The sequence below is a fragment of the Niastella caeni genome (assembly GCF_004834005.1).
GTDB lineage: Bacteria > Bacteroidota > Bacteroidia > Chitinophagales > Chitinophagaceae > Niastella > Niastella caeni.
The window spans coordinates 1-115,343 of sequence record NZ_STFF01000012.1 but is presented as its reverse complement, the minus strand read 5'-3'; the positions used below and the strand labels follow the sequence as shown (position 1 = coordinate 115,343).

Annotated in this window: 84 protein-coding genes (1 of these 84 running past the window's edge); 46 read left to right on the top strand and 38 right to left on the bottom strand. The window is 45.1% G+C overall.

The window, feature by feature from the left end; translation table 11 throughout:
• Both FAM09_RS27975 and FAM09_RS27970 read left to right on the top strand, forming a co-directional pair.
• Positions 1 to 496 carry the 3' portion of an Ldh family oxidoreductase gene (locus FAM09_RS27975; RefSeq protein WP_136580472.1) on the top strand. The gene continues 584 nt to the left of window position 1, outside the view, so only the last 496 of its 1,080 coding nucleotides appear in the window; the start codon falls outside the window, past its left edge; the stop codon is at positions 494 to 496.
• 218 nt (positions 497 to 714) lie between these two features.
• Entirely contained in the window at positions 715 to 2,040 is a 1,326-nt protein-coding gene (locus FAM09_RS27970) for an aspartate kinase (protein WP_136580471.1), read from the top strand.
• 239 nt (positions 2,041 to 2,279) lie between these two features.
• On the opposite strand, the gene FAM09_RS27965 is transcribed toward FAM09_RS27970, so the two are convergent.
• Entirely contained in the window at positions 2,280 to 3,197 is a 918-nt protein-coding gene (locus FAM09_RS27965) for an alpha/beta hydrolase (protein ID WP_136580470.1), read from the bottom strand.
• Positions 3,198 to 3,393: 196 nt separating this feature from the next.
• Between FAM09_RS27965 and FAM09_RS27960 the strand changes: the two genes are divergently transcribed.
• A complete protein-coding gene (locus FAM09_RS27960; RefSeq protein WP_136580469.1) occupies positions 3,394 to 3,819 on the top strand; it encodes a hypothetical protein in 426 nt (141 codons plus the stop codon).
• 127 nt (positions 3,820 to 3,946) lie between these two features.
• Here FAM09_RS27960 and queA read toward each other — a convergent pair whose 3' ends face one another.
• The gene (gene queA / locus FAM09_RS27955; protein ID WP_136580468.1) at positions 3,947 to 4,996 is read right to left on the bottom strand and encodes a tRNA preQ1(34) S-adenosylmethionine ribosyltransferase-isomerase QueA; all 1,050 of its coding nucleotides are present in this window, start codon (positions 4,994 to 4,996) and stop codon (positions 3,947 to 3,949) included.
• 219 nt (positions 4,997 to 5,215) lie between these two features.
• Positions 5,216 to 5,398: a hypothetical protein gene (locus tag FAM09_RS27950; protein ID WP_166437289.1), complete on the bottom strand. Its 183-nt coding sequence runs from the start codon at positions 5,396 to 5,398 to the stop codon at positions 5,216 to 5,218.
• Between the two features lie 163 nt (positions 5,399 to 5,561).
• Here FAM09_RS27950 and FAM09_RS27945 point away from each other — a divergent pair, with 163 nt between their 5' ends.
• Positions 5,562 to 9,455, top strand: a complete 3,894-nt coding sequence (locus FAM09_RS27945) for a TraB/GumN family protein (protein ID WP_136580466.1) — start codon at positions 5,562 to 5,564, stop codon at positions 9,453 to 9,455.
• Between the two features lie 129 nt (positions 9,456 to 9,584).
• Positions 9,585 to 10,127, top strand: coding sequence for a DUF1415 domain-containing protein (locus tag FAM09_RS27940; protein ID WP_136580465.1), 543 nt, complete (start codon positions 9,585 to 9,587; stop codon positions 10,125 to 10,127).
• A gap of 124 nt (positions 10,128 to 10,251) precedes the next feature.
• Here the strand turns inward: FAM09_RS27940 and FAM09_RS27935 are convergent, their stop codons facing one another.
• Both FAM09_RS27935 and FAM09_RS27930 read right to left on the bottom strand, forming a co-directional pair.
• Positions 10,252 to 11,979 carry an ABC transporter ATP-binding protein gene (locus tag FAM09_RS27935; RefSeq protein WP_136580464.1) on the bottom strand — a complete coding sequence of 576 codons (1,728 nt, stop codon included), beginning with the start codon at positions 11,977 to 11,979 and terminating at the stop codon, positions 10,252 to 10,254.
• A 186-nt stretch (positions 11,980 to 12,165) separates the two neighbouring features.
• The gene (locus FAM09_RS27930) at positions 12,166 to 17,583 is read right to left on the bottom strand and encodes an alpha-2-macroglobulin family protein (RefSeq protein WP_136580463.1); all 5,418 of its coding nucleotides are present in this window, start codon (positions 17,581 to 17,583) and stop codon (positions 12,166 to 12,168) included.
• A gap of 258 nt (positions 17,584 to 17,841) precedes the next feature.
• Here FAM09_RS27930 and pbpC point away from each other — a divergent pair, with 258 nt between their 5' ends.
• Positions 17,842 to 20,229, top strand: coding sequence for a penicillin-binding protein 1C (pbpC, locus tag FAM09_RS27925; RefSeq protein WP_136580462.1), 2,388 nt, complete (start codon positions 17,842 to 17,844; stop codon positions 20,227 to 20,229).
• A 164-nt stretch (positions 20,230 to 20,393) separates the two neighbouring features.
• On the opposite strand, the gene FAM09_RS27920 is transcribed toward pbpC, so the two are convergent.
• A complete protein-coding gene (locus FAM09_RS27920; RefSeq protein WP_136580461.1) occupies positions 20,394 to 21,110 on the bottom strand; it encodes a head GIN domain-containing protein in 717 nt (238 codons plus the stop codon).
• Positions 21,111 to 21,399: 289 nt separating this feature from the next.
• Here FAM09_RS27920 and guaA point away from each other — a divergent pair, with 289 nt between their 5' ends.
• The 7 genes from guaA (at position 21,400) to FAM09_RS27885 (ending at position 30,222) form a co-directional block, all read left to right on the top strand.
• On the top strand, positions 21,400 to 22,932 hold the full coding sequence (gene guaA, locus FAM09_RS27915; protein WP_136580460.1) for a glutamine-hydrolyzing GMP synthase: 1,533 nt from the start codon (positions 21,400 to 21,402) through the stop codon (positions 22,930 to 22,932).
• A 122-nt stretch (positions 22,933 to 23,054) separates the two neighbouring features.
• A complete protein-coding gene (locus FAM09_RS27910; protein ID WP_136580459.1) occupies positions 23,055 to 24,269 on the top strand; it encodes a type 1 periplasmic-binding domain-containing protein in 1,215 nt (404 codons plus the stop codon).
• 265 nt (positions 24,270 to 24,534) lie between these two features.
• Positions 24,535 to 25,557: a ligase-associated DNA damage response exonuclease gene (locus FAM09_RS27905; protein ID WP_136580458.1), complete on the top strand. Its 1,023-nt coding sequence runs from the start codon at positions 24,535 to 24,537 to the stop codon at positions 25,555 to 25,557.
• Between the two features lie 53 nt (positions 25,558 to 25,610).
• Positions 25,611 to 27,236, top strand: coding sequence for an ATP-dependent DNA ligase (locus tag FAM09_RS27900; RefSeq protein WP_136580457.1), 1,626 nt, complete (start codon positions 25,611 to 25,613; stop codon positions 27,234 to 27,236).
• 58 nt (positions 27,237 to 27,294) lie between these two features.
• A complete protein-coding gene (locus FAM09_RS27895; RefSeq protein WP_166437288.1) occupies positions 27,295 to 28,116 on the top strand; it encodes a sigma factor-like helix-turn-helix DNA-binding protein in 822 nt (273 codons plus the stop codon).
• A gap of 51 nt (positions 28,117 to 28,167) precedes the next feature.
• Positions 28,168 to 28,773, top strand: a complete 606-nt coding sequence (locus FAM09_RS27890; protein ID WP_136580455.1) for an FMN-dependent NADH-azoreductase — start codon at positions 28,168 to 28,170, stop codon at positions 28,771 to 28,773.
• A 66-nt stretch (positions 28,774 to 28,839) separates the two neighbouring features.
• Positions 28,840 to 30,222, top strand: a complete 1,383-nt coding sequence (locus FAM09_RS27885) for a c-type cytochrome (RefSeq protein ID WP_136580454.1) — start codon at positions 28,840 to 28,842, stop codon at positions 30,220 to 30,222.
• Positions 30,223 to 30,505: 283 nt separating this feature from the next.
• Here FAM09_RS27885 and FAM09_RS27880 read toward each other — a convergent pair whose 3' ends face one another.
• The gene (locus FAM09_RS27880; RefSeq protein ID WP_166437287.1) at positions 30,506 to 32,110 is read right to left on the bottom strand and encodes a T9SS type A sorting domain-containing protein; all 1,605 of its coding nucleotides are present in this window, start codon (positions 32,108 to 32,110) and stop codon (positions 30,506 to 30,508) included.
• 398 nt (positions 32,111 to 32,508) lie between these two features.
• On the opposite strand from FAM09_RS27880, the gene FAM09_RS27875 reads away from it, so the two are divergent.
• From FAM09_RS27875 to FAM09_RS27860, 4 genes are all read left to right on the top strand, one after another.
• Positions 32,509 to 35,160 carry a ligase-associated DNA damage response DEXH box helicase gene (locus tag FAM09_RS27875; protein ID WP_136580452.1) on the top strand — a complete coding sequence of 884 codons (2,652 nt, stop codon included), beginning with the start codon at positions 32,509 to 32,511 and terminating at the stop codon, positions 35,158 to 35,160.
• 849 nt (positions 35,161 to 36,009) lie between these two features.
• On the top strand, positions 36,010 to 36,681 hold the full coding sequence (locus FAM09_RS27870; RefSeq protein ID WP_136580451.1) for a response regulator transcription factor: 672 nt from the start codon (positions 36,010 to 36,012) through the stop codon (positions 36,679 to 36,681).
• Between the two features lie 147 nt (positions 36,682 to 36,828).
• On the top strand, positions 36,829 to 37,677 hold the full coding sequence (locus FAM09_RS27865) for an aminotransferase class IV (RefSeq protein WP_136580450.1): 849 nt from the start codon (positions 36,829 to 36,831) through the stop codon (positions 37,675 to 37,677).
• 172 nt (positions 37,678 to 37,849) lie between these two features.
• Complete coding sequence (locus FAM09_RS27860; protein ID WP_136580449.1) at positions 37,850 to 39,151, top strand: cryptochrome/photolyase family protein; 1,302 nt, start codon at positions 37,850 to 37,852, stop codon at positions 39,149 to 39,151.
• Here FAM09_RS27860 and FAM09_RS27855 read toward each other — a convergent pair.
• The 4 genes from FAM09_RS27855 to mqnB all read right to left on the bottom strand — a co-directional run bounded on the left by FAM09_RS27855 (position 39,148) and on the right by mqnB (position 42,567).
• On the bottom strand, positions 39,148 to 40,146 hold the full coding sequence (locus tag FAM09_RS27855) for a phosphotransferase enzyme family protein (RefSeq protein ID WP_136580448.1): 999 nt from the start codon (positions 40,144 to 40,146) through the stop codon (positions 39,148 to 39,150). The genes FAM09_RS27860 and FAM09_RS27855 overlap by 4 nt on opposite strands.
• 236 nt (positions 40,147 to 40,382) lie before the next feature.
• Positions 40,383 to 40,841, bottom strand: a complete 459-nt coding sequence (locus FAM09_RS27850) for a hypothetical protein (protein WP_136580447.1) — start codon at positions 40,839 to 40,841, stop codon at positions 40,383 to 40,385.
• Positions 40,842 to 40,940: 99 nt separating this feature from the next.
• Positions 40,941 to 41,777: a 1,4-dihydroxy-6-naphthoate synthase gene (locus FAM09_RS27845; RefSeq protein WP_136580446.1), complete on the bottom strand. Its 837-nt coding sequence runs from the start codon at positions 41,775 to 41,777 to the stop codon at positions 40,941 to 40,943.
• Positions 41,778 to 41,913: 136 nt separating this feature from the next.
• Positions 41,914 to 42,567 carry a futalosine hydrolase gene (gene mqnB, locus FAM09_RS27840; protein WP_136580445.1) on the bottom strand — a complete coding sequence of 218 codons (654 nt, stop codon included), beginning with the start codon at positions 42,565 to 42,567 and terminating at the stop codon, positions 41,914 to 41,916.
• Between the two features lie 235 nt (positions 42,568 to 42,802).
• Between mqnB and FAM09_RS27835 the strand changes: the two genes are divergently transcribed.
• The 4 genes from FAM09_RS27835 (at position 42,803) to fabD (ending at position 45,435) form a co-directional block, all read left to right on the top strand.
• A complete protein-coding gene (locus FAM09_RS27835) occupies positions 42,803 to 43,213 on the top strand; it encodes a 6-pyruvoyl trahydropterin synthase family protein (protein ID WP_136580444.1) in 411 nt (136 codons plus the stop codon).
• A gap of 51 nt (positions 43,214 to 43,264) precedes the next feature.
• The gene (locus tag FAM09_RS27830) at positions 43,265 to 43,678 is read left to right on the top strand and encodes a 6-pyruvoyl trahydropterin synthase family protein (RefSeq protein ID WP_136580443.1); all 414 of its coding nucleotides are present in this window, start codon (positions 43,265 to 43,267) and stop codon (positions 43,676 to 43,678) included.
• 84 nt (positions 43,679 to 43,762) lie between these two features.
• Positions 43,763 to 44,359, top strand: coding sequence for a GTP cyclohydrolase I FolE (gene folE, locus FAM09_RS27825; RefSeq protein WP_136580442.1), 597 nt, complete (start codon positions 43,763 to 43,765; stop codon positions 44,357 to 44,359).
• A gap of 185 nt (positions 44,360 to 44,544) precedes the next feature.
• Positions 44,545 to 45,435 carry an ACP S-malonyltransferase gene (gene fabD / locus FAM09_RS27820; protein WP_136580441.1) on the top strand — a complete coding sequence of 297 codons (891 nt, stop codon included), beginning with the start codon at positions 44,545 to 44,547 and terminating at the stop codon, positions 45,433 to 45,435.
• A gap of 144 nt (positions 45,436 to 45,579) precedes the next feature.
• On the opposite strand, the gene FAM09_RS27815 is transcribed toward fabD, so the two are convergent.
• The 5 genes from FAM09_RS27815 to FAM09_RS27795 form a co-directional block, all read right to left on the bottom strand.
• A complete protein-coding gene (locus FAM09_RS27815; RefSeq protein ID WP_166437286.1) occupies positions 45,580 to 46,893 on the bottom strand; it encodes a S41 family peptidase in 1,314 nt (437 codons plus the stop codon).
• Positions 46,894 to 47,154: 261 nt separating this feature from the next.
• Complete coding sequence (locus FAM09_RS27810; protein WP_136580439.1) at positions 47,155 to 47,604, bottom strand: GNAT family N-acetyltransferase; 450 nt, start codon at positions 47,602 to 47,604, stop codon at positions 47,155 to 47,157.
• Positions 47,605 to 47,751: 147 nt separating this feature from the next.
• Positions 47,752 to 49,440 (bottom strand): N-acyl-D-amino-acid deacylase family protein, encoded by a 1,689-nt coding sequence (locus FAM09_RS27805; protein ID WP_166437285.1) that lies wholly within the window; start codon positions 49,438 to 49,440, stop codon positions 47,752 to 47,754.
• A gap of 109 nt (positions 49,441 to 49,549) precedes the next feature.
• The gene (locus FAM09_RS27800) at positions 49,550 to 50,782 is read right to left on the bottom strand and encodes a trans-sulfuration enzyme family protein (RefSeq protein ID WP_136580438.1); all 1,233 of its coding nucleotides are present in this window, start codon (positions 50,780 to 50,782) and stop codon (positions 49,550 to 49,552) included.
• Positions 50,783 to 50,875: 93 nt separating this feature from the next.
• A complete protein-coding gene (locus FAM09_RS27795; protein WP_136580437.1) occupies positions 50,876 to 51,865 on the bottom strand; it encodes a beta-ketoacyl-ACP synthase III in 990 nt (329 codons plus the stop codon).
• Positions 51,866 to 52,241: 376 nt separating this feature from the next.
• Here FAM09_RS27795 and ruvA point away from each other — a divergent pair, with 376 nt between their 5' ends.
• The gene (ruvA, locus tag FAM09_RS27790; protein ID WP_136580436.1) at positions 52,242 to 52,826 is read left to right on the top strand and encodes a Holliday junction branch migration protein RuvA; all 585 of its coding nucleotides are present in this window, start codon (positions 52,242 to 52,244) and stop codon (positions 52,824 to 52,826) included.
• A gap of 80 nt (positions 52,827 to 52,906) precedes the next feature.
• Positions 52,907 to 60,031 carry a T9SS outer membrane translocon Sov/SprA gene (sov, locus tag FAM09_RS27785; protein WP_136580435.1) on the top strand — a complete coding sequence of 2,375 codons (7,125 nt, stop codon included), beginning with the start codon at positions 52,907 to 52,909 and terminating at the stop codon, positions 60,029 to 60,031.
• A gap of 248 nt (positions 60,032 to 60,279) precedes the next feature.
• On the opposite strand, the gene FAM09_RS27780 is transcribed toward sov, so the two are convergent.
• The 6 genes from FAM09_RS27780 to guaB form a co-directional block, all read right to left on the bottom strand.
• Positions 60,280 to 60,696, bottom strand: coding sequence for a hypothetical protein (locus FAM09_RS27780; RefSeq protein WP_136580434.1), 417 nt, complete (start codon positions 60,694 to 60,696; stop codon positions 60,280 to 60,282).
• A gap of 274 nt (positions 60,697 to 60,970) precedes the next feature.
• Entirely contained in the window at positions 60,971 to 61,723 is a 753-nt protein-coding gene (locus FAM09_RS27775) for an SDR family NAD(P)-dependent oxidoreductase (RefSeq protein WP_136580433.1), read from the bottom strand.
• A gap of 223 nt (positions 61,724 to 61,946) precedes the next feature.
• Positions 61,947 to 64,574 carry a PKD domain-containing protein gene (locus tag FAM09_RS27770; protein WP_136580432.1) on the bottom strand — a complete coding sequence of 876 codons (2,628 nt, stop codon included), beginning with the start codon at positions 64,572 to 64,574 and terminating at the stop codon, positions 61,947 to 61,949.
• A gap of 26 nt (positions 64,575 to 64,600) precedes the next feature.
• Entirely contained in the window at positions 64,601 to 65,425 is an 825-nt protein-coding gene (locus tag FAM09_RS27765) for an alpha/beta fold hydrolase (RefSeq protein WP_136580431.1), read from the bottom strand.
• 12 nt (positions 65,426 to 65,437) lie between these two features.
• On the bottom strand, positions 65,438 to 66,661 hold the full coding sequence (locus FAM09_RS27760; RefSeq protein ID WP_136580430.1) for an Lnb N-terminal periplasmic domain-containing protein: 1,224 nt from the start codon (positions 66,659 to 66,661) through the stop codon (positions 65,438 to 65,440).
• Between the two features lie 134 nt (positions 66,662 to 66,795).
• Positions 66,796 to 68,298, bottom strand: a complete 1,503-nt coding sequence (guaB, locus tag FAM09_RS27755) for an IMP dehydrogenase (protein ID WP_136580429.1) — start codon at positions 68,296 to 68,298, stop codon at positions 66,796 to 66,798.
• Between the two features lie 108 nt (positions 68,299 to 68,406).
• Between guaB and FAM09_RS27750 the strand changes: the two genes are divergently transcribed.
• Positions 68,407 to 69,156 (top strand): XRE family transcriptional regulator, encoded by a 750-nt coding sequence (locus FAM09_RS27750; RefSeq protein WP_136580428.1) that lies wholly within the window; start codon positions 68,407 to 68,409, stop codon positions 69,154 to 69,156.
• Positions 69,157 to 69,785: 629 nt separating this feature from the next.
• Entirely contained in the window at positions 69,786 to 72,290 is a 2,505-nt protein-coding gene (locus FAM09_RS27745) for a DUF5916 domain-containing protein (RefSeq protein WP_136580427.1), read from the top strand.
• Between the two features lie 100 nt (positions 72,291 to 72,390).
• On the opposite strand, the gene FAM09_RS27740 is transcribed toward FAM09_RS27745, so the two are convergent.
• From FAM09_RS27740 to FAM09_RS27730, 3 genes are all read right to left on the bottom strand, one after another.
• The gene (locus FAM09_RS27740; RefSeq protein ID WP_136580426.1) at positions 72,391 to 73,314 is read right to left on the bottom strand and encodes a histone deacetylase family protein; all 924 of its coding nucleotides are present in this window, start codon (positions 73,312 to 73,314) and stop codon (positions 72,391 to 72,393) included.
• On the bottom strand, positions 73,311 to 73,967 hold the full coding sequence (gene pdeM / locus FAM09_RS27735) for a ligase-associated DNA damage response endonuclease PdeM (RefSeq protein ID WP_136580425.1): 657 nt from the start codon (positions 73,965 to 73,967) through the stop codon (positions 73,311 to 73,313). The genes FAM09_RS27740 and pdeM overlap by 4 nt, the downstream gene beginning before the upstream one ends.
• 137 nt (positions 73,968 to 74,104) lie before the next feature.
• Positions 74,105 to 74,764 carry a response regulator transcription factor gene (locus FAM09_RS27730; protein WP_081149760.1) on the bottom strand — a complete coding sequence of 220 codons (660 nt, stop codon included), beginning with the start codon at positions 74,762 to 74,764 and terminating at the stop codon, positions 74,105 to 74,107.
• A gap of 917 nt (positions 74,765 to 75,681) precedes the next feature.
• Between FAM09_RS27730 and FAM09_RS27725 the strand changes: the two genes are divergently transcribed.
• The 5 genes from FAM09_RS27725 to FAM09_RS27705 all read left to right on the top strand — a co-directional run bounded on the left by FAM09_RS27725 (position 75,682) and on the right by FAM09_RS27705 (position 79,307).
• Complete coding sequence (locus FAM09_RS27725; RefSeq protein ID WP_136580424.1) at positions 75,682 to 76,062, top strand: hypothetical protein; 381 nt, start codon at positions 75,682 to 75,684, stop codon at positions 76,060 to 76,062.
• Positions 76,063 to 76,195: 133 nt separating this feature from the next.
• Positions 76,196 to 76,825, top strand: a complete 630-nt coding sequence (locus tag FAM09_RS27720) for a hypothetical protein (RefSeq protein ID WP_136580423.1) — start codon at positions 76,196 to 76,198, stop codon at positions 76,823 to 76,825.
• Positions 76,826 to 76,845: 20 nt separating this feature from the next.
• A complete protein-coding gene (locus FAM09_RS27715) occupies positions 76,846 to 77,697 on the top strand; it encodes a sensor histidine kinase (protein WP_136580422.1) in 852 nt (283 codons plus the stop codon).
• Between the two features lie 146 nt (positions 77,698 to 77,843).
• Positions 77,844 to 78,500 carry a response regulator transcription factor gene (locus tag FAM09_RS27710; protein WP_081167365.1) on the top strand — a complete coding sequence of 219 codons (657 nt, stop codon included), beginning with the start codon at positions 77,844 to 77,846 and terminating at the stop codon, positions 78,498 to 78,500.
• 147 nt (positions 78,501 to 78,647) lie between these two features.
• On the top strand, positions 78,648 to 79,307 hold the full coding sequence (locus tag FAM09_RS27705) for a hypothetical protein (RefSeq protein WP_136580421.1): 660 nt from the start codon (positions 78,648 to 78,650) through the stop codon (positions 79,305 to 79,307).
• Between the two features lie 47 nt (positions 79,308 to 79,354).
• On the opposite strand, the gene FAM09_RS27700 is transcribed toward FAM09_RS27705, so the two are convergent.
• From FAM09_RS27700 to FAM09_RS27665, 8 genes are all read right to left on the bottom strand, one after another.
• Entirely contained in the window at positions 79,355 to 80,014 is a 660-nt protein-coding gene (locus FAM09_RS27700) for a 3-oxoacid CoA-transferase subunit B (protein ID WP_136580420.1), read from the bottom strand.
• Positions 80,015 to 80,185: 171 nt separating this feature from the next.
• The gene (locus tag FAM09_RS27695) at positions 80,186 to 80,887 is read right to left on the bottom strand and encodes a CoA transferase subunit A (RefSeq protein ID WP_136580419.1); all 702 of its coding nucleotides are present in this window, start codon (positions 80,885 to 80,887) and stop codon (positions 80,186 to 80,188) included.
• Positions 80,888 to 81,043: 156 nt separating this feature from the next.
• Positions 81,044 to 81,565, bottom strand: a complete 522-nt coding sequence (locus tag FAM09_RS27690; RefSeq protein WP_136580418.1) for a DUF4296 domain-containing protein — start codon at positions 81,563 to 81,565, stop codon at positions 81,044 to 81,046.
• A complete protein-coding gene (gene porD, locus FAM09_RS27685) occupies positions 81,562 to 82,485 on the bottom strand; it encodes a type IX secretion system protein PorD (protein ID WP_136580417.1) in 924 nt (307 codons plus the stop codon). Before porD ends, FAM09_RS27690 begins: the two co-directional genes overlap by 4 nt.
• A complete protein-coding gene (coaBC, locus tag FAM09_RS27680) occupies positions 82,478 to 83,695 on the bottom strand; it encodes a bifunctional phosphopantothenoylcysteine decarboxylase/phosphopantothenate--cysteine ligase CoaBC (protein ID WP_136580416.1) in 1,218 nt (405 codons plus the stop codon). Before coaBC ends, porD begins: the two co-directional genes overlap by 8 nt.
• A 170-nt stretch (positions 83,696 to 83,865) precedes the next feature.
• Positions 83,866 to 84,207 carry a DNA-directed RNA polymerase subunit omega gene (locus FAM09_RS27675; RefSeq protein ID WP_081167337.1) on the bottom strand — a complete coding sequence of 114 codons (342 nt, stop codon included), beginning with the start codon at positions 84,205 to 84,207 and terminating at the stop codon, positions 83,866 to 83,868.
• Positions 84,182 to 84,997: an outer membrane protein assembly factor BamD gene (locus FAM09_RS27670; protein ID WP_136580415.1), complete on the bottom strand. Its 816-nt coding sequence runs from the start codon at positions 84,995 to 84,997 to the stop codon at positions 84,182 to 84,184. Before FAM09_RS27670 ends, FAM09_RS27675 begins: the two co-directional genes overlap by 26 nt.
• Before the next feature lie 152 nt (positions 84,998 to 85,149).
• Positions 85,150 to 86,802 (bottom strand): OmpA family protein, encoded by a 1,653-nt coding sequence (locus FAM09_RS27665; protein ID WP_136580414.1) that lies wholly within the window; start codon positions 86,800 to 86,802, stop codon positions 85,150 to 85,152.
• A 204-nt stretch (positions 86,803 to 87,006) separates the two neighbouring features.
• Between FAM09_RS27665 and FAM09_RS27660 the strand changes: the two genes are divergently transcribed.
• The 6 genes from FAM09_RS27660 to FAM09_RS27635 all read left to right on the top strand — a co-directional run bounded on the left by FAM09_RS27660 (position 87,007) and on the right by FAM09_RS27635 (position 97,332).
• Positions 87,007 to 87,969, top strand: coding sequence for a polyprenyl synthetase family protein (locus tag FAM09_RS27660; RefSeq protein WP_136580413.1), 963 nt, complete (start codon positions 87,007 to 87,009; stop codon positions 87,967 to 87,969).
• Between the two features lie 186 nt (positions 87,970 to 88,155).
• The gene (gene recJ / locus FAM09_RS27655; RefSeq protein ID WP_136580412.1) at positions 88,156 to 89,898 is read left to right on the top strand and encodes a single-stranded-DNA-specific exonuclease RecJ; all 1,743 of its coding nucleotides are present in this window, start codon (positions 88,156 to 88,158) and stop codon (positions 89,896 to 89,898) included.
• 240 nt (positions 89,899 to 90,138) lie between these two features.
• A complete protein-coding gene (locus FAM09_RS27650) occupies positions 90,139 to 91,026 on the top strand; it encodes a helix-turn-helix domain-containing protein (RefSeq protein ID WP_136580411.1) in 888 nt (295 codons plus the stop codon).
• Positions 91,027 to 91,335: 309 nt separating this feature from the next.
• Positions 91,336 to 92,514, top strand: coding sequence for an efflux RND transporter periplasmic adaptor subunit (locus FAM09_RS27645; RefSeq protein WP_136580410.1), 1,179 nt, complete (start codon positions 91,336 to 91,338; stop codon positions 92,512 to 92,514).
• Between the two features lie 132 nt (positions 92,515 to 92,646).
• Positions 92,647 to 95,832 (top strand): efflux RND transporter permease subunit, encoded by a 3,186-nt coding sequence (locus tag FAM09_RS27640; protein ID WP_136580409.1) that lies wholly within the window; start codon positions 92,647 to 92,649, stop codon positions 95,830 to 95,832.
• 84 nt (positions 95,833 to 95,916) lie between these two features.
• The gene (locus FAM09_RS27635) at positions 95,917 to 97,332 is read left to right on the top strand and encodes an efflux transporter outer membrane subunit (protein ID WP_136580408.1); all 1,416 of its coding nucleotides are present in this window, start codon (positions 95,917 to 95,919) and stop codon (positions 97,330 to 97,332) included.
• A 153-nt stretch (positions 97,333 to 97,485) separates the two neighbouring features.
• On the opposite strand, the gene htpG is transcribed toward FAM09_RS27635, so the two are convergent.
• On the bottom strand, positions 97,486 to 99,390 hold the full coding sequence (htpG, locus tag FAM09_RS27630; RefSeq protein ID WP_136580407.1) for a molecular chaperone HtpG: 1,905 nt from the start codon (positions 99,388 to 99,390) through the stop codon (positions 97,486 to 97,488).
• 325 nt (positions 99,391 to 99,715) lie between these two features.
• Positions 99,716 to 103,021, bottom strand: a complete 3,306-nt coding sequence (locus FAM09_RS27625) for an endonuclease/exonuclease/phosphatase family protein (RefSeq protein WP_136580406.1) — start codon at positions 103,019 to 103,021, stop codon at positions 99,716 to 99,718.
• A gap of 440 nt (positions 103,022 to 103,461) precedes the next feature.
• Here FAM09_RS27625 and rpsF point away from each other — a divergent pair, with 440 nt between their 5' ends.
• The 9 genes from rpsF (at position 103,462) to FAM09_RS27580 (ending at position 110,749) form a co-directional block, all read left to right on the top strand.
• Positions 103,462 to 103,815 (top strand): 30S ribosomal protein S6, encoded by a 354-nt coding sequence (rpsF, locus tag FAM09_RS27620; RefSeq protein WP_136580405.1) that lies wholly within the window; start codon positions 103,462 to 103,464, stop codon positions 103,813 to 103,815.
• Positions 103,816 to 103,819: 4 nt separating this feature from the next.
• Entirely contained in the window at positions 103,820 to 104,086 is a 267-nt protein-coding gene (gene rpsR / locus FAM09_RS27615) for a 30S ribosomal protein S18 (RefSeq protein ID WP_014221276.1), read from the top strand.
• 11 nt (positions 104,087 to 104,097) lie between these two features.
• Positions 104,098 to 104,544 (top strand): 50S ribosomal protein L9, encoded by a 447-nt coding sequence (rplI, locus tag FAM09_RS27610; protein WP_136580404.1) that lies wholly within the window; start codon positions 104,098 to 104,100, stop codon positions 104,542 to 104,544.
• Between the two features lie 378 nt (positions 104,545 to 104,922).
• A complete protein-coding gene (locus tag FAM09_RS31465; RefSeq protein WP_081198473.1) occupies positions 104,923 to 105,288 on the top strand; it encodes an RNA recognition motif domain-containing protein in 366 nt (121 codons plus the stop codon).
• A gap of 483 nt (positions 105,289 to 105,771) precedes the next feature.
• Entirely contained in the window at positions 105,772 to 107,145 is a 1,374-nt protein-coding gene (locus FAM09_RS27600) for an HAD-IB family phosphatase (RefSeq protein WP_136580403.1), read from the top strand.
• 71 nt (positions 107,146 to 107,216) lie between these two features.
• A complete protein-coding gene (locus FAM09_RS27595; RefSeq protein ID WP_136580402.1) occupies positions 107,217 to 108,083 on the top strand; it encodes a universal stress protein in 867 nt (288 codons plus the stop codon).
• Between the two features lie 110 nt (positions 108,084 to 108,193).
• Positions 108,194 to 108,772 (top strand): hypothetical protein, encoded by a 579-nt coding sequence (locus tag FAM09_RS27590; RefSeq protein WP_136580401.1) that lies wholly within the window; start codon positions 108,194 to 108,196, stop codon positions 108,770 to 108,772.
• 589 nt (positions 108,773 to 109,361) lie between these two features.
• Positions 109,362 to 110,393 carry a trypsin-like serine peptidase gene (locus tag FAM09_RS27585; protein ID WP_136580400.1) on the top strand — a complete coding sequence of 344 codons (1,032 nt, stop codon included), beginning with the start codon at positions 109,362 to 109,364 and terminating at the stop codon, positions 110,391 to 110,393.
• Positions 110,372 to 110,749, top strand: coding sequence for a carboxypeptidase-like regulatory domain-containing protein (locus FAM09_RS27580; protein ID WP_136580399.1), 378 nt, complete (start codon positions 110,372 to 110,374; stop codon positions 110,747 to 110,749). The genes FAM09_RS27585 and FAM09_RS27580 overlap by 22 nt, the downstream gene beginning before the upstream one ends.
• A gap of 410 nt (positions 110,750 to 111,159) precedes the next feature.
• On the opposite strand, the gene FAM09_RS27575 is transcribed toward FAM09_RS27580, so the two are convergent.
• The 3 genes from FAM09_RS27575 to FAM09_RS27565 all read right to left on the bottom strand — a co-directional run bounded on the left by FAM09_RS27575 (position 111,160) and on the right by FAM09_RS27565 (position 115,003).
• Positions 111,160 to 112,536, bottom strand: a complete 1,377-nt coding sequence (locus FAM09_RS27575) for a 3-keto-disaccharide hydrolase (protein ID WP_136580398.1) — start codon at positions 112,534 to 112,536, stop codon at positions 111,160 to 111,162.
• A 17-nt stretch (positions 112,537 to 112,553) separates the two neighbouring features.
• Positions 112,554 to 113,756: a Gfo/Idh/MocA family protein gene (locus FAM09_RS27570; RefSeq protein ID WP_136580397.1), complete on the bottom strand. Its 1,203-nt coding sequence runs from the start codon at positions 113,754 to 113,756 to the stop codon at positions 112,554 to 112,556.
• 218 nt (positions 113,757 to 113,974) lie between these two features.
• The gene (locus tag FAM09_RS27565) at positions 113,975 to 115,003 is read right to left on the bottom strand and encodes an FAD:protein FMN transferase (RefSeq protein ID WP_136580396.1); all 1,029 of its coding nucleotides are present in this window, start codon (positions 115,001 to 115,003) and stop codon (positions 113,975 to 113,977) included.
• A 54-nt stretch (positions 115,004 to 115,057) separates the two neighbouring features.
• Between FAM09_RS27565 and FAM09_RS27560 the strand changes: the two genes are divergently transcribed.
• Positions 115,058 to 115,294: a hypothetical protein gene (locus FAM09_RS27560; RefSeq protein ID WP_136580395.1), complete on the top strand. Its 237-nt coding sequence runs from the start codon at positions 115,058 to 115,060 to the stop codon at positions 115,292 to 115,294.
• Positions 115,295 to 115,343: the final 49 nt, after the last annotated feature.

Here is a 115,343-nt window from a genome sequence, read left to right as displayed (position 1 = left end):
CCTGGAAGCCCCGCAAGGTTGGATCCAGGATAAAGACGGCCACGCCTCAACCAACGCCCACGAATTAAAAACAGGCGGCGCTTTGTTGCCACTGGGGGGCGACCGCGAACACGGGAGTCACAAAGGATATGCGCTGGGTGCGGTAGTTGATATTTTTTCCGCCGTATTGAGCGGCGCGAACTATGGTCCCTGGGTACCTCCTTTTCCAGCCTATGTGCCCATGCCCACCGGCATGCCGGGCAAAGGTATCGGTCATTTCTTCGGCGCCATGCGGGTAGACGCGTTCCGCCCGGCCGATGAATTTAAACAGCACATGGACAACTGGATCCGTCGTTTCCGCAGCGCCAAAACCGTGGAAGGTGAAGAAAAAGTATTGATCCCCGGCGACCCCGAGCGTGAAATGGAAGCGATAAGAATGCAGGAAGGAATTCCCCTGCTCGATGCAGTGGTGAACGATCTTTCTACTGTGGGTGAAAAATTTGGCCTCTCGCTATAGCAACTGGTTTCAGGTTACAGGTTACAGGTTACAGGGTTACAATGTCAAGATGCCAAAATCTTTTTCGGATTCCCGTTTTCCAGGGCCTTGTACCCCGCAGCGGGGAACCTGCAACCTGTAACTGCTCGCAGACAACTACAAACTACAAACAACAAACTACAAACCATAAACTAGCTTTCCTGCCTTATCTTTGCAGCCCTTAATAAAACGCAACAGTAATGAAAATTATGAAGTTTGGCGGTACCTCGGTTGGCAAACCTGAAAGGATGCACCAGGTAGCGCAACTGATTACCAAAGACGTAAGTGAGCCTCGCATTGTAGTGTTGAGCGCACTCAGCGGTACAACCAATGCACTCGTATCCATTGGAGAAGCCATGGCAGCCGGTAACCGCGAACAGGCTAAAGAACTGATCGACAAGCTGGAAGCCCATTACCAATCATTTATAAAGGAACTGGTGAAGACCGATAAAGCCTACGCCAGGGCGAAGGGCATTGTATCTGAGCACTTCGAGTTCCTGAACATCATATTGAAGATCTCTTTCAGTGAAGCCCTGAGCAAGGATATCCTGGCACAGGGAGAATTACTCTCTACTAAATTATTCAGCGTATATCTGGAGGAAAAAGGTATCGACCACATGCTGTTGCCCGCATTGGAATTTATGACCATCGACGCACAGGATGAGCCGCAGTTGAGCACTATTAAAGTAAAACTGAGCCGCCTGCTGCAACAGTACAGCGATAAAAAATTATTTATCACCCAGGGTTATATCTGCCGCAACTCCCGTGGTGAGGTAGACAACCTGAAACGCGGTGGCAGCGACTACACCGCTTCACTGGTAGCTGCCGCAGCCAACGCTTCGGTTTGCGAGATCTGGACCGATATCGACGGCATGCACAACAACGATCCCCGTATCGTGAAAAAGACTGTGCCGGTAGAACAACTGAGCTTTGAAGAAGCTGCGGAGCTGGCTTACTTCGGCGCCAAGATCTTACACCCTACCTGTATCTGGCCTGCACAACAACAAAAAGTACCGGTGAAATTGCTGAACACCATGCAGCCCGAAGCAACCGGAACAACTATTACCCAGGAAGCAGGATCAGTTGGGGTGAAAGCCGTTGCAGCAAAAGATGGCATCATCGTTATCAATATCAAGAGCAGCCGCATGCTGTTAGCGTATGGTTTCCTGAGAAAGATATTCGAAGTGTTTGAAAAATACCGTACGTCAATCGACATGATCACTACGTCTGAAGTAGCTGTATCTGTAACTATTGATCATGGTGGTAATTTAACGTCGATCGTAAAAGAACTGGAGCCGTTCGGAACTATCAGTGTAGAAGAAAATAATACCATCATTTCAGTAGTAGGTAATGAAATTGCAAAAACCCAGGATATACTGAGCAAATTGTTTGAAGCCCTGATACCGGTACCAGTGAGTATGGTAAGTTATGGCGGAAGCAAGCACAACGTATCTATGCTCGTTCCATCTTCTTACAAAACACAAACCCTGCAATTGTTGAATAAAGGGTTGTTTGGGTTGGAGTAAGCGAGTAGTAAGTAGCTAGTGGCTAGTAGGGGTACCCTATACTACCAGCCTAATAAAAAACGGTAACATCATAACGAGGTTACCGTTTTTTTATATCAATAATTTATATTCCTGTATTCCCCACTCGCTACTTACTACTAGCCACTAACCCTTGTATTCCTTACTAGCCACTAACTACTCGCTACTAGCCCCTGTATTCCCTACTAGCTACTTACCACTAGCCACTAGCCCCCTACTAGCTACTTCAACCACCCACTCTTCCCCATCCATTCCTGCACCAGATCCATCCACTTCACGTCACTGGTAGGATTGTTCATTCCGAAACCATGGCCGCCTTTTTCGTACAAATAGAAATCAAACGGCACTTTGTTCTTCTGCAGGGCAGTAGCAAACAATAACATGTTCTGCACTTTTACCGCGCTGTCGTTCTCGGCATGTACCAGGTAGGTAGGCGGCGTTTTTTTGTTCACCTGCAACTCGTTCGAATAAGCCATTTTCTTTTCAGCCGAAGGATCTTTTCCCAATAAGTTTTCCCTCGATCCCATATGGGTTATGCTATCGGCAAAACTGATCACGGGGTAGATCAGTATCATGAAGTCGGGCCGCAGGTTTACTTTCTTACCAACATCAATATACGCATGATTGAAGTGCGTACCTGCGGTAGAAGCCAGGTGCCCGCCGGCGGAAAAGCCAATAATACCAACGCGGTTTTTATCAACACCCCATTCCCTGGCTTTTTCCCGTACCAGTTGAATGGCCCGTTGCGCATCCTGTACCGGACCGATCTCTTTATTGATCATGGTAACATCGCTGGGCAGGCGATACTTTAAAACAAAAGCAGCTACGCCCATTTCATTAAAGCGTTTTGCCACATCACTTCCCTCGTGGCTGGCAGCCAATATGCGGTAACCGCCACCCGGTATAACAATTACAGCAGCGCCGGTGGCTTTATCTGCAGGCGGCAGGTATATGGTAAGGGTTGGACGGCTGACATTGGAGATTCGTTGAATGCCGCGCTGATCGGTATCAGAATGCTCTTCATCGGGTACCTGTCTTGAGTTGGGTATTGAATCGGTGTATAACGGGAATACCGTTTGCGCGCAACTGATCAAAGCAAAGCAGGTTATGGTTACGAAAAGAGTGAGTAATTTTTTCATACACGGCTACTTATAACCAAATTTACTTGTTTGTGCCAAGAATTACAGGCATTCCTTGGAGTAATTATGGCCTTGTTTCGCCGGAGCCTTGGCGAAGGCGGGCAGATTTAGCTGAATATTAAGTTAAATGCCCTGCCCGCCTGTTTATTATCCCCGGCAATACGACCAACTTTGTTGTAACGCCAAAAACCATTATATGAAAAAAATTTACCTGGCTTTTATCCCCATCACACTGTTACTCATTACAGCCTGCAGCAAAGACTTTTTAAAATCGTACGACAAACGCATCACGGGCGGCACCTGGGAGTTATACGATGTAAATACTTTTGGCATCGGCAGCCGGTATGACCCGGTATTCAACAGTGGCCGTTTCACGTTTGAATCGAACGGCCAGGTGACCTACACTACTAACCTGGGCGAAGTGTATGAAGGCACCTGGGACATCCGGTACTCCTGGCAAGATGACGACAAGGTTCAAACCCTGTACATAAGCGTGCTGAATTTTCAAACCCGGGAAATGTTGTCGGAGTATTTTGATGATATCCAGTTTACCGGCACCGATCGGTTCAAAGCGTTTATTTACAATGGCAGCAGAACGTATACGGTTAAGTTTAAGCGATGAAAGCTTATAAGTTCATTAGTTCGTAAGTTATTCAGTGACCAGGAACTTAAGAACTAACGAACTCAATAACTAAAAAAAGCTTCCCGTTCCCAGGAAGCTTTCAATTTATTTATATCGAAACTTAGAACTATATAACTAACATCGCATCTCCATAGCTGAAGAAACGGTATTTATCCTTGATGGCTTTTTTATAGGCCTCCATTGCCAGGTCGTAACCGGCAAACGCGCAAACCATGATCAGCAGACTGGTTTTAGGCAGGTGCAGGTTGGTAACCAGTGAATCGGCAATATTGAACTGGTAGGGCGGATGGATAAAAATGTTTGTCCAGCCTTCAGAAGGCTTCAACAACTTTTCTGCCGTGTACGAACTTTCAATCGCTCTCATGGTAGTAGTACCAATAGAACAAATGCGGTGCTTGCCCTCGATGGCTTTGTTCACGATCTTGCAACTCAGGTCATCGATCTTATAGTACTCTGCATCCATCTTGTGTTTGCTGAGGTCTTCCACTTCAATAGGGCGGAATGTACCCAGGCCTGTGTGCAGGGTTACTTCGGCAAAACGAACGCCTTTAATTTCCAAACGTTTAATAAGCTCTATGCTGAAGTGTAAACCGGCGGTAGGCGCTGCCACAGCACCTTCGTGCTTGGCATATACCGTTTGGTAACGCTCTTTATCTTCTGCTTCAGGCTTGCGTTTGATATACTTGGGCAGCGGAGTTTCGCCCAAAAATTCCAACATATTGCGGAACTCGTCATCGGTGCCATCCCACAAAAAGCGAATGGTCCTTCCGCGCGAGGTTGTATTATCAATTACTTCAGCGATCAGCTCATCGTTCTCGCCAAAATATAATTTATTGCCAACACGAATTTTACGGGCCGGATCCACAATTACATCCCACAACCGGTTGGGTTTATTTAATTCACGCAACAGGAATACCTCAATTTTTGCCCCTGTTTTTTCTTTTCTTCCATACATACGGGCCGGAAACACCTTGGTATTATTGACTACGAACACATCCTTATCATCAAAATAATCCATGATGTCGCGGAAATGCTTGTTCTCAATTTGGCCGGTGCTGCGATGCACGACCATTAAACGTGCATCTTCACGTCTTTTTGTAGGGTGTTGGGCAATAAGGTTAAGTGGTAAGTCGAACCGGAACTGTGAAAGTTTCATGTGTATTTTTAACTGTTTTAAAAAGCCACATGATACGAACGAGGGGGAGTAAGATCAGGGTACATCGGGGTCGATTCCGATACAAACGAGGTCTTACGGCACCAGGTTTGATATCATGTAAGCTAAAATTCGAGCGGGCAAAGGTAACTAAAAAAAATCCCGAACCCAAATTTAAAAAACAATAATATGAAAGAATTGTCCACAGCTACAGAAAACTCCCTATTGGGTGCCCGGTTGCCAGTTACCGGTTTCCGGGAACGGCAAAGCCGAAGACAGAAGGTCGGAAGGCCCAAGGCCCTGGAACCTGTATTCCCCGGCAACTGGCAACCGGTAACCGGCAACTGTTAACCGGTTACCGGCAACCGTTCCATCATTTTTTATGGTTTTCTTCCTTTTTAACATCTCCATTATGTACTCTCTCTGCTAACAATTGGCATATTATTACGAAATTTAGAGTAGGGAAAAGTGCACTTACAGATAAGTCTTCATTCTATTCACTTTTACATTAGCCAGGTCCCGATAGCTATCGGGATTAATAGTCACCGGTCATTAATTATTGAACTGTATGAGAAAATGTATCTCCTTGTTGCCTGTCCTGCTCCTAGCGATCGTTATGCCAGCAATGGCACAACTGCCCGTTCATAAACCCAAAGCAGCGCCTCAGCATTCCGCCCCGGCTTTACCCAAGCCGGCCTCCAAAAAATACCCCAGCCTGTTGTGGGAGATCAGCGGCAATGGCCTCAAAAAACCATCCTACCTCTTCGGTACCATGCACGTGAGCGATAAGCTGGCCTTTCACCTGGGCGATTCTTTTTATACCGCCATCAAAAGCGCCGACGTAGTGGCTTTGGAAACCAACCCCGAAAGCTGGCAGGATGATTACAGTCAATCGGTTTTCTTCAGAGGTCGCCGCAGCGGTAATAATTTATTGAACATGTATTCCAACCGGTGGGAATGGCCTTCTGACCATATGCGCATCACCTCTTTTGCTATAGACCGTTACGAAGAAGCCATAAAAGCAGCGCTGGCGGTGGAACCCTCTATGATCAATGGCATGTTGTACCGCACCTATGGCCGGCAGTCGGAAGATTTTGAAGAAGATACGTTCCTCGACATGTACATTTTTCAAACCGGTAAAAAACTGGGCAAGCGGGTAAGCGGGGTAGAAAACTTTCAGGAAAGCGAAAAACTGGTAATGGAAGCCTACAAAGCCATGCTGCGCGATCAGAACAAAAAGCGAAGAAGCTACGATTACGAAGGTATGATGACCAATCCTAAAAAAGTGGAAGACGCCTACCGCAAAGGCGACCTGGACTTACTGGACTCACTGGAAAGCCTAACTGTTTTCTCCGATGCCTTCCAGGAAAAGTTCCTGTACAAACGCAATGAAATACAAGCCAACAATATCGATTCTATTATAAAAAAAATGTCACTGTTCGTAGGCGTAGGTGCCGCCCATTTACCCGGCAAACGCGGCGTTATTGAACTATTGCGACAAAAAGGCTATACCATGCGCCCCGTGCGTATGGACGACCGCAACAGTCATCAAAAAGAAACCGTTGACAAGATCCGCATCAACAACCCTTTCACTACCCAAACCTGCGATGATGGCTTTTACAACGTTTCTATCCCGGGGAAGAAATTCTACCGCTTTACCGACTGGAACGGCATGGACGTAGTGCAATATGCCGATATGGTGAATGGCGCTTATTATATGGTTACCCGTATAAAAACAAACAGCCTTTCGTGGGGACATACCGATGACCAGGTGTTTAAAAAGATCGACAGCCTTTTGTACGAAAACATTCCGGGCAAGATCCTGAAGAAAACCACCATAACGAAAAACGGCTATAAGGGATTAGACATTGTTAACCGCACCCGCCGTGGTGATTACCAACACTACCAGGTATTTGTTACGCCCTTTGAGATTGTGCTGTTTAAAATGAGCGGTAATGGCGAATACATAAACAACGGGAACGAAGCGCAGGAATTCTTTGGGTCTATCCGCCTGAAAGAATATGACAACGCAGGCTGGCAAACCTGGCAACCAGCCACCGGTGGCTTCAGCGTACAATTGCCTCACCCTCCTTCGCTGCTAAAAGACAATGGCTTTGGCACCGACAGGCTGGAATATGCCGCCCGCGACGAATCAGCAGGCAACAGCTATCTCATCATGAAAGCCAACCTGCACAATTACTCCTTTATTGAAGAAGATAGTTTTGAACTGAACCTGATGGATGAAAGCTATGGCTATTCTGATTTCATTGACAAACAACTCAGCCGCCGGTTTATAACCCTCAATGGCTATCCCGGCCTGGAAAGCAAATACAAACACAAAGATGGCAGTTTCAGCAGTGTAAAATATGTAATTCAGGGACCCATTTATTATGCCGTTATTGCCAATTACAAGAACGACAATCCCAATGCACAGCGTTTTCTGCAATCTTTTTCTATTGCGCCTTTTATTTATCCTGCTGCCAAAGAACGCACTGATACCACCATGAGCATCTCCGTTATTTCACCGGTGTATGCAGCCACCGACAAAAAGAATGAATCGGGCGGTATGGAAGAATGGCTACGACTATCAACAGGGATGGCCGATGATGAATCTGATGATTATGGCTTCAATTCATTTAGCACCCGGCTGATAGGCAATGATACCATCGGGGAAAAAATACTGGTAATGCATTTCAAAGTACCGCAATACAGCTATAAGAGCGACAGCACAGCGCTATGGAAGAATGCATCGGTAAATGCCTGGTTTGCCGACAGCACGTTCATCATAAAACAAAACAAGGAATACACGCAGCCTAATGGCATGCGTTGCCGCGATATACAGTTAACAGATACCAACAGCAGCCGGCTGATAATAGCCAAACTGTTTTACAACAACGGGCATTTTTTCAGCATTTCAACCCTCACCGATACGCTTAGTAAACAAAGCCCTTTATTGACCAGCTTCTTCAATACGTTTAAACCGGTAGATACGCTCAAAGGCGAATCGCTGTTCGCGAGAAAAACAGCCCGGTTCATGAAAGACCTGTTCAGCAAGGATTCCATGGTAGTTAAAAAAGCGCGCAAATCGTTATACCAGATAGGATTTGATTCATTGGATGTACCGCTGCTCAAAACAGCTATTGACTCGCTCCATTGGAATATGAAAGACTACCTGGCCCTGAAGAAATACTTTATTGAGAACCTGGGCCGGCTCAGGGATTCAACCATTGCCCCCTACCTGCAAAAATTGTATTGGAAAGTGAAAGATACCGCCGACTGGCAGTCGGCCATATTAAATGCCTTGCTGGCCCAGCGCACCAAAGCTGCGTTCCTGGCATTTAAAGACCTGGTACTACAGGAACCGCCGATCATGGATGAAGACGTCTCCTATAACCGGGGATTCAGATTACCATCGGTTTATGTTGATTATGCCAGCGCAAATAAAACAATTAAAAAGAATTCTTACTATGGCCGCTGGTCGCCGCTATTCGATACCTTGTCGCTTACAAAAGTTATTTTCCCTGACATTCTGCAACTGATGAATATCGATGATTACCGCAACGATGTGATGAATTTGCTGGTAACCATGGTAGACAGCGGTTATCTGAAAGCGGAAGATTATGAAACCAGTTTTCCAAAGATCTATCTCGAAGCCAAACAACTCCTGAAAAAACAACTGGCCAAAGAGAACAAGGCTAAAATGGAAAGAGCAGTGCGCACCGATGCCCCGGTTGTTTCCATATATCCCGTCTATGACGAGGATGAAGACCAGGTATCTGATGCCGGTAACACCGATTTGGACCGGTATGCCATCCTGCTGCTGCCTTTCTATACCAAAAACCCCGGCGTACAAACCTTTTTTGAGCAGTTACAAAAAACCCAGGACCGGCGTTTGCTCTATAATACATTTATTCTTTTGTTGCGGAACAATTATAAAGTACCCGATTCTTTATTCACCAAATACGCGCAGTTGGATGAATACCGCAGTGAAATGTATATAGACCTTGACGACATAAAAAAGACAGACAAATTCCCGAAACAATACAAAACCCAACTGGATATTTCGAGAAGCCTGATCATAAAGTCGCTTAACAATTACGATAAAATAGACACGTTGATATACCTCGACAAACTACCGGTTACCTACGACCAAAAGAAAGGGTATGTATACTTCTTTAAATACAAACGTATGCGCGACGACATCGTTTGGCAAGTGGCTTCATCAGGCATGCAACCCGAAAAACTGGATGTGATAGATGTGAAGAATGACGACTTTACTTCTGTGCAGGAAGACCGCAAACTGGAATCAGACAAACCGGTAAAAGCGCAGTTGCAGAAGATGCTGAAGGAAATGTTGTATGCCCGGCGCAGCAGCGCTTCGGTATTTTATGATGCCCGTTCGTTCAGTTTGTACCGGAATTATTTATCGGAAATGGTGAAGAGTCAGCGGTATAGAGATTGATGGTTTGATGGTTGAATTGTTGGATGGCTATGACGCCTAAAATTTGAACACGCTGACAATTATTCAGCAATCAACCACCTCAACAATCAAGTAATCGAACAATCAGGCAATCTGAACTATCTTTACCACATGGTAGATGAGCAAACGGTAATTACCCAAACAAAAAAATGGATAAAAGATGTCGTAATAGGTCTAAATTTCTGTCCGTTCGCCAACCGGGAGTTTAAGAATGATACCATTCATTACCAGGTGGAGCATACTACCAGGCGAACAGATGCCAGGGAAGCATTATTAAAAGAATGCAAACGGTTAGACAAGGATAAAACCATTGCCACTACCCTGCTCATTTTCCCCAATGCATTCCAGGAATTCGACAGCTATCTGCAATTGGTTTCGTTTGCCGAAAAATTGTTGCAGCAAAAAGGCTATGAAGGCATTTACCAGTTGGCCACTTTTCATCCCTTATACCAATTTGAGAACAGCACGCCTGACGATCCGGCCAATTACACCAACCGGTCCATTTACCCGATGCTGCATTTGTTACGTGAAGATCAGATTCGCAAGGCCATTCAATATTATGGCAATGCCGAAGAAATTCCCGAACGCAATATTCAATTTGCCCGGGAAAAAGGAGAAGTATATATGAAGATGCTAAGGGATAGTTGTTTGTGACCAGTTTATGGTTTATTGTTTATAGTTTATGGTTGAGCTCAAAAATTTCAAGGCGGACAAAATAATCGGCGGTCTCGAATAAAGAAACAATAAACAATAAACTAAAAACGATAAACATCATTCATTAAATACGAATGCCACGGGGTATTGACGATATCAGTTGTTTCGTATATTCTTTCTGCGGATGAAAATACACCTGTTCCGCCTCCCCTATCTCCTCAATCTTTCCTTTGTTCATCACCATAATGCGGTCACTGATATAGCGAACTACTGATAAGTCGTGCGAGATAAAGACGATGGTAAAACCCATTTCCGCTTTCAGGTCGTTCAACAGGTTTAACACCTGCGCCTGTACACTAACATCCAATGCCGAAACCGATTCATCACAAACAATGAACGATGGATTCAATGCCAGCGCCCGCGCAATAACGATCCGCTGCCGCTGACCACCCGAGAACTCATGCGGGTACCGGTGAAAATGCTCGGCCTTCAAATTTACTTTTTCCAGCAGCTCAATTACCTTGTCTTTCCGTTGCATGCTGCCGCTAATGATGTTATGTACTTTCAATGGTTCGGCAATGGCTGAGCCAATCGTCAAGCGTGGATTAAGCGAAGAATAAGGATCCTGGAAAATGATCTGGATATCCTTACGCATTTGCGTCATGGTCTTTGCATCAACCGACGACAGGTCGGTGCCATCATAATATACCGAACCGGAAGTAGGTTGAATCAATCCGAGCAAGGTTCTGCCCAGGGTGGTTTTACCGCAGCCCGATTCGCCTACCAGCCCGAGCGTTTCACCTTTATAGATCTCAAACCGGATATTATCAACTGCTTTTATGTACTCTAATGGCTTACCCAATAAACTCGTCTTTGACGGGAACCACACATTCAATCGTGATACCTGGATAAAAGGGCGCTTCGCAGCAGCTTCTGTTTCTTTTACAACAGCCGGTTGTACAATGGGCTGCGTATAACTACCCGGATCAAACGAGCGGTTATGCTCCAGAAAATCGCTTACAATGGGCAGGCGTTCGCCTTTGGGATGCAATACCGGCCGGCAGGCCAGCAAGCCTTTTGTATAAGGATGTTGCGGGTTGCTGAAAATGTCAGCTACGTTGCCCGATTCTACAATTTCACCACGGTACATAACAACAGCACGATCAGCCACCTCTGCCACTACGCCCAAATCGTGCGTAATAAAGATGACGCCCATCTGCTGCGTTTGCTGCAACTCTTTTATCAACTGCAGAATGGTCTTTTGCACCGTAACATCAAGCGCAGTTGTAGGTTCATCACAGATCAGCAAAGCAGGCTCGCAGCTCATGGCCATGGCGATCATGACACGTTGTTTTTGTCCGCCACTTAATTGATGCGGGTAACGGCGAAACAACTGCTCGGGGTTGGGCAGCCTCACCTGCCTGAACAGATCGATCGTTTTTTGTTTGGCTTCTCTTCCGGAGATCTTCAAATGCAGCCGCAATGCTTCCTGCACCTGGTGCCCGCAGGTAAATACAGGATTCAGGGAGGTCATGGGTTCCTGGAAGATCATCGCGATTTGATTACCGCGAATTGAACGCATTTGCTCCGGCGTTTGCTTCAATAAGTTCAAAGATTCGGCTCCATTGGCAGAGAACAATATTTCCCCATTCGTATACCGGGCCGGCGGCCTGGGCAATAATTGTAAGATAGATAATGAGGTGACTGATTTGCCAGAACCCGATTCACCCACAATAGCTACGATCTCCCCACGATTCACGGTGAGCGAAATATTGTTCACCGCTGTTGTAGTTCCTATCTCCGTAACAAAGTCTACCTGCAGGTTATTAATTTCAAGTAAAGGCGCTGGCATTTTTGTGGTATGGGTGTAAACAAATATCGGTAAATATGCCAATTTCTGATTTTGAGATTTAGGGATTTTGTGATTGTAAATCACAAAATCCCTAAATCCCGCAATCTCTAAATTTCTCCGACTTCTGAACTCCGACTTCCGACTCTTCCAATTCCTACTCGCTACTAGCCACTTACTACTAGCCTCTTATTTCTTACTCACCCTGATCACGCCCGCACCATTGTAAGAATGGTATTCGCCATTATACATCGCTTCGGCGCTTACCGGCCCCATGCGATAATTACCAGGCGACACAGCGCGCACCGCATAGTAATATACCTGTTTGCCGTTTCTCAGATCATCAAACAAATTAATACGATCATCACGCACATCCAATGCCGTAGGCGTTGTGGCATCTTTGATCCAATCCATACCCGGTATTTCTTTGGTACGTGGGTTCTCAATTTCAAACCCGGCCGGTAAGATATCAGTGATCACCACGTTATCTATATAACCGCTATAGTTTTTCTCGAGTGTTATCTGAACAACCACCAGGTCGTTCTGATTAAACGAATTACCATCTACAACCCGGCCATAGCGATCAAAGAAGCGCCGACGCACTTTAATAAAGTTATCTTCTTCTTTATAAGCACCGCTCACGCTGATGCCTTCGCTTTGCCAGTAGTAGTATAAACGGCCTTCGCCCTTCGAGGCAATATCAATGCTTGTTCCGCCCAATTGTTTAGCCGTTAGCTTCAGCGGACTGCCTTCTACACTGCCCACTGTTTTGCCATTTACTTTCACATCGGCTGAAACAGTAGCCTTGTTGGCAGCACGCGCCATTTTACCCAGTGCCAGGAAGCTGAACGAACACTCCTGCGTAGTGTAATAGTAACGTTGCTTTAATTTATCGGCCACATGTTTTGCCATTACAGGTATCTGCGCGTTAGATGGGTCCGCATCCAACAACGCATTCAACGCAATGGATTCATCACGAATATCAGAGTAGAAGCTGCCACCGGTTTGTGCAACCGATACTTCACCGCTAAAGGATGAAGGCAACAACTCGCGGAACTTCGCTTTATCGCCTGCTACCGCATACGCTACACTCAGGAGGTATTTACAATCCAGACTTAACAACATAGCGTTTGACTTGTAATAGTTCATTCCACTTACATTGGGCTTGCCTGCCAATGCCAGTACGTATAAACTGTACGCCACTTCTTTAGGCGCTATTTTCTTTGTTAAGCTTTGATTGTAGTAATACAATACTGTTTCTTTATTCTTCAACCGGTTGTTCAGGTAATTGAGAATGCCATTCAGCACATTCTTATCAACTTCAAACCCAGCCTTCTGTGCTTCCAGTAAAAAGTGCCCTGCATATACAGTCGCCCACCAGTTCTCAGTACCTTCTCCATCCCACAAGGTAACGGCGCCGTTATACAACTGCCGCAGTTTGATCTTGCGAATGGCTTCCGATACATTCCAGTTAGCGCTTGCCTTACCAGCTTTATTACTTTGCAACTGATCGGCAAGGTCGCCAAAATACAATTGCGGGAAGGCGGTGGAGATGGTTTGTTCTGTACAGCCATATGGATATTCAACAAGATAGCGCATCTGCTTGCCCAATTCCAACGCCGGACTGCGGCTTACTACCAATTTGTAATCGGTACTGTTGGGCATAAAATCATTCAACGGAATATTGATGCGTTGTACATTTCCACCTGTTAAAGAACCACTGCCTGTAAGCACCTGCAAAGGCGCTGCAGGCCGCACACTGATCTCGGTTTCATCAGTGAACTTTTCACCCAGGCCCTGCACTTCCACTTTCACTTTACCTGCACTTACAGCAGGAGCAGCAACCACCTGGAAGATGGCCTGGCCTTCACTGTTGCTGTTGAGTGAAAGAGATTGTTGTTTATCGCCCAGCACATTCAACGGACCGCTCACATTTAAGGTAGCGGTGGCAGATGCAGTGTTTTTAGTGGTGTTGGTAATAGTAACCGGTACGTTCACGGTATCGCCCGGACTTAAGAATCGTGGTAATGCAGTACTTAGTACAAGCGGATCGGCTACCGTGATGGCGCTTTCGCCGCTACCAAAACTTTCATCTTTAAATGCTACGGCCATCAGGCGCACTTCTCCACTGAACTGCGGAATATCAAATTCAAACTCCGCTTCACCACTGCCGCTTGTTTTGGTAGTACCGCTCCAGTAAGAAACGATCTTGAACCGTTTGGCCGGCATGGGGTTGGTACGCTTGTTCATTTCCAGGTCACCGTCACCACCCGTGCTGCTCAACGTAGCTTTTAATTCAGGGAACAACAGCGGGTACAGATCATAACCATTTACCTCTAATGCTTTGGGAGCATAGAAATGATTATATGGATCGGGCGTTTTAAAATCTGTAATCTGCAGCACTCCATTATCAACCGCCGCAAGGGTTACAAAACTATTCGGCGCCGCTTTCACCGTTACCTTCTGGTGCGTACGTGAACGCACCGATTTTTGCGCCACAATTTCCACGGCAATCTTGCGACCCTTCTCTTCTACTTTCAGGCTTCGATACCCATGCGCCACCGTTAACGGAATTTCACTCACTTCATGCGGCTTAATGAGCGTGGCCGTAACGAATACATTCGGCAGGTGATCTGAAGAAACCTTCAGATCAACCGAAGCAGTACGGTTTTCCACGTTTACATATTGGTACGAAACCACTTTATCGGTTTCCATGGTTATAAGCATGCGACCGCTGAATGGTGTTTTGAATAACAGTTTGGCATTGTCACCGGCTTCGTACGAAGTTTTATCGGTTTCAATATCGATATTCCCTTCGGTATTTACTTCAAACGAAGAATTTTCGCCACCCCAGAACCCATAACTATAAAAACTTTTGCTCACATAACTGGTTGAACCGGGAATGGCCACCCGCAGTTCATACTCACCGGGTGAACGCGGAACAAACGCAAAGGAAGCGGTTTCGCCACTGACAGAGATAGTTTGATCAGCCACTACCTTATCATCCTTTTGCGATTCATAGCGGAAATACTCACCACTCTTGGTAAGCACCGTACGATATTCATGTTTGATCACTTTTACTTCGGCGCGGGCCCCATTCAGTACATGTTCTTCTTTATCCAGTGCAATGATCGGGAACTTCACCTGCTGGTTCAGCGGGTAGTACCAGTAGCCATCGCTGCCAACACCAAAGAACATTTTCTGTGTATAGATATTGGCCGTAGCGCTGCGGCTTACCGGCCTGCCGGTTTCATCAAACACGGTAGCATAGAAAGTTGCCCGCAGCAAACCTTTGTTCGCATACAACGCAGGCACTTCGAACGATTGCTTTGCATTTCCATTTTCATCGGTACTGCCTTCATTTACTTTTTTATCGAAAGACATTCCCTGGTTTTCGATACTAAAATCGAACTTGTTGTATTTTTTGGGGCTGAAGTAAGCCGCGCTTGTCTGGATCTCGGTTTCATAATTCCTGTTAGCAGCCGGGGGGCCAAAAAAGTTTACCGCATTAACCGTGAAACTGGCGGTTTGTCCTGGTTCTAATGAAGTTTTATCCAACTTTGCAGTCACCTTTATACGATCGGGCACAAACTCTTCAATGCTGAAATTCTTGCTTGCCAGCAATACGTCGTTCGATGTATACACTTCCAGCGTATAACTACCGGTAATAGCCGCTTCTGAAATATCCACATCGCCATCGGTGCCGCCTTGTGTATTCAAGGTTTTGCGGAAATTCTTCAACTCCTTACCGTTGGGCAGCAGGAACTTCATTTTTACCGGCAGTTCACCCGGCGACTTCCACATACGATCGCGCAGGATAACGGCAAAGTTTACTTTCTCGCCCGGCCGGTAAATATCCCGTTCTGCATAAATAAACGCATCCAGTCCGGTGCTGTTGCTGCGCTTGCCGCCTACATCAAACCGCGACGTATTTACTTTGGTACTACTGAACGGCAGGTAATTAAAATCGGTGGCTGTTTTTGCAATGATCATCGCCGGTTTAAACCCGGCAAAATCTTTACGCGAAAACACCACTTCTGCCACGCCATCTGCATTGGTAGCGCCGGTACCCAACACCTGGTTGTTATTACCATACACCACCACATTCATACCATTTACCGGCTGCGCCGTTTTAATGGAGTTGGCAAACACAAACAGTTTATCTTTTCCTTCGCGGGCAATTAACCCGATATCTGATTTGGAAATAAAGCGGCTGTCACTGATCCAGTAATCCGTAGCCGATCGTATTTTAATATGGTAGATCCCTTTAAAGTCTGGCAGGCGATCTTCTACATTAAATGAAAACAGTCGGCTGTTACCGTATTTGGGTAACGAGCGCGAATCAATTTCCTGTTCATAGATCACATCACCGAAAGAAACATCGTTGCCGCCGCTATAGTAATCGCCTTCATAATAGTCATCATCTCCGCTTCCTTGCCTGCTATCATTCGGACTATACCCATACCGCTGTGCTGCCAGCAGGTTGCTTTCGTAGATCTTTGAAATGATCACTTTCACTTTGGGAATATTGGTGATGCGCACTTCAATATTCTGATTGCCCAGGGCGCTCAGGTATACCGCTTTGCTATTACCAAAACTCAGGGAAGGTTCCAGCTCGCCAAACGCGATGTTATTATCGTATTGTTCGCGCAGAACGCCGCCGATACGGCCGCGTAATCCTTTGGCAATGGTGAACACATAACTTTTATCTGCATCAAAATTTTCACTGGTCACCGAAAAGCCGTCATCGGTTTGTTCAACCGAGAACTTCACCGCCGGGTTAAACCGGATCAGTGATGAAATATTCTCCGTAACCACCTGTTGACTGGTACGCACAAATACGGTCCCGGTTAACCCATCATGCTCGGCATGCACATCATTAATGGTGAGATTATAAGGAGAAGGAATGAATACTTTATTTTCGATCGCTTCCTTGGTGCCGTTCACACCGCCATCGGGCACCAGCCCTTTATCGAAGCTCACTTTAGCTTCCAGGTCTTTATCTTCCAGCTTCAAACCCGTTACGCGCAGCGAAATTCTGCTATCATTTCCTTCCGTAATAATATTGTATTTAAGCGGTTTGCCACCGAGCTGCAGTTGCATCTTGTCTTTTATCACCGCCGGGCTGATGGCATAATTAAAATACAGATCAACCTGCGGATAAGCGGTAGTTGAATGTTGATCGGGCAACATCCAGGTTACATTGGTATTATCCAAAGCCAGGTACGGCGTAAAAAAATTGATCTCATCGTCTTTATCGAGCTTGCCATATTTACTATGGTCAAGCAGGTCGCCCCGCAAGGTTGCCTGATAAGAAGTAGCGGGCGATAAAGGTTGAGCCGGCGAGAACACCAGTTCATCGGGATGCTCCCAACGAAAACGGCCCTGAATTTTTGGTTCGAAAGAAATATACTCAGTAGAATCCCATTGGTTCAACAGCGAATCAGGCACCAGGGATTTGTCAAAACGAAATACCAGGTTACCGAGGGATTGCACTTCACCTTTGGCATTGGTATAACTAAGAGAAACAGCGCTTCGATTACAGGCGGCTATAACAGTCAAAGCAAGCACGCCTATTGTAACCAGGGCGATCAGTGGCTTACGCATATAGGGTTAAAGTTATTAGCGAAGTTATGCCCACCCGTACCGAAGGGAACAATTCGGGCAAGGTTGGGGGCGTTAAAATACAAAAAGGAATTAAATATTATAGTGTTCCTTTTATGGATAGAAAGAAAACCGGAAATTAGCGAGGAAACTAAGGAGGAAGGCTTGACAAAGCCATAGAATTGAAATTGTACCCGAAAGTTACAATCAAATTATTCACCCCACTTGTTAATTTGTTATTAAAGTAAAGCAAGTAGAATTATGCGCACAACAGCGCAATGGCGCGATAGAATAAACAATTGGAGCAAGCGTATTGCTACCTGGAGCCGCAGCAAACCCGCTATCGTAAAAACAATCAAATACGGCAAACGCCTGTTGATTGGCTTTGCATCGCTAGGTGTTATCTTTTTATTACTTACCTGGGTCTTCCCGCTGCCCGACAGCATTGAATATTCTACTATTATAACCGACAGCAAAGGTGAAGTGGTGCATGCGTACCTCACAAAGGACGAAAAATGGCGCATGAAGACCGAGTTGGAAGAGATCTCGCCTTTATTGCGTAAAACCATTGTTGAAAAAGAAGACAGGTATTTTTACTCGCACCCCGGCGTTAATGCATTGGCCATTGTGCGCGCATTTGCAAAAAATATCTTCCGCAGGAAACGCACGTCCGGCGCTTCTACCATAACCATGCAGGTGGCGCGGGCGCTGGAACCGAAGCGCAGAACGTACTTTAATAAAATGGTTGAAATGTTCCGCGCATTGCAACTGGAATGGAAGTACAGTAAGAACGAGATCCTGCAATTGTATTTAAACCTTGTGCCGTATGGCGGCAATATTGAAGGTGTGAAATCGGCTTCTATTCTCTACTTCAAAAAAAATCCCGATCACTTGTCCCTCGCCGAGATCACCGCCCTCTCCATAATACCCAATCGCCCTTCCACGCTGATAATGGGAAAGCACAACGACCGCATTGTGAAGGAGCGCAACCGGTGGCTGCAACAATTTGCCAATGACAAGATCTTTACGCAGAAAGAAATTGCCGATGCGCTCAGCGAACCGTTGACCGCTACCCGAGGTACCATTCCACAACTGATCCCGCACCTGGCCAGGAAACTGAAACAACAGGGCGGCGATATTATTAAGACCAATATTGAACTGAATACCCAGTTAAAAACCGAAAAACTGGTGGCAGATTACGTTCGCATTCTCACCCTGAAAAATATCCGAAATGCAGCGGTGATCATTATCGATAACCAAACGCATAATGTAATTACCTATGTAGGTTCCGCCAACTTTAATGATACCATCGATGGCGGGCAGGTGAACGGCGCCAATGCCATTCGTCAGCCGGGCAGTACATTAAAACCATTGCTGTATGGGCTTTGCATTGACGAAGGTTTGATGACGCCCAAAGCGATCATCAGTGATGTAGCCGTGAATTATAACGGCTATGCACCCGAGAATTACGACAAACAGTTTAATGGGTACGTTACGATGGAATATGCATTGGAACATTCTTTAAATATTCCCGCCGTAAAAGGATTGCAATTGCTGGGCAAAGATCCGTTCATTCAAAAACTGGCTGAATGCAATTTCCAACAGATCAAAAAAGACCAGCGCAAACTGGGATTATCATTGATATTGGGCGGTTGTGGCGCCACCCTGGAAGAATTAACCGGGCTGTATTCTATATTTTCCAATAACGGCCAATACGTGCCGCCTAAATTAACGCAGGGCGCCCATCAGTCAATCAAAGGAGAAAAGATCTTAACGCCGGCCGCCACGTTCATGATCAACGAGATCTTATCAAAAGTGAACCGGCCCGATTTTCCGTTGAACTGGTCAAGCACGGAACACATGCCCAAGATCGCCTGGAAGACCGGTACCTCCTATGGCCGCCGGGATGCCTGGAGCATTGGGTACAATAGAAAATATACCGTAGGAATCTGGACGGGCAATTTCTCCGCCCTTGGTATTCCCGAATTAAGCGGCGCCAATATTGCCACGCCCCTGCTGTTCAAAATTTTCAATACCATCGATTACGACAGCGATGAGCAATGGTTCAGTCAGCCGAAAGACTGCGACATTCGCATGGTATGTTCAGAAACCGGTTCACCACCCGGAGAACATTGCCAGAACACGGTGACCGATTATTTCATTCCACTCATTTCATCTACCCAGTTTTGCAACAACATGCAGGAAGTAGCGCTGTCGGCCGATGAAAAGATCTCCTATTGTAAAACCTGTATGCCAGCCAGCGGGTATAAAAAGAAATGGTTCCGCACCGTATTGCCCGAGATGCAACACTACTTTGAAGACCGGCACATAATGTATGAAAAAATGCCGCCGCATAACCCCGCCTGTGAACGGGTGTTCAAAGATGGCGGGCCACAAATCACTTCGCCGCACAATGGATCAGAATATTTCATCAGCAAAAAGAAACCCGAACCATTGCAGCTTTCGTGCAATGTGGGAAACGATGTACATAAAGTGTATTGGTATATCAATAACCAGTTCTACAAATCGGGCGAAGCGCACAACCGCCAGTTCTTTATACCGGAAGAAGGACCGGTAAAGATCTCCTGCACCGATGATAAAGGCCGGAACCGGGATATCTGGATAAGGGTGAAGTATATTGATCTGTAGGCATTGAATTGGTTAGTCCCAATATTTTGGGATTGCTTGATGGCTGAATTGCTTGATGGCTGATCCAAGAATAGTTAGCTTTATGAGTATTCGCATGAAAACCGAATATCACAAGCCCAGCCATCTAGCTATCAAACAATTTAACCATCATTCACACCAACCTCTTAATCCAATTTCTTTACGCCGCCGCTTCCTGCAATATGGCTGTTCACTTCGCCGCCACCTTTATAACGAACATCGCCGCTGCCGGCCACATTTACGTTAAGCTTTACGCTGCTGTAAACATCTGCATTACCGCTACCAACAATTTCAATGGTAGTTTCTTCCGCCTTTAAGTCCATGGCCCTGATGTCGCCACTGCCAACCACTTTACCGGTGAACGATTTGGTATCGCCGGTAAGGCTCATATCACCGCTGCCGCGTAATTCGGCTTTTACTTCAGGCGCATCAACATCAGCTTTGATATCTGCACTACCATTCACTTCAATTTCAATCCGGGAAGCATCGCTTATTTTGGATTGGGTAACAATATTTCCCGAACCATTGGAAATTATTTTATTAAGCGCCGGTGCGCTTACATATATTTTAATATCTTTTTCCGGGCTTAGCCAGTATCCGTTTTTAGTACGCAACTTTAATACGTCGCCCTCCACGTAGGATTGAATATAAGGCAGCAGGTTTTCTTCGGCCTCAATTTTTACCGAATAAGAACCGGATGATACATATACATCAAACGAACCGGATGATACAATCCCTTTGAAATTATTCTGACCGCGGTCTTCCGTTCTCACATTGCCATTACCACGAATACGTCTGCCGCCAAAACCACAGGAAGAAATTATAATGATGCCCAAAAGCGCCAAGACTTGCCATTTTTTCATATTTACAGGTTTAGCATGATTAAGTCCTACAAATTAACCGGTTTTTATATCATTTGACGCGCAATGGGAAAAAATGTTACAGTAAACGGTTGACGAATAGTGGATTAATTTAATGAAAAGGCAATGAGGGAAAGCCTCAAGCTTCAAGCCCCAAGCTGTAAGCAAAGGCAAAGAGGCATAAAGGCATTGAGGGAAAACTTTTTTTGGCTGTATTCGCGTGCGTGCAGCAGTATTGCTTGCAGCTTTAAGCTTGTGGCTTGTAGCTGTATTTTCTTACCTTCGCACCACCATGACGGAAAAGATTCTTATTCTCGATTTCGGCAGTCAGTATACCCAATTGATTGCCAGGGCCGTCCGGGAGGCCAACGTGTATTGCGAAATAATTCCCTATCACAAAAAAGTTGAAATAGATCCTTCACTGAAAGGCATTATCCTGTCGGGTTCGCCCTTTTCAGTAAACGATCCCAAGGCCCCGGAAGTAGATGTAAAAGCCCTGCACCAGCAACTGCCCGTACTGGGTGTTTGCTACGGCGCCCAGTTAACGGCCAAACAATTTGGCGGACAAGTAGCTAAAAGTAACAAACGCGAATACGGTCGTGCCCTCATGCACAAGCAAACCGACGACGTGCTGTTGAAAGATGTGATGGACCAGTCGCAGGTTTGGATGAGCCATAGCGATTCGGTTCTGCAGATGCCCGACGGCTTCAATGTACTGGCTACTACCGACAGCATTCCCTTTGCCGCTTTTAAAAAGAACGGCGAAGCCAATCCCCTGTACTGCGTACAGTTCCACCCCGAAGTATACCACTCGGTGGAAGGGAAAAAAATTATCAGGAATTTCCTCGTAAATATTTGCGGCTGCCAGCAAAGCTGGACCCCCGCTCACTTTATCACCGATACGGTTGATGCGCTGAAAAAACAGATCGGCGACCGTAAAGTGATCATGGCCTTAAGCGGAGGTGTTGATTCTACCGTTGCCGCCACTTTAATTCATAAAGCCATCGGCAATAACCTGTATGGCATTTTTGTTGACAACGGCGTGCTGCGAAAAAATGAGTTTGAACAGGTGCTCGATACCTATAAGACCATTGGACTGAATGTAAAAGGCGTAAATGCAAAACAATTGTTTTACGATGAGCTGAAAGGTAAAACCGACCCCGAAGCAAAACGCAAAACCATTGGCCGTTTGTTCATCGAAGTATTTCAACAGGAAGCCAAAGCGTTTGAAGGTGTTGAAATGCTCGGGCAAGGCACTATTTACCCCGATGTGATCGAAAGCGTTTCGGTACATGGCCCTTCGGTAACTATTAAATCGCACCACAACGTAGGCGGTTTACCCGATATCATGCACCTGGAACTGGTAGAACCTTTGCGCTTCTTATTTAAAGATGAAGTACGCCGCGTTGGTCGTGAATTGGGCATCCCCGGCGAACTGTTGAACCGCCATCCATTCCCCGGACCCGGCCTGGCCATTCGTATTTTGGGAGAAATTACCCCCGACAAAGTTCAATTGCTGCAGGAAGCCGATCACCGGTATGTACAGGGATTGAAAGAACATAATTTATACGACCAGGTTTGGCAGGCAGGCGCCATTCTGCTGCCAGTGAAAAGTGTAGGCGTTATGGGCGACGAAAGAACGTATGAATACACCGTAGCTTTACGAGCAGTAACCTCCGTAGATGGCATGACCGCCGACTGGGCCCACCTGCCCTACGAATTTTTGGCACATATTTCGACTGATATCATCAATAACGTTAGAGGCATAAACCGGGTGGTTTACGACATCAGCAGCAAGCCGCCTGCAACGATAGAATGGGAGTAAACGTCTAATCAGTTACCGGTTACCAGTTCCCGGGACCCGGAAACCGGTAACCGGTAACAATGAATTTCGTGAGGTATGAATTTACTAGCGACTTTTCAACAGTTTGTACATAAAGCATTCCTATGACGAAAAAATGGTTCGTATTATTACTTTCTTGTCTTGCCTTGGGGCCGGTATCGCCTGTATTTGCTCAAATAACACCAACGACGCAAACAACATCATTTGCGCAAACAGATACTTCCCGTCAACAAATTGCGATTTTTACACCATTGTATCTTGATACGGCCTTCGACATGGCCGGCAATTACCGGTTCGACGCTAAAACCTTTCCCAAACAAGCCAGCCAGGGGCTGGAATTTTGGGAAGGCGCTGAACTGGCTATCGATTCTTTGAAGAAAGAAGGCATTAAAATGGATATTCATGTATATGATACCAAAATGCCTACCCAGCGAATAGACTCCCTGCTGGCAAGTGAAGCATTCAAATCAACCGATCTTATTATTGGACAGGTAACGGCTACGGAAGCGGTTAAATTCGCCAATATAGCCGCTGCAATGGACGTTCCCTTCATCAATGTAAATATGCCGAGCGATGCAGGTATTCAGAATAACCCGCATTATGTAATTCTGAGCTCTACCCTGCTCACACATTGCGTTGGCATTTACCGGTTCCTGCAAAAGAATTATTCTTTACAGGAGATCATTGTATTCAGGAAGAAAGGCGTGCAGGAAGACCGTGTGCGGAATTACTTTACCGAGTTTGAAAAAACCACAGCGGTGAAGTTGAAATTGAAATACGTAACGCTGGAAAATAATTTCACGCAGGATCAGCTTGAATTATATCTCAACGACGAAAAGCCCAACATTTGCCTGGCTGGCAGCCTCGATCCCCTCTTCGCCCAAACACTTTGCCAGCAACTGGCATTGTTAAGTAAAGCAAACAGTCCCAATGTAGTGGTAGGTATGCCTACCTGGGACCAGATCGATTTTGAAAAATCGCAGTACAAAAACCTGGAGATAATTTACAGCACACCATTCTATATAGCGCCTACCGGCAAACTGGCGGCTTCTGTGCTTGAAAACTTCAAATCAACCTACTATTCCCGTCCATCGGATATGGTTTTCCGTGGTTACGAAACATTGTACCACTTCGCCCATCTATTGAAATTGTATGGGAAGAACGTGGGGTCGAGCCTGAGTGATAAGAAGTACATGCTTTTTAGCGAATTCGATATTCAACCAGTCATTAATAGAACAACCATGACCCACGACTACTACGAAAACAAAAAACTTTACTTTGTCAAGAAAGTAGATGGGGTGGTGAAGACAGTTTATTAAAAGGCATAAAGGCAACGAGGCAAAAAGGCAACAAGGCAACAAGGCATAAAGAAAACAGTCTAAAGCAATTAATACAGGCCGTGCTGGGTAAACCCTGGCACGGCTTTTTGTTTTGGTATTAGTGGTAACCGGCAACTGTATTTTGTTTTCCCGGTAACCGGAAACAGGTAACTGGTAACTGTATTTTGTTTTCCCGGTAACTGGTAACTGGCAACTGTATTTTGTTTTCCCTGCAACTTGTAACCTGTAACCTGAAACAGTCTTTATGCCACTGATCTCATTCACAGATAAAGGCCTTTATTGTGAACCAGGCAGGTTCTACATAGATCCCTGGCAACCGGTTCACAAAGCAGTGATCACGCATGCCCATAGCGATCATGCCCGCGGCGGCAGCCAGGCATACCTGTGCCATCGCGATACCTTACCATTATTGCAATTGCGGTTAGGACCAAACAACTACCAGGCAGTAGCATGGAATGAAAAAATTTTGCTGAACGAAGTAACGGTATCACTGCATCCTGCCGGACATATCATTGGTTCATCACAAATTCGGGTGGAATACAAAGGCGAAGTATGGGTAGTAAGCGGCGATTATAAAACAGAGTTCGATGGCATCAGCGGCCAGTTTGAACCCATTCCCTGCCATACGTTCATTTCAGAATCTACATTCGGACTTCCCATCTATAACTGGAAACCTCAAGAGGAAATTTACCGCGACATACAGAACTGGATCCGCAACAATGAAGTTGCTAATAAAACCTCGGTGTTGATTGGTTACAGTTTGGGTAAAGCGCAACGACTGTTAAAAGCAGTAGAAGAAGTAACAGGCAATGTTTACGTACACGGTGCTATCTGGAATGTACATGAAACATTATTACAGGCAGGTTGGAAGTTACCGGCTGTGCAACGCATTACGCCTGAAACACCCAAAGAAGCATTTAAAGGCAGTGTAGTAATTGCACCACCCTCAGCAGATGGCAGTCCGTGGATGCGCCGTTTTGCGCCTTACAGTGTTGGCATTTGTAGTGGCTGGATGCAGGTGCGCGGCAATCAGCGACGCAGAAATGCCGATGCCGGTTTTGCGCTAAGCGATCATTCCGATTGGAATGGTTTACTGCAAACAGTAAAAGCCTCCGGTGCACAAAAGGTATATATAACGCACGGGTTTCAATCTGTGTTTAGTAGATACCTAAATGAACTGGGTATTGATGCGAAGGAAGTGAAGACGGAGTTTGGTATGGAAGATGAGGAAACACAATTTGAAAATGACAACAATTTGAAAATTTGAAAATGAGATTATTTCCCATTTTCAAATTAACACATCTTCAAATTTTCAAATTAATGAGAACGTTTGCACAACTCATATACAATTTAAGTGGCAGCACAAAAACCAATGATAAGCTTGATGCCTTATCAACATATTTCGCGCATGCCGACGAAAAAGACAAAGTGTGGGTGATTGCCCTCTTCAGCGGACGCCGGCCACGCCGTACCGTTAGTGGTACCCAATTGGCCGTGTGGTGTACAGAGCTGGTTAATTTACCCATCTGGTTGTTCCAGGAATGCTATCATACCGTAGGCGATCTGTCGGAAACCATTGCGCTGCTGATACCTGAAAAAAAGGGACCTCACTCCTCTCCGCCAGTTGGCGGAGAAGGCCGGAAGGGGGCCGCGCTTCATTACTATGTTGAGAAATTCCAGCAACTGGAAAAAGCACCGGAAGCAGAGAAGAAACAATTTATTCTGCAATCATGGCAGGAACTAAGCAGTCGTGAACGGTTTGTATTCAACAAATTGCTCTCAGGCACCTTTCGCGTTGGCGTTTCGCAAAAATTAATGGTGAACGCATTGGCCCGAACGGTGCAACTGGAACCCAATATCATCGCCCACCGCATCAGTGGCAACTGGGATCCCGCCACTACTTCATTTGAGCAGTTGCTAAGCGAGCAATCAGCACAAACAGATCATTCCAAACCCTACCCTTTCTACCTGGCGTATGCGCTGGAAGGCGCATTGCAGGAGCTTGGCGACCCGGCCGACTGGCAGGCTGAATGGAAATGGGACGGCATACGCGGACAGGTGATCAAAAGAAATGACCAGTTGTTTGTCTGGAGTCGCGGCGAAGACCTCATCACGGAAAAATTTCCGGAGTTCGAAATTCTGCGAAGTAAATTGCCCAATGGCGTAGTGATAGATGGTGAGATATTGCCGTACAAAGATGGGCAGGTACTGAATTTTAATGTGCTGCAAACCCGCATCGGGCGAAAGAATGTTACCAAAAAACATTTGCAGGAAGCGCCCGCCGGTTTATTTGCATATGATCTGCTGGAATTGAATGGCGAAGACATTCGCTCCATGGCCTTATCGGAACGCAGAGCGGCGTTAGAAAAATTAATTATTTCCCTGCAATTGTCATGGCTGCAACTATCCCCCATTGTTACCTTCAGCAACTGGGATGAATTAACAACCATTCGCGAACAAAGTCGCAGCATCAACAGTGAAGGGATCATGTTAAAAAGAAAGTCGTCGGCCTACCTCGTTGGTCGGCGCAGAGGCGACTGGTGGAAATGGAAGATCGACCCGCTCACCATCGATGCGGTGATGGTGTATGCCCAAAAAGGCGCCGGCCGCCGCAGCAACCTGTATACCGATTACACCTTTGCCGTAAGGGATGGCGACAAACTGGTTCCGTTTACCAAAGCCTATTCAGGGTTAACCGATAAAGAGTTTGCGCAGGTAGATTCGTTTGTAAAAAGAAATTCGCTCGAAAAGTTTGGTCCGGTGAGAACCGTAAAGCCCGAACTGGTATTTGAAATAGCCTTCGAAGGCATAGCCGCCAGCAACCGGCACAAATCGGGCGTCGCCCTCCGTTTTCCCCGTATCAGCCGCTGGCGCACCGATAAGCCACCAGAAGAAATAAACACATTGGAAGATTTGAAGAGAATGCTTGAATTATATGGGAAATAACATTCCCCCTTTCCTGTCACATCCCTGCCGGCAAAGTTGTCTTAACCTGAAAAGAGAGATGGATTCGCTTTACAAGAAACTATTAACCTATTCATATAATATAGTAGGTTCGTACGAAGATGCGAAGGACCTGGTGCAGGACGCCCTGGAAAAATATGTGGGCGTGGATGAGTCAACCGTTCTGAACAAGGAAAACTATTTAACCAGATCGGTGATCAATCATTCCCTCAATTTTAAAAAACAGATCTGCCGCCAGTCGAAATACGGCGTTTGGTTGCCGGAACCGGTACCAACAGAAACACCAGACGCAGGATTAATAAAAGAGAACGTTGCCAGGTACTCGTTGCTGGTATTGATGGAAAAGCTCACACCCAGAGAACGGGCGGTATTTATTCTGAAAGAAGCGTTCGATTATTCCCATGAAGAAATTGCCGGGTTGCTGAATATTTCAACATACAACTCCCGTAAACTATTATCCCGTTCTAAAAAAGCATTGCACCAACCAGCCATGCGGCATGCCATTCATAACAGAAAAATTGTTGCATCATATATCGAGGCCATTACCAGCGGCAATGTGAAGGAACTGGAAAAGCTATTGACCGAAGATGTGAAAGTATATGCCGATGGCGGTAGCAAGGTAAAGGTCATTGGCGAATCGGTAACAGGGCGAACAGCCACTGTACAACTATTGCTCCTGGTGTACAATCAGTATCAGTCGAACTACACATGCCGCATACATTTTTTCAACCACGAACCTGCCGTTTGCTTTTTCGACAAACATAAAATGGTTATTTGCCAGATCCTGCATATACGTGAAAACAAGGTGGCCGGCCTGTATGCCATATTGGATGTTGCCAAGCTGCCCCTCATTACCCGGTAAAATAACTGTCACCTGTGCGTTGAGGTAATTGTCTTAAGTAATAAAACTTCTATGAAGACATTATTAAGGATCGACGCCAGTATCAGAAAAGCCCATTCATACAGCCGGGAGCTGGCAGATTATTTTCAAAACCAATGGCAGATCAGGTATCCTGACAGCCAGATCATTTATCGCGACCTGGCCGCCGAGCCCGTTCCGCATCTCAATCAACAGTTAACTGAAGCTTTTTTTATGAACCCTGCTCCGCCAGATGTACTGGCGCTTTCCGATACACTGTTGAATGAACTGCAGGCGGCAGATGCCCTGCTCATAAGCAGTCCCTTGTACAATTTGTCGCTGCCATCAACGCTGAAGTCCTACATCGATCATATTGTAAGAATACACAAAACATTTACGTATGCAGAAGGCGGTGCATTCAGGGGATTGTTAAACGGAAAAGAAGCATTTATTATTCATGCGAAAGGCGGTTTGTACAGAAGCCTTCAACTGGAGCAACTGGATTTCCAGGAAGGATATTTACGAACAATACTGAATTTTATTGGCATTGAAAAAGTGACCGTATTTCCGCTGGAAGGCACCAGGAACGAAGCGTATGCCATAAAGGCCATGGAAGAGATCAGGCATGCGATTATGGCATGCTTTCAAACAAACCTATAATTTTAACATGCAACCGGGTAAGCCGCCAAATTTGAATTTCGTAAATTTGAGATACAATTCCTGCGCATGAAAAAATGGATGGTACTCGCTCTCATTGTGATCAGTGGTGTGGCCTTTACCGGTGTGTTAACCAATGGCGAATATGAACCCGTTCCTATTCCGCCAAGCGTGCAACGCACAGGCGGCAATGCCCAAAAAGGATATGAGTACCTCACAACCGGCGATTATGTAAAAGGTGGTATTCCCTTCAACATTTTCGTCATGGGCATGGGCAAAAACAAAACCAACTACCTCAACCGCACCGGAAAAAATGCCGACATTTCCCACGAATACACAACGGTTACCTCACCCAATGGCGAGGCGCTGGTAGCCCCCAACTGCCTGCAATGCCACGCCCAGGTATTCGACAATCAGCTTGTGATGGGACTGGGCAACACGTTTATTGATTTTACCAATAATGAAAAGCTGAACCTTAAGAACCTGAGAGCGGTTGAAAACATGCTTAAGCTCACAGCGCCGAATAAATACAAAGCAGCCAAACCATTTATTGATGTTGCCAAAACGATCAGTCCATTCCTCATCGCAGAGATAAGAGGTGTAAACTCCGCCGATCGCCTGGCGGCCGTACTGGTAGCGCATCGCGACCCGATAACATTTAAATGGAACCCGGAGGCCCAACTGGAAATACCCGAAGGTGTTATTCCATCGGATGTACCACCATGGTGGTTGCTGAAGAAAAAGAATGCAATGTTCTATAATGGGTTTGGCCGGGGTGACTTTGGGCGATTCTTAATGGCTTCCAACCTGCTTACAGTAAACGACACCGCCGAATCGCACGAAGTAGACACACACATGCCCGATCTGCTGGCGTATATCTATTCGCTGGAACCGCCTAAATATCCCGGCACTATCAATCAATCTCTGGCTAAAGAAGGTGAAACCATCTTTAATAAGAGTTGTTCCAATTGCCACGGTACGTATGGCGCAACAGAAAGATACCCCAACCTGTTGATACCGGAATCCATTATTCAAACCGATTCCTTTTTATACAAGAGCAATTATAGCAGTCCGCAGTTTGTAAACTGGTTCAACCAAAGTTGGTTCACTACAGGCGACCACCCTGCCCGACTGGAACCATTTATGGGTTACATAGCGCCACCGCTCGATGGTATCTGGGTAACGGCTCCTTTCCTGCATAACGGATCAGTACCAACGCTGGAAGCGTTGATCAACAGCGATCTTCGCCCCAAATACTGGAGCCGCGATTTCGACAAACCTGAATACGATTATGAAAAGCTTGGCTGGAAATACACTAAAGAAGAAAAACCCGGCGGCAAAAACATTTACAATTCCGACCTGCCCGGTTATGGCAACTACGGCCATACGTTTGGGGATAAGTTAACGGAAAAGGAACGCAAAGCGGTGATTGAGTACCTTAAGACCCTTTAGTACTTAAGATTAATGTTGTGCCCTGAAGCTTTAGTGAATGCGGGGTGCATACCGCTTCAAGCTGCACGCTGCAAGCAATCAATAGAAGCCAAATACTAAAAACCGGCCTTGCTTCGCTGAAACTACGAGAAGGAGCAACAAACGCGAGAGAGCAATTACAGGCCATTTGAAATTAATGAAGCGTGCTTAAAATTCGCGAGTTTATTCACCACTCTCCATTCACCCAAAAAAGCAAACCCCGCAGAAGCGGGGCCTGATGTGCAAAAATAACCCTCGTGTAACATCATTTAATCAGTTTCTCGAACGTAGTATGTTCGCCTGCTTTTATTTGCAACAGGTAGGTACCGGGCAACAGCGCCCTCAAACTACTCATGGCTATGGTATTTCTGCCTGCCAGCCCGTGCTGTTGAAGCTTTCTTATCAATCGACCGCCAGCATCGTACAGCGCGATCTGGATCATTCCGGCTTTCTCCAGTTGCATACTAATTTGCAGGTTTTCGGCAAAAGGATTGGGGAACACTTCGGTTGTTGCCAATAATGCATTCCCTGTTTTCACTACCACCATATTACTGTAATACACTTTTCCATCAATAGCTGTTTCGCGAATCCGGTAAAAAACGGTTCCTGTAACAGCAGGAGAATGCGTATACCCGTATGGGGTAGCCTGGTTATTATCGCCAGTGGCCATCAATTCACCGGCTGCGGTAAACGACTGCGCATTCTGGCTATATTCAATGGTAAAGGAGCGAACGTTTGACTGCGCATAGGCAGTCCAGTTTAATTGAACCTGATTATGTTGATAAACAGCCTGCAGTGAAGACAATTTTACTGGCAACACAGTACAGGCATCCGGATTATCCATGGTTGGGGTGTAAGTAACAGTATCACCAGCTACCAGGCCGCCATTTACGTTCAGGTTACTGGTAGTGCCCGAAATACTTTGATTAACGGTCAATTGCTGAGCGCCGCCGCCATATCCCGAAATAGAATTGTTATTGGTTATTCCACCGGAAACATACAAACTGCCATTTCCCTGTACCTGGGCGTTGTTATTTAAACCGTTCACACGCAACTGTGCATTGCTGTTATTTAGAAGAAACCTGTTGCTGTTGATCGTAAATGTTCCACCAACTGTAAACAAACCCTCATTGCGCATACCCGGCGAACTGTTAACGCTGTTCGAAAAGGTCATCTCGCCCAGGTTAATAATGGAATCACCGCTATTGATATTATTATTACCGCCTCTGAAAACGGCTATATGCTGATTGTAGATCAAACCCGATGAATTCATATCGCCGGCAACTGTCAATCTTCCCCGGTTATTAATAGTTGTACCGCTGTTGGTATTCAGCCCCTGTGCAAAATTCAATATTCCACTATTCAATATCACTGCATTGTTGCCCATGTTGGTACCCTGATCAAAGGTCATAGTGCCACAAGCAGTGTTCGACACCGTAAGCGCACTGTTCTGGTTCCAGTTGCCTGCCCAGGTAAAGCTGCCGCTATTGGTAATAGCCGCACCGTTACTGATCGAAATATTATTTATTACCACCATTCCGCTATTTGTAAGACTGGCGGAAAAACTATTTGCCGTGCTCGGCGCAAACCTTCCGCCCGCTTCTATTTGTATGGCAGATCCCTGATTGGTTGAAAGATTACCAGTATAATCACCACCATTTATGACGACCATGGTAGCACCATTATTTAACTGAATGGATCCGCTAAATGCAGTGGTGATACATGCAGTTTGGCCGTTGGTAATTGTTCCGCCAGTATTAATAATACTGCCGGCAGGGCATTGGGCTGTTACTGCCCGGGTGGAACATACCACCCAATAGACCACCAATAACCAGCGGCTATTGGCCGGAGTACGGAAATTCATTTTCATGTGGGTCGGGGGTTGGGGTTTGCGCATAGGAATTATCTAAACGCAGGCCAGATTACAAAAAGATTGCATCTGTGCGCCATAACATCTACATCTTAATGCGTAAATACCTGTATCAATTACACTTATAACCATTTATAAATTTTAATGAAATACCCCTACTGCTATTATGAAAACATATAGTAATGCGTATTTGCTTCCATTTACCGGAAAAATTTTCCAAAATAGGGAAAGATATAGGCCCGGTTGTTCGATGGTTACCCCTTTAGCTCGGGCTCCAGAACATCTGCAAGCCTAACAATCAAGCAATCAATCCATCAATCGAAAATTCACTAAATTACCCCACAAAGGAAAAGGCATGTCTGAAACTCATCGTTGTGTTTGTCTCATGCCCTAGTGTTATGAGGCTTCAAACATCTACCGGATATAAGATCATAGTTGACTGGCTGTCAAACAAAGGCCTTCACCCATTCCCCTTCCAGGAAGAAACGTGGCAACACATCATCGATGGCAAAAGCGGACTGGTAAATGCACCCACGGGTTGTGGAAAGACCTTTTCTGTTTTTCTGGGTGCCATTATCGACTTTATCAATCACCACCCTGAAAACTGGAAATCCAAAGCAAATAGTGGGTTACAACTACTGTGGATTACTCCGCTGCGCGCATTGGCCAAAGACATTGGCCGGGCTATGGAAGAAGTGATCACAGAACTGGGCATGCAATGGAACATTGGCATTCGCAACGGCGATACCGAAATAAGCGAACGGCAGCGTCAAAAACGCCGGATGCCCGAAGTACTGATCATTACACCCGAAAGCCTGCACCTTTTGCTGGCGCAAAAAGGTTACCCGGCCGTTTTTGAAAAACTACAGATCATGGCAGTGGATGAATGGCACGAATTGATCGGTTCCAAAAGAGGCGTGCAGGTTGAACTGGCCGTGTCACGGCTTGTTGCACTGCGAAAGTCAATAGAGAAGGGGCAACCGACAATAGACAAAGGACCTCAATCGGCCAATAGCCAATTGCCTATTGCATATTGCCCATTGAAAGTCTGGGGAATATCAGCTACCATCGGCAATCTCGACCAGGCGAAAGAAGTGCTGCTCTCTCCAATATATAATTACTCCTCTCCGTCAGTTGGCGAAGGGGGCCGGGAGATGGCTGCTACCGTCAAAGCCAACATCCGCAAAGACGTGGTCATTGAATCTATCATTCCCGACGAAATAGAAAAGTATCCATGGGCGGGGCACCTGGGATTAAAACTGATCCATAAAGTATTGCCCATCTTAAATGCCAGTCGCACCACGCTGATATTTATTAATACCCGCGGTATGAGCGAGCAGTGGTACCAGGCCTTGTTAAACGTTGCGCCCGACCTGGCTGGGACCATCGCCCTGCACCACGGCAGTATTGAACAGGAACTGCGCATCTGGGTAGAAGAAGCCTTGCACACCGGCAAGCTCAAGGCAGTGGTATGTACTGCCAGTCTTGACCTCGGCGTTGATTTTCGCCCGGTTGAAACCGTTATACAGGTAGGATCGCCCAAAGGCGTTGCCCGCTTTTTGCAACGCGCCGGACGAAGCGGTCATAGTCCGGGCGATGTAAGTAAAATTTATTTTCTCCCCACCCATTCGCTGGAACTGGTAGAAGCCGCAGCTTTGAAAAAGGCGGTTGAAGAAACCTTCATTGAAAGCAGGGAACCCATGCAGTTGTGTTTCGATGTGCTGATACAATTCCTCAGCACCCTGGCCATTTCAGATGGCTTTCGACCGGCAGCGTTGTTTGAGGAAATAAGATCTACGTATTGTTATCGCGACATGACCCGCAACGAGTGGATGGCCATTTTGGAATTCATTACCTCGGGCGGCAATGCCTTGCAGCAATACGATGAATATAAAAAAGTTGAGATCATAGACGATGTATATCGCATTACCAGCCGCCGCATAGCCATGCGCCACCGGATGCATATTGGCACTATTGTTAGCGAGGCCATGATGAAAGTAAAATTCGTGAGCGGTGGATTTATTGGCGTAATAGAAGAATGGTTCATTACCCGTCTTTCGCCCGGCGATGTTTTTACCCTGGCCGGGCGTCAACTGGAGTTGGTAACCATTAAAGACATGACGGCGCTGGTTCGAAAATCAAACGCTAAGAAATCGATCGTTCCCAGTTGGCAGGGCGGCCGCATGCCGTTGAGTGCTAATTTGGGCAAGAAGTTGCGGGAGAAATTCGATGAGGCTAAAAGTTTAGGAAAGCCAACAAATAATCGTGAGAAGCAAAAAAAAGACTCCCACTCACCACTCACCATTCACCATTCACCATCCCACTCAACCGACATCGAACTGAAAGTATTGGAACCACTATTCAACCTGCAACAACAACTCTCCCACGTACCCGGCGCCAATGAATTGTTGATTGAACAGATAGAAACTAAAGACGGGTACCACCTGTTTGTATTCCCGTTCGAAGGCCGGCTGGTGCATGAAGCCATGGCTGCCATCCTGGCCTGGCGCATCAGTAAAATAACGCCCATCACCTTTTCATTTGCCATGAATGACTATGGGTTTGAACTGTTGAGTGATCAGCCCATACCGGTGGATGACACCAATGTGTATGAACTGTTCAGCGCAGACAATTTATTGGCTGATATTCAGCGAAGTGCAAATGCAACAGAGATGGCAAAACGAAAATTTCGCGATATAGCCGTTATTGGCGGACTGATATTTCAGGGTTATCCCGGCGAGCAAAAGAAGGCGCGGCACTTACAATCTTCGGCATCGTTATTATTCAATGTATTTTCAGAGTATGAGCCGGGCAATTTACTATTGCGACAATCTTACCAGGAAGTATTCGATCAGCAGATGGAAGAAGTACGGTTACGTAATATGTTGGAAAGGGTGCAGCAATCGACAATCATCATAACATTTCCACAGCAGTTAACCCCATTCTGTTTTCCCATTAAAGTAGATAGTATGCGGGAAAATCTCACATCGGAAAAACTCGAAGACCGCGTAAAAAGGATGCAGGCGCAGTTGAATACCCCCAGCCCCTAAAGGGGAGTAAATTACCGAGTCTGCCAACTTGTAGGGCTTTTGCTACAGTTACAAGTATCCACATTGCTCCCAAAATGAGAAAAAGATATTGAATAAAAATGCACTTTGCCTATTTCCCCCCTTTAGGGGGCTAGGGGGCAAAAAAAATACCTGCCTTTTTATTGCCGTACCGATAGCACGAATAAAAAAAGCAGGTATAGTAAATTTACACACAGCTCTAACCAACAACGTTTAATACTTTCAGAGGATCATAAGGTTATTGACAATGGTACTCTGAACAGATTCCATAAGCTAGGGATTAATACGAGCCAAAACAGCCAGGCCTTTCCAGGAATTGATTATCGGGTACGCTGTTTTCAAAGGTTGACAGATGTTAGCAGGGAATGGATGTACGTGTTTTTACAGGGACAGTATATTGACTAAAAAGTAAAAGGCTAAAAAAAAGTTGATTGACATTGGACTTTCGCCGGTATCCATAGAATATTGAAATGACTTTTGGACGGTTGAATTAAAGGACTCTGGACGAGATACGAGGTTGTTAATCCCCGTCAATCAACTTGGCTCCAAAAATACTTGTGGATAACTATGTGGACAAGAGCAGAATTGCCCTATTTTATTTATTCAGTATTTACTTCCTTATCTAGTAAGAATCACATACCAACAGAGTATGAAATACATATAGGCATCGTAAACTTACCTTTTAAAATGTTTTACGTATATTCCGAAATAATATAATTTCGTAAATCTGCTATAGTATTTGTCACGAAAATTTAAGACTTTGGGAGCGAAAATTGAAGTAGTGTAAACAGACATTTTCAATCCCTTATCTTATAAAAAAATACAACCCGCATGAAAAAACCTGACACCGAAGGCGTTATTAAAGTAGCTATTGCCGACGACCATGCCCTATTCAGGGCCGGAGTTCGTACAGCCCTGGCTGCTAAAAGGGACGTAGAGCTCATCGCCGAAGCCGACAATGGCATGCAGCTCTTGAACCTGCTCAGACACATCGAACCAGACATTATTTTGCTGGACATTCAGATGCCCATTATGGATGGAATTCAAACACTGCCTGAGATTCGCAAACTTCGGCCAGAAGCAAAAGTTATCATCCTTTCCATGCACAACGATCATTCCATGATCAGCAAGCTCATGGAGATCGGCGCGAACTCCTATCTCACCAAAAATTCCGATTCAGAAACAATTTACCAGGCCATTAAAACCTGTTATGAACAGGAATTCTTTTTTAATGAGCTTACCAACAAGGCTTTATTAACTGGTTTGCGTACCAAACGCACAGATATAGCCGGACCACAGGACGTAAACTTATCGGAAAAAGAGATTCGGGTATTGAAGCTTATGTGCGAAGAAAAGACTACCAAGGAAATTGCTGATATCGTAGAAATCAGCCCCCGTACCGTTGAAGCTATCCGCGACAAACTCAAAACCAAAACCGGCGCCAAGTCAATGGCAGGTCTGGTTATGTATGCGGTTAAAAATGGTATAATCGATCAGAACTAAATAGATAAGTTCCGTCAAAATGTCTGTTAAATCCGTCTCGAAATATCGGGACGGATTTTTTTAAGCCCATTACTGCATAGTGTTCGAACATTAATATAAAAGAGATGAGTTTTGTCTTTCTTCCATACTTTCCTGAACTTCACCACTATGAACAATTGGTTGTTTTACAATGAAGAGATCATTCCGGCCGATACCCCCATCATTGGCGCCAGTAACCGTGGACTTCGCTTTGGCGATGGGTTGTTTGAAACCATTAAAGTGGTGAAGGAAAAAATGCCTTTGTTCGATTTACACATGGAGCGCCTGAACCACGGCCTGTCTGTTTTAAACATGCAACTGCCGGAACATTATTCTCCTGACTATATCACCCAGATCATCCTTGACCTGTGCAGTCGCAATAACATCACCGGCGCGGCCCGTGTACGTATGACCATTGTTCGTGGTAATGGCAACCTCTTCGTAGCCGATGCCCCCCATGCGTCGATCATCATTCAGGCAGAACCGCTGGCCGATGATTACCTGGCGCTTAATGAAACCGGTTTAAAAATTGACATTTGTCCGGGCGTTCAAAAAAGCTGCGATCAACTGGCCAACATAAAATCGAACAACTACCTGCCATATGTAATGGCCGCGCAATACGCCAAACAACATCAGTTGAACGATTGCCTGGTGCTCAATGCACATAATCGCATCTGCGATGGCACCATCGCCAATATTTTCCGCATCCACCAAAACACTATTTATACCCCTCCTTTATCGGAAGGCGGTGTGGCCGGTGTAATGAGAAAATACTTACTGATCAAACTCGCTGAAGCGGGCTTCACGGTTCAAGAGAAAATTTGTACGCCCGATGAACTGGAAGCAGCCAATGAAGTGTTTTTGACCAATGCCTTGTATGGAATCAGATGGGTAAGCCAGTTCCGCAATAAAGTTTACTCGAATCAATTAGTTGCTCAATTGTATAATAGATTCATAAGTAGCTTGAACCATGCCTAACCTGGAAAAGCAGCTTCAAGCCGCAAGCTACACGCTGCACGCAAATACAGCCAAAAGCCCAATGCCGAAAGCTTAAAGCAAAACGCGGAACCGGTAACTGGTAATTTGCATCAATAAAAGACAAAACTTACAATTCCCCCTTAGTGGTTAGGGGTAAAACAAAACGACCATAATGCATATCAATATCTTCTGGTTTCGCCGCGATCTGCGGTTACACGATAATGCGGGGCTGTATCATGCATTAAAAAGTAATAACCCCGTACTGCCCATCTTTATTTTCGACACTAATATCCTTGATCAATTACCACAGAAAGCCGATCGCCGCGTAACATTTATACATGATGCATTGAAGCAAATGCAACAACAACTGAGTGAAACAGGTTCCACCTTGCAAGCATTTCACGATACCCCGCTCAATGCCTTTAAACTACTGGCTCAACAATATACCATTGAGCAGGTATTTACCAATCACGATTACGAACCTTATGCGCGCGAAAGAGATGAAGCCATTGCTCAATTCTTACAACAGCACAACATTGCATTTCATACTTATAAAGACCAGGTAATATTTGAAAAAGAAGAGGTGGTTAAAGACGATGGAAAGCCTTATACTGTTTTCACGCCCTATAGCAGAAAATGGAAAGCTGCGCTGAACGAATTTTATTTAAAAAGTTATTCAACAGAAAAGTATTTTTATAACTTTTACCAACAGTCCATCAAGCCAGTCCCTACTTTGAAATCTATTGGGTTTGAAGAAACTGGCGCTTCCTTTCCATCTGCAACATTTGATAACAACATCATTCAGGAATACGATCAACGCCGGGATTTCCCCGCCATTGCAGGCACCAGCCGGTTAGGCGTGCACCTGCGCTTTGGCACCATCAGTGTGCGGCAGCTTGCAAAGCAGGCCACTCAATTGAACGACACCTTTCTGAACGAATTGATCTGGCGCGATTTCTTTCAAATGATCCTTTGGCATTTTCCACATGTAGGCAAAGGCAAAGCCTTCAAAGCGGAATACGACTTCATACAATGGCGCAATAAGGAAGATGAATTTGCGCGCTGGTGCGCCGGCAATACCGGTTATCCCATTGTAGATGCCGGCATGCGCGAATTGAACGCCACCGGTTTTATGCATAACCGGGTGCGCATGATCACGGCCTCTTTTCTTGCCAAACATTTACTTATAGATTGGCGCTGGGGCGAAGCCTACTTCGCCGAGAAGTTATTGGATTTTGACCTGGCCAGCAATAATGGCAACTGGCAATGGGCCGCAGGTTGCGGTTGCGATGCAGCGCCATATTTCAGGATCTTTAACCCACACCTGCAAACAAAAAAGTTCGATCCGCAACTGGCATACATCAGGCAATGGGTGCCGGAGCTGAATGAACTCACCTACCCCACACCCATCGTTGATCATGAAATGGCCCGCAAGCGTTGTTTGGAAACTTATAAAAAAGCGCTGGAGCGCTAACTTTCAAACGACGGCAACTGATAATGATTATACAATTTCTTTATCACCACATTGATATACCGTTTCAGGTAGGTCTCATTCAGGAACGTATTCGTCCAGTTTTCAAACCGCAGGCATTGCACGCCCAGGTAAAAGAAATAAATGCTTATAGAGGCAGTGGGTATCAATTGTTTTTCTGCCTCGGGAATGAGCGTAACAGATTCATACCCTTTAATAAAACTATCCAGTTTTAACCGGTACTGATCTTCTTCCCGTTCGGTATTATACACCTGCAACATGTAATAAGCTATATCGTGCAACAACCAGCCATTACCACAAAAATCAAAATCGAATAAGGTCACTTCATCGTTATTGTGAATATTCAGGTTATCGAACCAGATATCAAGATGAATAATACCATTCCGGAAGGGATAGTCCTGTACGTTATGATACTGTTGCAACAAATACTGTTGTGCATGCTGCATGAAACGCATTTCTTCCGTATCAACTGAAATGTATTGCTTAAGTAGTTCGAATGAATCTTCTAACAACACCTCTGGATTATACTGAACCCGCTGTAACGACATATTATGTGTTACCTGGTGCATACGGGCCATGATCTCCCCTATTTTAAAATGAAGGGCTTCAGGAATATTAAGCTGCTTCTCTCCTTTAGCGAAGGAAAACAACACGCCTAACCGAACACCTTCAGGTGCGGGTATTTGGTGTATGTAATTTCCCTGCGGGTCAGGGATGGCATAGGAAACGGGAATACCATTATCTTTCAACAACTGCAACAGCCTGATCTCTTCTGCTATTTCAATTCCACTCCGCCAGTTTAAACTATATACCCTGAATACATATTTATGCCTGCCATCAGTGACCAGGTAAGCATGATTGATGGCCGCACGTAATAATCTGCAGGTGGTACCTGCGCTTAAATGATACTGCTGTTGCAGAAACTTGCCCAAATGAGTAGCAGACAGTGTTGAGCACACAACGGGAAAATGTTGCATAACAATTTAATTTTTTTATATCAGCGATTTTGTAAAAGGGTCCCGTAAAACGGGAATTGGGCAGAGGCTGATAAAGAAAGGCAGCATGCAGAAAGGATCCAGACTTAAGTCCGGGACGCCCACAAAAATGGGGGAGCGAATTTAAACAGTTAAGCATTACCAGCAAAAAAAATATCGAATGCAGAAGCGGTTTTCACTTCTACATTCGACATTCAATATTCGTTATTCAATATTCCTTAATGCTGCGCCGTTCTGATGGCTGTGCTGCGGAGTTTATAATAATAATCGTCGATATCCTGTCCCGATCTTACCGTTAAAGCAGAACCGTAATGCTCCGGTTCAACAGAATAGGTAACACAGGCCTTGTCGTATCTGCTGCCCGATGCCCGGGAAGAAAAATAGGCATTCAGTACAATGCTTGCTTCTTTGGTTAAGAAAAGGATCTGACCGGTAGAATCGCATTTGGTCTTTTGTTTGGGATCGCGTTTACCGTTGATCAGCTCTTTGTAGATATTGATCTCTGTTTGATCTGTAATCGTTTCAGACAACGTATCGCCGTGGTTAAAGAATTTCAATTGTACTTTATCCACATCCTTTAACAGATCGGCAAAATACTTTTTGCCTTTGCCTTTTTGCGCAACATTGCCGCAGGAAAACAACGTTAAAATTGCTAAACCAAGGGAAACTTTTTTCATATTTTTACTTTTACAAACGGCATTCGCTTACAAAATCAGATACCCGGTTCAATAACGCTATAACATTCCCCGATTTTCAGCAAAGGGCATACCATTTTACTAATCCTCCAGAAAGATATTTTCTGCCGCAGCGCTAACTTTCTTTAGCTGCCTGTAAATATCCAAAAAAGTATGTACAGCAGCTTTCCCTTCCTGTCCCAATTGTAAAGAATAGTTATTCACATACAGATCGATATGCTGCCGCATTACCGTTTCACTCATTTCCTGGGAATGTTGTTGTACATAATCAGTTATTAACGGGTAATTTTTGAAGGCGTATTCAAGGCTTCGTTTAATTAAGGCATCTACTTTTTGCTGCAGGGCGCTATCAAATGTTTTTTTCATTACAATGCCGCCCAGCGGAATTGGATTTCCGGTTTGCCGCTCCCAGTATTCTCCCAGGTCAACGAGCTTATGCAATCCTTTCTGCTGATAGGTAAAACGGTTTTCATGAATTATTACGCCGGCTTCAACTTCTTCGTTCAACACCGCATCTTCAATGGCGGAGAAGACCATGAACTTCTTTTTAGTGGCTTGCGGATATGCCAGTGAGAATAACATATGCGCAGTAGTATGCTCACCTGGAATGGCAATGGTCATGTTATTCACGTCTTTATCGTGCTCGTTGCCATGCCTGGTAATTAACAAAGGGCCAACGCCTTTGCCCAGGGCGCCACCGGCATTCAATACAATATATTTATCCAGTAAAAGTGGTAACACACCGTAACTGATCTTCGTAACGTCTAACCGGCCCTGCAATGCCCATTCATTGAGCGTTTGCACATCTTCCAGTACGGGTTGTACAGTGAGACCTTCCGTGTCAATTTTTTTATTTACCAGTGCGTCGAAAATAAAGGTGTCGTTTGGGCAGGGGGAGAAACCTAGTGTAAGTTGCATTATGTTTTGAATTCTATCTTTTAATTCTTAGTTTAATTAAGCCGTAAGCCATTAGCTATAAGCCGTAAGCAAATACAGATTAGCTCAATTTCATGTTTTCCTTATAGCTTAAAGCTTGAAGCTTACAGCTATTTACTTAAAACCCCTCACGTACTATTTTTATCAATTCCTCATTAAGTGCCTCAATCGCTTCTTTCATTTTCCATTTTGTTTTATCGCGTTCGCCTACAAAGTTGGAAACAGCGCGCAATTGTATATATGGAATTTTTTCTATCAATGCTATATAATGAAAAGCAGCGCCTTCCATCGATTCAACAACCGGCTGATACTTTTGTTGCAACTGTTGTATGCGGCTTTCGCGGGTAGTGATCTCATTGATGGTAACTGCTTTTACCTGCGGCAGGTTGTATCGTTGCAGCAGTTCTCCATGCTTGTTCACCAGGCTCTTACCGGTATAAGGCGCGGTGATTTGCGGCAGGTTCATATCGAACACGTCTTTAAACTCATTGTTTTCTTCAACCCCCAGATCGCCGGTCACTTCTTCCTTCACCAATACCAGGCTGCCCGGCGGATAACTATTCGAAAAACTGCCCGCGACACCTGCCTGAATAAGTAGATCGGGCCGGTGTTTATCAATGGATTTGGTAAGCCAGTAGGCGGTGCTCATACTGCCAATGCCGGTGATGAGTATTTCAAACTTGTTTTTGCCGATCATAGAACTATTGTCTGCCAGATAATTAATGGTAGCCTGAATTTCGAAGTTCGTAGCGGCCGTCAGCAAAATATTCATGGTGCAAAGAAAAGAAAGTTCTTAGTTCTAAGTTCATAGTTCTTGGTTCATAGTTCTTTGGTTCTTGGTTTTTAGTTCAGGTACCATACTTCCTGATTGCCGGGTTTAAACGGATTTTTGTTGGAATTGCCAGTTGCCAGCTACCGGGTATGGCCCTGCCCTGCCAGTTCTATGAACTTTGAACTTTAAACCTTAAACTTTAAACTTACCTTTGCGGCAAATTTTCACGACAACAATGGTGTATCTGACTCGTGTTGAACACTTTAATGCGGCCCATAAACTGTATAACCCCAACTGGAGCAAGGAGCAAAATGAAATAGTTTTTGGCAAATGCGCCAATGAGAACTGGCATGGTCACAATTACGAATTGTATGTTACCGTAAAAGGCCGGCCCAACCCCGATACCGGGTTTGTGTGCGATGTAAAGCAATTGAGCAAGATTATTAATCAATATGTTATTGAACAATTGGACCACAAGAACCTGAATGTGGATGTGCCGTTTATGAAAGACCAATTGTGTTCAACCGAAAACCTGGCAATTGCCATCTGGCGGCAATTACAACCGCAATTACCGGCCGGTGTGCAGTTGCATGGCATTAAACTGTATGAAACACCCCGCATTTTTGTGGAGTATTTTGGGGAATAGGCGACAACTGTTAACAGAAAAAAAGCGTTATTACTTAGTATTTCATATAACATGAGCAAAAAAGTAGCTGTTTACCGAAAGGAACATTTTAACGCGGCCCACCGCTTATATAATCCTGCCTGGGATATGGCTAAGAACGATGCCGTGTTTGGAAAATGTAATAATCCCAGTTTTCATGGCCATAATTATGAGTTAGTGGTGAAAGTAATTGGCGTGCCTGATCCGGAAACCGGTTACGTAATGGACATGAAAATATTAAGCGATCTGATCAGGGATCACGTACTGGAAAAGTTCGATCACAAGAACCTCAACCTGGATACGGAATATTTTAAAACCCTGAACCCAACAGCAGAAAATATTTGCCTTGTTATATATGAGCTGTTACGCGCACAAATTGGCCCGCAGCTCGAGCTGCAGGTACGTTTGTATGAAACAGAAAGAAATTTTGTGGAATATCCAGCGTAAGTGGTGAATGGTGAGCGGGCGTTAAGCGTTCCGCGTTTTGCGTTCAGCATTAAGCGTTAAGCATTATAAATTAAATCAACGGAAATGGCCTACAAAAAAATTGAACACTATGAAGATAAAATCATGCCGGGGCTTATTCATCACTACCGCGAAACATTGACATTACTGGGGGAAGATCCTGAACGGGAAGGGCTGGTAAAAACGCCGGAACGGGTAGCCAAGGCGATGCAATACATGACGCAGGGATACGATATGGACGCCAGGGCCATTTTGAATTCGGCCAAGTTCAAGGAGAGTGTAAGCGAAATGATCCTGGTAAAGGATATTGAATTATATAGTTTGTGCGAACATCATATTCTGCCTTTCTTCGGAAAAGCGCATATTGCCTATATTCCTAATGGGTATATTACGGGGCTTAGTAAATTGGCCCGGGTAGTAGATGTATATGCCCGTCGATTGCAGGTGCAGGAGCGACTGACTACTCAAATACTTGATGCTATAAAAGACACCCTGCAACCGCTGGGTGTGGCGGTTGTTATTGAGGCATCGCACTTGTGTATGATGATGCGTGGCGTGCAAAAACAAAATTCGGTAACCACTACTTCGGCTTTCTGGGGCGAATTTGAGAAAAATGAGACCAGAAGTGAGTTTACCAAGTTAATTTCCAGCAGACTGCATTAAAATACTGAAGTCAGCAGCCGGAAGCCAGAAGTCAGAATATCTTGCATTTCTGACCTCGCTTCGGAAGCCAGAGCTCCGACTTCTGACCTCGGATTTCAGGCTTCAGACTACTGACTTCTGACTTCTTTATTTGGATAGTTAAAACCTTTGTGGCATTTTTGTTTCCTTAAACCCCTTTTTACATTATGACACATGCTTTTGTGTTCCCGGGTCAAGGATCTCAATTTCCGGGGATGGGAAAAGACCATTATGAAAACAGCGCTTTTGCGAAGAGATTATTTGAACAGGCGAATGAGATTGTGGGGTTTCGTATTTCGGATATCATGTTTAATGGCAATGAAGAAGATCTGAAACAAACCAGGGTGACCCAACCCGCCATTTTTCTTCATTCTGTGATTGCATTTAAAAGTATCGATAATGCACGGCCTGAAATGGTTGCCGGCCATTCACTGGGTGAATTTTCGGCATTGGTAGCCAATGGCGTGTTGAGCTTTGAAGATGGATTAAAACTGGTAAGCATCCGGGCGCAGGCCATGCAAAAAGCCTGTGAAACAAACCCGTCGACCATGGCGGCCGTATTGGGTTTGGATGATGCCAAAGTGGAAGAGATCTGTTCCCTTGTACAGGAAGAAACCAATGAGATAGTTGTGCCGGCCAATTATAATTGCCCGGGCCAGTTGGTAATTAGCGGAAGCATTAAAGGAATTGAGGTAGCTATTGAACGTCTGAAAGCTGCCGGCGCCAAGCGCGCATTGGTTTTACCCGTGAGCGGCGCATTTCACTCGCCTTTAATGGAACCAGCTAAAGCAGAATTATCGAAAGCCATCGATGCTACCACTTTTTACAATCCCAATTGCCCTGTTTATCAAAATGTTGTAGCCAAAGCGGTAGGCAATAAAGAAGATATTAAACAAAACCTCATTGATCAGCTCACCAGCGCAGTGAAGTGGACGCAAAGTATCAAGACCATGATCACCGATGGAGGCACTCATTTTACCGAGTGCGGACCTGGTAAAGTTTTACAAGGCCTGATTGGTAAAATTGATAAGAAAGTTAATACGGATGGAGTAAGTTAGTTGGAAGCAAGCTTCAAGCTATAAGCTCTAAGCAAAACAAAGGTGAGTCGCCAGTAAAAGGGACTCACTTTTGTTTTTAATATAATTACCAGCTAGCTTCAAGTTGTATTTTTTCCATTGCCGCAACGGCTTACAGCTTATCGCTTACCTTATCATTCCCTTGAACTTCGGCTTCCCCAACCTGGCATTGCTGAATTGAACTTCTTCGGTTAATCCGGCGCGTTGTTGCGGTGTAACGCCCAAACGGGCAAAACTGCCACTGCTTATATAACGCAATACGCTGCTCAAACACCCCTCTCCTACATCGCCCCAGTCTTTATCTAACCCATCCATTACCTGGTAATTCAGGTTCAATCCGTTAAAGTAATTCCCTTCCCCATTTTTGTTTATTGTTCGGAAGGATACGGGGAAAATATACCAGTCAAATACAGGAATAGGATAAAAACCAACCGGCTTACCATGCGTATGAGTAGGCCCCACCAGTTGAACCTCCATATAAGGCATTAAACTATTTATTAATAGTTCACTGGCCGAAGCGGTATTCTGGCTTACGATAAAGAACAAGCGATTTAAATTGAGCGTTCCTTTTTTGACAAATTTTTCAGTGGTATTATAAGAGGAGTACCGGTCGTTAAATTCTTCTGTCAACATTACATCGTTGTTTCCAGCTGCCGGCACCAGGTAATTGGCCAGTAAATTCTGTACCGACACATACCCGCCGCCGTTATAGCGAAGGTCCACTACCACATCCTGTACATGCTGAACATTGAACTTATCAAAGATGCGTACAAATTCATTTTTAATCTCATTGGTATCGCCCAGGAAAGAGTTAAATACAAAATAGCCGGTCTTGCCGCTACCGGTAGTATACACAGAATCAAATAACACGGGGTGTTCTCTATACGAAGCTGCTTTTAATGTAATAGCAGTATCGGCTTTATTGGGACGGCCAAACAAAAACGTTCCGGTAACGCTTTGATAAACGGCACGGATAATATCTGGAGCATTGGCAGCAGTAACATCCGCATTTCCGTTGATCTGTTTAATGTGCCAGCTACGTTTAATACCTGCTTTGCCGGCGGGCGATTCGCGTTCTACATAAGATACACGCAGGTCGTTGTTGTTGAGAAAGAAGACGTTCATGCCAAAATCGCCGCCTATACCAGCGCTCATTTTTTCCCAGTCAGATTTCAGGATGGCAAAACTCCAGCGGTCAACAGGCGTGGAAAAACCGGGTTCTTCGCTAAAGGCCCTGATCCCTTCCATAACACCATTGGGATCGGTGTATGTATGAGCATTGAATGTAGCGGGAATGTTATTATACCACAGATAAATATCACGAGCATAGTTTGCAGCGGTGTCGTTTTTCACTTCACTGCTGATAACATCGTGATTTTTTCTGCAGCTTACCGAAGTAAACGCAATTACTAATAGGAGCCCTGCTACAAGCGTTTTCATACAGAAACTGAACATTTTCTATGTGACCGATACCAGATATAAAGATGGCAATACAAATGCACATTTAACACAGGGAGAGAATCAACGGAAAACATTTAACAATTTACAAAAAATCGGGGAAAAAGTTCGAGAGGAAGAAGATGGAAGAAATTGCTGATTTTGAGATTTGGGATTTTGGGATTCCCCAGGTTTGTACTTTCCGAAAAATCTCAAAATCCCTCAATCCCGAGACCTGCCTGCCGGCAGGCAGGTCTCAAAATTCTAAACAGGTATGCTGCAATTGATCCATTCCGGATCAAAATGCGCTTTGTATTTTTTGTAGAAGTTGATGGCCGGCTCATTCCATTCCAGTACCTGCCAGGCAATGCCACTGAATTGCTTTTCATTTGCTTCCACAATCAATTGATCGAACAGCATTTTGCCCAATCCTTTGCCGCGCATTTTTTCTGTAACGATCAGGTCTTCCAGGTACATGCGCTGGCCTTTCCAGGTACTGTAGCGAATGTAATACATGGCAAATCCCTCAACCTGTCCATCGGCTTCGGCAACAAAAGCCCACCAAACAGGTTGAGCGCCAAATCCGCTTTCTACAAAATGTTCCATGGTAACGGTTACTTCCTGTGGCGCTTTTTCGTATTCCGCCAACTCCCGGATCAGTTCCAGCAACCGGGCACAATCTTCTTTTACTGCACGACGAATAGTTATTTGCATAATTGGTTGATAATATTAAAAAAAACTAATTCAACTATTGCTTTCTGTTTCTTGTTCTTGGTTTATAGTTTATTGTTCTACCTCTGCAGAGTTCCGAAAAAATATTTTGCATCCCGAATTTGAAAACCACGAACAATAAACCATAAACTATAAACGGCCTGCCCCCGGCCCTTTTACAAACTTCCCCGGTTTGGCGCCAGTGTGTTCGCCATCTTTTAATACAACCACGCCGTTCACCAGCACATGTAAAACGCCGGTGGCGTATTGGTGCGGTTTATCGAAAGTAGCGTGGTCCTGGATGGTTGCCGGGTCAAAAATAACCACATCGGCATAATGACCGGCTTTCAATTCTCCGCGTCGGGTAAGGCGCAGGTTCGTTGCCGGCAATTTGGTCAGCTTGCGAATGGCTTCTTGCAGCGACAATACTTTTTCATCTCGCACATATTTTCCCAGTAATCGCGCTGCGTTGCCATAGGCCCGGGGATGACAATTGAACTCCAGAAAAACTCCTTCGGGTGTATAGGACCCTTCATCTGACCCAAAGCTTACCCAGGGTAATTGCTGTTGCTTTTTGACATTCGCTTCATCCATTAAAAAATATATGGATTCAATACGCGAACTGTCCTGTACAATGAGGTCCATAGCCGTTTCTTCCGGTGATGCGTGACGGATGCGTGCAATGTCGGCCAATGATTTACCGATATATTTTTTCAGGCTATCCTGGCGGAAACCAACAAGCAAGATGCGATCGGGCGAACCGGCTGCTACATAAAAGTTTTCCCACTTATCTGTAGGCGTGTTCATATCCCGGATGGTTTGTTTGCGTATGGCAGGGTCTTGCAACCGGCTCCGCAGTTTTCCAAAGCCGCCATCTGCCAGGGTAGGCGGAAAAGAAGCGGCCAGCCCAGTACCACCGGCCAGGTAATTGTACATGTCTGCGGTAATATCCAATCCTTCGGCACGCGCCCGTTCTATGCGGCGGATCACGCTATCCATTTTATGCCAGTTGCTTTTACCGGCAGCTTTCAGGTGATAGATCTCTGCATGAATATGAGCGCGTTTAGCAATGGTGATCAGCTCTTCCACCGCTTCTAACAATTGCGTGCCTTCGCTGCGCATATGGGAAATATAAGAACCGCCATAGCGGGAAGCTTCATCACACAACGCCACCAGTTCATCAGTCTTCGCAAAAAAAGCCGGCGGGTATATGAGGGAAGAACCCACGCCCAGCGCGCCTTCCTGCATGGCCTGCTTTACCAGTTGGCGCATACTGTCCAGTTCTACTGGCGAAGGATCGCGATTGTCTTCACCTACCACATAACGGCGAACTGTAGTGGCGCCTACAAACGAAGCAACATTACAGGATACGCCTTTTTTCTGTAAGAGGTCAAGATATTCACCAAGGGTGTTCCAGTTTACTTTGTACTTAACGGAGGTCTGGTATTGCTCCATTTGTGCTTTCATGGGATGCGTCAACGGTCCCATGCTCTCCCCTTCGCCCATTACTTCTAACGTTATCCCCTGCTTTATATCGCTCTGTGAACGGCCGTCGTGTAACAGCGATTCATTCGCCCAGCTTAACATGTTTATAAACCCGGGCGCTACCGCCATTCCGTTCGCATCTATCACATTCCGGGAATGCGCTCCGCTTAAATCGCCGATAAAGGCAATGGTATCGGCATTGATGGCAATATCGCCTTTGTAAGGTTTATTGCCATTGCCATCATAGATCATTCCGTTGCGAATGATAAGGTTGAATTTGTTTGCAGACGATAGATTGCACGAAAGACAGGTTGTAGTTAGGCAACCAGCCATTAACCAATGGATAAGCTTCATATATAAAGTTTCTGGTTTATTGTTTTAGTTTATAGTTATCCTAATTCAAAGACTGCAGGCTATCAATAAGGCTCTCCGAATGAAAGAGCCATAAACCATAAACTATAAACTACAAACCTTTTAACGCCTGCTCCAGGTCCATAAGAATATCCTGCACATTTTCCATTCCAATACTCATACGTATAAGCCCGTCCGTAATACCGTATTGCTCACGTTGCTCTTTGGCTACGCCGTAATGCGTCATAGAGGCCGGGTGGCACAACAAGGTATCACAGGTGCCCAACGATACGGTGCGGGTGCAGAGTTGCAGGCGGTCCATCATTTGAACGCCGGCTTGCATGCCGCCTTTCAATTCAATGCTCATAATGGCGCCGGGATGTCGCATTTGTTTGGTGGCCAGGTAAAAATCGGCATGCGAAGGCAGTCCGATATAATTCACTTTGGCAACTGCGGCTTGGCCTTCCAGGTAGTTGGCTATTTCAATGGCGTTATGACAATGGCGTTCCATTCGCACTTCCAGTGTGCGCATACCATTTATGAGCAGAAAAGCATCGAACGGATTGCTGTTTCCACCGAGCAGCCGAATGGTTTTGGTGGCCCTGGTTTCCATAAACTCAATGTCGCGGCCTATCAATACACCGCCCACCGCAGTACCATGCCCGTTCAGGAATTTAGTAGTGGAGTGAACGATAAAATCAACACCATACCCGAAAGGTTGCTGCAGGTATGGAGTGGCAAAGGTATTATCACAGGCCACCAGCTTACCGTATTTGCGGGCCAGAATGGTTAACTCTTCGATATCTACACACTGCAAAGTTGGATTGGCGGGAGTTTCGAGGTAAAGCATTTTGATCTTCGGATTCGCCTTCAACGCTTCTTCTGCTTTATTCAGATCGCGCAGGTCTACGATCACCGCTTCAATTCCTAAACCGGGCAGTACTTTTTCCATTATTTCCTGCGAACCGCCGTATAAGGAGTAATGTGATAAGATTTGATCGCCTGCTTTCAGGTTCGATAAAAACAGGGTACTGATGGCCGCCATACCCGAGGCATGGAGCAGCGCTTTTGCCACCAATGGTTTGCCATTTGCATCGGTTACACCAAAACATTCCATGGCCGCGATCTTTTTTTCTGCTTCCGAAAAAGTGGGATTACCCCAACGGCTATAAATGTAGCCTTCTTCCTGCCCGCTAAAGCGGCGCATGCCTTGTTCGGCCGTGTCGTATACAAAAGTGGAAGAAGCATAAATGGGTACCAGGTGTGCGTAGTTAGGATCCTGTTCATGTCCGGCGTGAATTGCCAGCGAGGTAAAGCCGGAATACGGGAATTGTTTGTTTGCCATGTTTAAAAATATCGAATATCAAATGAAAAATGTTGAATGTAGAAGTAAAATTTACTTCTTCATTCAACATTCAATATTCTTCTGTTCAATATTTTAGTATCCCCATTTTATCAGCGTAGCGCCCCAGGTAAAGCCGCCGCCAAAGGCAGCCAACACCACATTGTCGCCTTTTTTCAGTTGGCTTTCCCAATCCCACAAACACAGTGGAATGGTACCTGCTGTGGTATTGCCATAACGCATAATGTTCAACATCACTTTATCGTGGGTAAGGCCCATGCGGTCGGCCGTTGCATCAATAATTCGCTTGTTGGCCTGATGCGGTACCAGCCAGGCAATATCTTCTCCGGTGAGTTTATTTCTTTGCAGCAGTTCAGCACTTACATCGGCCATGCCTTTTACGGCAGCCTTGAATACGGGCTGACCTTCCTGATAAATGAAGTGTTCTCTATTGGCCACGGTTTCTGCTGAAGCCGGACGCAATGAACCGCCCGCCTTCATGTGGAGGTGAGCACAGCCTGCGCCATCGCTTCTCAAAATGCTGTCCAGCACGCCATATCCTTCAGTATTGGCTTCCAGTAATACGGCCCCTGCCCCATCACCGAAAATAATACAGGTAGTACGATCGCTATAGTCAACAATAGCGCTCATTTTGTCGCCACCAGCCACAATCACTTTTTTATAGCGACCGCTTTCAATTAACGAAGCGCCGGTAGTGAGGGCGTATAAAAAGCCACTGCAGGCAGCCAGCATATCGAATCCCCAGGCATTTTTGAGACCTGCCTTGTGGCAAACGAGGTTTGCGGTGGAAGGGAACATCATATCAGGGGTAACTGTTCCCACAATAAGGGCATCGATCTCTTCAGGAGCAATACCCCTTTTCTTTAATATTTGTTGAACAGCCGGGGTAATCAGATCAGAGGTACCTTTCTCGCCTTTTAAAATTCTTCTTTCTTCAATGCCGGTACGGGTCCGGATCCATTCATCATTGGTATCTACAATTTTTTCCAGGTCTGCATTTGTCAGCTTGTCTTCCGGAACAAAGCCACCAACAGCCGTGATGGCAGCAGTAATTTTTTGCGTCATGCGTCTATTATACAGGTTTGATATTGAATCATTTTTAAGAACAAAGTCACTATCAACAAAGTAAATAAGCTGGCAAAGATAGTATAAAGCCGTTTATTGTTTCTGGTTTGTAGTTTGTGGTTGGCAGAACCCGGAACAATACCCCTGCTTAACCTGATCAGCAACAATTCCCAGACTTTTGCGCCACACTTATCAGGCTAAAATCATATAACGACATCCCGAATTGCGAAAAAACCACAAACCATAAACCTCAAACTATAAACCAATATAACGGACTGATTAAGCAAAAGTTATATTTCTGAAGCTCAAATTTCGTAATTAACAACAAACCATAAACCATAAACCACAAACCAAACTCTTTCCCTATTTTCGTCCTATGATCGCATTCGTTAGAGGGCAGTTCGTATTAAAAACGCCGGCCGTTGTTCATATAGAGGCCAACGGTGTTGGATACGAGCTACAAATAAGCCTGGAAACTTACTCTCATATTCAGGGGCTCGATAAAGGGCTGCTATATACGCATTTGCACATTAAGGAAGATGCCCATACGCTGTATGGCTTCTTTGAGGTGGCAGAAAAAGAGCTTTTTTTACAACTGGTAAGCGTATCCGGGGTAGGTGCAGCTACCGCACGTATGATGCTGTCTTCCATGAAACCCGATGAGTTGTCGCGCGCCATTGTACAGGGAAATACCAGGCAGTTGGAAGCCATAAAGGGGATCGGAAAAAAGTCAGCAGAACGGATTGTACTGGAACTTAGGGACAAGCTCGGCAAAGCCAAGCCAGGCCTAAATATTTCGCCATTGATAAACAATACGTTGGAGCAGGACGCGTTAAATGCCTTGATTGCACTGGGAATCGCCCGGTCTTCAGCCGAACAGGCCATTCAACGTGTCATGAAAGCGGACCCTTCTCTAAGTGCAGTTGAAGAAATTATTAAGAAAGCATTAAAAACCATTTGAGCCTATCGGATCGGAACTCTACCTAACTAATTCTTTAGAGAAGATTGTCACGCGCACCTTACAGAAACCGGATAACACTTGTGTTAATAGTAGCTGCTTGCGTGGGTTTGAGTTCGACCGCACAGGCTTTCTATGCCCCAAGGCAGGATAGCAGCAAACCGCAAAGCATTGACACATTGAAATACCCCCTGCACGACAGGCGGGGCGATAAATTTACATCTCCACAACGGAATTCAATGGGTCTCAGCGACCCGGCCAACATCCAGGATTCCGTCATTTACGATCCTAAAACAAGGCAGTACTACATCATTGAAAAGATAGGAAACTTCTACTATCGTAAACCTACCTATCTCACCTTTGAGGAGTTCATGGCTTTGCAGGCTCGTAAACAGGAAACCGATTACTTTAAGAAAAGATCGAATATCCTCAGTGGGCTTAACCGCAAAATGCTGCGGCCAAAAATGTCCATGACCGATAACCTGTTTAACCGCATTTTCGGGAATGGTAAAATTGAGATCAAACCCCAGGGTGAAGTAAACATCCTTGCCGGTTACCAGGGCCAGAACATCAAGAACCCCGCGCTACCTGAAAGGGCCCGCCGCAACGGTGGCTTTGATTTTGACATGAATGCCAACCTGAGCGTGATCGGAAATATTGGCGATAAGCTCAAATTGCCTATCAGCTACAATACCCTGGCGAATTTCGACTTCGATAACCAGCTCAAGCTCGATTATTCCGGTACCGATGATGAGATCATTAAAAAAATTGAAGCGGGTAACATCTCGTTCTCGTCAAAAGGTACCCTCATTCCCGGGGCACAGCAATTATTCGGGATAAAGACCCAGTTGCAATTCGGAAAACTGTTCATTACCGGCGTGCTGGCCAACCAGCGATCACAAAAACAATCGCTCGGGTTACAGGGCGGATCGGCTAACACCTACTTTGAGTTCAAGGCCAATGATTATGAGGAGAACCGCCACTTCCTGTTAGCCCAGTACTTCAGGAATAATTTCAACAAAGCCATGTCGAAGCTGCCGGTGGTTAGCTCGCAGGTACAGATCTTGCGGATGGAAGTATGGGTCACCAACCGTAATGGCTCCACTACCGAAACCAGGGATGTGGTTGGGTTGATGGACCTTGGTGAAGTAGCGCCCTACAATACAAATATTCAGGTAAACCCGGGCAATTCAGCCGGCTTGCCCTTTAACGATGCCAACGACCTGTACCGCAGGATCATCAACGACCCTGGCAGCCGAAGCCCGTCGTTCATTACCAGCAAGCTGTCGACATTGCAATTGCGCCCGGTACAGGATTTCGAAAAAACATTTGCCCGTAAATTAAATCCCAGCGATTACTTCTTTAACCCGCAGATCGGGTTTCTGTCTATTAACCAACCCCTGCAACCCGATGAAGTGTTGGGCGTAGCCTTCCAGTACAGCTTTAATGGCAGAATTTTTCAGGTGGGTGAATTTTCACAGGATGTGCCACCGGATACTACCAATACAGCATCAGGAACACAAAAAGTGCTGTTCCTCAAATTGTTAAAAGCAACTTCACAACGTACCAACCTGCCGATCTGGGACCTGATGATGAAGAACGTGTACTCGCTTAAAACAAAAGATGGTAGTTATCTTTCCAGTGTACAACCAGCAGATTTCAAATTAAACGTACTATACGAAGAACCGAGTTTGGGTCAGAAGCGCTTTTTGCCGGAAGGCGATAAGCCCGGTACGCCGCTGATCACCCTGTTAAACCTTGACAGGTTAAATGCCCGAAACGATCCTTTACCCGATGGGGTATTTGATTACCTCGAAGGCTTTACCATTTTGTCGCAACAGGCCCGCATCATCTTCCCCTTCCTGGAACCATTCGGGAACGACCTCGATTCGGTAGCCTTTGATAACAGCCCCCAGGATATAAAACAGAAATACGTCTACTATCCCTTATATGATACCATCAAGGAAATAGCAAAAACCTATGCCAACCTCGATCGGTATGTTATCAGCGGGTATGCCAAAGGCCAAAGTACATCCGAGATCTCGCTGGGCGCCTTCAACGTGCCGCAGGGTTCGGTAAGCGTATCGGCCGGCGGACAAATTCTTACCGAGAATGTTGATTATGTGGTAGACTATAACCTGGGTACCGTTAAGATCATTAACCAGGCCATTCTGAATGCCGGTTTACCGGTAAATGTGCAATTTGAGAACAATGCCGGTTATGGTATTCAGCAGCGCAACTTTATGGGGCTGCGGCTGGACTATATGGCCAAACAAACCGCCCGGGAACAATTAACAATAGGCGCTTCGTTGGTACGATTGGGTGAACGCCCCTTCTTTACCAAAACCAGCTACAACGAAGACCCTATTCGTAACACCATGTACGGGGTCGACTTCAATTACATGACACAGGCCCCGCACATTACGCGGTGGTTAGATAAACTGCCCTTCTATCACACAACTGAAATGAGTACCATTACGGCGTATGGTGAAGCCGCTTACCTGAAACCGGGTCACCCCCCGCAAATTGGTAAAGGCAGCGGCAGCCAGGTGTTCATTGATGATTTTGAAGGATCGCGCAACGCCATTGACCTGCGCTTTCCGCTGGTGAGCTGGGGGCTGGCTTCTACCCCGGCCGGCAATGGACTGTTCCCTGAAGCTGATAAAAGAGATACGCTGGAGTATGGTTTCAACCGCGCCAAGCTGGCCTGGTATAACATTGAACCGGTATTGCAGGATAGGACCAGCGCCGATAACCCCATCAACAAATCGTTGTTGAACGACCCGCGCGTACGATCGATAAACGTGAAAGACATCTTCCCGCAACGTACCCCCGACCTGGGCCAGGGTAGCCTGGTAACTTTCGATATGGCTTACTACCCTGCCGAAAGAGGTCCATACAACTACGATGCCCGCCCCGGCAGTATTGCCGCCGACGGTACCTTGCTGAACAAAACAAAACGCTGGGGTGGTATCATGCGCGGCATTGACCAGGTTGACTTTGAGACCGGCAACGTAGAGTTCATTGAATTCTGGTTGCAGAATCCGTATATTTTGAACCCGTCAAGCACCGGTGGTGAATTGTATTTCAACCTCGGTAATATTTCAGAGGACGTATTGAAAGATGGTAAACGCTTTTTTGAGAATGGCATCAGCGGCACTGCCACTACCGCCCTGGAAGACACCAATACCCGTTGGGGAAAAGTGCCGGCCAACCCCATCCAGGTAACCCAGGCTTTCAGTAATGATCCGGCTGACCGGCCTTTACAGGATGCCGGTTTCGATGGTTTGGTAGATGAAGCTGAACAAACCAAATTCCAGGCTTATTTAAACCAGTTGCAAAGCATTGGCAGCGGGGCTTATCAAAGGGCATTCGCAGACCCTTCCAGCGACGACTACATCAATTACCGCAATGCGCAATTCGGTTCAAACGACGGTATCCTTGTCCGTTATAAAAACATCAACAACCCGCAAGGCAACTCACCTGTTGCCAGCAGTGGCGATAAATTCGTAAGCGCCTTTACTTTATATCCCGACCAGGAAGAATTTAACCGCGATAATACCCTGAACGAACTGGAAGAGTATTTTCAATACCGCGTAGAATTGAAAAAGGGCAACATGCGGGTTGGTACTAACTACATTACCGACAGTATAGAGGTTCGGCCCAGCGGCAGCGCTCCCGAAACCTGGTACCTCTTCCGCATTCCTATCAGGGAATACCAACAAAAAGTAGGTAACATCCCTGACTTTAAATCTATTCGGTTTATTCGGATGTACCTTACCGGTTTTGAAGATTCAGTTGTATTGCGGTTTGCCAAGCTGGAACTGGTACGTAACCAATGGCGCCAGTTTAACTACCTGCTCGATACGGCTAACCAGTATAAACCTATTCCGGCCAATACCACTACTACAGTAAAACAACTGGCGGTGAATGTGGAAGAGAACAGCTCTCGTTTCCCGGTAAATTATAGAACACCGCCCGGTGTAATTCGTCAACAACAGTTAAGCAACAACAACGTGAACCTGTTGCAGAACGAACAATCGCTGAGCATGCAGGTATGTAACCTGGGGCAAAAAGATGCAAGAGGTGTTTTTAAAACCCTGAACCTCGACCTGCGCCAGTACAAGCAGTTGCAAATGTATGTGCATGCCGAGTCGGTTAAAAGCAGTGGCGATATCAAGAACGGTGAACTATACGCGGTTATTCGTTTGGGGAATGACCTCATTAGTAACTTCTATGAAATAAAGATCCCGTTGGAAATGACCCCCTGGGGAACTACCGACGATGAACTGATATGGCCTGCCAATAACAGCCTCGACCTCTCGCTCGATAGATTGACAGCATTGAAAGTGTCGCGTAATAACAGTGGCAACACCTATCAATACTACCAACAAACAGATGGCGATGGAAAGCAGTTTGCGATCTTAGGTAACCCGAACCTGGGCGAAGTACGCACCTTCTTTATTGGGGTACAGAACGTAAATCGCCTGGATGCCTGTACAGAAGTTTGGTTCAACGAGCTTCGCCTTTCTGGTTTAGATGAGCATGGCGCCTGGGCAGCCACCGGACGTGTAGATATCAAGCTGGCCGATCTGGGAACCCTGTATATATCAGGTAGCGCCAGAAGTACCGGTTGGGGTACACTGGAACAACGGGTGAATGAACGCTCACGCGAAAGCTTTACCCAATTGGATGTAGCTACCAACCTGGAGTTGGGTAAACTGTTACCGGCTAAAGCAGGGATCTCTATTCCTGTATACGCCAGCTATTCAAAAACAGTTACAACGCCTGAATATGATCCTTATGACCTGGATATAAAACTGAAAGACAAACTCAACGCCGCATCAGGTGCCGCCAAAGACTCCATCCGCAACGACGCCATTGATGTAAAGACCATTAAAACAGTAAACTTCACCAATGTAAAGAAGAACAACGTAAATGGTAAAAAGCAACAGATCTGGAGTATTGAAAACTTCGACCTGAGCTATTCATATTATAAAGAAGAACAACACAACCCGCTGATCGAAAGCAATGAAGTGGTTCGCCACCGCGCAGGATTGGGATATAATTATACATCAACCCCCAAATACTGGGAGCCGGCAAAGACCATTGTTAAAACAAGATCGCCCTGGATAGCCGCGATCAAGGATTTCAACATTAACCCTATACCCAGCCTGCTTGGCTTTAGGGCAGATGTAAACCGCCAATTCGGGACCTATCGTCCGCGCAGCGTAGGTACGCCTAAGAACCTGATCCCTGAAACATACGATAAGTACTTCACGTTTGACCGCACTTATAATATGCGTTGGGATTTCACGCGTTCGCTGAACCTTGATTTCACTGCCCTGAACCGGGCATGGGTAGATGAGGACAGCGGCCGGTTAGATGATGCTGAGAAAAAACGGATGTGGCATAACTTCTGGAAAGGCGGCCGCACCATTTCATACAATCACAAGGCAACGGTTTCGTATACCCTGCCAACCAGCAAACTGCCATTCCTCGACTGGACCACGGTTCGAGCAGGTTACACCGCTACGTTCGATTGGTTGGCCGCTTCGTTGCTGGCGCGGGAATTAGGTAATACTTTATCGAACACGCAGCAAAAGAACGTTACGGCCGAACTGGACTTCACCCGGTTGTACGCCAAATCGAGGTTATTGCGGGCCTTTGAAGAAGATGCTCCGCCAGCGCCACCTGGGGTCCCCGGTGCTAATAATAAAACCGATTCTACCGGGAAAAAGAAGAAACGCGACAGGAATGCACCGCTTGAATTAAGCGGCGCCGTAAAATTTGGCGGTCGTATTCTCACTGCATTAAAACGGATTAACGTTCAATACTCTGAAAATGCTACGGCTACCATTTATGGTTATACAGATAGCACCCGGGTACTGGGCATGAACTTTAAATCGATGGCGCCGGGCCTTGGATTTATCTTTGGCCGCCAGCCCGATACCAACTTTGTAAACATGATGGCAGCCAAAGGCTGGCTAACACCCGACTCTAATTTCAACTACCAGAACCGGCAGGATTACCAGCAGCGGTTGAACATTACGGCTACACTTATACCAATACGTGATTTAACCATCGACTTAACGATTGATAAAACGTTTGGTAAAATGTACAGCGAACTGTATAAAGACACCACCGGTACCGGCAATAACTTTGCCCGCTTGAACCCATATACCTCCGGTAGCTTTAGTGTAAGTTACATTGCCTTAAAGACCATGTTCACACCGGTGAAACCGAATGAGATAACCACTACGTTCCAGAAGTTCCAGGATTACCGGCTTATTTTATCACAACGCCTGGCCGAGCAAAACCCATACTGGCAAAAGCTCGATCCCAGCAAGCAGATCCAGAGCGATGGTTATTACGCCGGTTACAGCCGCTATGCACAGGATGTATTATTACCTGCGTTCATAGCTGCCTATACTGGTAAAAATCCTTCATCGGTAGCGCTCATCAAACAGGATAATCCGAACATTCGTTCTAATCCATTCTCCGGCATATTGCCAAGACCCAACTGGCGTCTTACTTATAATGGATTAACACGCATCAAGGGTATGGAAAAGGTGTTTACCAACTTTACCATTACGCACGGATATACCGGTACACTCAGTATGAACAGTTTCACTTCGGCCCTGTTGTACCGCGACTCCTTTAGTTTAGGCTACCCGGCGTTTGTTGATACACTCACCGGCAATTATATCCCCTACTTCCTGGTGCCTAATATTTCAATCAGTGAGCAGTTTGTGCCACTGATCGATCTGGACATGCAGTTCACCAACCAGCTCACCGCTCGTTTTGAATATAAAAAGTCAAGAACGGTAAGCCTGAGTTTGATCGACTTCCAGTTGAGCGAATCGCGTTCAACCGAGTTCACCATTGGTGCGGGGTATAGAAAGCGAGGGGCCTTCTCGTGGATCAAGTTCAGGGGCAAGCCGCTGCAGAACGATGCCAGCTTCAGGTTAGATGTAGGGTTGCGGGATGATATAACATCCAACAGCCGGTTAGATCAAACGCAGGCGTTGCCAACGAACGGACAAAAAGTGATCACCATTAACCCAACAATAGATTATGTGATCAGCAACCGGGTTAATTTGAAATTGTATTTTGAACAACGAAGGGTTGAACCGAAGATCTCTACATCGCCACCCATAACAACAACACGGGCAGGTTTACAGATAAGAATATCTCTTGCACAATAGATTATTCAATGTTATAAAAAAGGAGGGTCGTTTTTAAAAGCGACCCTCCTTTTTTAATGGTTTGATTGTTGGATTGCTTGATTGTTGAATGATTTGCAGCCCAAGCCATCAAGCCGTCGAACCATCTAACAATATAAAAAGGTGAGCCACCCTTGAAGGCAGCTCACCTTGATATTTATAATTTAATATCTATACCTTTCAACCCCTTCTAGCCTGCGGCTTGAAACGTGCAGCCTGCAGCTGTATTCTTACTTCTTCGCTGTAGGCTCCGGTTTTTTCAACAACATCACATAACCGCATAATTTCTTTTTATTCTTATTTACCTGCACCGGTTTTATCATGTGGTATTCGCTAAACTGCGGCGTATAGGTGTAGCTGATAACATTACCATCCACATCGCCCCACTGGTTCTTTTTATATACAACCTGCCGTTCATTCCAGTCATACATTCTCACTTCATACAACCTGGAAGTAGGATCGCCAATGAAAACAAACTGGTAAACAGTACCAGCCTGCATTGGTAAAACTACCGGCATTTCATACTCGCTTTCCATTTGTACAGATGCTTCCCGTAACAGTACATAACCCTGTTCGGAACTCGCCTTTTTTAAACTGTCAATAGTATGCTGATAAGGATTGCCTTCACAACTTTGAAGCCGGATCACATCATTTTGTGCCCGTAATGAGGGGGGAAACAGTAAGCAAATGCACGCAAAAAGGCATGCGCATAGGACTTTAACCATAGTTATTGGCTTTAAGCAGGATTTTGGAAATAGTGCGAGTATAAAACTACATAAAATGGTGGTACCTGCAAGTGCTTTTACTAACATTTCACATATTCTAAATGTTCTATGTATCAAACATTTAGAATTCCTATATGGGTAAACCATTACTACGCAAGAAAAATACTACCCAAAGCAAAAAACTACCAGTGAAAATTTACTTATTTAAGTAGAAGGAATTCGCCTGGGCCAGGCAGGTTAATACCAGATCATTGATACATACATGCGCTGGTAAAGTGGCCGTATAATACACTACATCAGCTACATCGGCAGCAGAGAGTGGTTGATAGCCTTCATACATTTTATCGGCAGCAGCAGTGTTGCCTTTAAATCGCACCATCGAAAATTCAGTTTCCGCAGCGCCGGGGTGAATGGCGGTAACTTTTATTTTATGCCTTACCAGGTCAACGCGCATAGATTGCGACAAAGCATCGAGTGCATATTTTGAAGCGCAATACCCGTTCCCTTTTTCGTATACTTCCTTACCGGCAATGGAGCCCATGTTGATGATATGGCCCTGTTTTCTTTCGATCATCCCGGGCAACACCGCTTTGGTTACATACATTACACCTTTTACATTGGTGTCGAGCATGATTTCCCAATCTTCGGTTTCCGCATCTTCGAAATAATCGCGGCCAAGAGCAAGCCCGGCGTTATTAATGAGGATATCAATTTTTTTAAAGGCAGGCGGGAGTTGCTCAATAGCAGAAAACACAGCTTTGCGGTCGCGTACATCAAATACCAGTGAATGCACCTGCACTTTATAAGTGGCTATTAAATCTTTTGCCAGTGCTTCAAGGCGATCGGCCCGGCGGCCTGTAATAATTACGTTGTTATTATGGGAGGCAAATTTTTCAGCCATCGCTTTTCCAAAACCCGATGTAGCGCCGGTGATCAGAACTGTTTTCATGAACGGTAAATTTGATCACGAAAGTAAGTAAAGTACGGCAGGATGCCAGTTGTCTATTGCAGATTGCCAATTGTAGATTATAGATTGAAAATTGATTTTTGCTTGCAGCTTGCAGTGTGCGGCGTTAAGCGTTTTCACTTCTTCATTCAACATTGAATATTCAACATTCGACATTCCCAGGTTTGCCACTTTTTCATTCCTCATTTCCTTTCTAATTCTTCATTTATCTCAATAAAATTGCCGTCCCTCTTCTCATCACCATCTTACCGGTATAATCTGTTCCGCGGGCCATCCATACATAAGTACCGGCGTCCTGCGGCTTGCCGGCTATGGAGCCGTCCCACCCTGCTTCAGGTGAATTGCTTTTGTATACCATTTGCCCCCACCGGTTATACACACAGAAGAAATCAAGCGTGGCAATTCCTACCGGTATAGGCCGCAATACATTGTTGCGATTACCACCCGGTCTGAAGGCATTGGGAACAAAAATATCGGGCGCCGTTTTAAATACTTTGATATTGATGGTATCCAGGTCGTAACATCCTTCTGCTGTATATGCCTTTAACTGGTACGAAAAATTATCATCCAGCATGGCAACGGGCCTGGCAATATCGTTGCGATTGAGGTGTAATGGCGGTTGCCATTCATAAAAATCGGAGCCGCGACCATGTAGCAACAACGGCTGGCCAACTACAATAGATGTATCATTGCCTGCAAAGGCAAAAATTTCATCTTTCACGTTCACCACAATAGTATCTCTTCCCGGCTTCGGGCACCCCAACGTGTCGTATACGCTAAGCACATACGAAGTAGTTCTTTTGGGCCAGGCCAACGTGTTCAAACTATTAGGATCGCTTAATGTACTGATCGGGTTCCAGGCAAACCGGGCTCCCACCATGCTGCCGTAGATACTGGCAGTATCATCATAGCAAATGAGGGTATCGGCAGCCACCCGGGCAATGGGATATGGTATGGTGCGAATGGTTACATCATCCGCAGTACTACACTTACCAATATGAGCCACCACATGGTACGTTGTAGTAGCCGATGGCCTTACCAGCGGTTGTTTAACATTCGGGTTACTCATATACCCTGGTACATTGGCCGTCCATTCAAACCTCAACCCATCGGTTTGTGGATTTAATTGAATGGTATCTGTCAAACAAATGGTGCTGTCAACACCTGCATCCAGGGTTACAAAATCAACTACCCGTACCCGCACGTTAGCTGTATTCACACAACCATTTTCGTTTAACGTTACCGCATAGGTAGTGGTGGTTTTAGGCCATACCAACGGGGTGGGCGTATTTTCATTCAGGATATTATACATCGGCGACCAGGAAAAATTGCCGTTGCCGTTGGCATGTAGTTGTAATGTATCTATACTGCAGATCAATGTATCTGTAAATGGCAGGGTGATCGGCGGCCTGTCTCGTACATCGGCGGTGCCGGTTATTGTTCCCATACACCCCTTATCGCTTTCTACCGTCAGGGTCACTGTTTTTACACCGGTGGTGCTGTATTTCCAGGTAGGGTTTTGCAAATTAGAGACATCGGCACCGGTGGTTTCGTCACCAAAATCCCAACTCCATTTAGCAACCGTGCCATATCTTGAATTAGTAAGATCAATAAACTGTAGTGGCAACAATACGCAGGTGCCCTGTACCCTGAACGCGGGGTAGAAACCCGGATATACTTTCGCTAACGTTACGGTTTCATCTTCACACTGTCCGGCCAAAACCACTTTCAATTTAACAGTATAGGTGCCGGTATCGGCATATTGGTGCTGCACCCGGCCTTCGATGTCGGTGGTGGTCATAACAGGCGATCCATCGCCAAAATCCCAGGTATATACAGAACCGGTTGGGTTCACCTGTTCATTCTTGAACGTTACCAGGAAGTCATCGCAATAAGAATAATTTGGTTTTAATAATGCTTCCAGCGGAATGCAATCCGACACTTTTACATGCACGTCCTTGCGATGAATATTGATCAATACGCCTTGCCGGTATTCATAAGCGCAAACAGTGATAACATACTGCCCGATGGTATTTGGCGCCATGCCACTGATCAAACCTGTTTTGGAATCTATTTTCACCCGGTCGCCCAATGGCGAATTTCCGTTATAAGGCGACTGGTAATTTAAATTGAAATACGGCGGCGACGAAGCGGTAGTTGGATTGGGGTTTCCTGTGGAAGCACCTAAAAAACCACTGCAAAAAGTATAAGCCACCGAGTCGGTATTGTCGGGTTGAGTAGCGGCAAAACTCAATGTAAAGTTGCTGCCGCGGCAAATGGCGGTGGCATCGTTGGGCAAAAACCGGGGACTTGAATTTTTATACGCTTCAGGCAACGAATTGGTTCCCGGAATTTCGCACATATAGGTAGCTCCTGCTGAATTACTACGCGGCGTCAGGTTAACGATATTGTCAATACGGCAACAACGTTGGTAGGCAATGGTGTAGCCGCTGGCATTTATGGGCAATGTGATGGTAGTGGAAAATGATCGCACGCGGTAACAAACATCGGTGGGCGGGTTGTTGATACAGGGATTAGAGGCTGCATCGAATCGCAGGAATTGATCGCCCGTGGTAGGTGCGTTAAATGGACTGGCGATTTGGCGATTATTGCTTTTATCAAAAACGGTCAGCCATATTGAATTATCCAGTTGTCCGCCGCTGGTGGCATTACAATCGATGTATAATTTCAACGTGACCCTGTATTCTGACGAATTGGCGTCACTGCCCGGTCCCAGGTACTCATAATACATCTCCCCTCCCTTAATATGCTCTGCAAACAGGGATTGGATCGTTCCAAACAACATCAAAGCTATCGCCAGGACTTTTCTCATTCAGCTCGTAAACAACGTCATTTACGTTATGCAAATTGGCCATGCATCAAAAATTCTTCCATAAAAACATTGCTAAGTACAGGTTCCTCCCACATTCCCATATGTCCCGAATGTTCCAATGTATGTATATAGGACAATCCCGGCATGTAACACTGTTGCAGCCCTTGCTCATAAGGTACTGCGGTATCGTGTTTACCCATAATGAATAATACCGGGCGGGGAAATTTTTTGAGCACATGTGTTCTATCTGCACGCACCATCATGGCCTTATAGTAATTTACGAGTGATTGGCCAATAAAGTTGGAAAACCGGCCAAGAATTTTACCCACCAATTCGGGTTGGCGCTTTTTTGTTGCTTCCGAGAAAAGATTGGGGATGGATTGTTCTAGAAATTTAGCAGCGCCGTTTTGCTGAATAAATTCAATTCCCCGGCGGCGGGCGGTCTTTTTTTCTTCGCTATCGGCAAAAGCGGTAGAATGAAATAAGCCAAACGATTGCAGCCTGTGGGGCCAGGCCTCGGCAAATGCCAATGTAATATACCCGCCCATGCTATGGCCGATCATACTGGCTGCGGCAATATTTTCCTTATCTAAAATGGCGCGAATGCATTCGGCGAAATACTCCATTGACCAAATGGCTTCGCCCTGAGCGTAATCGAAGGGTGAGGATTTACCGCTTCCCGGAAGATCGGGGATGATGAGTTGAAATTTACTTTTCAGGTATTCCACCTGGTTTTCCCATACGGTGCCATCTTCTGAAAAACCATGCACCAGCACCACCGGTTGCCCTTTTCCTTCTACCCGATAAAACACCGGCTTGCCATCGATGAGGATATTGTTTTCTGTTGCCATGACGGCAAGTTACTAAAGTTCCATGTTTATCGTTTTGGAACTACGAAACACATTGGTTGTATTGGATGCAGCGCGCTTCTTCACCGGCAAATTTCCCCGGAAGTAACTGCGCATGGCAATTATGCCTAATACCGGTAATACGGCCATGTTTATTTGTTGCGGAATAAAAAACCAGCAAACGGCAAATAAAATGGTGAGCACGAAAACACTGCGGAAGTAATACTGCAGCCATTTTCTTTTCAGGTATACAACAAACGCAATAGGCAAATGGGTTGGCAATGCCCAAATAGCGTTGTAATTACTCTGGCAAACGTTGTCAATGCGTATGGCCCCCAAAGTTATGATCAATGTACCAATAAAACCCACCAATAGAAAAAACACACTATCGAATACATTCAAAAACTGCCGCGCCCTGATGTTGGTACTGAACGACAGCAGGCTGATTATTGTAAACAGGGCCGAAAAAACAAATATTGGTGTAAACAATGTAATGGATGGCGGCTCGGGCGTAACAATCAGCGCAGCCTGTTTTTGGGCTACCAGGGGGTGCCCATCGGCCGTTGCATTGTCAAAGCCATTCAACAGGTAATCGGGCAGGAACATCGCCTGTTCATTCGTTACCTGTAAATCGAGGTTACTACCTAATAACAGGTCGATTCCGAGTTTGCTCCAGTTCTGCCCGGCTTTATCGAGGTAGGAATGAATTAAATTCCGGAAGGTGGGCCGCTTTTCGGGTAAAATATTATTAAAGACTACCGAAGCGCCTGTTTTTTGAACGATCATATCCCTGGCGCGGGTAGTGCAATTATCGGTATGAAAATAATAATTGTAATACCGGTTTTTCTCCAGCGCATTTAGTTTCAGGGCTGCATTCAATCGTTGTTTTTGATCGCCGGTTAGTTGCAGGGTCTGCTCAATAACCGAACGTTTTTCCTCATAGTATGCCGCTAAAAATTGTTGATAGGGGTGACGGGAAAGCGCATAAACCATGATGCCCCTGGTAAACTTCGCATAAAAATTGGGATCACTATCATCGAACGTGCCGTAATTATATACCATATCAATTCGGCGGGCGCTGTCTGTAACCCGGATGGCCGTATGCCCGAATGTTGAATATAATTCAGCACCGGGACTACAGGTAAGTAAACTAATGCGCAAATGGCTGGTATCGGGTTGAGCGGCGGCAGATAAACAGAAGAGCGGGAAAAGAAATAGTAATAATCTACTCAGCTTCATCAGGATGATTTTAGAATCAATGTTACCAGTTACCGGTTACCGGTTCCCAGCACTTGAGTTTCGATCACTTTATGGGCAATCGACACCTCCGAATTCTTTACCCGGTGACTGGAAACCGGCAACTGGTAACTGAATTATCTTCTGCTGTAATTCGGTGCTTCCCGGGTGATCTCAATATCGTGTGCGTGGCTTTCTTTCATACCGGCATTGGTAATGCGTACAAATTGGGCCTGCTGTAATGCTTTAATATCTTTCGCACCACAATATCCCATCCCCGATCTTAAACCACCAACGTATTGATACACGATCTCACTCAGGCTTCCTTTAAATGCCACCCGGCCTTCAATGCCTTCGGGCACATATTTTTTAATATCAGCTTCCACATCCTGGAAATACCGGTCACCACTCCCCTGGCTCATTGCCCCCAGCGAACCCATGCCGCGGTATTGTTTGAATTTTCTTCCCTCGTAAATAATGGTTTCGCCCGGGCTTTCTTCGGTTCCGGCAAAAATGCTTCCCATCATTACCAAATTAGCGCCGGCGGCCAGTGCCTTCACCATATCGCCGGTATACCGGATACCGCCATCCGCAATTAATGGAACGCCCATTTTATGCAGTACAGAAGCCGCTTCCATAATAGCGGTGATCTGTGGAACGCCTGCTCCGGCAACAATACGGGTTGTACAAATAGAACCGGGGCCAATCCCAACTTTTACTGCGTCAGCGCCTGCTTCAGCCAGGGCTTTGGCGCCAGCGGCAGTTCCTACATTACCCGAAATAACCTGCAGTTTCTTAAAATTCTTCTTCAGTGTTTTCAATGCATCGATCACGCCTTTGCTATGACCATGCGCACTGTCTAAACAAACCACATCAACCCCGATCTGTTGCAGGGCGGCTGCACGGTCGAGCAGGTCACGGGTAATACCCAGCGCTGCCCCCACCAGTAAACGTCCGTACGAATCCTTTACGGCATTGGGATAGCTTACCACCTGCAGAATATCGCGGTAAGTGATCAGTCCAAACAAGGTACCGTCTTTTCTGACAACCGGTAACTTTTCAATCTTATGTTGTTGTAAAATCTTTTCTGCTTTTTTAAGCGTAGTGCCTTCGGGCGCGGTGATGAGGTTTTCGCGGGTCATAACCTCACTCACAATGCGCTTGCTATCCGTTTCAAAACGCAGATCGCGGTTAGTTAAAATACCAACCAGCTTCTTATTATTATCAACGATGGGAATGCCGCCGATCCTGTTTTCTTTCATCAACCGCTGCGCATCGGCAATGGTAGCTTCTTCGTGCAGGGTAATAGGTTCAAGAATGAGTCCGCTTTCACTTCTTTTTACTTTCCGCGCCTGCTCAACCTGTTTTTCTATGCTCATATTCTTGTGCAGAATACCCAAACCGCCTTCGCGGGCCAGGGCAATAGCCAGGTTTGCCTCTGTTACCGTATCCATAGCAGCCGATAACATGGGAATATTTAATTGAATGTTCTTGGTAAGCCAGGTGCGGATTTCAACTTCCCGGGGTAATACTTGCGAATAAGCGGGAACCAGCAAAACGTCATCGAACGTTAAACCTTCACCAAAAAACTTACTTGACCTAGGAGATTTTTTCTGTGGAGCGGTAATTCTTGTTGCCATGTGCAAAGATAGGATGACCAAATAATATGCTCCAAATGAAATTTTAATCCCTTCATTTTATCCATTATGATAAAATAATTAGTATTTTAGCGCTAAACATATTAGTCTATGTCTACAGCCGGTAAAAACCTGAAATATTTACGCAAGCTGCGTGGGTGGACACAGGAAGAATTTGCCACCAAATTACAGATCAAACGTTCACTGCTGGGCGCTTATGAAGAAGAGCGGGCAGAACCCCGTATAGATGTACTTGAACTGGTTGGTGAGCTATTTAAGTTGACGCTGGATGAATTGCTGTTGAAAGATCTGTCAGAATCAAAAGGTAATTACCTGGCCAAGCGACGTGCACAAAAACTGGCTGCCGGCACCAATGAAATACAGTTTGTACCGGTTAAAGCCGCTGCCGGTTATTTAGCTGGCTATGCCGATCCTGAGTTTATTGATGAATTGAATACCTTCACCCTGCCCATGCTGGCGCCCGGCCAGTACCGCGCTTTTGAAATTGTGGGCGATTCCATGCTGCCGACTCCCAGCGGATCGATCATTGTGGGCGAAAAGGTAGATGACATCAACGATGTTAAAAACAGTTTCACCTATATAGTTGTATCGCGCAACGAAGGCATTGTATATAAAAGGGTAATGAAGAATAACCGCTCAAAGAACAAATATACCCTTGTGAGCGATAACCCTACTTATCAACCTTACCAGGTAAATGGCGAAGACATACTGGAAATATGGAAAGCCACAATGATCCTTGGAAAGGCCAACGCACAACCTCACTGGAATGTAAATCAACTAGCCAATGTGGTTAATACATTACAGGAACAGGTAAGCTATTTGAAGAAGAAGATAAACTGATTGACTGTTTACAGGTTGACAGGTGAACAAGTTCATAAGTTGATCCGGATATAATTTTAACCGGTAACCAGGCTTCGGCTTACGGGCCTGCAACCTGGCGTTCAACCGTATTCAGTACACCATACCTGGAATCGGATACCTAATCACCCAAACTAAAAGCTAAGAACTAAGAACAAAAAACTGCGAACCCAGAACTAGGAATTTAATAACTCAAGAACTAATGAACTAACAACTCCGAACTAAGAACTATTAACTGAGAACTACGAACTGAGAACTGAGAACTTAAGAACTAACTCCCAGGCAGCTATTTCGTTATTCTAATTGTCATGAACTTCTTATATTGAGCGATATTTGAAGGGCTGTCTATGCGCGATCAGACATTCCCACCGGTAATTTGTAATACTTTCCTTTCCTAGTTCAAGGTTAGCTGGGGATAATGCTAACCCGTCTGCGCCAATAAATACTTTGTACATCAAGGAGATGGGATAATAATTCCACCGGGCGGCGGATATACGGCGTTGTAATACGCCGGGGAATGACCAATGCAGGTTTTCGAAAAACGGTATTATTTTATATGACTCTTTTTCAAAATGTAAATTCGGCTATTTTTGCCACCCTTAAAATGACCTATGCTTAAAGGCCTGGTTGTTATATTACTGCTATTGGCTTATGCCGGGCTGTTACAGGCTCAGCCTAAGATCTCCCAGGCTATAAAGGTGGTTCATGCCCCAAGGGTAGATGGCTCATTGGATGACTCCGCCTGGCAACAGGCTCCTGTTGCTTATGATTTTATTACCAATACGCCGGTGTATGGCAACCCTGCTGCGGTAAGAACAACCGTACGGGTAGTGTACGATAACAACTCCATTTATATAGGCGCGTACCTGTACGACGACCCTGCTGAAATACGTCGCCAGTTCACTACCCGCGATAATGTGCAACGGGCGAACGTAGATTATTTTTCTGTTTTTCTAGATACTTATAAAGACCGGCAGAATGCCTTCCAGTTCCTGGTTACAGCCCGCAATGTGCAAACAGACGCCCGGGTGAGCCCCAATTTTACGGGGGCCGAAGGCACCTATGGCGATGTAAGCTGGGATGCTGTTTGGGATAGTAAAGTGGGCTTTTGTGCCGATGGCTGGATCGTTGAAATGCGCATACCGCTTTTCTCCATTCGCTTTTCACGCAAATCAGATTCCGATTGGGGCATCCAGTTTATGCGCTTCAGCCGCCGGTTCAATGAAACTTCATTTTGGAACCCGGTGAACCCGGCCGTAAGCGGCTTTGCCAATCAGTTTGGAGATATATCCGGGTTCAACAACCTGGTGCCCCCATTGCGCCTTAGCTTTTCGCCATATGTGAGCGGCGGCTATCGGCAAACACCACATCTCAACAGCACGCAGGAATATGAAACGCTGAAAAGCGGAGGCATGGATGTAAAATACGGTATCAATGAAAGTTTTACGCTCGATGCTACGCTTATTCCCGACTTCGGCCAGGTGATCTCAGATAATGTGGTCAATAACCTTAGTCCGTTCGAGATCAGGTTCCGCGAAAACCGGCCTTTTTTTACTGAAGGAACAGAGCTGTTCAATAAAGCCGGCATCTTCTATTCGCGCCGGATTGGTAAAACGCCCGACAAATATGATTCCCTGCAAGAACAGGTACGTAACGGTGAATTGGACGGTTATCAGTTATTGAAAAATCCATCCGTAACCCGGTTATATAACGCAGTGAAGTTCAGCGGGCGAACGGGCAACAACCTGGGGATCGGCGTTTTTAATGCAGTAACAGAAAATGTAAAGGCGAAATTGCGCAACAAGGGCACCGGCAAAGATTCTATCGTGATCACGGAACCGCTTTCCAATTACAATATTATCGTGCTCGATCAGGCTCTAAGGAACCGCTCATACATTACATTTACCAATACCAATGTGCTGCGCAACGGACTCGAACGCGATGCCAATGTAACCGCGCTTGATGTTGCCCTGTACGATAAAGCCAACCAGTATGGGCTGGTAATAAAACCGCGCTACAGTGTGGTATATGACGCGCCGGGCCGGTATGAAGGCTTTGCCAATTATTTAGAAGCAGGAAAAGTAAGCGGCAACCTGCAATATTCATTCATCAATGAATTGAAATCGGCTCAATACGATCCCAACGATTTGGGGTTTCAGTTATCACCTAACCTCTTTTCAAATACCGGTTCAGTTAGTTATAACATCTACCAGGCATCACGCTCCTTTTTAAACCAGAGTTATAAAATGGCAGTAAAGCAGGATTACCTGTTTAAACCTTTCTCTTATCAAAAAACCACATTCGAAGCCTCCGCTTCCTGGTTACTAAAAAACTTCTGGAGCCTGGCACTCATGGCTGATGTGGCGCCCCGGTGGTATAACGATTTCTTTGAAATGCAAACGCCCTCAAGCTTATTTCAAACACCACGGCAACCATTAAAACGCTCGCCATATTATAATTTGTCTGTAGAGGGAAACACCGATAACCGCAAACCTTTAATTGTAAGCTGGCTAATCGGCGGCGCCGAAGGCCCCTTGCCCAATGATCCTTATTATTTTCTTCAATTAGCAGTCCGTTACCGGTTCAGCGACCGGCTTATGCTTGAAATGAGCTATAGACGCCAATATGATAATGGCCAGTACGGGTATGCTTTTATCCGCGACCCCATAACCACAGCGCCGATCCTGGCCCGCCGTAAATATGCCGATGTTACCTCTGTTATCAGCGGCGTGTACAATTTTACATCGCGCATGAACCTGACGTTCAGGGCCCGCCATTACTGGAACCGCCTGCAGAATACCAACCTGTTTAATATTCATGAGGATGGGTACTGGACAGAAAGGACCGACCTGATCCCAGGCGAATACAACATTAATTACAATGCCTTTAACCTTGATGTATTCTATACCTGGGATTTTCGGTTAGGCAGCCGCTTAATACTGGGTTGGAAGAACTGGCTGGGTAAAGATTACGAATATTATATCAATGGCAGTTCGCATAATAATTATGTCAACAATACCCGGCAATTATTCCGCTCCCCACATGGCAATGAGTTTACCATCCGGTTTATTTATTTCCTCAATTACCAGCAACTAGGAATAATAAGTAAAAAATGAGGATTGAAGAATTAGAAAGGAAAGTAGTAATACAAAGGCAACGAGGCATAAAAGGAAGTTTGAGCTTTGAATAAAAGAACCACAAACTATAAACCATAAACTACAAACTATAAATATCTTTCGCCACCCTGAACGTATTACAATGCGCTTCTACAATGGTTTTGATATTGGGCGAATAACCGCCCCCCATAGCAACTACGCACGGAATACCATGTAGTTTCAATTGTGAAAAAACCAATTCATCGCGTTGCCTGCATCCTTCCATGCTTATTTTCAGCTTACCGAATTTATCGGTCGACAAAATATCTACCCCCGATAAATAAAAAACAAAATCAGGCTCCAACTGATCCAGCAGGGTGTGCAGCGTGTTTTGCAACAGGCTTAAATACAGACCATCTTCTGTGCCATCGTTCAGTGCTATATCCAAGTCGCTCTTTTCTTTGTGAAATGGATAATTGTGGGCACCATGCATACTGAAAGTAAACACCCGGGGTTCATGCTCAAATAAACTGGCCGTACCATTTCCCTGGTGCACATCCAGGTCAACGATCAATATTTTTTGCGCCAGCTCTTTTTTAAGCAGATAATTAGCAGCTACGGCAAAATCATTCAACAAGCAAAAGCCTTCTCCCCTATTGGCAAATGCATGGTGAGTGCCACCAGCTACATTCAGCGATACGCCATGCGCAAATGCATGATAACAGCAATCGATGGTACCCTGAGCGATCACAAATTCACGCCGGGTAAGTTGGGGCGATTGTGGAAAACCAATATGCCGTTGTTCACGGGCCGATAACGTTTGCTGATGCAGTTTTTGAACATATTCGGGTGAGTGTGTCCATAGTACTATTTCATCAGCACAAGGCGCAGGCGCAAACAGGTTATTACTGGATATGGTACCTTCATACAGCAATTGTTCGGGAATCAATTCATATTTAAGCATGGGAAAGCGATGCCCTTCCGGCAGCGGGTGCGCATAAATAGGATCGAACGCAATTTTTAAAGCAGGGGGTGTGGGGCTCATTGCAGTTGTACAATCTGATCGTTTACGATAGCAAATACATTTTCCTCATATTCCGGCCGCACCAGGGCAATACCGGTGAACCGGCTGAATGCCGGCAGCACGCAAAACGCTTTTGCAAAGTAAAAACAGGGAAAACTAAGCGATTGTTTGGCCGCCCCCTTTATTCGAACACCAGGATGAATATGACCTGAAAAAAAATACGCGTTGTTATGGGGAACCGCTTCATCCAGGTCGTGCCGGAACCGGAAACAACCGAGTTGTAGTTCTTCCTCTGTTACAAGAATGTTACATTGCCGGTACCAGCTTTCGTGCAGAATATCATGGTTGCCTTTTATCAGGTGAACAGGCAGATCAGGAAAATCGTGCCGCCACCGTTTAAACAACTCCAGTTCCTTGTTCTGGTGGCTATGAAACAGGTCGCCTACCACGATCAACAGCCGGGGTTGAAAATATTGCAGGAGGTGCACCAGCCGATGCAGGTCTTCTTTATACACGGCCTGCGGTACGGCAATACCCGATTTGCGAAAATGTCCGGTCTTGCCAAAATGCAGGTCCGATACAATGAGCGCTTTTTCCTCTTCCCAAAAAACACATCTGTGAGCCGACAACCAAAGTTGCTGCTTCAATAATTTATATGAAACCGGCGCCTGCATGCTGAGATAAAATTAAAAATTCACTGCAAGGTATTTAAAAACAACAATCGTTTGAGATGTAAAAAGCCAGGGGGAGGATAAGGCTGGTAAATGCCTCTTTCAGGTGGGTAGGTTTGTAAGGATGGTCCCGGTTGTTCTTAATCGATCAGCTTATTACGCATACCATACATGATAAGCCCGGCAATGGTTTTCGCTCCTACTTTCGATTTCATATTCTGGCGAATGGTTTCAATAGTGCGGGGGCTCAGGAACACTTCTTTCGAAATTTCCTCGGTGGTTTTATCTGCGGCCAGCAGCTTAAGTATGCGAATTTCTTTTTCGGAGAATTTTACGGGATTGGGATAGAACTGCCTGACCTGCTTTTTGGTTTGCAATTTCGACAGTACCGCTTTATTAACAAGGTCATTAAAGTAAAAGTCATCATTCATGCAGGTGAGTATAGCCTGATAGATCTCCTCAGGATCAGAGGTTTTGGTGAGATAAGCATTGGCGCCCATTTCCATCATTTTGGTAATCATCTCCTGTTCGTCGTACATGGTAAGTACTACGATCTTTACATCACTATATTCTTTACGCAGAATACCAATAGCATTCACCCCATCAACTTCGGGCATGCGAATATCCATCAGTAAAACATCCGGTTTCTTGATCTGCATTTTATGCATGAGATCTTTACCATCTTCGGCTTCCCAAAGAATCTTCAGGTACTCTTTTCCTTTCAGAGCCATCTTAATGCCGTCGCGAAAAATCTTATGATCGTCGGCAAGTGCTACTTTGATAACCAGTTCAGTGCTCATAATGGGTAAGGTTGGCTTATTAATGGGTTATAAGTTGTTCCGTTTCAGGTACAATACGCCCGTCGTTACCGTTTCACCCCTGACTAGTATAATAACACCATAAGGGGCCCTAACCTTCAGGCAATATCGTATAAAAAAACGATTCCACTCACTCTGTAAACGTTAGTTTACCAGGATCAATCGAAATAGTACCAGTTTTCACACGAAGCTTTTACGTAATTACCGGTAATTCCCGAACATTTAAAAAAGAGCAATTCCGCTATTGCGAACAGACGGGTGGCCAACTATTTTTGTTTCAGAAGTTGATTGATAAGGACGACAACCTTAAAACATCCAATATTCTGATCACCGTCCTAAAAAATAATTTCCAACGATCTTATGAATGCCACCTGTCAAATCCAATATCAGTCAACTTCTTCTTTTGTTTTCGCCGCACTTCCTTCAAGCAATTACCTCATCCTAACAACAAGAAATCACACCCTTTCGAAAACACAGTTCAGTTGATCCCTGTTTTTCAGTAGTATTTGCAATCAGTTAAACCTGTAAATAAGAAAAGGAAAATTTTTTTATTGCAAGAGCTGCTACTATACTTGGCCCCGTTTTTAAAATCCTACACTACTTAAGTAAAATTCCTTCACTACTTAAGCATTTTCACTTATCCACATTTGTGAACAATTCCTTCATTGGAGAAGGTCATATGAACTTTTACTATAGTAAATATACGGTAAATAACTAGAAAAATTCCTTCATTTTTTATCGTAATATTTCTTAGAAAAATCCCCCGAAACGTAGACCCATAGAGCATTACACGCAAAATTACACCATTTATGGGTGTACGCAACCCGTTGTATATCTTTTTTTTTGGAGGTTTCTTACTCTTCGGAACCACTATTTACAACCTCTAAAAACTTACTACTATGATGCAAACTGAACTCCTCACTAAACGTAACATTGCTACGATTGGTGAAGAAATTACCCATGAATTAGGCGCACAAATGATCAGGGATTATGTGAAAGCCCATCCGGCCGACGTAAAATCCTACATCATCGGAAAAGAAATTATCAATCAAATTCTGGCTCAACCGGGCTGTGTTGGCATCCAGTTCTACAATGCCATTAACGAATCAGGCCAAAAAACCCTGGTTTATGTTGGTCTTGACGCAAACGGAACTCCTATGGTTTCTTACAAATCAGTTAACAATCAGGGATTTTTAGCAGAAGAAAAAGGCATTGTTGCTGATAAAGTACGTCCTGCAGATGATGGCGGATTTGAAACCTGGTGGGAGTTTTTCGAGTAACATATTGAGCCCCACAGTACTTTGTTCTTTTGATATTACTTTCTATATTTGATTAAATTCTTAATATTTGAAGGTAATATTTGATTACTTATCAATTTACTCAGATATAATACCTGCAATCATTTTTGTCTTTATGATCTCAAAACATAAAGACAAGGGATTGTGGGTATTGTTTTTTTTTAATTTCTATTCATTTCTTACCAACTTACTTATCATCAATGGCTGGAATAATTTTATAGGTTTAAATATCTATTTCCTTTATCGATTATTCACCATCCTGGGCTATTCATTGGTTGCCTTGTTTTTTTACAAAAACATCTCTTCCGTTTTAACCAAAAGATTAATTATCATCACTTATATTCTGTTATTCCTGTATGCTACTTATGATTATATAATATCGCCCCCCAAGTCTTTTGACTCAATACCATCATCAATAGAAGCCATCTTTATCATTATCAGTGCTATACTTTATCTTTTTGAGCAGATAAAAAAACCAAGGGTCCTTTTTATCTATACGCTGGATAAATTTTGGGTAGTTGCCAGTTTGTTGATTTATTATACAGGAACATTTTTTCTTTTCATTTCAGCAGAAGCCTATTTTGGAGATCCGGACTTTGGTAAAAATTATATATTAATCAATAACTCATTTTTATTATTAAAAAACATTGTTTTTTCGATAGGATTATTACTAAAAGACAGATCTGATAAGTTCTCACCAGGTACCTATACAGGATTTGAGAGTTATCTGGAAAAACATTTTTAACATTGCATGCCCTAACCGAAATGATAATCCTGCAAGTCAATAGCCCTGGTACGCCTGTTTCACTGGTACTGTTTTTTGGTACCATTGGCATGCTTGTCCTTACCATAGGCCTCATCGTCTTCATTATTTTTCACCAGCGAAAGGTGATTCGTTACCAGATGCAATTACAGCATATGGAGCAGGAGCAACAAAAAGTGCTGCTGAACGCTTCTATCCGCTTGCAGGAAGAAGAGCGGCAACGCATTGCGGCCGACTTACACGACGACGCCGGCCCGCTGCTGGCTACAGCGCGTTTATACCTGAACGAAAACCTGGTCAATCTCGATAAAACAACACAACTGCAAAGTATTTACAATGCCAAGCAGATCATCGATGATACCATTCAGCTTATACGCAACATTTCGCATAGCCTTATGCCCCCTACCCTGAAAAACTTCGGGTTGGAATCTGCCGTGAACGACCTATTTCAGAAGATCAGCGGCTCGGGCAGTATGAATGCCAGTTGCCGCTTTCATGATTACCGCGAACGCCTGCACGCAGATCAGGAATTGATCATTTTCAGGGTTATACAGGAACTGGTAAATAACATTCTGAAGCACAGTAACGCCAGTTTTATTCACCTTACGCAAAACCTGAGTGGTAATAAATTGTATATTCGCCTCCATCATGACGGCCGTGGTATTACGCAGGCCGATTTCGATAAACTGAATAAAAGTAGTGTGAATGTGGGATTGGGATTGAAAAACATCCAAAGCAGGCTGAAGTTGCTGCACGGACGCATTTATTTTGAAAAAGATATTTCGCAAACGTACTATAAGGTTACTATCGAAATTCCAAGACTGGAGGAAGAACCGGTAGCACCACAGATATAGAATAATTGGTTCATATTTTGATAAGGGCTACGAACATAAATAGCGGGGCCAACTAAGTGTTTACACTGATGCATAGATGCAATACCCCCTGAATGCCTAAACACTGAAGAATTTTAGTAATTTAGTTTTGCCAATATCATAAACAGATGGGACCTATAAAAGTGGCTATTGCTGATGACCACAAAATATTCCGAAAAGGAGTAATATTGTCGTTAAGGCCTTATACAAATATTAAATTCGTACTCGAAGCAGAAAACGGTCAGGAACTGTTGGACAATTTACCAACTGCACCTGAACAACCCGATGTAATTTTGATGGACCTGCGAATGCCGTTAAAAGATGGCATTGAAACCACCAAAGTTATTGCCCGCCAATATCCTAATATTCATGTAATTGCTCTTACCATGTATGAAGACGAACGGTTTGTGAGCCACATGATGGAAATAGGCGCCAATGGATACCTGCTAAAAAGCGCCGACCCTTCAGAAATAAAGAAGGCGATCATGGAGGTGATGAGCAAGGGTTATTACCTGAACAACTTTGTAAACAGGATACTATTAAAAAAATCACACGCCCGGGTTAAAGTGGTACCAAGTTTAAACAACGAGATTACCCTGAGCGACCGAGAGCGTGATGTGATCAAATATATTTGCATGGAGTTTACCGCCCATGAAATTGCACAAAAATTAGAGGTAAGTCCGCGGACTGTTGAAGCGATCAAAGACAGGTTGATGGAACGCTTTGGCGCTAAAAACACGGCAGGCCTGGTTTTTTTTGCAGTTAAGAATAACCTGATTGATTAAACTCCCGGCAATCTTTGACAAATAACGGATCGTATGTATTATTTGTTTAACGTTTAATAGCCGGCATTATGTTGATACCCTTTTTTCCAGCGTCAAAAATAATAGAACTCCCTATGAAGAACCGGTTTGGCCCCGAACTGTTTGACCATGGTAGAAACCGGTGGAAGTATATTTATTGCCCTGCCGCTGGTGGTAATGCTATTATCATTACTACCCGTTTGCACTCTATTTGTTCGTAAAGTAGCTGTTTCTGCTATACTTAACGTCCTGAGAATTCTTTGCCTGTTTGTATTCCTTCAATACCTCACGCTTTATTTCATACAACCCGGTTCTCCCGCCCTTTATACCAGTTGCAAGCTGGTTGAATTTACCCTGGTTTTTTACCTGTTCAAATTAATGATCCCCTCCGGCCAGGGAAAAGATATTATGAATATGTTCCTGGTATCGTTTCTTTCGGTGGTTATTACAATATACTCGCTAAAAGGCATCATGGCCTTCCCGGGCATAATGACTGTTGTACAGGCTGCAATTCTTACCCTGCTTGCATTTGTAGTATTGTTCCAGGTGATCAGCAACCGGCACATTGTACTGATAAACGAGCCCGCCTTCTGGGTAGCGGGTGGCCTGCTGTGTTATTTTGGGATGGTGGTTTTTATGGAAGCAATTGCAGGCTACCAATCTGGCCTGTCGCAACAAATTCAACAACAAAAAAGTATTATTATAATGTTCGCCGATATAATGCGCATGATAATTTTTGTTGTAGCAGTTAGTGTTGCAGGGAAGCAACCAATAGACAATAGGCAATAGGCAATTTGTATTCGCTTGCAGCGGTATTCCATTTGCACATTTGCTAATTAAATCCGCATCTCCGGTATCTCCCCTTCTATTAACAACTTCCCTAATGTTTTACTGCGAATTTCCTCCACCGTTATGCCGGGTGCCCGTTCAATCAGTTTAAAACCGCCGCCGGGTAACACATCCAGCACAGCCAGGTCACTGACGATGCGCTTTACGCATTTCACACCGGTTAACGGCAATGTACAAGCGGGTAATACTTTCGATTCCCCTTTGGGATTGGTGTGCATCATGGCCACAATAATGTTTTTAGCGCTGGCCACCAGGTCCATGGCGCCCCCCATGCCTTTCACCATTTTACCGGGTATCTTCCAGTTGGCGATGTCACCGGTTTCCGATACTTCCATGGCGCCCAGCACAGTAAGATCAACCTTACCTGCGCGGATCATGCCAAAACTTTCTGCACTGTCGAAGAAAGCACCACCTGGTATCACGGTTACCGTTTCTTTACCGGCGTTAATAAGGTCCGCATCTATTTCATCTTCTACCGGGTAAGGCCCCATGCCCAGGATCCCATTCTCTGATTGCAGCATGATGGTCATGCCATCTGGAATGTAATTGGCCACCAGGGTTGGAATGCCAATGCCCAGGTTCACATACATGCCATCCCGTAATTCCTGCGCTATCCGTTTTGCGATACCGTATTTATCTAAAGCCATGAGTTGTTTGTGGTTTGTAGTTTGTGGTTTGTAGTTTTTGGTTTGTGGTTTTTGGTTTGTGGTTGTTCCCATTCGTGCTTTCCCTTCCTCATTTCTCATCCCTAATTTTTCATTCTTCATTTCTCATTCTCCATTTCCCTTCAACATACTACATTCGATAATCATTATTTTTTACTTCCCATTTATCTGTACCGTTCTTCTTTCAATGCGTTTTTCATAATTCGCACCTTGAAAAATCCGATGCACATATATGCCAGCCACGTGAATGTGCTCAGGGTCCAGTTCACCCGGTTCAACCAGATGCTCAACTTCTGCAATGGTAATAGTGCCTGCTTTGGCAATAGAGGTGGAGAAATTACGGGTAGTTTTACGAAAAACCAGGTTACCATAACGGTCGCCCTTCCAGGCTTTCACAATTGAATAATCGGCATACAGCGCGTGTTCCATCAGGTACATTTTATTATTGAACTCGCGTACTTCTTTACCGGTTGCTACTTCAGTACCATAGCCGGCAGGTGTGTAAAAAGCGGGGATGCCCATACCGGCCATTTGAATACGGGTGGCCAGTGTGCCCTGGGGAATGAGGTCAACTTCCAGTTCACCACTTAGCAACTGCCGTTCAAATTCAGCATTCTCCCCCACATAGGAACTCATCATTTTTTTTATCTGGCGGGTTTTCAGCAACAGGCCTAATCCAAAGTCATCTACCCCGGCATTATTGGAGATACAGGTGAGATTCTTAATGCCTTTGCGTACAAGAGCAGCAATACAATTTTCGGGTATGCCGCATAAACCAAATCCGCCCAACATAATGGTAATATTATCCTGCATGTCGGCGATGGCCTCGTCGGCATTGGCAACAACTTTTTGCATAGCAAGCAATTTATTTGATAAAAATAAGGAACTACCCTGCAACCAGCCAAAACGGTTACGCTGATTAAGAATTATTTTTTTACCAGGGGAGCATGCAAGTATATAATCAACCCTGTTGATAGCTGACTGCACTACTTTGCGTCAAAAAAAATCTAATTATTGTCTAAGCTTAAGCAAGGTATCACTTTTAAGCTTTCTGAGCGGTAACTTCTTTGAACGAATGTTGGGGTTGGGCACCGGCGGTAAAACCGGTTGTAATGGTTGGGGTTGAACCGTTTTTGCTGTATCAACCGGAGGCTGCTTCACCTGTGCGGTATCAAGCGGTTTCGCTTTGTACAATTCTTCCCGGCGCCGGTTGGCCTGTGTTGCCAGGGAGTCGAACATATCCCGGGCAATGTCGGGACGGCTCATGTAAAACTTATAACTCTTTACAAACTCGTCTTTTGTGACCTTGTGTATTTCAAATACCTGTGCGTATAATTTAAATGTTTCCGCCTTCAGATCCTGGGAAGAATCTTTTATAAAGGTTTCTCTGAACCGCTCGGCCTGTATCATATCCCACAACACTTTCTGCATTTTCTCCTTAGGCAATACACCTTTGGGGATTTTATCTTTATCTGTACAACTTACCAAACAAAACACGAAAGCGCTCAAACATACCAGTAATAGCCGGCTCATTTTAATTCCTGTTTATACGTATTGGAATTGGATATATCTATCTTCTGTAGTATTTCCCTTGCTTTTTGCTTGTCTTCGGGCGTACCTTTTTTAAATATCCGGATCAATTCGGAAGATTTACCCTGAAAAAAGAACGCAACGATCATAGTATTGGGAATATCGTTGTTCATGGTATTGATCAAACTCAGGGAATTAAGTATAGCGCTCCGGGCTTCCGTTTCATTCTCATACATATAATCCATACCGAGGCGGTAATAACTGTAAATAGCATCGTGCATCAGGTTATACCGGTTGTTGGTAAGGTTTTCTGTAAGCCAGTACCGGTTGCGCAATCCATCAAACGCTTTCCAACCCGTAATATCCCGGCCTTCCGGCGCATTGTTCACAATATTCATCGCTTTCTGAAACCAGGGATCGCCGCCACGCAAAGAGAAGGAATCGAAATCAAGACCTATTATAACATACACATAATAAGCGAGTATGGCCGGCAGGTTACCAACCATGGGATCTGAGCCCGACACGCGGTTCTCGTTAAATTCAATCGATTGAAATTCTATATACTTGAAGGTAACGGCCTCATCTATGAAATTGATCAGCGGGCATTCGTAATTGGTATTATACACCGGGCGGGCAGCCTGCACCATCAGTTTGGCTTTATACACATTGCCACCAGATGCTTCGGTTATGTTCAACATGAAATTACACACGATCTTTTCATTAGGCTGAAAAGTTTCCTTCGTCCATTTTCGGTTATTCAGGAAATTATTAAGCGCCGCCTGACAGGTTTGGAAGGCTTTCTTATCGGCTGGTGTACTTAATGCCTGGGTATTGATAGAAATGCGGGCTTTCAGCTCCTGGGCAAACAGGCTTGCCGGCGCCGCTACCATCAGGTAAAGTATCCATACAATCTTTCTACACATATAGCTTGTTTACGATTCTATCAACGATATCTTTAGCTACTTGTTGTTTGGGCTTGCGGTCGTACACGATCTCGTTACCGCCTTTCTCAAAAATAGTTACTTTATTGGTATCGTATCCAAAACCGGCCCCTTCGTCGTTCAGGGAATTCAACACAATGAGGTCGGCATTTTTGGAAGTAAGTTTATCTAACGCATACTGCCTTTCATTGGCCGTTTCCAACGCAAAACCCACCAGCAATTGTCCATTCTTCTTCAACTGACCCAGGCTTTTAAGAATATCCTTTGTTTTGGTAAGCTCAATGATCAGCGTACCGCTTGTTTTCTTGATCTTTTCAGGCGCTTTCTCAACCGGTGTATAGTCGGCCACGGCAGCGCTCATAACAGCAATATCGGTCGTTGGAAATTCAGCCATACAGGTATCGTACATCTGTTCGGCGGTTTGCACCTTATGAATATATATGCCTGGCAAAGAAGTTTTAACAGCGGAGGGGCCTAACACCAGGTGAACTTCCGCTCCCCGCCGGGCCAGCTCTTCGGCGATGGCCAGTCCCATTTTACCGGAGGAATGGTTCCCTATGAACCGCACCGGATCAATAGGCTCGTAAGTTGGGCCGGCGGTTACCAGGGCTTTTTTACCAGCCAGAGCCTGCCCCGATCCTTCGGGTTCCTTTGCACTGAAAATATTGTTTTCCAGGAAATCCATAATGGCTTCTGGTTCGGCCATACGGCCATCGCCATATAAGCCACTGGCCAGTTCGCCTTTATCAACAGGAATAATACGATTACCAAACGATTCCAGCCTTTGCAGGTTAAGCTGCGTAACCGGGTGATGCCACATATCTTCATCCATGGCCGGCGCCACTACCACCGGGCAGGTAGCCGACAGCCAGGTAGCTAATAACATATTGTCGCATAAGCCATTGGCCATTTTTGCCAGGGTATTGCAGCTTAAGGGGGCTACCACCATTACATCGGCCCAGCGGCCCAGCATAACATGGTTACTCCAGGATTCGTTGCTAACCAGTTCGGTTATAACTGCATTTTTCGACAACGTAGCCAGGGTAAGCGGCGGTGCAAACTCCCTGGCGGCCGGTGTCATAACCACTTTTACTTCAGCACCTGCTTTTACCAGCAGGCGCACCAGCAAAATAGCTTTGTAGGCAGCAATGCTTCCGGTTACGGCCAGCAATATTTTTTTATCCTGGAACATAATTGGTTAAAATTAGGTCTTTTACGTTAAACAAAACGGGGCGCCTCCCTCCCGGTTTATCAACAATAACATAAGTACAACAACCTGGCGAAGCCAGGTGATGTATGTATAAAAATAAAAAGCGACAGGGTATTAACTGTCGCTTTCCATACATTTTTTACTGTTCTATATTAACTAAACAGGTCATCTTCATTTTTACGATAATAGATTTTATCGTCGAGGAACTCCTGGGTAGCCAGTAACGCAGGGTTAGGCATACGCTCATACGCCCTTGAGATCTCGATCTGCTCTTTATTTTCATGGATCTCTTCCAGGCTGTCGGTATGGCTGGCGAATTCTTCCAGTTTATTATGCAATTCCTCTTTCAAAGAGATATTGATCTGGTTAGCCCTTTTGGCAATAATGGCAATAGACTCGTACACATTGCCGGTTTTGCCTTTAATGGCGTTCAAATCCTTTGTTTCGGCCACATTAGCAGTATTGGCGCTAATTTGTCTTCGTAATTTGCTCATTATTGTTGGCTTTAAGATTGTTTTTTGATAATGTCTGGTAGTTTTCCACTTCCTTTTTCAATGTACTTTCAGGAAAACGGTCTATAAAATCGTTGCACTCAGTAATTACCTGTTCAAAACGGGCGGTTTTCTTTTCTTCAATACTATTCATCGCGAATAGATAATAAGACTTGATAACCTGCAACTTATATGCATCACTTTTCTCCGAATCAGGAAAATCGCTCATCAGGCTGGTGTAAGCGATGGCGGCGGCGCGGTAATGCCCCATATTATAATATAAGGTAGCGCTGCCATATTCTTTTTCCTCCAGCTTTGCCCGGCATTTATCCATGATCTCGGAGGCCTCTTTATTCTTGGTAGAATTCGGATGCGTATTGATGAACGTTTGCATCAACCCGATCGTTTTTTGCGTATTTGTTTGATCGAGCTCGGGCTTGGGCGACTGCCGGTAATACGTATAAGCCCGCATAAATTCCATTTCCTCAGCTTTGGCGCTATTGGGGAATACCTCTACAAATTGCTTGAATAGATTTTCCGCCTGCAGCCAGTCGCGCAAATAGTAAGAACAATATGCATATTTATAAAAAAGATCTTCAAATTGAGGCTGCCCCTTCATCAATGGAAAAAGCTCTTCATACAACTGCTGGGCATAGTGGTACTTCTGGGCTACATAATACTTTTCTGCCATGCGCAATTTGTAATCATAGTCAGTGCTCTTCTGCACCTTTGAGAACTTGGAGCAGGAAGCTAAACTTAGGGCAACAATTGCAATTAATAAAGCTGAACGCATAAAAGTGGGCAAAGTTAAGGTTTTCCTGCAAATATGTATGGAAAGGTGCTGGTACCCAAAAACAGGTCGTTAAGATAAACATAAAAACCTTCCCCCGGCAAAACGGGGGAAGGTTATACTATTAGTTAAAGCAATTTAAGCTAAAGTACTTTTTATCTGCCACGACGCAGGTTCGGGTGCGGAGCAGGCACTGTAGTAGGACCTTCTTCACCAGTTCCATCGCGCAGGTCTACGGTGTTGCAATCGCCGCCCATTTCACCATACTTGAAGATGAAACGGTCTTGGTTAATGCCTTCTTTATCAACCATGTAGCTGATAACAGCATTCACGCGATCCCAACTTAACTGTTGCTCAGATTTGCTTGAAGAGCAGTAACCGATAACAGCTATTTTACAATTAGGATTATCTTTTATCTTCTGAGCAGCTGAAGCCAGTAATGCTTTGGCGTCGTTGCTTAAAGTGATAGATTTTGGTTTGAAAGTGATGCTTGGTAAATCACCGATACCGCAATCCTTTTTCAGGCCACCTTCTGCAATCAGCTTAGACAGAGAATCGCAGCAAGCAGGCGGAGGACATTTACCTACACCATCAGCATCAACAGGTTGACATTGTGTTGGTGTAACCAGTTCTTTGTCTTTGTAATCAGGAACACCATCACCGTCAGTATCGCGGCTAACACCATGACTGTCAACAGGGGCGCCGGCAGGTGTGTTAGGCTCTTGGTCGAATTGATCAGTGATTCCATCGCCATCAGCATCATCCAAAACTGGTTTGGGGAGCTTCATGTGACGTGGTTTGTTAACCTCGTTGTAAGCGTAATCCAACGGATTCAGCCACCATAAAGGTTCAACAGCTTTACCGCCGATAGCAACGTTAATACCTAATGACAGGAAGTTATAAGTATCGTAATCTCTTGATTGTGCAGTTGCAGTTTGGCTGTTTTCCTGCCATTGGTTACCGTCTAACAGGTCGGTTTTGGTAATAGTCAGTTTATCTTCGATAGCCAGGCTCAGCTTTTTGTTCAGCTTAAATTGAACACCGGCACCAACGTTTCCAATGAAGCGGAAAGGCTTATCAAACACTTTAGGCTGACCATTATCAGTTTCACCTTGTGTTTCATAGTCGCCATCCAGGATGTCTTTCAGATCTTTTCTGATGTCTTTCCTGTCTTTATATTGATATTGGGTAGGACCATATTGAGCTATAACGCTAGAGAAGTTATATGGCGTGCTGCCATCTAATGCGTCAACTTTAGTGTCATAGATCATACCGCCCAAACCGGCAAAAGCATACACATTGAAGCTGCTTTTTGCTTTATGAAAGCGAATGTTACTCAATGTTACTACACCCTGTAAGCTCAGATCATACACATTCGTTTTGTAGTTGTAAAACACCTGAGTTCCTGTAGCGTAGCCAGCAGAATTCCAGGCAGAGTTTTTTAACCAGTTTGAAGATGGTTGGAAGTTCAAACCTTTAGTGGTTCCAAAACCTACCTGACCTCTTAAAGAGAATACATAACCTAACGCTTTACGGGCGTGTAATGCAGCACCGATACCAGGGAAACGATTACGCACGTCACCTGAAATACCAAATGCACCTACCTGTAAGCCTATCTCCCATTGATTACGGGGTTTGGCGGGGTAAGCGTAATTGTTTGCCATGAATTCGGTGTGCTGGGGCAATCTTTTAGAAGGAACAACAGAAGAATCCATTACATCATACGTTCCGCCCAATTGTGCCTGGGAGGTAGCAGATGCTAAGACGAACAATAAGCTTAGAAAACTTACGTACTTTTTGCTTGCCATAACTAAATTTTATGTGAAGGATTAAGTAACCTGAACTCAGAATCTGTGCAAAAATATTAATTGACAGCTAACTACCAAATTTTTTTCCCCAACACAATGTGCATTATCTTGCTGTTTTTCACACAGTAAGATCATAACAGAGCAAATTAAATGCCTCTTACGTTATACATTATAAAATAGTAATTTGCCCTTCTTATATACCGCATGAAATTATCACTAGCAATATTACGAGAAGAATTACCCGAATTTGAAAAGCAATTTCATAATGCGGTAAAGAGCCAGGTACCGCTCCTGAACAGGATTATGCGGTTTATTGTTAACCGAAAAGGCAAGCAATTACGCCCCATGTTTGTGCTGCTTTCAGCCAAGTTGTGCGGGCCCGTTAACGATACCACCTACCGGGCAGCTTCCCTGGTAGAACTACTACATTCAGCCACCCTGGTGCACGACGATGTGGTGGATGAATCGTTGGAACGTAGGGGATTTTTCTCTACATATGCGCTGTGGAAGAGCAAGGTATCGGTTTTGGTAGGCGATTACCTGCTGGCCAAAGGCATGCTCCTTTCGCTTGACCATGACGATTACCGTATACTAAAGCTTTTGTCAAATGCCATTCGCCAAATGAGTGAAGGCGAGTTGCTGCAAATGGAAAAATCACGGTCACTCAACTTTGAAGAAGACACCTATTTCGAGATCATTAAAGGTAAAACAGCCTCCCTGCTGGCCTCTGCCTGTGCCTCCGGGGCCTGGTCTACCACCCACGACGAGGCCATTACTGAAAAGATGCGGGTCTTTGGAGAAAAAGTAGGTATGGCCTTCCAGATAAAAGACGACCTCTTCGATTACGGCAGTGAGGCCATTGGAAAACCTACTGGCAACGATATCCGGGAAAAAAAACTCACCCTGCCCCTTATATATACTTTGCAGCAAACAGATGCCGCCACCCGCCGTAAACTGATATACATTATCAAAAATCAAAATAAAATACCCGCAAAGGTTCAGGAAGTAATTAATATAGTAAAACAAAGCGGGGGCATTAGTTATACTGAGAAAAAAATGTTTAGCTTCAGGGATGAAGCGCTGGCCATTTTACACGAATTTGATAATATTGAAATACGTAACGGCCTCGAAGAACTGGTACGGTATACTACAGATAGAAAGTATTAGTAAAACACCAGGAACCAAAACCCAAGAACCAAACAATAGGCAATAAGCAATGGGCAATTAAGAAATTGAGGTTTTATATTGGTTTGAGATTTAATATTTGTATTTGGAACTTGAGACCTGTTATTTGAGATTTGGATTTTGGTATTTATTATTTGGATCTTGCGATTTGGCATTTGAGATTTTTTTATGCTACAAAAGAGATGGAACATACTAACCGCAGATGATGAAAAAGTGCAGCAATTGTATGCAGGCCTTAAAATACATCCTGTTCTTTGTAAAGTCCTCAGTCAACGTTATATAGACAATTTCGATAAAGCAAAGCAGTTTTTTCGCCCCCAGTTAACCGACCTGCACGATCCCTGGCTCATGAAGGATATGCTCAAGGCGGTAACCCGTATTCTTTCGGCATTTGAAGAGCAGGAAAAAATACTCGTATTCGGCGATTATGACGTAGATGGCACTACTGCCGTATCGTGCATGTTGCGCTTTCTGCAAAAGGTATATGAACCCGGTAAAGTCGATTTCTATATCCCCCACCGCTATCGCGAAGGGTATGGCGTATCGAAGAAAGGGATCGACTTTGCTATTGATAACGGGTTTACACTTATTATTTCGCTCGACTGCGGTATAAAATCAATTGACCTTATTCAATACGCCCGGGAAAAAGGCATCGACTTTATTGTATGCGACCACCATATGCCCGATGAGGTGTTACCTCCGGCCGTGGCTATTTTAAATCCCAAACAAAAAGATTGCGATTATCCCTTTAAAGAACTGTGCGGCTGCGGCGTTGGGTTCAAACTCATCACTGCCCTCGCCCAGGAACTTCAGCTCGACGAGTCTGCACCATTCGAATACCTCGACCTGGTAGCAACTGCCATCGCTGCAGATATTGTGCCCATGACGGGAGAGAACCGGATCCTGGCGTTTTATGGCTTGAAGAAAGCCAACGAAAACCCCAACTATGGTATCCTGGCTTTAAAGCAACTCAGCGGGGTTCAAAAAGAATTATATATAAACAGCCTGGTGTTTATGATCGCGCCGCGCGTTAATGCGGCAGGGCGAATGGACGATGCCCGCAAGGCCGTGCAGATGTTTATTGCCAATACTACCCAGGAAGCCCTGCAGTTTGCCGAAATGCTACATAGCGACAATACCGACCGCAAGGAAGCCGATAAAAATATTACGGAAGAAGCACTGGCAATCATCGAGAATAACGATCTGCTGCGGGCACGAAAATCCACCGTCGTGTTTCAATCACACTGGCATAAAGGAGTGGTTGGTATAGTGGCTTCCCGCCTCATTGATTATTACTATCGCCCTACCATTGTGCTTACGCAATCCGGTGAATATGTAGCTGGTTCTGCACGTAGTGTGGCAGGCTTTAATGTATACGAAGCCATTCATCAATGCAAGGACCTGTTGCTGGGTTATGGCGGCCATTTTTATGCGGCCGGTATGACGCTGGCGCTGGATAAGGTGGACGCTTTTTGCCAGCGGTTCGAAGAAGTGGTGGCCGCTACCATTACCCCCGAGCTGCTGACCCCGGAAATTATCATCGATGCAGAAGTGGAATTTAAAGACCTCAAGCAGGCATTTTACAACATCATTCACCAAATGGAACCTTTCGGGCCAGAGAACATGCGCCCATTATTTGTTGTAAAGAATGTTACCGATTCGGGCTACTCACGCATTGTAAAAGAACAACATATCAAATTTTCACTGCGTCAGGATAACATACTGTTCAATGGCATAGGGTTTGGGATGGCTAAAAAGTTCCATCTGCTTGAATCTAAGAAACCAGTTGACGTAGTATTTACCTTAGATGAGAATGAATGGAACAATGAAAAACACTTACAGTTGCGGGTTATAGATTTCCGGTTGGCGGAAGATAAAGAGACCTTGCAAAAACCAGCAATGGGATCATGACATACAGAAAAATATAATTAATGTCGCCAGGTTTATGAACATTCGTTTGGCTTAGTTTAGATAACCGCTTTTCAACCATTATCTGTAAGCATTCCGCTTTAACAATCCATCCCCTGAAAAGGTTTAACGTTGAAAATTTTATTGTACAATAATATGTACGGCGGTATGAGTTTGCCATTATTATAATATTTTTACTATCCACCTATAGGGGTGGTTTTCACCCGCTACCAATGTGATTGTATGAAAAATAACCAGGCACTGATTCCCGTATATGATATGGCAGCCTGCATTCCAGGCACCAATTTCATAATTAAAAGAACTGAAGGTAATTCCGTACCATCCTATATGGCCATTCCTCACCGGCATGCTGATTATAAGATCAGTTTTTTGCAGGAAGGAGAAGTAACGCATTATACCGACTTTGAAAAATATACCATCAAGGCGCCCGCATTATTAATGCTGGCCCCTGATCAGGTGCATCAGCAAACAGGCAACTCCTATTATAAAATGATGCACGTTTCTTTCAACAAAGAATTTCTGCTTACCGAAACTCAGGGTGTACTTGCCTGTTGGGAATGCATGTTCAGCCAGGTAGTGTTGCCGGTAATGAATACTGAACAACTGCAGGAAATATCAGTTTATCTTGAACTCATGTACCAGGAGTTCAAAGATGACAAACCGCAAAAAGGACTGATCCTGAAAAACCTGTTGAATGCATTCATCATTTGCGCAGGCCGCCTGGTAAACTGCAAAAATGAAACGGTAGTGCATAACGTAGTGAATATGGATTATTCACAAAACCGCATTGTACGCCAGTTCAAATCACTCATCGATGAAAACTTTGTAAACGCTACCCAGGTAACGCAATATGCCGATATGCTATATGTTACGCCTGGTCATTTAAATGATCTCATTAAAACGGTAACCGGTAAAACTGCCAAGCAGATCATTGATGAAAGAAGAATACTGGAAGCTAAACGACTATTGTTTTGGGGCGAGCATTCAGTAAAAGAAATAGCCGGACGACTTAATTTTGAAGACGATGCGTACTTTAACCGTTTCTTCAAAAAGCATACTGGCAATACTCCTGCCCTGTTCCAACGACAAATCCGTGAAAAGTACAATTAATCCCCCAATAAGGTAAATTAACGACGTCTCAATCGTCATTACTTTTACTGGATGATTTTTATGGGCAGGTTATATGATAAAAGTTTAGCATTACCCAACAGCATGGCAACAGCTACCTGTTAAAATATTGCATTCTACATTACCTATTATTCTCCGGAAACCTGGAATCGTTCACGTACCTGACGCCAACTGATCCTGGAACATTGCTACGCATCTGAACCTGCGGGAAACGCACTGCCCACGTTATTGCTTCAACGCAGTACGATAGCTTGTCTTTAACGATTTTTTTGTATGTCTATTAAACCATGTATGATGAAACCTTTTGATAACATTCAGTCAAATTTAAGCTGGGTAAAGTTATTAACCGCAATCAGTGTTGCAACAGTTTTGTATAGTTGCGGTAATACCTCAGCGCCCCCCGGAATGGCACAACAAGCCATGCAATTACCCGTAGTACCCGTAACCACCACATCAGCTACTACATTCAGAGAATATCCTGCATCGCTCGAAGGAAAAGTGAACGTAGAGATCAAACCGCAGGTGGAAGGCTATCTTGAAAAGATCTATGTAGATGAAGGCGCCTGGGTAAAAGCAGGTCAACCTCTTTTCAGGATCGATGCACGCCTTTATAACGAGGCGCTGAACACGGCAAAATCGAGCTTACTGGCCGCAAAGGCTAACGTGGCCAAAGCACAGGTAGATGTAGATCGCCTGGTACCATTAGTAGAAAACAAGGTGATCTCGGAAGTACAGCTCAAGACCGCCCGCGCTGTTTACGATGCAGCAGTAGCAGCAGAAGAACAGGCGAAAGCAGCTATAAGCAATGCACAGATCAATATTGGTTATACGTTAGTGAAAGCCCCGGCCAATGGGTACATCGGAAGGATACCGTTTAAAACAGGAAGCAGTGTCACCAAGAACGATGCACTTACATTACTGAGCGACATTCATGAAATGTATGCCTACTTCTCACTGAGCGAGCCAGACTTCATCGCTTTCAAGAACCAGTTTGCCGGTAACTCAATTGAAGAAAAAGTAAAACAGGTTCCACCCGTTGAACTGGCATTAGCCGATAATAGCATTTACACCGTAAAAGGAAAGATCAGCACCATCGAAGGACAATTCGATAAAACAACCGGAGCTATCGGCTTCCGTGCTACTTTCCCTAACCCGGGTGGCATACTTCGTACCGGCAATACAGGAAAGATTCGTATTCCGCAACAGTATAACGATGCGCTCATAGTGCCAATGGAAGCTACTTTCGACGTACAGGACAAAGTGTTCGTATTTGTTTTGGGCGACAGTAATAAAGTAGCCAGCAGACCGATCACCGTTGTAGGCAAAACCACTAACTATTACTTTGTAAAAGATGGTGTGAAGGCCGGTGATAAGATCGTTTTCTCAGGGGTAGGCAACCTGCAGGATGGGATGGCGATTGTGCCGCAACCAATATCTGCAGACAGTTTGCTGAAATCAAAACCTTTATAATCGAAGTTGGAAGTCGGAGATCGGAAGTCAGAAGTTACCCTACTCTGACTAGAGGATATTTTTTTGCCTGATCAGCTCCGATTTCTGACCTCAGACGTCTGACTTCAGATTTCAAATTCAAATCATTCACTCATGTTAAAAAGATTTATTGAAAGACCGGTCCTATCAACGGTAGTATCTATCATTCTGCTTTTGTTAGGCGGGCTGTCGTTGTATACGCTGCCTGTGACGCTGTTCCCCGACATTGCGCCGCCCAGCGTTCAGGTAACCGCTTTCTATCCCGGCGCCAATGCCGAGGTGGTAGCGCGTTCGGTTGCCACCCCGCTCGAAGAAGCCATCAATGGTGTGGAGAACATGACCTATATGACCTCCAACTCCAGTAACGATGGAAGCATGACGCTTACTGTGTATTTCAAACAAGGCACTAATCCTGATATTGCATCTGTAAACGTGCAGAACCGGGTATCCAAAGCAATCAGCCAGGTGCCTACAGAAGTGGTGCAGGCAGGTATCTCTACACAAAAAGTACAGAACAGTATCATCATGTTCGTGGCGCTTTCGAGCGATGACAAAGACAAATACGATGAGCTGTTCCTGGAAAACTATATCAAGATCAACCTGATACCCGGCGTGCAACGTGTACCGGGTGTTGGACAGGCACTGGTTTTTGGTACCAAGGATTACTCCATGCGTATCTGGCTGAAGCCTGATCGTCTCATCGCCAATAATCTCTCCCCCCAGGATGTACTGAACGCTGTAAGAGATCAGAACATGGAAGCCGCCCCCGGCCGTTTAGGTCAAAGCAGTTCCGAGGTGTTTGAATATGTATTGAAGTACAAGGGTAAAATGAACCAGGGCGAAGAGTACGAGAATATGATCATTAAGGCCAATGCCGATGGTTCTATGCTTCGTTTAAAAGATGTGGCCCGGGTTGAATTCGGTTCTTACACCTATTCAACCAACGCCAGAATGGACGGCACGCCTGTATCGGGCTTTGCCGTATTCCAAACGGCCGGTTCAAACGCCAACGACATCCTTACCGAAGTAGAGCGGTTGCTGAAAGATTTTGAGCGTACGTTACCCAAAGGGCTCAAAACAACCGTAATGTACAACTCCAAAGAGTTTCTCGATGCCTCTATCGATCAGGTAACGGAAACCCTGGTGATTGCCTTCATTCTGGTGTTCATAGTTGTATTCATTTTCTTACAGGATTTCCGCTCTACCCTCATTCCGGCTATTGCGGTTCCTGTAGCTATCATAGGTACCTTCTTCTTCATGCAGTTATTTGGCTTTACCATTAACCTGCTTACGCTGTTTGCCTTAGTACTGGCAATTGGGGTGGTGGTGGATGACGCCATTGTGGTGGTGGAAGCGGTACACTCAAAAATGGAACGAACGAATCTGCCCGCCAGAACAGCTACTGTTCAGTCGATGAACGAGATCTCCGGCGCTATCATCTCCATTACGCTGGTAATGGCCGCGGTGTTCATCCCTGTAGGCTTTATGCAAGGCCCTGCCGGGGTGTTCTACAGGCAGTTTGCCTTTACGCTGGCTATCGCTATCCTTATCTCTGCCGTTAACGCGTTAACGCTGAGCCCTGCCTTGTGCGCCCTGTTCCTGAAGAACCCACACGCTGGTGAAGGCAACGCCCATGGCCCTAAAAGAGGCTTTATGAGCCGCTTCTATGCCGGCTTCAACGCAGGTTTCAATGGAATGACCAACAGGTATATACGCAGCCTGAAGTTCCTGGTGCGTCGCAGATGGGTTGCAATAACCGGACTGCTGCTCATTGCTGCCGGTGCATTTTTCCTGGTGAAAAAAGCGCCTACCGGTTTCATTCCTACAGAAGATCAGGGCTTCGTACTGTTTGCAGTTAATACACCGCCCGGAAGCTCGCTTGAGCGTACACACCAGGCAACATTGCAAATAGACAGCATCATCAAACAAGACCCCGCATATAGTCACCTGTATGTGATCGACGGTTTGAACTTTATCAGCAATGCGAACGCCTCACCATATGCCGCCGGTTTTATGCGGTTGAAAAATTATGATGAAAGAGGACCGGTTAAAAATCCCGAAGAGATTGCCGCCGGCCTCGTAGGAAAAGTAAGCCAGGTAAAAGGCGCCCAGGCTTTCTTCTTCAACTTCCCTACCGTACAGGGTTTTGGTAACGTGAGTGGTTTTGAGTTCATGCTGCAGGACCGTACCAATGGCCCGCTCGACAAACTGGGCGGTACCGCCTGGCAGTTCATCGGCGCACTGATGCAGCGGCCCGAGATCGGATTCGCCTTTACCACGTTTGCAGCAGGAAACCCGCAATACACCATTGAAGTGGATTATGCAAAATCCAAACAATTAGGCGTATCTATCAATGAACTGATGCAAACCATGCAGATCTATTACGGAAGCAGCTTCGTTACCGACTTCAACCGGTTCGGGAAATACTACCGCGTAATGGCGCAAGCCGATGCGGCGTTCCGTGCAGATGTGAATTCGCTGGAAGGTATTTATGTAAAAAATAATCAGGGCGAAATGGTTCCGGCCAAAACACTGGTATCGCTTAAACGCGTATACGGTCCGGAAACTGTTACCCGCAATAACCTGTTCAATGCCGTTACCATCAACGGTTCGCCCAAGCCGGGTTTCAGTACGGGTGATGCCATCAAGGCAATTGAAGAAACAGCCCAAAAGGTATTGCCAAGAGGTTACTCATACGAGTGGACCGGTGTAACCCGTGAGGAAATTAAAACAGGAAACCAGCAGGCGTTTATCTTTTTGCTGAGCGTATTGTTCGTTTACTTCCTGTTGGCTGCACAATATGAAAGTTACATTCTGCCGCTGGCAGTTATCTTAACCGTTCCTACCGGCATATTAGGGGTGTTTGCGTTTATTGGGTTTGCCGGCATCGATAACAACATTTACGTACAGATCGGTTTGATCATGCTGGTAGGTCTGTTGGCCAAAAATGCGATCCTGATCGTGGAATATGCCGTACAGCGCAGAAAAAGCGGTATGGGATTGATTGACGCAGCGCTGGAAGCATCAAGGCTCCGGCTCCGTCCCATCCTCATGACCTCCTTTGCCTTCATTGTTGGTCTGTTACCACTGGTTTGGACGCATGGCGCTTCTGCCCTCGGTAACCATTCTATTGGTGTAAGCGCTATAGGCGGTATGCTTACCGGGGTAATACTTGGTGTGTTCCTGATACCAGTGCTGTTTGTGATCTTCCAGTACCTGCAGGAAAAAGTACAGCGCAGACCGGTCTTCGACCAGACAAATTTGCCTGATGCTGAAGCAGCAACTGTAAAACATTCATAAATCAAAGATCAGAAGTGTGCCATCCGTCACCAGACGGTTATCGGGAGGCGAATGGCACACTTAAATAACCTAAATAAGGAGATAATGCGAAAAAGTAATATCACTATTTATTCCACCCTGGCATTGGTGGCGCTGTTGGCAGCCTGCCGAATGGGTAAAGATTACCAGCGATCTGATCTTTCTTTACCTGCTCAGTTTGCCAATACAACAGCACCCTCTGACAGCAGCGTGGCAGATATGGAATGGAGAAAGTTTTTTTCTGATCCTACCCTTCAGGGCCTGATCGCTCATGCCCTGCAAAACAGCTTTGATGTACAACTGGCCGTAAAGCGGGTTGATGAAGCACGCGCCTATGCCAACCAGGCAAAGGTGAACTGGGCGCCTACCATACAGGCACAGATAAACGTTTCTTCATCCTTCCCTTCAGAGAACAGTTTAAATGGTATAAGCCTGAAGAGCTTCCTGGGGAAAAGTCATATAGAAGACTATACCCTGGGTGCAGGATTAACCTGGGAAATAGATATCTGGGGTAAACTGCGCCGGCAGCGGGAAGCTGCCTCTGCCATTTACCTGCAATCGTATGAAGCAAGCAGAGCGGTGCAAACGGCTGTAGTAGCCAACATTGCCAGCAGCTATTTTAATTTGCTGATGCTGGATGCACAACTTGCTATCGCCCGCCGCAATGTAAACCTGGGCGACTCCATTGTTCGCATCATCAAATTGCAAAAAGATGCCGGACAGGTGACCGAGCTGGCCGTGCAACAGGCAACCGCTCAACAGCAAACAGCCGCTTTACTGGTCCCTCAATTGGAACAGCAGATCGCCATCCAGGAAAATACCATTCGTATTTTAAGTGGCGATGCGCCAGGCACCATTGCCCGCACTACACAGTTAAACAACTTTAAAGTGTGGGACAATTTACCAACCGGCATACCGGCTGCTATGGTAAGCCGCCGGCCCGATGTACGCACCAATGAAATGGCGCTTGTCGCCGCCAACGCGCGGGTGGGCATAGCCGAAGCCAGCATGTACCCAACTATAAGCATTACCGCTAATGGCGGAATAAACGCTTATCAGTTCAGTAAATGGTTCAACATCCCGGCTTCATTGTTTGCTACCGGCGCTGCGGGTTTAACACAACCTATCTTTCAACGCCGGGCTTTAAAAACACAATTCGAAGTAGCTAAAATACAACGCGAACAGGCTGCCATTACCTTCCGCCAGTCGGCCATCAGTGCCATTGGCGAAGTAGCCAATGCCCTGGTAAGTTTAGATAAACTGAAAGGACAACACCAGATAAGTAACGACCAGGTGACTACGCTGCGCGGCGCCATTGGCAACGCAGAACTGTTATTCAAAAGCGGCATGGCCGATTACCTGGAAGTGATCACGGCACAAGGCAACCTGCTGCAGGCAGAGTTAAACCTGGCCACTGTTGAACGCGATCAGCTCAGCGCCATGGTAGAACTGTACCGGGCATTGGGTGGAGGATGGAAATAATGTGCAAATGCGAAAATTAGCAAATGCGAAAATTAAAAGACAGGCGAAGGGAAATAAAAGAAAGGATGTACTACGAAAGGACATTGGGTTTTTAGGTAAAATAAAAAGCCATCAGTTTTTAACCTGATGGCTTTTTTTATGTTGTATTCTTTCTTACTTCATACTTCCTACTTCCGACTTCTGACTTCCCACCCCGAGCAGATCAACACTGCGGTTGATAAAGTTGGTGAGGTTGCTGCCCTTCAGCAAGCCTTGCGACAACAAGGCCAGGTCGGCCAGGTTATGCACCAGCTTCGCCTGCGTATCTTTATCATCATTCTTCAGTACCTGCTGGTAAATGGGGTGATTGCCATTGACCGTCAGTGTTACTTCATCGGGCATGTTGGCATAAAAACTACCCATTGGTCCGCTCAGGGAAGCCATGTCTTTCATGCGGCGGGTAAACTCAGGGCGGGTTGCTACCACGGGGGGCGCTTCAGTGCTCAACCCTTTCACATCAACCGTCATAGTCAGACCCGGCATTTTAATATCAAACAACCCCTTTAACGCGGTTTCTTCATCCTTGCTTAAAACACTTTCCTGGTTCTCCTGCTTGTCAATAAGGTTATCGGCAATATCGGCATCCACCCGGTTAAAATGAACCTCGTTCCATTTCATTTCCATTTGGTTAATGAACGAAGGATCGATGATGGTATCGAGTTTAACAACCACATAGCCTTTGGCTTCAGCTCCTTTTATGTAAGCATCCTGTTGCACAAGGTCGGTAGTATACAAAATAACCAGCTTGCCCTCTTTGTTCTTTTGCAGGGTTTCGGTGGCCATGCGATATTCTTCGAGCGTGTAAAACTTCTTCTCTGAACCATCTCCACCATTGGTGGCAGTCTCGAACAAATGGAACTTGTTACCTCTTTCCATGAACTTGTCATCTGTCATCATACCATACTTCACAAACAAGCCCAGGCTATCCCACTTGCCTTCAAATTCTTTTCTTTCTTTATTGAACAGCTCTTCGAGTTTATCGGCTACCTTCTTCGTAATGTGGTTATTGATCTTTTTCACATTGGGGTCGCCCTGCAGGTAACTGCGGCTTACGTTCAACGGAATATCCGGACTGTCTATCACCCCATGCAGCAACATCAGGAACTCCGGTACAATATCCTTTACTTCATCAGTAACAAACACCTGGTTGCTGTACAGTTGTATTTTATCTTTTTGTATTTCGTAGCTCTGCTTTATTTTGGGGAAATACAAAATACCGGTGAGGTTGAAAGGATAATCTACATTCAGGTGTATCCAGAACAACGGCGGTTCGTTATACGGATATAGCTCTCTATAAAAATTCTGATAGTCTTCAGCGGTTAAATCAGCCGGCTTCTTTTTCCAGGCGGGCTGGGTATTGTTGATGGGAGCCACTTCCTCTTTTTCTTCCTCATTCTTTTCTTCTTTATGACGGAAGTAAATAGGCACCGGCAGGAAACGGCAGAACCGGTTCAGAATACCACGAATGCGCTCTGCATCCAGGAACTCGGCGCTTTCTTCATTAATGTGCAACACGATGTCGGTACCGCGGTCGGCTTTTTCTGTTTCTTCCAGCATGTATTCCGGACTGCCATCGCACTCCCAGCGAACAGCAGGTTCTTCCTTAAAACTTTTGGTGAACACTTCCACTTTATCGCTCACCATAAAGGCCGAATAAAAGCCCAGACCAAACTTACCAATGATGGCGTTCTCATTCTGTCCTTTATACTTCTTTACAAACTCCTCTGCGCCGCTAAATGCCACCTGGTTCAAATACTTCTCTACTTCAGCCGCTGTCATTCCAATACCGCGGTCAGAAATAGTGATGGTCTTTTTTTCTTCGTCGAGCTTTACCTCAATGATCAGATCGCCAAACTCGCCTTTGGCCTCTCCGATGGAAGAAAGGGTTTTTAATTTCTGGGAAGCATCCACTGCGTTGCTGATCAGCTCGCGCAGGAAAATATCGTGATCGCTATACAGGAATTTTTTAATGATTGGAAAAATGTTCTCGGTTTGTACCTGTATCGTCCCTTTTTGCATATGTGTCGTTTTTGGCAGTTTAATGTTTTTGTACGCTAAAGGCTTTAAGCTGAACGCTGATCCCCGAAATTCGTGCCTTCCGCATAATGTCAGGCACTCCGATATGAGAACAAAGCGTTAGGCGTTCTGCGTTACGCATTACGCGTTGCTTTGCGTACCAAAGAGAGTGCCATTGGCCTGCCTGGCGGCGAAATCGGCAAAATTGTCAGGCTAAATTGACCAGACATTAAACCCTTTGGCAGATGTTGAAGGTACATGAATAATACCTAAAACAAAGTGTGCCGCATCCGGACACGGCACACCTTTCAGGCTTTCATTAAGCCGTTTATTGTTTCACAAACTTTATGGTATAGTGTTCTCCCGCATTATCCGCATTCAACACATACAGTCCTGGCGCCAGGCTGCTCAGGCGGCTATTCAATTGCTGATTCAATTGGCTCACCGAACCCGTTCCATTGATAAAGATGCGACCATCAACACCGCTTACCCGCATTGTATATGTTTTGCCGGTTGTATTGATGTTAATGTTCACATAACTGGTAACGGGATTAGGCAACATCGTCAATGTGGCTTTACCTTCATTGGCCATGCGCACAGTAGCTATTGATGACAGGGAAGATTTACCATCCAGGTCAACCTGCTGCAACCGGTAATAACTGATGCCTGGCAATGGATTCACATCTGTGAACTGGTAATGCAGCCCGCTGTTGCTATTACCTGCACCGGCAACCCGGCCAATAGCCGTGAAATTTCTGCCATCTGCTGAACGCTCTATATTAAAATACTTATTGTTCTGCTCCATGGCAGTTGTCCAGTTCACCAGCACTACACTTTCTTTTGGCCGGGCAGTGAACTCCAGTAAAGTGACGGGCAATGGGCCACTAACGGCAAAGCTAAACCGCGCATACACCGGCAGGTGGTCCGAAGCCGTACTATCATCGTAGCCCGGGATATACAACCTCGCATCTTCAATGGCTATAGAACTGTCGATGTAGTTGGTGCGCAATGACTGGGTAGTAATAATATGATCAATAAGTCCTGACCCGCCTATAAAACTCACTTTGCCGGCGCTGTCGAGCGAGCGGGTCAATGGTGCATAACTGGCATTATCAGTTACAAACCCATTGTACGACGAAACGGTGCTGCCTGAATAAATAGAACCATAGAGCCGGTCGTTATAATCGCCTAATATGATCACGTTATCATTTTTATAAACGGCATCGAGTGTGTCTTTCAATACCTGCGCATCAAATACCCGCCGGTTAAAATCACTCTGGGCTGAACCAGCTTTCCCATGAACCACTACCAGCCGCACTTTCTTCAATTGCCCGTTTATATTTGCATCAAAGGTTGCCATATAAGGTAACCGGCCCGAAGCCCAGAAGTTGTCGCCTACCCGCAATGATTGACCTGCCAGCACACTATCATACATAGCTTCAAATAACACGCGCGGCGGTTCTGTGGCCGACAAGGTCATCGTAGCCGTATTGTAAATAAACCCGATCTTTTGTGGCGGAAAATTCGGGTTCGGAGCCTCAAAGGAATACGACCACCTGTTTGATGTTACTGCCGAATAACCGGGCAACAGCAACAACAATTCATTCAACGCCGAATCGCTCGACACTTCTTCAAACCCTATTACATCTACATTCAAATGCTGTATAACCGTTGCAATGTTGTTGATCTGCCCAGTGATCTTTGCCGGTGTGGCATTGTTGGTTGGATTGCTACCAAAGAACGCCATGTTATAACAGGCAACATCAAAGGTCTCTGCCCTGATATAGGATGATCCTGATAAGGCCACCCTGTTTTGATTTAAACCGGTGGTAGAAGTGATATTTAAATCCCCGGTATTGTTCAATTTCTTAACGGTGGGTGAGAACCGGATGTATACGGTTGTGCCTGCTGCGGCCGTTGCCTGGTCAATTACCAGCGGGCTGCTGCTAAAAGTAGTATTGTTTGCGGATATCTGATAACCGGAAGGAACTGTGAGCGTAATATCAGAATTGCCTACAGACTTTACCGAAATTGACTGGCTGGTTGAGTTGGTCCCAGTAGCTATTTCGCCAAAACCAAGCGTGGCAGGACTAACCGATAACAGGGTCGACTGATCGGTGATGGTTATATCATCAACAGACCAGCGGGCAGCATTGAGTGCCGCTGAAGAAGTATATTTAAAAGCGATGTAAACATTGGGAGCGCTTTTATAGGCACTCAGATCAATATTATCCGACAGGGTCCATACGGTGGTAGCTGTTCCCGGAGGCGTAGGAAAATTTGCAGTGGTAATTTCAGTCCAGGTAGCGGAAGCAGGGCTGCCACTGCCGGCATAATCGGTAGAAACATACAATTGCAGTTTGGGTCCTGAAAATTCACCCCTGCTGTAAAAACTCAATATTGGCATGTTAACTATTGAACCCAGGTTCAGGCTGGGTGAAATGAGCCAGGCCTCATTTGTTTGCGCACTTCCCGACGAAAATCCGTTTACTGAAACGCCGTTGGTGCTGTTCCTTCCAAACGAGCTGCAGCCCCACATTTGCGAACCGGTGGTGTTGATCGACAGAAATCCTGATCCCGGTATAGAAGAAACCGTACAGCTGTTGAAATTAAAAGTAAGGTTGGATGGATCGATGCCTTCGCCCGAAAGCGTAATGGTCTTATTGGCGCCTCCGCTGGTTGTATGCAGAATGCTACCGTTAAAAGTACCGGCTGCTGTGGGCGAAAAACGCACATACACCGTTGCACCGGCTGTGGCATCGGCAAGCGGTATGGTAGCGCCGGTAGAAAAGGTAGTATTATCCAGCGAAACGGAATACGGAGCGGCGGTGCTGATCAGCACATCACCCGTAAGATTGGTCCCGTTCAATGTATAGCTTGAAGAAGAAGTGGCACTAATGTTTGTATTGGGAAAAGCGATAGCTGTGGTGCTGATGTTTACAGAAGGAACCGATACAGCCGTTGCCGAACCGGTAAACACTACATTATCGATGCTGAATGTTCCACCTGATCCTTCAGCATTCCAGCCGTAAAAGCGGAATGTAGCAGCCGAGGTGAGGCCTGTAAAACCCGTCAGGGTAATGGTACTGCCGGTTTGGGCAGAGGTAGTAGGATCTGTTACCTGAAAAACGTTATCGGTTACTACCTGCAGGTTCGCATTGGCGGGACTAACAGAAGCCGGAAGGTTGGCTGCATAACTATCATTACCCGATCGAACCGAATACTGCCGTATACCCGTGGCCGAGCGTTGCAGGGTGAAGGTAATGCTGGTGAGATCGATGGCATAACCACTGGCCGGGGTGATCGTTACCTCGTAATACTGGTCCGTGTTAATAGATCCTGTAAAAACATCGCTGCCATTGGTGGCGCCTGTAGGCCAGCCTTGAAAACTAAATCGTTGGGCGGCATTGGGGTTAGCGCCTAATGAATTAGGATTACCAGTGGGTGCAACAGCAGAAAAGCTGCCAAAGACCACACCAGTGGCGGTTGGTACAGGAGTAGGGTCGATGCGTCCACCGCTACCTGAGGCTACATTCGTAAAAGGATAAGTTCCGGTAAAGCTTTGTCCGAATCCGTTTAAAAAAAGAGTTGTGACTGGTAAAAGCAGGAGCAGCCGGAGTAAATTTTTACTCATACACTGTTTGGTTAGATAATAAAATTTGATGATTAATGATCCTTGTTTTTCTACAGCTAAGCCCGGGTTAGAGTTGCAGGTTATTTCGGTAGGAATATTGACTTTTGGGTTGCGAAGTAAACAAATCTAACCCTTTTGCGATCTTTTCACACATTAAGTAACCATTATTAATGCACAACTTGTTCTTAATTTAGAATTAGGGCAGCACAGCCATAAAACAGGCTTCGCCCCCTTACCCAGCTCCACAACCCTCATATCAATTTGATTATCAAATACATATTCATGTGCGCATTTGCCATTTTCTTACATCTTCCGGCATCAGGCTTCAGACATCAGAACTTCCGACTTCAGAAATTCGACTTCATTTGCCTGTTTCCCTTATTTGTGCTACTTTTGCAGCCCGATTTTAAATTTATTTATTAACAAACAAACAGGGATCAATGAACAATTACGAATTGATGGTGATTTTTACCCCTGTGCTGTCTGACGACGATTTCAAAGCGTCTCAGAAAAAATACACCGACTATATCAAAAGTATCGGCGGTGAGATTGTGCACGAAAATCCCTGGGGACTAAAATCACTGGCGTATCCGATCCAGAAAAAGACCACTGGTCTGTACTGGGTAATGGAATACAAAGCGCCATCCAGCCTCAATGAGCAATTGAAGATTCAATTGCTGCGTGACGACAACGTTCTGCGTCACATGTTCACTGTGCTCGATAAATACGCCGTCGAGTACAATAACAAAAAGAGAAGTGGTGTACCTACAGGAACTGAAAAAGTAGAGGGATAGAACTATGGCAAAAGCAAATGAAATAAAGTACCTGACCGCCATTAAAACCGAGAAGCCCCGGAAAAAATTCTGCCGCTTCAAGAAATATGGCATTAAGTACGTTGACTATAAAGATGCTGAGTTCCTGAAAAAATTCCTGAACGAGCAAGGTAAATTATTGCCCCGCCGCATTACCGGTAACTCTTTGAAGTACCAGCGTAAAGTAGCACAGGCATGTAAAAAAGCCCGTCAAATGGCTTTATTACCGTACGTAACTGACCTTTTAAAATAGGAGGACACACCATGGAAATAATACTGATACAAGACGTAGATAACCTGGGTGGAGCCAACGAGGTAGTTAAAGTACGCAATGGCTATGCCCGTAACTTTCTTATTCCCCGCAAGTTTGCAGTAGAAGCCAGTCCTTCTAACCTCAAACAATTAGAGGAAAAAAGAAAACAGATAGAAAAGAAAGAAAAGAAAATGCTTTCTGCTATCAATGAAGTAATTGCCAAACTGAAAGAAGGCGCCCTGAAGATCGGAGCTAAATCCGGTACAAGCGGTAAGATCTTCGGTAGCGTAACTTCATTGCAATTAAGCCGCGCCATCCGCGAACAAAAAGGATACGAGATCGATCGCAAAAAGATCTCTCTGCCCGACGAAGTAAAAGAACTGGGCGCTTATAAAGCTACCATCGATTTCGGCAACGGTCATTCTACCGAACTGGAATTTGAAGTAGTGGCCGAATAACAACATTCCCACTTCAATAAAAAGAGCCTTTTCTGCCTTCTGGCAGGGAAGGCTTTTTCTTTACCGGCAAATGATGAAATTTTACATATTTGCCAATGCCCGTCTAAATAGGACGATCCCTGATAATCATTGGGAAACCCTTACTATTTTCCAGGTACTTGTCTTAGATCAAGTCAGTATTTTCCGCAAACCCGCACCCTTATTGTGTAGTAGAATTTTTTTATTGTTTAAATCAAATTATTTCTCCTATCTTCATGTTTAGATTAATGTCTTAGTTCTCATGTTCTGCAGTGTCTTACCTGTTTTTCGGTTTCCTCAGTTCATTGTAGCAACTATTGCCATTATCCTTTTTTTCAGAACACTAAAATTTTCGTTACAATGAACATCTATGTAGGGAACCTCTCCTGGCAAATGACCGATGAGGATTTAAGAACCCTTTTTGAACAGTATGGATCAGTTACATCTGCTAAAATTGTTAAAGACAAAACCAGCGGACGTAGCAAAGGTTTTGGATTCGTAGAAATGCCTGAGGACGGCGAAGCTCAAAACGCGCTGACCAGCTTATACGAGTCTGAAGTACTGGGCAGAAAGATTATCGTTAACGAAGCTCAACCAAAACCACAAGGTGGTGGTGGCGGTGGATTCAAAAAGAGAAGCTTCGGTGGCGGCGGCGGCGGCGGTGGCTACAAAAAAGGTGGCTACAATCGCGGCGGTGGCGGCGGTGGTTACAACCGGGATTATTAATAAATCAATCAAAACGCCTTTATATAAATCCTTCCGGAGTTCCCGGAAGGATTTTTTGTTTCTGGCTCTGAAAGCTCGCTACTTCTTTCCACAACATCACCTTTAGTTACCTGTTATCTGGGACAAGGCTTTAGGCATCCACGTAACCAATCCCCCACGCCTTCCTGACAACCAGTAACCGAACCAGGAACTAAGAACTAACTAACCTCTCTGGCATGCGCTTTTTATTTAATTTTCTTTTAATAGCATATTAACGCCCAGTCAATATTAGGAGCTGAACTTCAACGAAAGGAAAATACATATCTGGGGCTACACTTGTGGATATTTCCCCACATATAGGAATTTTAATGCCGGTAATTGGGAAAGGCACATCTTTTGCCTTTCTAAAGCGGCATTATATGCGCCTTGGGCAGGCATTGTTCAGATACTGTTTTTCCTCTTGAACCACTTACACCATTGTAGAATAAAACCGGAGAAAAAAATATGCTAACTGTAATTATACCTGTACTAAACGAAGAGAAAACAATTGGGAATGTGATCCGCTTTTGCCAGCAGTTTCCGCAGGTAAACGAGATCATTGTGGTGGATGATAAATCAGAAGACAATACGGTTAAAAAAGCTGAGGAGGCAGGCGCCCGGGTTATTATCAGCCAGGTGCGGGGGAAAGGCATTTCCATGAAAGATGGTATTGCCATATCAACCAATGAACTGATCATTTTCCTGGATGGTGATATTGATCCTTATCCTGAAGCGACCATTACCAACCTGGCCGCGCCCCTGATTGCAGACGAGGCTGACTTTGTAAAAGGCAGCTTTGCACGGAATGCAGGTCGCGTTACAGAACTGGTGGCAAAACCCTTGCTGAACATCTTTTATCCCGGGCTTTCCCATTTCTCACAACCGCTCAGCGGCATGATCGCCGGGAAAAAGTCTTACTTTACAAAGATCGATTTCTTTAACGACTACGGTGTTGATATCGGCATCCTGATAGACATGTACCTGATGAAAGCGAGGGTAACCGAGGTCAATATCGGGTATATAGAAAATAAAAGCAAACCCTGGCAGGCGCTGGGTAAAATGAGCAAGGAAGTTTCCAGGGCCATCATCAGCAAAGCCCAGTTGCAGCATACTGATATTAGTGAAGAAGAGATCCATTCGCTGGAAACCATTAACCGGGAAATGAACAAGACCCTGCGTGAAAAGCTCTCCGGCTTTCATAAGATGGCCATCTTCGATATGGATGACACCATTTTGCAAGGCAGGTTCATCGATGCATGCGCTGCCGCTTTTGGCTTTACAGCAAAGCTCGAAGACCTGCGCGCCCGCGAAAAAGACGCCATCATTCTTACCAAAAGGATAGGCACTTTTTTGAAAGGCCGTACGATGGACGAACTGTTGCATGTTGCCAGCCAGATTGAAATGGTAAGCGACATTAAAGAGGTAGTAAAAGAATTGAAGAACCGGGGTTATATCATTGGCATCATCAGTAATAGCTATACTTTAATAACCAACCTGGTTCGGCAAAAAATAGGAGCCGATTTTTCCTATGCTAACCAGTTGGAGTTCTTTGAAGGAAAAGTAACGGGAGAAATAAACCTGCCGTCCTATTTCTTCGGTTCGCCTGAAAGCGTATGCGGCCATTCGTATTGTAAAACCAACGCATTGCAATATGCTTGTGAAAAATACAATGTGCCCTTAAAGAGTTGTATAGTAGTGGGCGACAGCCGCGACGATCGTTGTATGGTAGGCCATGCGGGTATAGGCGTTGCTTTTTGCACAAAAGATGAATTGCTGGAAACGATTGCCTTTAAAAACATTCGTGAAAATAGTTTTCAATCGCTCCTGGCGCTGGCCTAGTTCAGGAGAATGGGTGAAAGACCCGGATAAAAAACCACATTTCTAATCAGTAAAACCTAAAACGAACGTCTATGCCAGGAAAATTATATAACATTCTGGTGCCGGTTGATTTTTCCGGCCGTAGCAAATGGGCCATCTCCAAGGCTATTGAACTGGCGAACACCTTCCAGTGCAATATTCACCTGGTACACGTAGTGTCGAAGAACCTGCTGCCGTTGATCCCTGTCGATGCCAGCATGCTGCTGCCCTACGACATCACGGCCGACCTGAACAATGCCCGCAAAAAACTGGAGATACTTAAAGAAACCTATCAGCATCATTTGTGTGGTGAAGGTAAAATAGAGATCAGCTTATTGCAAGGCCGGACCAGCCAGCAATTGATCAAATACATTGAGCAATACGATATGGACCTGGTGGTGGTAGGCTTGTCGAAATTCAACCTTATTCACCGCATATTATCTTCAGTTTCCATTAGCCAACTGGCGCGTAAAACCAATGTGCCCGCCCTGGCTATCCGTTCAAGTGGATTGGTGAGCCATTTTAAAAAGATCGTGTTGCCGTTAACCAATGAAGTACCGGTGCGCCGTATAAAGTTTGCGACCATGCTGGCCCGCACTTTTCAAAGTACCGTATACCTGGTTAGTTTGCGTAAAGATGATAATGCAGCAGAAATAGTGTTGAATAAAACACTGGAAGTAATACAAAGCCTGAGCACGATACCGGTGCAATGCTTTTTACTGGAAGGAAAGAACCTGGCTAAAAGTACACTCGACTTTTCAAAGCGCATCAATGCCGACCTCATCATGGCCAACCCGCTCAAAGAATTTCATATGCCTGGTTGGTGGAATCGTATCACCCGTAAACTGTTATCATACGGTTCAAAGATCCCCGTGATAACGGTTGATAAGAACAGTGAACAGGCGCCTCATTCCAACTGATCTTCGTTTTGTTTTTTTAGATAAAAGAAAAGCACTGCCCCCGTGGCGGTGCTTTTTGCTATTCCTATATTCAGCTATATTTACAGTATTAAAAAAACCTTTACCCTGTCATGAAGCTTTCCGTTTTCCTGTTGTTCAGTTTTATCTGCTACCAATCATTTGCCCAAAGCGACACTATTAAAAGAAATGCCGTATTCAAAAGTTTTGAAGAATTTAAAACGAATACGCCATCAATTCATCCTGTTAATATTTTCCTGGAGCAAACTGCCGAAGATAAATATTCACTGATGTACCAAACAGATTCAACCGGCAATACAGAAAAATATAAAGGACAAATCTGGGGATTTGCTGATAGTAATGATGTTTACATAAAGTATCAAGGTCATTATGCCAGATTTATGGCCATAGGCAGCATCTGTGTGTTCAAATATTTCCAGGAGTCAAAAACCCAATGGTCTGTAAGTGCGCCCGGCTTTGCTCCCGTCAGGTATAAAACCAAAGAAGCTGAACGTTCCTTTATACTGGATAAAGAAGGCAACATAACCACCTTAAAAGCATCTGCTGTAAAAAAACTGATAGCTGATGACCCTGAATTGTTAGCAGAGTATAACCAGGAACCAGCATATAACCAGGATAGAGACAAGCTCACTTACATAAGAAAATACAATGACCGTAACAAAAAGCAGTAAGTAAGCATATTAAGTGTGCCGGCTTCGGCTAACTTATTCATGTTCAAACAATGGGCATTGCCATAACAATCACGACCAATTAAGATAACGCCAACAGTACACATTACTATACAAGCGCTTGTTGTTCATAATTATTTTATATGAAAAGTAAAAGAATATAAAATTAACTCTATACCTTTAAAAGGAGAAGTGGAGGGTAGTAGTATTATTGCCTGGCATATAGGTATATGAAAACCATAACCGTCCAAAGTCTTGATTTTACCTCATAAGAAGGCCTATGAGGAATTATAGAGGTAAGCACCTCCCATCATTATCCGAAATATACTCCGGCTCTGTACATAACCTCGCGCTATTACATATTTCGGTTAATGGAAACTGTTAAAACGCGCTGCCTCTCAACTAAATCATCTCCCGTTCCCCATCATGGTTATATGGTTTCACTGTAATGAATGGTTTTAAATGATCATTTTACGGAGTTGTATTGCTTACAACTGTTTACAAGGTTGTTTGCAATGGCGTTTATTTAACACGGTGGATTGCTATTCCCGCTACTTCAGCACTTCATTACAATAACCAAAAAAACTAATTTATGAAGCCAAAGACTTTCTCTGAGACACTGCGGTCTCCAAAAAATGGGAACGACAAAGAACCATTGGTAGCCTCAGCGCCTAACCCAAGCATGATTGAAAACTTACCAGGTCAATCATACATGGGAGCAGAATCAGTCACAGAAACAGAAATAGAACAGGTAGAAGGCCTACAGATCACCAAACCTGGCGAAGTTGATAAGGAGGTGTATAACAGCCTGAATACAGAATCTGAATTTGAATATTCTTCTTCCCTGGAAGAAACCGGTACAGAAACTACAGAGGACGAAAGAGAAGGCGCATTTACCCGGGATGCTTTCTTTGCCAGTTATCCCGAATTATATGAAAAAAGCCTTTCAGAAGTAATTATCGGAACTGATGAAAGGGTTCGGATCACCCCCACTACCGGGTTCCCCTGGCGGGCCATTTGCTCGTTAAAGATCACCGCCCAGAACGGCCAACGTTTTATTGGTACCGGATTTTTAATAGCACCGCGTACAGTGATCACTGCCGGCCATTGTGTATACATGCATGCACAGGGCGGTTGGGCAAGGAGCATTGAAGTTATTCCGGGATTAGATGAAACTCAACGTCCTTTTGGTTCCTATGTGGGCACTTCATTCAGAAGTGTTACAGGATGGGTAAGCAGCAAAAAAAGAGAGTACGATTACGGCTGTATCATTTTACCCCGCGCTTCACGGCCCGGCGATAGAACCGGTGTATTCGGATTTTCTGTAAAAGACAATAACTATTTGCTGAATGCCTATCTGAACCTGAGTGGCTACCCAGGCGACAAAGGCGGCAACCAGCAGTGGTTCATGGTTCGCAAAGCGAAATCTGTTGCGCCACGGGTTATCTATTATGAAATAGATACCATGGGTGGACAAAGCGGTTCTCCGGTTTGGGTAAAAGTTGGCAATACCCGCTCAGTTGTCGGGATTCATACCAACGGTTTAATTACCGGAAATTCAGCAACAAGAATTGTTACGCCAGTATTTAATAATCTCCTGGCATGGAAAAATCAGGGTATGTAAATACACAAAGCAGGAAGGGATGGCTGGCGATCACCGTCATCCTTTCCTGTTTTTTAATCGGTTACTGGTTGATTAAAAACAACAATTTTGATATGGCTGCAGGTACTACAACAAGCGTAAGAGGATTTTTATATAAATCATCTACAGGCGCCCCTATTGAAGGCGCTACGGTAATGGTGGCTGAAGGAAGTTATGAACATCCCGATATTGCCGCACAAACTGATGAACAGGGCAGTTTTTCTTTGCCCGAACTGCGTGTTCCAGGCACATATACTTTGCTAATTAATTATAGCAGCGGGTCAAAAAGATTAACTGTAAATATTACAAAAGACAGTGTTTTAAGAATACCATTGTAAAACAGACGCTTATCAATCCCCATCCGGTTTTCATCGCATTAAGCTCCTCTTATTTCAGGCGCAATCTGAGCGTTTTAGCATTCTTTTAGCGTGTTTGTAAAGCTCGGGTCGGCATTGCTTTCTCCCTGGTTGCACGCTCCCCTCTCGTATTATCCCCATAATTGCTAACATTTTCTAGTAGAAATTATTTATTCCTGTAAATTCTTAGGGCTACCTATTTTTTGTTTGCATATTAATTTGCAACTTTGCAGTAGGATAAGGTTTAATGGTTAATGGTATTTGATTAGTGTAGGGTCGCCTGTAAAAAGGCGACCTTTCTTTTTTAGTACTCCTTTCAATAGCCCCCAATAAAATACCCCTCCCAATAAACCGGGAAGGGTATCCTCAAAAGCTTCTACAGCCTTTTATAGCTATTTCAACACTTTTATTTTTATACTTCTGAAACTTACTGCATTCCCATGGTCCTGTATCAGGATATGCCCTTTAGACGCCTCGCCAAAATCTTTCCATACTTTGTATTTGCTGAGGGCTACCAGTTCCCGGAACGCCGCAGAACCGCGATCGTATTCCAGCACTTTGGCGCCATTCAGGTAATGCACCACATGATTATTGGGATATACCACTACCCTACCTGTATTCCATTGTCCGGGCTGATGAATGAACCGCTTTGTTTTTTCGGCTTTTATCAGGTCGTATAAAGAAGCCAGCGTGCGGTTGCCATCGCGCCCCAACTTGGCATCAGGATGCAGGGTATCGTCCAGCACCTGGTATTCCAGGCCAATGGCAGAACCGGCATTGTTTTCCGTTAAGGTTACAAAGTATTTCACGCCGCTGTTGGCGCCGGGCGTAATTTTAAAATCGAACGACAGGTCAAACGCGCTGTATTGTTCTTTGGTTACAATATCACCACCGTTGGTTGATTCTGCGCCAGTAGAAGGGAGTACGGAAAGCGTACCGTCTTTTATTTCCCAACCCTTTTCAGGAAAACCTTTTTTATAAGCGCCTACCCAGCCGTTGGTGGTTTTTCCGTCAAACAACAACTTCCAGCCATCGTTCTTTTCGTAGGCAGAAAGATTGTTGGGAATATTGTTAGCAACAAAAACGCCTTTTGCGAAAGGTGCAGGCGTGAGGTTAGTCGTTTTGATCCGGATATTTCGCCAGTAGATCTTTTCTCCTGCCAGTTCCGGCTTATTGATGGCATGCACCTGTAAAGCAATAAAACCGCTCTTATCGAAGGTATCAATTACATAAGCGGCTGCTTTGTCATTCACCCAGGTCTTTATATTGTTGCCGATGCATTCAATCCGTACTTTATTGTATTGACCGGTTTTGAAAGCATCCTGTCCCGCAGGGTTCAGTGATAAAGGATATAACCATTCGCGGCGGGCTTCATCATATATACCACCCGTCCAACGACGAGCCGAAGGGTCCAGTTCAAACTGGTAACCATACACCCGGCCTTTGCCGCCTCTGCCATTGCTCATCTCAGGGTTATAATGACTTCTGAACTGAATGCCCGAGTTGGATGTAGTGTCTTCGATCTTCACTTCCAGCTCCATAACAAAATCGCCGTATTCTTTCTCGGTAACCAGGAAAGTATTAGGGGAATTTGGTACGGTAATACCAACAATGGCGCCGTCTTCAATTTTATAATCCGCAGTGCCGGTGATCTTTTTCCAGCCATCCAATGATTTTCCATCGAACAGGTTCGTCCAGCCGTTGCCCGACTGAGCGGTAGCAACAGCCGTTGCCATAAAAGCCAAAAGTACGCAAGTGAGTTTTTTCATATGTCAGTTAAATAAGATTACAATAAGTTGTAGGCAGGTTTCCATTTTTCGATCGTGTGATTAAAAATGGCATTGTTGGCCAGGTGCACACAAATGGCCGTGGTAGCGCCGGTAACAATATTGGAAGCCGGTACTTTTTTGTTGTTAATGCAATCATGAAACTCCAGTAAAGCATACCATGTGCCGTCTTTCAGCTTTTCATTCATAATACTAACACCACCTTCCCTGTTCCATTCTATTTTAGTAGCGCCGGTAACGCCATCTACGGTCTCCAGTTCTTTCTTAGTAGCAGCTTCAGGAAAATATACACCATCGTGCATCAGCAGGTGTACGGCGCCTTTCGTGCCTTTTATCTTGAAAATATAACCGTCATGCGCATTGGCGCAGGTAGCGCCGAAGTTGCCGATCATGTTCTCTTTTGAATACCGCAACATCACCTGTACGTTGTCGTAAGTTTCTCTGCCATCTTTGTAATTATCTATGCCGCCGGTCCCCAGCACTTCATCAGGATGGGTATTAAAAGCCCAGTTAATAAAATCCATCTGGTGCGATAACAATTCAGCGGGCAAACCGCCGGAGAATTCTTTATACATGCGCCAGTTCACCTGTTTGTCGGTATAACCGGCCGGTACCGCACGACGCCAGTTCCAGTTACGGTCCCAACGGCAATCGATCTGAGTTACTTTACCCAGGTAACCTTTCCCGATCATTTCCTTTACTTTAAAATATAAAGGGGTTGAACGGTATTGATGACCGATCTGCACCACCTGGTTGGAATGCGATTTAGAGACTTTCACCAGGTCTATAGCCTGATCGATGCTATAGGTCATCGCTTTTTCCAGGTAAATATGTTTGCCAGCCAGCAATGCATCTTTAGCAATGCGATAATGCTCACTGAGCGTGGTTGCGATCACCACTGCCTGAATTGATTTATCGTCAAGCAGCCTGCGATAATCTTTATATACTTTGGGATCTATGGAAGGACTGATCTTCTTTGCATTCTCGATACGAAATTCAAGTACATCGCAAATAGCAGAAACGGTGAACCGGTCGGTAAGATCATTGAGCATTTTCATAATACCCGTTCCCCGGTCGCCGCAACCGATGATACCGATGTTTATTTTTTCCGCTGAACCGGCGAAAGCATGCAGCCATTGATTGGAAAACAATAGCCCGCCTGCCAATAAACCAGACTGTTTAATAAAGTGACGTCTGCTCATAAAGCAATCGCAAAAGTTTTTTTGTTAAGACGATAAAATGGAAACACCCCCACTCCTTTATAAGTTGAAAAAATCCTTTTATCGGCTGCATCACCGGAATAAATATTTACGCTGAAAGTTCAACGCTAAACGCTTAACGCAAAAACCCCTATTTTAAAACGCCTGCATTCCGCTCACTTCCGAAAATTGCAAATAAAGAGCCGGCCGGGTAAACAGGCTCAGCGTTCGGCCTTAAGCGTTCGGCGTTCTGCGTTTTGCAGCAATTTATAAAACCTGCCCGATGCCGTATCTGCTACGGCGCCGTTCGCTTTACGGTAAATAAAATGAGCGGCCAGATCTTTTCGCCGTTCTACAAATTGTAATGCTTTTTGCAGTCCCATTACCATAAGCGCGTTGTCGTAGGCATCGGCTGTAATAGCATCTTTTGCATATACGGTTACGCTGATCAATTCGTTTCGTGCCGGATACCCGCTGCGCGGGTCAATTATGTGCGAGATCTTTTTGCCCTCGCTTTCATAGAACTTCCGGTAGCTGCCCGAGGTGGTAATGGCGCCGCTGTCGATAACAATGATCTTACTGATCATGGACAACTGAAAATTATCTTCGCCCGGCGCTTCTATGCCTATTTTCATTTTTTCGCCACCGGGTTGTTTATGGCCTTTCACGCGAATTTCTCCGCCCAGTTCCACTAAGTAATTTACGATGCCTTGCGCTTCCAGGAAGGCCGCTAATATGTCAACGCTGTATCCCTGGGCAATGCCATTCACATCGATCCTGGTACATGGTTTCTTTTTAAATAAAGAATTCCCCTGCCTGTAAAGATTGTTGGAGTTAACACAAGCCTTTAAAGAGCTGATCGTGCCCGAGTCGGGCAGGCCGTTCACTTTTTGCGGACCGAATCCCCAGGCCTGCACCAGGGGTTGAACGGTGATGTCGAAGATGCCGCCGGTTTGCCGGTAGGTCTCCATTGACTTATTGAATACGGTGCTGAAATGGTTATCCATAACAACACCGTTGCTGTTATTATTGAATTGGGTAATGAGGGATTGAGGGTTGTAGATGGAAAGGGACGTGTCGATCTTTTGCAGGATGCTGTCGATCTGTTGCTGGCCGAAGGTGCTGTCAGTGGCATACCAGGTAATATGATAGGTAGTGCCCTGGGCCTTTCCATTGATCTGTATTTTACGCCAAACTGGTTGATGTAAGAAAGCGGTACAGGTAACCAACAGCACACATAGGTATCGCATAGGGCAAAAGTAGGTAAAAAGGCGTGCGGATGGTGGGAGTTTAATTAAGCTGGATTGGCAAAATTAAAACTACAAGCTACACGCTTCAAGCTTCAAGCTTCAAGCTTCAAGCTGCAAGCAATACAGAAAGCAGATGGCGAAGAACCGGGCTTGTGGCTTGCGGCTTACGGCTTATACGGCTTGCAGCTTACGGCTTACGGCTTGCAGCTTATTCGGCTTACGGCTTATAGCTTATGGCTTGCAGCTTCCCCTGTATTCCTAAAAACAAAAAAGCCTCTCAACACAAGTTGAAAGGCTTTTTCAATAAATATGGCAGCTACCTACTCTCCCGCATTGTTGT

Bases quoted from the DNA above. Each gene is read 5' to 3' on its own strand.
- FAM09_RS27970 (WP_136580471.1), top strand. From the start codon at position 715: ATGAAAATTATGAAGTTTGGCGGTACCTCGGTTGGCAAACCTGAAAGG.
- FAM09_RS27965 (WP_136580470.1), bottom strand. From the start codon at position 3,197: ATGAAAAAATTACTCACTCTTTTCGTAACCATAACCTGCTTTGCTTTG.
- FAM09_RS27960 (WP_136580469.1), top strand. From the start codon at position 3,394: ATGAAAAAAATTTACCTGGCTTTTATCCCCATCACACTGTTACTCATT.
- queA (WP_136580468.1), bottom strand. From the start codon at position 4,996: ATGAAACTTTCACAGTTCCGGTTCGACTTACCACTTAACCTTATTGCC.
- FAM09_RS27950 (WP_166437289.1), bottom strand. From the start codon at position 5,398: ATGTTAAAAAGGAAGAAAACCATAAAAAATGATGGAACGGTTGCCGGT.
- FAM09_RS27945 (WP_136580466.1), top strand. From the start codon at position 5,562: ATGAGAAAATGTATCTCCTTGTTGCCTGTCCTGCTCCTAGCGATCGTT.
- FAM09_RS27940 (WP_136580465.1), top strand. From the start codon at position 9,585: ATGGTAGATGAGCAAACGGTAATTACCCAAACAAAAAAATGGATAAAA.
- FAM09_RS27935 (WP_136580464.1), bottom strand. From the start codon at position 11,979: ATGCCAGCGCCTTTACTTGAAATTAATAACCTGCAGGTAGACTTTGTT.
- FAM09_RS27930 (WP_136580463.1), bottom strand. From the start codon at position 17,583: ATGCGTAAGCCACTGATCGCCCTGGTTACAATAGGCGTGCTTGCTTTG.
- pbpC (WP_136580462.1), top strand. From the start codon at position 17,842: ATGCGCACAACAGCGCAATGGCGCGATAGAATAAACAATTGGAGCAAG.
- FAM09_RS27920 (WP_136580461.1), bottom strand. From the start codon at position 21,110: ATGAAAAAATGGCAAGTCTTGGCGCTTTTGGGCATCATTATAATTTCT.
- guaA (WP_136580460.1), top strand. From the start codon at position 21,400: ATGACGGAAAAGATTCTTATTCTCGATTTCGGCAGTCAGTATACCCAA.
- FAM09_RS27910 (WP_136580459.1), top strand. From the start codon at position 23,055: ATGACGAAAAAATGGTTCGTATTATTACTTTCTTGTCTTGCCTTGGGG.
- FAM09_RS27905 (WP_136580458.1), top strand. From the start codon at position 24,535: ATGCCACTGATCTCATTCACAGATAAAGGCCTTTATTGTGAACCAGGC.
- FAM09_RS27900 (WP_136580457.1), top strand. From the start codon at position 25,611: ATGAGAACGTTTGCACAACTCATATACAATTTAAGTGGCAGCACAAAA.
- FAM09_RS27895 (WP_166437288.1), top strand. From the start codon at position 27,295: ATGGATTCGCTTTACAAGAAACTATTAACCTATTCATATAATATAGTA.
- FAM09_RS27890 (WP_136580455.1), top strand. From the start codon at position 28,168: ATGAAGACATTATTAAGGATCGACGCCAGTATCAGAAAAGCCCATTCA.
- FAM09_RS27885 (WP_136580454.1), top strand. From the start codon at position 28,840: ATGAAAAAATGGATGGTACTCGCTCTCATTGTGATCAGTGGTGTGGCC.
- FAM09_RS27880 (WP_166437287.1), bottom strand. From the start codon at position 32,110: ATGAAAATGAATTTCCGTACTCCGGCCAATAGCCGCTGGTTATTGGTG.
- FAM09_RS27875 (WP_136580452.1), top strand. From the start codon at position 32,509: ATGAGGCTTCAAACATCTACCGGATATAAGATCATAGTTGACTGGCTG.
- FAM09_RS27870 (WP_136580451.1), top strand. From the start codon at position 36,010: ATGAAAAAACCTGACACCGAAGGCGTTATTAAAGTAGCTATTGCCGAC.
- FAM09_RS27865 (WP_136580450.1), top strand. From the start codon at position 36,829: ATGAACAATTGGTTGTTTTACAATGAAGAGATCATTCCGGCCGATACC.
- FAM09_RS27860 (WP_136580449.1), top strand. From the start codon at position 37,850: ATGCATATCAATATCTTCTGGTTTCGCCGCGATCTGCGGTTACACGAT.
- FAM09_RS27855 (WP_136580448.1), bottom strand. From the start codon at position 40,146: ATGCAACATTTTCCCGTTGTGTGCTCAACACTGTCTGCTACTCATTTG.
- FAM09_RS27850 (WP_136580447.1), bottom strand. From the start codon at position 40,841: ATGAAAAAAGTTTCCCTTGGTTTAGCAATTTTAACGTTGTTTTCCTGC.
- FAM09_RS27845 (WP_136580446.1), bottom strand. From the start codon at position 41,777: ATGCAACTTACACTAGGTTTCTCCCCCTGCCCAAACGACACCTTTATT.
- mqnB (WP_136580445.1), bottom strand. From the start codon at position 42,567: ATGAATATTTTGCTGACGGCCGCTACGAACTTCGAAATTCAGGCTACC.
- FAM09_RS27835 (WP_136580444.1), top strand. From the start codon at position 42,803: ATGGTGTATCTGACTCGTGTTGAACACTTTAATGCGGCCCATAAACTG.
- FAM09_RS27830 (WP_136580443.1), top strand. From the start codon at position 43,265: ATGAGCAAAAAAGTAGCTGTTTACCGAAAGGAACATTTTAACGCGGCC.
- folE (WP_136580442.1), top strand. From the start codon at position 43,763: ATGGCCTACAAAAAAATTGAACACTATGAAGATAAAATCATGCCGGGG.
- fabD (WP_136580441.1), top strand. From the start codon at position 44,545: ATGACACATGCTTTTGTGTTCCCGGGTCAAGGATCTCAATTTCCGGGG.
- FAM09_RS27815 (WP_166437286.1), bottom strand. From the start codon at position 46,893: ATGAAAACGCTTGTAGCAGGGCTCCTATTAGTAATTGCGTTTACTTCG.
- FAM09_RS27810 (WP_136580439.1), bottom strand. From the start codon at position 47,604: ATGCAAATAACTATTCGTCGTGCAGTAAAAGAAGATTGTGCCCGGTTG.
- FAM09_RS27805 (WP_166437285.1), bottom strand. From the start codon at position 49,440: ATGAAGCTTATCCATTGGTTAATGGCTGGTTGCCTAACTACAACCTGT.
- FAM09_RS27800 (WP_136580438.1), bottom strand. From the start codon at position 50,782: ATGGCAAACAAACAATTCCCGTATTCCGGCTTTACCTCGCTGGCAATT.
- FAM09_RS27795 (WP_136580437.1), bottom strand. From the start codon at position 51,865: ATGACGCAAAAAATTACTGCTGCCATCACGGCTGTTGGTGGCTTTGTT.
- ruvA (WP_136580436.1), top strand. From the start codon at position 52,242: ATGATCGCATTCGTTAGAGGGCAGTTCGTATTAAAAACGCCGGCCGTT.
- FAM09_RS27775 (WP_136580433.1), bottom strand. From the start codon at position 61,723: ATGAAAACAGTTCTGATCACCGGCGCTACATCGGGTTTTGGAAAAGCG.
- FAM09_RS27770 (WP_136580432.1), bottom strand. From the start codon at position 64,574: ATGAGAAAAGTCCTGGCGATAGCTTTGATGTTGTTTGGAACGATCCAA.
- FAM09_RS27765 (WP_136580431.1), bottom strand. From the start codon at position 65,425: ATGGCAACAGAAAACAATATCCTCATCGATGGCAAGCCGGTGTTTTAT.
- FAM09_RS27760 (WP_136580430.1), bottom strand. From the start codon at position 66,661: ATGAAGCTGAGTAGATTATTACTATTTCTTTTCCCGCTCTTCTGTTTA.
- guaB (WP_136580429.1), bottom strand. From the start codon at position 68,298: ATGGCAACAAGAATTACCGCTCCACAGAAAAAATCTCCTAGGTCAAGT.
- FAM09_RS27750 (WP_136580428.1), top strand. From the start codon at position 68,407: ATGTCTACAGCCGGTAAAAACCTGAAATATTTACGCAAGCTGCGTGGG.
- FAM09_RS27745 (WP_136580427.1), top strand. From the start codon at position 69,786: ATGCTTAAAGGCCTGGTTGTTATATTACTGCTATTGGCTTATGCCGGG.
- FAM09_RS27740 (WP_136580426.1), bottom strand. From the start codon at position 73,314: ATGAGCCCCACACCCCCTGCTTTAAAAATTGCGTTCGATCCTATTTAT.
- pdeM (WP_136580425.1), bottom strand. From the start codon at position 73,967: ATGCAGGCGCCGGTTTCATATAAATTATTGAAGCAGCAACTTTGGTTG.
- FAM09_RS27730 (WP_081149760.1), bottom strand. From the start codon at position 74,764: ATGAGCACTGAACTGGTTATCAAAGTAGCACTTGCCGACGATCATAAG.
- FAM09_RS27725 (WP_136580424.1), top strand. From the start codon at position 75,682: ATGATGCAAACTGAACTCCTCACTAAACGTAACATTGCTACGATTGGT.
- FAM09_RS27720 (WP_136580423.1), top strand. From the start codon at position 76,196: ATGATCTCAAAACATAAAGACAAGGGATTGTGGGTATTGTTTTTTTTT.
- FAM09_RS27715 (WP_136580422.1), top strand. From the start codon at position 76,846: ATGATAATCCTGCAAGTCAATAGCCCTGGTACGCCTGTTTCACTGGTA.
- FAM09_RS27710 (WP_081167365.1), top strand. From the start codon at position 77,844: ATGGGACCTATAAAAGTGGCTATTGCTGATGACCACAAAATATTCCGA.
- FAM09_RS27705 (WP_136580421.1), top strand. From the start codon at position 78,648: ATGGTAGAAACCGGTGGAAGTATATTTATTGCCCTGCCGCTGGTGGTA.
- FAM09_RS27700 (WP_136580420.1), bottom strand. From the start codon at position 80,014: ATGGCTTTAGATAAATACGGTATCGCAAAACGGATAGCGCAGGAATTA.
- FAM09_RS27695 (WP_136580419.1), bottom strand. From the start codon at position 80,887: ATGCAAAAAGTTGTTGCCAATGCCGACGAGGCCATCGCCGACATGCAG.
- FAM09_RS27690 (WP_136580418.1), bottom strand. From the start codon at position 81,565: ATGAGCCGGCTATTACTGGTATGTTTGAGCGCTTTCGTGTTTTGTTTG.
- porD (WP_136580417.1), bottom strand. From the start codon at position 82,485: ATGTGTAGAAAGATTGTATGGATACTTTACCTGATGGTAGCGGCGCCG.
- coaBC (WP_136580416.1), bottom strand. From the start codon at position 83,695: ATGTTCCAGGATAAAAAAATATTGCTGGCCGTAACCGGAAGCATTGCT.
- FAM09_RS27675 (WP_081167337.1), bottom strand. From the start codon at position 84,207: ATGAGCAAATTACGAAGACAAATTAGCGCCAATACTGCTAATGTGGCC.
- FAM09_RS27670 (WP_136580415.1), bottom strand. From the start codon at position 84,997: ATGCGTTCAGCTTTATTAATTGCAATTGTTGCCCTAAGTTTAGCTTCC.
- FAM09_RS27665 (WP_136580414.1), bottom strand. From the start codon at position 86,802: ATGGCAAGCAAAAAGTACGTAAGTTTTCTAAGCTTATTGTTCGTCTTA.
- FAM09_RS27660 (WP_136580413.1), top strand. From the start codon at position 87,007: ATGAAATTATCACTAGCAATATTACGAGAAGAATTACCCGAATTTGAA.
- recJ (WP_136580412.1), top strand. From the start codon at position 88,156: ATGCTACAAAAGAGATGGAACATACTAACCGCAGATGATGAAAAAGTG.
- FAM09_RS27650 (WP_136580411.1), top strand. From the start codon at position 90,139: ATGAAAAATAACCAGGCACTGATTCCCGTATATGATATGGCAGCCTGC.
- FAM09_RS27645 (WP_136580410.1), top strand. From the start codon at position 91,336: ATGATGAAACCTTTTGATAACATTCAGTCAAATTTAAGCTGGGTAAAG.
- FAM09_RS27640 (WP_136580409.1), top strand. From the start codon at position 92,647: ATGTTAAAAAGATTTATTGAAAGACCGGTCCTATCAACGGTAGTATCT.
- FAM09_RS27635 (WP_136580408.1), top strand. From the start codon at position 95,917: ATGCGAAAAAGTAATATCACTATTTATTCCACCCTGGCATTGGTGGCG.
- htpG (WP_136580407.1), bottom strand. From the start codon at position 99,390: ATGCAAAAAGGGACGATACAGGTACAAACCGAGAACATTTTTCCAATC.
- FAM09_RS27625 (WP_136580406.1), bottom strand. From the start codon at position 103,021: ATGAGTAAAAATTTACTCCGGCTGCTCCTGCTTTTACCAGTCACAACT.
- rpsF (WP_136580405.1), top strand. From the start codon at position 103,462: ATGAACAATTACGAATTGATGGTGATTTTTACCCCTGTGCTGTCTGAC.
- rpsR (WP_014221276.1), top strand. From the start codon at position 103,820: ATGGCAAAAGCAAATGAAATAAAGTACCTGACCGCCATTAAAACCGAG.
- rplI (WP_136580404.1), top strand. From the start codon at position 104,098: ATGGAAATAATACTGATACAAGACGTAGATAACCTGGGTGGAGCCAAC.
- FAM09_RS31465 (WP_081198473.1), top strand. From the start codon at position 104,923: ATGAACATCTATGTAGGGAACCTCTCCTGGCAAATGACCGATGAGGAT.
- FAM09_RS27600 (WP_136580403.1), top strand. From the start codon at position 105,772: ATGCTAACTGTAATTATACCTGTACTAAACGAAGAGAAAACAATTGGG.
- FAM09_RS27595 (WP_136580402.1), top strand. From the start codon at position 107,217: ATGCCAGGAAAATTATATAACATTCTGGTGCCGGTTGATTTTTCCGGC.
- FAM09_RS27590 (WP_136580401.1), top strand. From the start codon at position 108,194: ATGAAGCTTTCCGTTTTCCTGTTGTTCAGTTTTATCTGCTACCAATCA.
- FAM09_RS27585 (WP_136580400.1), top strand. From the start codon at position 109,362: ATGAAGCCAAAGACTTTCTCTGAGACACTGCGGTCTCCAAAAAATGGG.
- FAM09_RS27580 (WP_136580399.1), top strand. From the start codon at position 110,372: ATGGAAAAATCAGGGTATGTAAATACACAAAGCAGGAAGGGATGGCTG.
- FAM09_RS27575 (WP_136580398.1), bottom strand. From the start codon at position 112,536: ATGAAAAAACTCACTTGCGTACTTTTGGCTTTTATGGCAACGGCTGTT.
- FAM09_RS27570 (WP_136580397.1), bottom strand. From the start codon at position 113,756: ATGAGCAGACGTCACTTTATTAAACAGTCTGGTTTATTGGCAGGCGGG.
- FAM09_RS27565 (WP_136580396.1), bottom strand. From the start codon at position 115,003: ATGCGATACCTATGTGTGCTGTTGGTTACCTGTACCGCTTTCTTACAT.